The 114166-nt window shown below is 66.3% G+C and carries 98 protein-coding genes and 1 tRNA gene (2 of these 99 only partly in view); 72 read left to right on the forward strand and 27 right to left on the reverse strand.

Translation table 11 applies throughout. From position 1 onward, the window contains the following. The 5 genes from ggt to AC3A6F_RS04240 form a co-directional block, all read left to right on the forward strand. Window positions 1-314, forward strand: the 3' end of a protein-coding gene (gene ggt, locus AC3A6F_RS04220) for a gamma-glutamyltransferase (protein ID WP_487678711.1). It extends 1531 nt beyond the left edge of the window; only the last 314 of its 1845 coding nucleotides appear in the window; the start codon falls outside the window, past its left edge; the stop codon is at window positions 312-314. Window positions 315-489: 175 nt separating this feature from the next. Further along, window positions 490-4782, forward strand: a complete 4293-nt coding sequence (locus tag AC3A6F_RS04225) for a two-component regulator propeller domain-containing protein (RefSeq protein ID WP_487678712.1) — start codon at window positions 490-492, stop codon at window positions 4780-4782. Between the two features lie 75 nt (window positions 4783-4857). Further along, entirely contained in the window at window positions 4858-5550 is a 693-nt protein-coding gene (locus AC3A6F_RS04230) for a response regulator (RefSeq protein ID WP_487678713.1), read from the forward strand. A 132-nt stretch (window positions 5551-5682) separates the two neighbouring features. Beyond that, on the forward strand, window positions 5683-7311 hold the full coding sequence (locus tag AC3A6F_RS04235) for an AMP-binding protein (RefSeq protein WP_487678714.1): 1629 nt from the start codon (window positions 5683-5685) through the stop codon (window positions 7309-7311). A gap of 8 nt (window positions 7312-7319) precedes the next feature. After that, a complete protein-coding gene (locus AC3A6F_RS04240) occupies window positions 7320-7847 on the forward strand; it encodes a MarR family winged helix-turn-helix transcriptional regulator (RefSeq protein WP_487678715.1) in 528 nt (175 codons plus the stop codon). On the opposite strand, the gene AC3A6F_RS04245 is transcribed toward AC3A6F_RS04240, so the two are convergent. Further along, complete coding sequence (locus tag AC3A6F_RS04245; RefSeq protein WP_487678716.1) at window positions 7844-8680, reverse strand: helix-turn-helix transcriptional regulator; 837 nt, start codon at window positions 8678-8680, stop codon at window positions 7844-7846. The genes AC3A6F_RS04240 and AC3A6F_RS04245 overlap by 4 nt on opposite strands. Window positions 8681-8774: 94 nt before the next feature. Then, complete coding sequence (locus tag AC3A6F_RS04250) at window positions 8775-9407, reverse strand: glutathione S-transferase family protein (RefSeq protein ID WP_487678718.1); 633 nt, start codon at window positions 9405-9407, stop codon at window positions 8775-8777. A gap of 185 nt (window positions 9408-9592) precedes the next feature. Here AC3A6F_RS04250 and AC3A6F_RS04255 point away from each other — a divergent pair. The 18 genes from AC3A6F_RS04255 to AC3A6F_RS04340 all read left to right on the forward strand — a co-directional run bounded on the left by AC3A6F_RS04255 (window position 9593) and on the right by AC3A6F_RS04340 (window position 31072). Beyond that, window positions 9593-9667: transfer RNA gene (locus AC3A6F_RS04255), tRNA-Arg, on the forward strand. A 123-nt stretch (window positions 9668-9790) separates the two neighbouring features. Beyond that, the gene (locus AC3A6F_RS04260; protein ID WP_487678719.1) at window positions 9791-11707 is read left to right on the forward strand and encodes an ATP-binding cassette domain-containing protein; all 1917 of its coding nucleotides are present in this window, start codon (window positions 9791-9793) and stop codon (window positions 11705-11707) included. 30 nt (window positions 11708-11737) lie between these two features. Continuing rightward, the gene (locus tag AC3A6F_RS04265; protein WP_487678720.1) at window positions 11738-12463 is read left to right on the forward strand and encodes a CAAX prenyl protease-related protein; all 726 of its coding nucleotides are present in this window, start codon (window positions 11738-11740) and stop codon (window positions 12461-12463) included. 111 nt (window positions 12464-12574) lie between these two features. After that, entirely contained in the window at window positions 12575-13723 is a 1149-nt protein-coding gene (gene epsL / locus AC3A6F_RS04270) for an XrtB/PEP-CTERM-associated polysaccharide biosynthesis outer membrane protein EpsL (RefSeq protein ID WP_487678721.1), read from the forward strand. A gap of 18 nt (window positions 13724-13741) precedes the next feature. Next, entirely contained in the window at window positions 13742-15127 is a 1386-nt protein-coding gene (locus AC3A6F_RS04275; protein ID WP_487678722.1) for an undecaprenyl-phosphate glucose phosphotransferase, read from the forward strand. A 242-nt stretch (window positions 15128-15369) separates the two neighbouring features. Beyond that, on the forward strand, window positions 15370-16434 hold the full coding sequence (gene fcl, locus AC3A6F_RS04280; protein WP_487678723.1) for a GDP-L-fucose synthase: 1065 nt from the start codon (window positions 15370-15372) through the stop codon (window positions 16432-16434). Between the two features lie 6 nt (window positions 16435-16440). Next, window positions 16441-17562: an EpsD family peptidyl-prolyl cis-trans isomerase gene (locus AC3A6F_RS04285; RefSeq protein ID WP_487678724.1), complete on the forward strand. Its 1122-nt coding sequence runs from the start codon at window positions 16441-16443 to the stop codon at window positions 17560-17562. A gap of 43 nt (window positions 17563-17605) precedes the next feature. Further along, window positions 17606-18400 (forward strand): polysaccharide export protein EpsE, encoded by a 795-nt coding sequence (gene epsE, locus AC3A6F_RS04290; protein ID WP_487678725.1) that lies wholly within the window; start codon window positions 17606-17608, stop codon window positions 18398-18400. Window positions 18401-18439: 39 nt separating this feature from the next. Further along, on the forward strand, window positions 18440-19858 hold the full coding sequence (gene epsF, locus AC3A6F_RS04295) for a chain length determinant protein EpsF (protein ID WP_487678726.1): 1419 nt from the start codon (window positions 18440-18442) through the stop codon (window positions 19856-19858). Window positions 19859-19897: 39 nt separating this feature from the next. Beyond that, window positions 19898-20767, forward strand: coding sequence for a chain length determinant protein tyrosine kinase EpsG (gene epsG, locus AC3A6F_RS04300; RefSeq protein WP_487678728.1), 870 nt, complete (start codon window positions 19898-19900; stop codon window positions 20765-20767). Window position 20768: 1 nt separating this feature from the next. Then, entirely contained in the window at window positions 20769-21758 is a 990-nt protein-coding gene (gene xrtB / locus AC3A6F_RS04305) for an exosortase B (protein WP_487678729.1), read from the forward strand. Beyond that, window positions 21755-22516, forward strand: a complete 762-nt coding sequence (gene epsI, locus AC3A6F_RS04310; RefSeq protein WP_487678730.1) for an exosortase-associated protein EpsI, B-type — start codon at window positions 21755-21757, stop codon at window positions 22514-22516. Before xrtB ends, epsI begins: the two co-directional genes overlap by 4 nt. An 18-nt stretch (window positions 22517-22534) precedes the next feature. Beyond that, window positions 22535-24046: an O-antigen ligase family protein gene (locus AC3A6F_RS04315; protein ID WP_487678731.1), complete on the forward strand. Its 1512-nt coding sequence runs from the start codon at window positions 22535-22537 to the stop codon at window positions 24044-24046. Next, a complete protein-coding gene (locus AC3A6F_RS04320) occupies window positions 24046-25569 on the forward strand; it encodes an oligosaccharide flippase family protein (RefSeq protein WP_487678732.1) in 1524 nt (507 codons plus the stop codon). The genes AC3A6F_RS04315 and AC3A6F_RS04320 overlap by 1 nt, the downstream gene beginning before the upstream one ends. Before the next feature lie 22 nt (window positions 25570-25591). Beyond that, on the forward strand, window positions 25592-26887 hold the full coding sequence (locus tag AC3A6F_RS04325) for a glycosyltransferase family 4 protein (protein ID WP_487678733.1): 1296 nt from the start codon (window positions 25592-25594) through the stop codon (window positions 26885-26887). Beyond that, complete coding sequence (locus tag AC3A6F_RS04330) at window positions 26823-27623, forward strand: glycosyltransferase family 2 protein (protein ID WP_487678735.1); 801 nt, start codon at window positions 26823-26825, stop codon at window positions 27621-27623. Before AC3A6F_RS04325 ends, AC3A6F_RS04330 begins: the two co-directional genes overlap by 65 nt. Window positions 27624-27897: 274 nt before the next feature. Further along, complete coding sequence (locus AC3A6F_RS04335; protein ID WP_487678737.1) at window positions 27898-30132, forward strand: heparinase II/III domain-containing protein; 2235 nt, start codon at window positions 27898-27900, stop codon at window positions 30130-30132. A 55-nt stretch (window positions 30133-30187) separates the two neighbouring features. Next, window positions 30188-31072 carry a beta-1,6-N-acetylglucosaminyltransferase gene (locus AC3A6F_RS04340; protein ID WP_487678738.1) on the forward strand — a complete coding sequence of 295 codons (885 nt, stop codon included), beginning with the start codon at window positions 30188-30190 and terminating at the stop codon, window positions 31070-31072. A 7-nt stretch (window positions 31073-31079) separates the two neighbouring features. Here AC3A6F_RS04340 and AC3A6F_RS04345 read toward each other — a convergent pair whose 3' ends face one another. Beyond that, window positions 31080-31508 carry a VOC family protein gene (locus AC3A6F_RS04345; protein ID WP_487678739.1) on the reverse strand — a complete coding sequence of 143 codons (429 nt, stop codon included), beginning with the start codon at window positions 31506-31508 and terminating at the stop codon, window positions 31080-31082. 155 nt (window positions 31509-31663) lie between these two features. Here AC3A6F_RS04345 and AC3A6F_RS04350 point away from each other — a divergent pair, with 155 nt between their 5' ends. From AC3A6F_RS04350 to AC3A6F_RS04405, 12 genes are all read left to right on the forward strand, one after another. Then, window positions 31664-32176: an MgtC/SapB family protein gene (locus AC3A6F_RS04350; protein WP_487678740.1), complete on the forward strand. Its 513-nt coding sequence runs from the start codon at window positions 31664-31666 to the stop codon at window positions 32174-32176. 69 nt (window positions 32177-32245) lie between these two features. After that, on the forward strand, window positions 32246-33466 hold the full coding sequence (locus tag AC3A6F_RS04355) for a glycosyltransferase (RefSeq protein ID WP_487678741.1): 1221 nt from the start codon (window positions 32246-32248) through the stop codon (window positions 33464-33466). After that, the gene (locus AC3A6F_RS04360) at window positions 33466-34779 is read left to right on the forward strand and encodes a phenylacetate--CoA ligase family protein (protein ID WP_487678742.1); all 1314 of its coding nucleotides are present in this window, start codon (window positions 33466-33468) and stop codon (window positions 34777-34779) included. Before AC3A6F_RS04355 ends, AC3A6F_RS04360 begins: the two co-directional genes overlap by 1 nt. Window positions 34780-34896: 117 nt before the next feature. Then, complete coding sequence (locus AC3A6F_RS04365) at window positions 34897-35985, forward strand: glycosyltransferase (RefSeq protein WP_487678744.1); 1089 nt, start codon at window positions 34897-34899, stop codon at window positions 35983-35985. 22 nt (window positions 35986-36007) lie between these two features. After that, complete coding sequence (locus AC3A6F_RS04370; RefSeq protein ID WP_487678745.1) at window positions 36008-38002, forward strand: heparinase II/III family protein; 1995 nt, start codon at window positions 36008-36010, stop codon at window positions 38000-38002. Window positions 38003-38042: 40 nt separating this feature from the next. Next, on the forward strand, window positions 38043-38789 hold the full coding sequence (locus AC3A6F_RS04375; protein ID WP_487678746.1) for a WecB/TagA/CpsF family glycosyltransferase: 747 nt from the start codon (window positions 38043-38045) through the stop codon (window positions 38787-38789). A gap of 61 nt (window positions 38790-38850) precedes the next feature. Beyond that, on the forward strand, window positions 38851-39849 hold the full coding sequence (gene galE / locus AC3A6F_RS04380) for a UDP-glucose 4-epimerase GalE (protein WP_487678747.1): 999 nt from the start codon (window positions 38851-38853) through the stop codon (window positions 39847-39849). A gap of 16 nt (window positions 39850-39865) precedes the next feature. Continuing rightward, window positions 39866-41038, forward strand: coding sequence for a nucleotidyltransferase family protein (locus AC3A6F_RS04385; protein ID WP_487678748.1), 1173 nt, complete (start codon window positions 39866-39868; stop codon window positions 41036-41038). Further along, on the forward strand, window positions 41035-42453 hold the full coding sequence (locus AC3A6F_RS04390; RefSeq protein ID WP_487678749.1) for a mannose-1-phosphate guanylyltransferase/mannose-6-phosphate isomerase: 1419 nt from the start codon (window positions 41035-41037) through the stop codon (window positions 42451-42453). Before AC3A6F_RS04385 ends, AC3A6F_RS04390 begins: the two co-directional genes overlap by 4 nt. Before the next feature lie 66 nt (window positions 42454-42519). After that, window positions 42520-43233, forward strand: coding sequence for a PEP_CTERM-anchored TLD domain-containing protein (locus AC3A6F_RS04395; RefSeq protein WP_487678750.1), 714 nt, complete (start codon window positions 42520-42522; stop codon window positions 43231-43233). Between the two features lie 177 nt (window positions 43234-43410). Beyond that, window positions 43411-46365 carry an ExeM/NucH family extracellular endonuclease gene (locus tag AC3A6F_RS04400; RefSeq protein ID WP_487678751.1) on the forward strand — a complete coding sequence of 985 codons (2955 nt, stop codon included), beginning with the start codon at window positions 43411-43413 and terminating at the stop codon, window positions 46363-46365. Window positions 46366-46379: 14 nt separating this feature from the next. Further along, entirely contained in the window at window positions 46380-46976 is a 597-nt protein-coding gene (locus AC3A6F_RS04405; protein ID WP_487678752.1) for an NF038129 family PEP-CTERM protein, read from the forward strand. A 1-nt stretch (window position 46977) separates the two neighbouring features. Here the strand turns inward: AC3A6F_RS04405 and AC3A6F_RS04410 are convergent, their stop codons facing one another. Beyond that, window positions 46978-47322 (reverse strand): hypothetical protein, encoded by a 345-nt coding sequence (locus AC3A6F_RS04410; RefSeq protein WP_487678754.1) that lies wholly within the window; start codon window positions 47320-47322, stop codon window positions 46978-46980. A gap of 303 nt (window positions 47323-47625) precedes the next feature. Here AC3A6F_RS04410 and AC3A6F_RS04415 point away from each other — a divergent pair, with 303 nt between their 5' ends. Next, window positions 47626-48039 carry a hypothetical protein gene (locus AC3A6F_RS04415; RefSeq protein ID WP_487678755.1) on the forward strand — a complete coding sequence of 138 codons (414 nt, stop codon included), beginning with the start codon at window positions 47626-47628 and terminating at the stop codon, window positions 48037-48039. A gap of 82 nt (window positions 48040-48121) precedes the next feature. Here the strand turns inward: AC3A6F_RS04415 and AC3A6F_RS04420 are convergent, their stop codons facing one another. Beyond that, on the reverse strand, window positions 48122-51262 hold the full coding sequence (locus AC3A6F_RS04420) for a S8 family serine peptidase (RefSeq protein WP_487678757.1): 3141 nt from the start codon (window positions 51260-51262) through the stop codon (window positions 48122-48124). Between the two features lie 52 nt (window positions 51263-51314). After that, window positions 51315-52082: an NF038120 family PEP-CTERM protein gene (locus tag AC3A6F_RS04425; protein WP_487678758.1), complete on the reverse strand. Its 768-nt coding sequence runs from the start codon at window positions 52080-52082 to the stop codon at window positions 51315-51317. Between the two features lie 394 nt (window positions 52083-52476). On the opposite strand from AC3A6F_RS04425, the gene gspG reads away from it, so the two are divergent. From gspG to AC3A6F_RS04480, 11 genes are read left to right on the forward strand one after another with little or no spacing between them, the layout of a single operon-like run. Next, window positions 52477-52923, forward strand: coding sequence for a type II secretion system major pseudopilin GspG (gene gspG / locus AC3A6F_RS04430; protein ID WP_320474883.1), 447 nt, complete (start codon window positions 52477-52479; stop codon window positions 52921-52923). 41 nt (window positions 52924-52964) lie between these two features. Further along, entirely contained in the window at window positions 52965-54152 is a 1188-nt protein-coding gene (locus AC3A6F_RS04435; protein ID WP_487678759.1) for a type II secretion system F family protein, read from the forward strand. After that, window positions 54149-55834 carry a GspE/PulE family protein gene (locus AC3A6F_RS04440; RefSeq protein WP_487678760.1) on the forward strand — a complete coding sequence of 562 codons (1686 nt, stop codon included), beginning with the start codon at window positions 54149-54151 and terminating at the stop codon, window positions 55832-55834. Before AC3A6F_RS04435 ends, AC3A6F_RS04440 begins: the two co-directional genes overlap by 4 nt. Beyond that, window positions 55827-56642, forward strand: coding sequence for a hypothetical protein (locus AC3A6F_RS04445; RefSeq protein WP_487678761.1), 816 nt, complete (start codon window positions 55827-55829; stop codon window positions 56640-56642). The genes AC3A6F_RS04440 and AC3A6F_RS04445 overlap by 8 nt, the downstream gene beginning before the upstream one ends. Then, the gene (locus AC3A6F_RS04450) at window positions 56639-57184 is read left to right on the forward strand and encodes a PilN domain-containing protein (RefSeq protein WP_487678762.1); all 546 of its coding nucleotides are present in this window, start codon (window positions 56639-56641) and stop codon (window positions 57182-57184) included. The genes AC3A6F_RS04445 and AC3A6F_RS04450 overlap by 4 nt, the downstream gene beginning before the upstream one ends. Further along, entirely contained in the window at window positions 57181-57741 is a 561-nt protein-coding gene (locus tag AC3A6F_RS04455) for a hypothetical protein (RefSeq protein ID WP_487678763.1), read from the forward strand. Before AC3A6F_RS04450 ends, AC3A6F_RS04455 begins: the two co-directional genes overlap by 4 nt. Beyond that, window positions 57738-58283, forward strand: a complete 546-nt coding sequence (locus AC3A6F_RS04460) for a hypothetical protein (RefSeq protein ID WP_487678764.1) — start codon at window positions 57738-57740, stop codon at window positions 58281-58283. The genes AC3A6F_RS04455 and AC3A6F_RS04460 overlap by 4 nt, the downstream gene beginning before the upstream one ends. A 23-nt stretch (window positions 58284-58306) precedes the next feature. Further along, window positions 58307-60325 carry a secretin N-terminal domain-containing protein gene (locus tag AC3A6F_RS04465; RefSeq protein WP_487678765.1) on the forward strand — a complete coding sequence of 673 codons (2019 nt, stop codon included), beginning with the start codon at window positions 58307-58309 and terminating at the stop codon, window positions 60323-60325. Continuing rightward, on the forward strand, window positions 60322-60810 hold the full coding sequence (locus AC3A6F_RS04470; RefSeq protein ID WP_487678766.1) for a type II secretion system protein: 489 nt from the start codon (window positions 60322-60324) through the stop codon (window positions 60808-60810). The genes AC3A6F_RS04465 and AC3A6F_RS04470 overlap by 4 nt, the downstream gene beginning before the upstream one ends. Window positions 60811-60815: 5 nt before the next feature. Next, window positions 60816-61190: a type II secretion system protein gene (locus tag AC3A6F_RS04475; protein WP_487678767.1), complete on the forward strand. Its 375-nt coding sequence runs from the start codon at window positions 60816-60818 to the stop codon at window positions 61188-61190. After that, window positions 61190-61828 carry a type II secretion system protein gene (locus AC3A6F_RS04480; RefSeq protein WP_487678768.1) on the forward strand — a complete coding sequence of 213 codons (639 nt, stop codon included), beginning with the start codon at window positions 61190-61192 and terminating at the stop codon, window positions 61826-61828. The genes AC3A6F_RS04475 and AC3A6F_RS04480 overlap by 1 nt, the downstream gene beginning before the upstream one ends. 6 nt (window positions 61829-61834) lie before the next feature. Here the strand turns inward: AC3A6F_RS04480 and AC3A6F_RS04485 are convergent, their stop codons facing one another. From AC3A6F_RS04485 to AC3A6F_RS04495, 3 genes are read right to left on the reverse strand one after another with little or no spacing between them, the layout of a single operon-like run. Next, window positions 61835-62467, reverse strand: coding sequence for a response regulator (locus AC3A6F_RS04485; protein ID WP_487678769.1), 633 nt, complete (start codon window positions 62465-62467; stop codon window positions 61835-61837). After that, entirely contained in the window at window positions 62464-63747 is a 1284-nt protein-coding gene (locus tag AC3A6F_RS04490) for a sensor histidine kinase (protein WP_487678770.1), read from the reverse strand. The genes AC3A6F_RS04485 and AC3A6F_RS04490 overlap by 4 nt, the downstream gene beginning before the upstream one ends. Window positions 63748-63793: 46 nt before the next feature. Further along, window positions 63794-64369 carry an outer membrane beta-barrel protein gene (locus AC3A6F_RS04495; RefSeq protein WP_487678771.1) on the reverse strand — a complete coding sequence of 192 codons (576 nt, stop codon included), beginning with the start codon at window positions 64367-64369 and terminating at the stop codon, window positions 63794-63796. A 249-nt stretch (window positions 64370-64618) separates the two neighbouring features. Between AC3A6F_RS04495 and AC3A6F_RS04500 the strand changes: the two genes are divergently transcribed. Together AC3A6F_RS04500 and AC3A6F_RS04505 are read left to right on the forward strand one after the other, a co-directional pair. Then, window positions 64619-66679, forward strand: a complete 2061-nt coding sequence (locus AC3A6F_RS04500; RefSeq protein ID WP_487678772.1) for a protein-disulfide reductase DsbD family protein — start codon at window positions 64619-64621, stop codon at window positions 66677-66679. Window positions 66680-66702: 23 nt separating this feature from the next. After that, window positions 66703-67341: a redoxin domain-containing protein gene (locus AC3A6F_RS04505; protein WP_487678773.1), complete on the forward strand. Its 639-nt coding sequence runs from the start codon at window positions 66703-66705 to the stop codon at window positions 67339-67341. Between the two features lie 12 nt (window positions 67342-67353). On the opposite strand, the gene murJ is transcribed toward AC3A6F_RS04505, so the two are convergent. Beyond that, on the reverse strand, window positions 67354-68910 hold the full coding sequence (gene murJ / locus AC3A6F_RS04510) for a murein biosynthesis integral membrane protein MurJ (protein ID WP_487678774.1): 1557 nt from the start codon (window positions 68908-68910) through the stop codon (window positions 67354-67356). Window positions 68911-69169: 259 nt separating this feature from the next. On the opposite strand from murJ, the gene rpsT reads away from it, so the two are divergent. Both rpsT and AC3A6F_RS04520 read left to right on the forward strand, forming a co-directional pair. Beyond that, window positions 69170-69436 (forward strand): 30S ribosomal protein S20, encoded by a 267-nt coding sequence (gene rpsT / locus AC3A6F_RS04515; protein WP_005669248.1) that lies wholly within the window; start codon window positions 69170-69172, stop codon window positions 69434-69436. Window positions 69437-69884: 448 nt separating this feature from the next. Further along, complete coding sequence (locus AC3A6F_RS04520) at window positions 69885-72116, forward strand: NADP-dependent isocitrate dehydrogenase (protein ID WP_487678775.1); 2232 nt, start codon at window positions 69885-69887, stop codon at window positions 72114-72116. A gap of 50 nt (window positions 72117-72166) precedes the next feature. On the opposite strand, the gene AC3A6F_RS04525 is transcribed toward AC3A6F_RS04520, so the two are convergent. After that, the gene (locus AC3A6F_RS04525) at window positions 72167-72712 is read right to left on the reverse strand and encodes a pseudouridine synthase (protein ID WP_487678776.1); all 546 of its coding nucleotides are present in this window, start codon (window positions 72710-72712) and stop codon (window positions 72167-72169) included. Window positions 72713-72841: 129 nt separating this feature from the next. On the opposite strand from AC3A6F_RS04525, the gene icd reads away from it, so the two are divergent. Continuing rightward, on the forward strand, window positions 72842-74095 hold the full coding sequence (gene icd, locus AC3A6F_RS04530) for an NADP-dependent isocitrate dehydrogenase (protein WP_487678777.1): 1254 nt from the start codon (window positions 72842-72844) through the stop codon (window positions 74093-74095). A 116-nt stretch (window positions 74096-74211) separates the two neighbouring features. Beyond that, window positions 74212-74433 (forward strand): hypothetical protein, encoded by a 222-nt coding sequence (locus AC3A6F_RS04535; RefSeq protein ID WP_487678778.1) that lies wholly within the window; start codon window positions 74212-74214, stop codon window positions 74431-74433. 52 nt (window positions 74434-74485) lie between these two features. Here the strand turns inward: AC3A6F_RS04535 and cspE are convergent, their stop codons facing one another. Beyond that, on the reverse strand, window positions 74486-74689 hold the full coding sequence (cspE, locus tag AC3A6F_RS04540) for a transcription antiterminator/RNA stability regulator CspE (RefSeq protein WP_005669258.1): 204 nt from the start codon (window positions 74687-74689) through the stop codon (window positions 74486-74488). Window positions 74690-75008: 319 nt separating this feature from the next. Between cspE and clpS the strand changes: the two genes are divergently transcribed. The 3 genes from clpS to AC3A6F_RS04555 all read left to right on the forward strand — a co-directional run bounded on the left by clpS (window position 75009) and on the right by AC3A6F_RS04555 (window position 79445). Beyond that, entirely contained in the window at window positions 75009-75311 is a 303-nt protein-coding gene (gene clpS / locus AC3A6F_RS04545) for an ATP-dependent Clp protease adapter ClpS (RefSeq protein WP_020653505.1), read from the forward strand. Continuing rightward, window positions 75308-77608, forward strand: coding sequence for an ATP-dependent Clp protease ATP-binding subunit ClpA (gene clpA, locus AC3A6F_RS04550; RefSeq protein WP_137175748.1), 2301 nt, complete (start codon window positions 75308-75310; stop codon window positions 77606-77608). Before clpS ends, clpA begins: the two co-directional genes overlap by 4 nt. A 250-nt stretch (window positions 77609-77858) precedes the next feature. After that, window positions 77859-79445: a methyl-accepting chemotaxis protein gene (locus AC3A6F_RS04555; RefSeq protein WP_487678780.1), complete on the forward strand. Its 1587-nt coding sequence runs from the start codon at window positions 77859-77861 to the stop codon at window positions 79443-79445. Between the two features lie 126 nt (window positions 79446-79571). Here the strand turns inward: AC3A6F_RS04555 and AC3A6F_RS04560 are convergent, their stop codons facing one another. The 3 genes from AC3A6F_RS04560 to prpR all read right to left on the reverse strand — a co-directional run bounded on the left by AC3A6F_RS04560 (window position 79572) and on the right by prpR (window position 83882). Beyond that, on the reverse strand, window positions 79572-80753 hold the full coding sequence (locus AC3A6F_RS04560; protein WP_487678781.1) for a trans-sulfuration enzyme family protein: 1182 nt from the start codon (window positions 80751-80753) through the stop codon (window positions 79572-79574). After that, window positions 80750-82129, reverse strand: a complete 1380-nt coding sequence (locus AC3A6F_RS04565; RefSeq protein ID WP_487678782.1) for a pyridoxal-phosphate dependent enzyme — start codon at window positions 82127-82129, stop codon at window positions 80750-80752. Before AC3A6F_RS04565 ends, AC3A6F_RS04560 begins: the two co-directional genes overlap by 4 nt. A gap of 154 nt (window positions 82130-82283) precedes the next feature. Beyond that, a complete protein-coding gene (prpR, locus tag AC3A6F_RS04570) occupies window positions 82284-83882 on the reverse strand; it encodes a propionate catabolism operon regulatory protein PrpR (protein ID WP_487678783.1) in 1599 nt (532 codons plus the stop codon). 164 nt (window positions 83883-84046) lie between these two features. Between prpR and AC3A6F_RS04575 the strand changes: the two genes are divergently transcribed. Both AC3A6F_RS04575 and AC3A6F_RS04580 read left to right on the forward strand, forming a co-directional pair. Beyond that, window positions 84047-84358 carry a DUF485 domain-containing protein gene (locus AC3A6F_RS04575; RefSeq protein ID WP_487678784.1) on the forward strand — a complete coding sequence of 104 codons (312 nt, stop codon included), beginning with the start codon at window positions 84047-84049 and terminating at the stop codon, window positions 84356-84358. After that, window positions 84355-86013: a cation acetate symporter gene (locus AC3A6F_RS04580; protein ID WP_487678785.1), complete on the forward strand. Its 1659-nt coding sequence runs from the start codon at window positions 84355-84357 to the stop codon at window positions 86011-86013. Before AC3A6F_RS04575 ends, AC3A6F_RS04580 begins: the two co-directional genes overlap by 4 nt. 49 nt (window positions 86014-86062) lie before the next feature. Here the strand turns inward: AC3A6F_RS04580 and AC3A6F_RS04585 are convergent, their stop codons facing one another. From AC3A6F_RS04585 to AC3A6F_RS04595, 3 genes are all read right to left on the reverse strand, one after another. Next, entirely contained in the window at window positions 86063-86389 is a 327-nt protein-coding gene (locus AC3A6F_RS04585) for an antibiotic biosynthesis monooxygenase family protein (protein ID WP_487678786.1), read from the reverse strand. A 29-nt stretch (window positions 86390-86418) separates the two neighbouring features. Continuing rightward, window positions 86419-87408: a zinc-dependent alcohol dehydrogenase family protein gene (locus tag AC3A6F_RS04590; RefSeq protein WP_487678787.1), complete on the reverse strand. Its 990-nt coding sequence runs from the start codon at window positions 87406-87408 to the stop codon at window positions 86419-86421. 63 nt (window positions 87409-87471) lie between these two features. Then, the gene (locus tag AC3A6F_RS04595; RefSeq protein ID WP_071363555.1) at window positions 87472-87774 is read right to left on the reverse strand and encodes an ArsR/SmtB family transcription factor; all 303 of its coding nucleotides are present in this window, start codon (window positions 87772-87774) and stop codon (window positions 87472-87474) included. A 280-nt stretch (window positions 87775-88054) separates the two neighbouring features. Between AC3A6F_RS04595 and prpB the strand changes: the two genes are divergently transcribed. From prpB to AC3A6F_RS04620, 5 genes are all read left to right on the forward strand, one after another. After that, window positions 88055-88945 carry a methylisocitrate lyase gene (gene prpB, locus AC3A6F_RS04600; protein ID WP_487678788.1) on the forward strand — a complete coding sequence of 297 codons (891 nt, stop codon included), beginning with the start codon at window positions 88055-88057 and terminating at the stop codon, window positions 88943-88945. Window positions 88946-88957: 12 nt separating this feature from the next. Next, window positions 88958-90118, forward strand: coding sequence for a bifunctional 2-methylcitrate synthase/citrate synthase (gene prpC, locus AC3A6F_RS04605; protein WP_487678789.1), 1161 nt, complete (start codon window positions 88958-88960; stop codon window positions 90116-90118). Between the two features lie 169 nt (window positions 90119-90287). Next, the gene (gene acnD, locus AC3A6F_RS04610; protein WP_487678791.1) at window positions 90288-92891 is read left to right on the forward strand and encodes a Fe/S-dependent 2-methylisocitrate dehydratase AcnD; all 2604 of its coding nucleotides are present in this window, start codon (window positions 90288-90290) and stop codon (window positions 92889-92891) included. Window positions 92892-92905: 14 nt separating this feature from the next. After that, window positions 92906-94108 (forward strand): 2-methylaconitate cis-trans isomerase PrpF, encoded by a 1203-nt coding sequence (prpF, locus tag AC3A6F_RS04615; RefSeq protein WP_487678792.1) that lies wholly within the window; start codon window positions 92906-92908, stop codon window positions 94106-94108. A gap of 143 nt (window positions 94109-94251) precedes the next feature. Next, window positions 94252-96867: a sensor domain-containing protein gene (locus AC3A6F_RS04620; protein WP_487678793.1), complete on the forward strand. Its 2616-nt coding sequence runs from the start codon at window positions 94252-94254 to the stop codon at window positions 96865-96867. 117 nt (window positions 96868-96984) lie between these two features. Here the strand turns inward: AC3A6F_RS04620 and xth are convergent, their stop codons facing one another. Continuing rightward, window positions 96985-97752: an exodeoxyribonuclease III gene (gene xth, locus AC3A6F_RS04625; RefSeq protein ID WP_487678794.1), complete on the reverse strand. Its 768-nt coding sequence runs from the start codon at window positions 97750-97752 to the stop codon at window positions 96985-96987. A gap of 186 nt (window positions 97753-97938) precedes the next feature. Then, window positions 97939-98334: a hypothetical protein gene (locus AC3A6F_RS04630; RefSeq protein WP_487678795.1), complete on the reverse strand. Its 396-nt coding sequence runs from the start codon at window positions 98332-98334 to the stop codon at window positions 97939-97941. Between the two features lie 483 nt (window positions 98335-98817). Here AC3A6F_RS04630 and AC3A6F_RS04635 point away from each other — a divergent pair, with 483 nt between their 5' ends. The 3 genes from AC3A6F_RS04635 to AC3A6F_RS04645 all read left to right on the forward strand — a co-directional run bounded on the left by AC3A6F_RS04635 (window position 98818) and on the right by AC3A6F_RS04645 (window position 99906). Next, window positions 98818-99162: a phiTE_015 family protein gene (locus AC3A6F_RS04635; protein ID WP_320474850.1), complete on the forward strand. Its 345-nt coding sequence runs from the start codon at window positions 98818-98820 to the stop codon at window positions 99160-99162. Between the two features lie 10 nt (window positions 99163-99172). Continuing rightward, entirely contained in the window at window positions 99173-99385 is a 213-nt protein-coding gene (locus tag AC3A6F_RS04640) for a DUF1653 domain-containing protein (RefSeq protein WP_487678796.1), read from the forward strand. A 65-nt stretch (window positions 99386-99450) separates the two neighbouring features. Continuing rightward, entirely contained in the window at window positions 99451-99906 is a 456-nt protein-coding gene (locus tag AC3A6F_RS04645; protein ID WP_487678797.1) for a hypothetical protein, read from the forward strand. Window positions 99907-100108: 202 nt separating this feature from the next. Here the strand turns inward: AC3A6F_RS04645 and AC3A6F_RS04650 are convergent, their stop codons facing one another. Beyond that, window positions 100109-101602: a leucyl aminopeptidase gene (locus AC3A6F_RS04650; RefSeq protein ID WP_487678798.1), complete on the reverse strand. Its 1494-nt coding sequence runs from the start codon at window positions 101600-101602 to the stop codon at window positions 100109-100111. A gap of 64 nt (window positions 101603-101666) precedes the next feature. Here AC3A6F_RS04650 and lptF point away from each other — a divergent pair, with 64 nt between their 5' ends. From lptF to AC3A6F_RS04670, 4 genes are all read left to right on the forward strand, one after another. Next, on the forward strand, window positions 101667-102824 hold the full coding sequence (gene lptF / locus AC3A6F_RS04655) for an LPS export ABC transporter permease LptF (RefSeq protein WP_487678799.1): 1158 nt from the start codon (window positions 101667-101669) through the stop codon (window positions 102822-102824). Continuing rightward, the gene (gene lptG, locus AC3A6F_RS04660) at window positions 102821-104005 is read left to right on the forward strand and encodes an LPS export ABC transporter permease LptG (RefSeq protein WP_487678800.1); all 1185 of its coding nucleotides are present in this window, start codon (window positions 102821-102823) and stop codon (window positions 104003-104005) included. Before lptF ends, lptG begins: the two co-directional genes overlap by 4 nt. After that, window positions 104005-104388: a sirohydrochlorin chelatase gene (locus AC3A6F_RS04665; protein WP_487678801.1), complete on the forward strand. Its 384-nt coding sequence runs from the start codon at window positions 104005-104007 to the stop codon at window positions 104386-104388. Before lptG ends, AC3A6F_RS04665 begins: the two co-directional genes overlap by 1 nt. Before the next feature lie 135 nt (window positions 104389-104523). Then, a complete protein-coding gene (locus AC3A6F_RS04670; RefSeq protein ID WP_487678802.1) occupies window positions 104524-106371 on the forward strand; it encodes a DUF4214 domain-containing protein in 1848 nt (615 codons plus the stop codon). Window positions 106372-106374: 3 nt separating this feature from the next. On the opposite strand, the gene cobA is transcribed toward AC3A6F_RS04670, so the two are convergent. The 6 genes from cobA to AC3A6F_RS04700 are packed head-to-tail and all read right to left on the reverse strand — an operon-like array spanning window position 106375 to window position 112367. After that, window positions 106375-107091, reverse strand: a complete 717-nt coding sequence (cobA, locus tag AC3A6F_RS04675; protein ID WP_487678804.1) for a uroporphyrinogen-III C-methyltransferase — start codon at window positions 107089-107091, stop codon at window positions 106375-106377. 27 nt (window positions 107092-107118) lie between these two features. Continuing rightward, window positions 107119-108435, reverse strand: a complete 1317-nt coding sequence (cysN, locus tag AC3A6F_RS04680; protein ID WP_487678805.1) for a sulfate adenylyltransferase subunit CysN — start codon at window positions 108433-108435, stop codon at window positions 107119-107121. After that, on the reverse strand, window positions 108435-109370 hold the full coding sequence (gene cysD, locus AC3A6F_RS04685) for a sulfate adenylyltransferase subunit CysD (protein WP_487678806.1): 936 nt from the start codon (window positions 109368-109370) through the stop codon (window positions 108435-108437). The genes cysN and cysD overlap by 1 nt, the downstream gene beginning before the upstream one ends. A 31-nt stretch (window positions 109371-109401) precedes the next feature. Beyond that, on the reverse strand, window positions 109402-110118 hold the full coding sequence (locus tag AC3A6F_RS04690) for a phosphoadenylyl-sulfate reductase (protein ID WP_487678807.1): 717 nt from the start codon (window positions 110116-110118) through the stop codon (window positions 109402-109404). A gap of 10 nt (window positions 110119-110128) precedes the next feature. Continuing rightward, window positions 110129-110686 carry a DUF934 domain-containing protein gene (locus AC3A6F_RS04695; RefSeq protein ID WP_487678808.1) on the reverse strand — a complete coding sequence of 186 codons (558 nt, stop codon included), beginning with the start codon at window positions 110684-110686 and terminating at the stop codon, window positions 110129-110131. Further along, on the reverse strand, window positions 110679-112367 hold the full coding sequence (locus tag AC3A6F_RS04700) for a nitrite/sulfite reductase (RefSeq protein WP_487678809.1): 1689 nt from the start codon (window positions 112365-112367) through the stop codon (window positions 110679-110681). Before AC3A6F_RS04700 ends, AC3A6F_RS04695 begins: the two co-directional genes overlap by 8 nt. A 182-nt stretch (window positions 112368-112549) precedes the next feature. On the opposite strand from AC3A6F_RS04700, the gene AC3A6F_RS04705 reads away from it, so the two are divergent. Together AC3A6F_RS04705 and AC3A6F_RS04710 are read left to right on the forward strand one after the other, a co-directional pair. Further along, window positions 112550-113488 carry a CysB family HTH-type transcriptional regulator gene (locus tag AC3A6F_RS04705; protein WP_487678810.1) on the forward strand — a complete coding sequence of 313 codons (939 nt, stop codon included), beginning with the start codon at window positions 112550-112552 and terminating at the stop codon, window positions 113486-113488. Window positions 113489-113505: 17 nt separating this feature from the next. Then, on the forward strand, window positions 113506-114166 hold the 5' portion of the coding sequence (locus AC3A6F_RS04710; protein ID WP_487678811.1) for a class I SAM-dependent methyltransferase. Its footprint extends 20 nt past the window's final position; the window shows 661 of its 681 coding nt (coding positions 1-661); its start codon is at window positions 113506-113508; its stop codon lies beyond the right edge, outside the window.

Genomic DNA, 114166 nt, shown 5'->3' on the forward strand with positions numbered 1-114166 from the left:
CCGTCGGCTCGCCGGGCGGCCCGGCGATTATCAACTACGTGGCCAAGGTGCTGGTCGGGACCCTGGACTGGGGCCTGAACGTGCAGCAGGCGATCGCGCTGCCCAATTTCGGCAGCCGCAACGGCCCCACCGAGCTGGAACGCGGGCGCTTCCCGCAAGCCACGCAGGACCTGCTGCGGGCGCGCGGCCATGCGATCCGGGTAAGCGACCAGACCTCGGGCCTGCACGGCATCGAGCGGATCGGGGTGCACGGGGTGCCGATGTGGTTCGGCGGCGCCGACCCGCGCCGCGAAGGTATTGCCAAAGGAGACTGAAGTGGGACAGGGAAGCGACAAATCAAGACAATTTGTCGCGATTCCAGCCCCATATTTGCCTCAACACAAGCAGAGTTTGCTAACCTGTCGCCGTGGATAGCAAACAGAAAACCGGATCGATCCTGACGGGAGCAGGAAGGCGCGTTGCCGATGCGCGCGTCGGCTTTCGTGCCTCATGACCATGCTGCGCCGGTTCTTTTCTGACTTCCTGCCGATATTCTTCCTGTCGCTGCTGCTTGCGGCATCGGCGCCGCTGCGCGCGGCCGCGCCCGAGCCGACTTTGCGCTTCGAGCACCTGTCGGTGCAGCAGGGCCTGGCCCAGGAATCGGTCCTGTCGATCGTCCAGGACCGCGACGGCTTCATGTGGTTCGGCACCCAGTCCGGCCTGTCGCGCTACGACGGCAACCGCTTCGTGCACTACCGCAGCGAGGTCGGCAACCCGCGCAGCCTGTCCAGCAACTGGGTGCGGGTGCTGCACCTGGACCGCCACGGCCGCATGTGGCTGGGCACCGACGGCGGCCTGAATCGCTACGATCCGGCCACCCGCAGCTTCACCCTCTACGCGCCGCACGAGCCGACCCGGCGCGGCACCGGCAACCGCCAGATCAAGGCCATGATCGGCGACGGCCGCGACGGGCTGTGGATCGGCACCGCCGACGGCCTGCAGCACTTCGATCTCGACACCGGCAAGTTCACGGTCTGGCACCACGTGCCGAACGACGAACGCACCCTGCGCGACGACGGCATCCAGGCGCTGGCGCTCGACGCCGACGGGCGGCTGTGGATCGGCACCGCGGCGGGCCTGGACAGCCTGGCCCCCGACCGCCGGACGATCGAGCACCACCCATCGACGCTGGACTTGCGTTCGCGGCCGGTGCACGCGCTGCTGGTCGACGCCGGCCAGCGGCTCTGGATCGGCCGCTTCGGCGGGCTGGAGCGGCGCGACCTGCGCGGCCCAGGCGCCGGCAAGCTGCGCCGCTTCGGGCCCGCCGACGGCATCGGAGAATCGTGGATCACCACGCTGTACCAGGATCCCGATGCCACGGTCTGGGTCGGCACCCACGACGACGGCCTGCTGCGCTGGCGCGCCGGGGCCGAACGCTTCGACGCCTTCCGCAACGTCGTGACCGATCGCCACAGCCTGGTCGACAACTACGTCTCGGCCCTGTACCGCGACCGGGTCGGCACCTTCTGGGCCGGCACCTGGTATGGCGGCGTCTCGCGCGTGGACCTGGGCAGCGGCGGCTTCGCGCGCCTGAATGCGCGGCCCGGCGTGGCCGACTCGCTGGCCGACAACAAGGTGCGCGCGCTGCTGGAAGACGGGCAGCGGTTGTGGGTCGGTTCGGCCACCGCCTTGCATCACTTCGATCCGCGCACCGGCAAGGCCGAGGTGTTCCGGCACCGCAAGGACGACCCCAATAGCCTGATCGACGTGCCGGCGGCCGCCATCGTGCGCGACGGCGCCGGCCTGCTGTGGATCGGCAGCCGCTCCGGCGTCACCTCGTTCGATCCCCGCACGCGCCAGTTCCGGCGCCAGGTGCTGCCGGGCGACGCCGACGCCAACAATGTGCGCTCGATGCTGCTCGACCGCGCCGGCGCCATCTGGATCACGACCCGCGGCGGCATGCACCGGCTCGACCCGGTCACTCGCGCCGTCACCAGCTACCGCCACGATCCGTCGAAATTCACCAGCCTGTCGGACGACATCGCGCGCCCCATGCTCGAAGACCGGCATGGCCGCTTCTGGGTCGGCACCTTCGCCGGCCTGGACCTGCTGGACCGCGCCAGCGGCAGGTTCCGCCACTTCAGGCACGACCCCTACGACCCGAACAGCATCAGCCATGACGAGGTGCACCACCTGATGGAAGACAGCCGCGGCGACATCTGGATCGGCACCGCGGTGGGCCTGAACCGCATGGTGACCGGCCGCGACGGCGCGCTCAGCTTCACCCGCTTCACCACGCACGACGGCCTGGTCGACGATTCGGTGGCGGCGATCGTGGAAGACCAGGAGGGCCGCATCTGGGCCAGCACCTCGGGTGGCATCTCGACCTTCGACCCGGCCAGCGGGCGCTGGCGCAGCTACACGGCGGCCGACGGCATCACCGAGGGCGCCTTCTTCGACGCCTCGGTGCTGCGCACGAGCGATGGGACCCTGTATTTTGGCGGCTTCAATGGCATCACCGCCTTCGATCCGCGCGCGATCCGCGACAACCGCATCGCGCCGCGCCCCGTGATCACCGGCCTAGAGATCTATAACCGGCCCGTCGAGGAGGCCTTCCCGGGCCTCTTGCCGGGGCCGATCGAGAATGCCAGCGCCGTGACCCTGCCGGCCGACGCCGCCGTGCTCACCCTCGAATTCGCGGCGCTGCACTTCGCCGCGCCCGAGCGCAACAAGTTCGCCTACCGGCTCGACGGCTTCGATAAGGGCTGGGTGAGCGCCGGCGCCGACCAGCGCTTCGCCACCTATACCAACCTCGATCCCGGGACCTATGTGTTCCGGGTGCGCGCGGCCAACAAGGACGATGTCTGGAGCGAGGACGTGGCGGCGCTGGCGCTGACCATCGAGCCGCCTCCGTGGGGCACGCCGTGGGCCCGGATCGGCATGATCCTGGCGGTGTGCAGCGCCATCTACGTGGGCCTGCGCGTGCGCCTGTCCAGCCTGCGCCGCCACAAGGAGCGGCTGGAACATCAGGTGAGCGCGCGCACCGAGCAGGTGGAGCAGCAGAACCGCATGCTCGAGCAGCAGACGCAGGAACTGCGCGAGCAGGAGCGGCGCGGGCGCCACCAGAGCAACGAGCTGGCGCGGGCCTACCGCGCGCTGCAGGAGAACGAGGAAGTCCTGCGCCAGGCCAAGGAGCGCGCCGAGGACGCGACGCGCCAGAAGTCCGAGTTCCTGGCCAATATGAGCCACGAGATGCGCACCCCGCTGGCCGGCGTGATCGGCATGCTGGGCTTCGCGCTGCGCGACGCGGCGCTCAGGGACAATACGCGCGAGCAGATCCTGCGCGGCCAGGCCAATGCCGAGGCGCTGCTGGCGATCATCAACGATTTGCTGGACTTCTCGAAGATCGAGGCCGGCAAGCTGACGGTCGAACGCATCGACTTCGACCTGCACGAGAAGATGCGCAATGTGGCCAGCCTGTTCCAGGAGCAGGCCGCGGGCCACAGCCTGGACTTCTCGGTCCAGGTCGACGACAACGTGCCGCGCTTCTTGGTAGGCGACCCAACCCGCGTGCGCCAGGTGCTGGTGAACCTGATCGGGAACGCCTTCAAGTTCACCAGGTCGGGCAGCGTGGCGGTGCAGGTCGAATGCAGGCCAAGCGACCAGGACCGCCCGCCGGGCATGCACATGATCCGCTTCACGGTGCGCGACACCGGCATCGGCATCCCGTCCGACGCGCTGCCGCGCCTGTTCCAGAAGTTCGAGCAGGCCGACACCACCACCACGCGCCGCTACGGCGGCACCGGCCTGGGCCTGGCGATCTGCCGCCAGCTGGTGGAGCTGATGGGGGGCACCATCGGCGTCAACAGCCAGGAAGGCAAGGGCAGCGTGTTCAGCGTGCTGCTGCCGCTGCCGGACGGCGTCGAGCCGGCGCGCGTGGAGCTCGCGCCGCGCGCGCCGCACAGCCATCGCCTGCGGATCCTGTGCGCCGAGGACTTCCCGACCAACCAGATCATCGCGCGCCTGATGGCCGAGGAGATGGGCCACGAGATCGACATCGTCGACAATGGCCTGGAAGCGGTGACTGCCTGCGCTCGCCGGCGCTATGACCTGGTGCTGATGGATGGCCGCATGCCCGAGATGGACGGCGCCAGCGCCACCCGCCTGATCCGCGCCGGCGGCCCGCAGGATGCGCCGGTAGCCGATCCGCACGTGATGATCGTGGCGCTCACCGCCAACGCCACCGACGAGGACCGCACGCGCTACCTGGCCTGCGGGATGGACGCCTTTTTGACCAAGCCGATCGACGAGGCGGCGCTGCACATGCAGCTGGCGCGCGCGATCGAGCGCCAGCTGCAGCGCGGCGTGGGGCTCGACCCGATGCCGGCGCAAGGCACGCTCGATAGCCGTGCGCAGGCGATGGCGGCGCTGGACGCGATGTTCGAGGTGACCTTCGACGAACCGGCGGCCGCGCGCAAGGCCGAACCCGCGGCGGCGCCTGCTGAACCGGTGGCGGCCGCGCATGGGGTTGGGGAGGCGCTGGCGGTGCGCCTGCGCGCCGCCTTCTGCGCCGACCTGCCGCGCCGCCGCCGCGAGCTGGCGGCGGCCGTTGCGTCGGACGACCTGGACGCGGCCGGCCGCATCCTGCACGGCCTGCGCGGCAGCGCCGGCCACCTGGCGGAGCCGGCACTGGAGGCGCTGTGCGGCGAACTGGAAGCGGCGGCCGACACCGGCGAGCACCAGCGCCTGCGCGCCGGCCTGCCGCAGCTGCATGCGCTGCTCGATGCCTTCGCGTCGCGCTGATCGTGCAGACAATCTTGTAACTGAGCCACCGTGCCTGCCTATAATGCAGGTCTTGACCGATCAGGCGGAGAGCGAATGAAGGTGCTGGTAGTGGACGACGACATCGTGGCGCGCATGATGCTGATGCATCTGGTCGACAGCTGCGGCAACCATGCGATCCTGGAAGCGGAAGACGGCGCCGACGCCTGGCGCCAGCTGGAGGCCGGGCTGCGGCCCGACATCGTGTTCTGCGACCTGCGCATGCCGCACCTGTCCGGCCTCGAGCTGCTGCAGCGGCTGCGCGCGGATGGCGCGACGGACGCGCTGCCTTTCGTGCTGGTCTCGGCCGCGTCCGACGCCGCGACGCTCGACGAAGCGGCGGCCCTGGGCGCCAGCGGCTACATCGTCAAGCCGTTCCGCCAGGAAGACGTGCGCGCGCAGTTCGAACGCCTGTTCCCGCCAGGGACCGAAGAGGTACCCCCTGACGAAGCGCCGCACGAGGTCGCGCACCGGCTCGGCATCGACGCTGCGCGGCTGCGCCTGTATCTCGACGGACTGGCGCGCCAGCTGCAGGTGGCCATGCAAGAACCGCCGCCCGGCGACGAAGGCATGCGGGCGCGCCTGAACCGCTTGCGCGAGGGCTGCAAGACCCTGGGCCTGTACGGCGCCGCCGCGGCGCTGGCCAAAGCGGCCGCAGACCCCCAGTCGACGCAGCAAGACGTGGCGGCGGCGCTCGCCGGCGCCAGCGTCGCGGTGGCGCGCCAGGCCGAGCGCGCGGCGCGTGCTTGAGCGGGTTTCGAGCAGGCACAAGAAAGGAGTGCGAATCCGCTTGTCGATGGGTTGCTTTAGATTTAAAGTATCTCTGGATTGTTGCTTGAGCGCTTATTCTCGTCGCCTCGTTTCACGCAGCCGGGACTCTTCATGAACGACGCCACCTTCGCAACCTTGTCCCCGTCCGGCCACACGGATGGCTTCGCCCGCGCCAACCTGCCGCCGCCGCACGCCTGGCCCGAGTTGCGCTTCGATCTGCCCGAACTGCAATACCCGCCGCGCCTGAACTGCGTCGCCGCACTGCAGGGCAGTGCCGTCAAGCGCGGCTGGGGCAAGCGCACGGCGCTGATCGGCGCGCGCGAGCGGCTGACGTATGCCGAACTCCTGGCGCGGGTCGACCGCATCGCCCACGTGCTGCGACACGACCTGGGCCTGGCCACCGGCAACCGGGTGCTGGTGCGCGGCGCCAACTGCCCGACGATGGCGGCCTGCATCCTGGGCGTGATCAAGGCCGGCTGCATCGCGGTGCCGACCATGCCGCTGCTGCGCGCGCGCGAACTGGGCGCCATCGCCAACAAGGCGCGCGTGAACGCGGTGCTGTGCGCGGGCGGCCTGGTGGACGAGGTCGAGGCGCTGGGCCTGGCCGTGCCGGTGCTGGTGTTCGACGCCCCGGTCCCCGATTCCCTCGAACAACGCATGGGGCGCCACGATGCGCCGTTTGTGGCGGCCGACACGGCGGCCGACGACGTCTGCCTGATCAGCTTTACCTCCGGCACCACCGGCGTGCCGAAAGGGACCATGCACTTCCACCGCGACGTGCTGGCGATCTGCGACTGCTTCCCGCGCCACGTGCTGCGCGCCCAGGCCGACGACGTCTTCATCGGCACGCCGCCGCTGGCCTTTACTTTCGGGCTGGGCGGGCTGCTGCTGTTCCCGCTGCGGGTGGGGGCGGCCGGGGTGCTGATCGAGAAGCTCACGCCCGAAACCCTGCTGGGCGCGATCGCGGAACACCGCGCCACGGTGTGCTTCACGGCGCCGACCTTTTACCGGCAGATGGCGGCGCAGGCAGGAAGATTCGGGCTCCAGAGCCTGCGCGCCAGCGTGTCGGCCGGCGAGGCGCTGCCGGTGGCCACGCGCGAGGCCTGGCAGGCGGCGACCGGGCTGGCCATGATCGACGGCATCGGCGCGACCGAACTGCTGCACATCTTCATCTCGAGCGCGGGCGGCGACGTCCGGCCCGGCGCCACCGGCAAGCCGGTGCCCGGCTACCAGGCCTGCATCCTCGACGCCCAGGGCCGGCGCGTGGGTCCCGGCGTGATCGGCCGGCTGGCGGTGAAGGGGCCGACCGGCTGCCGCTACCTGGCCGACGAGCGCCAGCACGACTACGTCAAGGATGGCTGGAACCTGACCGGCGATGCCTACGAGATGGATGACGACGGCTATTTTTACTACCGCTCGCGCCTTGATGACATGATCATCTCGGCCGGCTACAACATCGCCGGCGCTGAGGTGGAAGAGGCGCTGCTGCACCATCCGGCGGTGGCCGAATGCGCCGTGGTGGGGCGCAGCGATCCCGAACGCGGGCAGGTGGTCGAGGCGCATGTCGTGTTGCGCAGCAGCCACGTCGGAACCGAGGAACTGGTCCACGAGCTGCAGGAATTCGTGAAGGGCCAGATTGCGCCGTATAAATACCCGCGCGCAATTCTGTTCAAGGAACAACTGCCGCGCACCGAAACCGGTAAACTGCAGCGGTTTAAATTACGCACTGAAGCGGTTTGAGGAGTTGCATGGATGACGACAGGCGCAAAGAGGTTGCCGACGCCGAGAGGGGAGAAGCGGCCGAGCTGGACCTGGAAAGCCGCCTGACGGACGAACATCACCAGTCGCTGCGGCTGTGGCTGCGCATGCTGTCGTGCACGACGCGGATCGAGAACGAGATCCGCAGCCGCCTGCGCACCACCTTCGGGATCACCTTGCCGCGTTTCGACCTGATGGCGCAGCTCGAGCGCCATCCGGATGGGCTGCGCATGGGGGAACTGTCCCGGCGCATGATGGTCACCGGGGGCAATATCACCGGGATTACCGACCAGCTCGAGCGCGAGGAGCTGGTGATGCGGGTGCAGGATGCGAAGGATCGGCGCGCGTCGGCGGTCAAGCTGACCGAGGCGGGAAGAAAGGCGTTCGCCGAGATGGCGGCGGTGCACGAGCGCTGGATCGAGGAGATGCTGGCGGATGTGCCGGGAGAGGACAAGGCGAGCATGATCGCCTCGCTGTCGACCATGAAGCGCAAGCTGCGGGTGGAGGACGAGGCCTAGTCGCCCGCGCGTGGCGTGCGCCGGGCGCGCGCCGGCGCTGTCGTCCGGGCGCGAATCGCGGAAGGCGCGCAGTCGAATCGCGCGCGAAAGCGGATGGCGAAACGCGAGGCCGACTCGTAGCCGACTTCCAGTGCGATCCGGTTGACCGGCAGGCCGGTCGATTGCAGCAGGAGCAGGGCAGACGTCATGCGCACATCGGCAAGCAGCGTACCCACGGTGGCGTCTTGCGCGGCCAGTCGGCGGCGCAGCATCGCCTCGCTCATGGCGAGCTCGCGCGCCGCAAGGGCGGCGGTCCAGCGCCGTGTAGGGGCGGTCTCGAACAGCTTGCGTACACGGGCGGCAAGGCATGGCGCCTGCACCGGCGGAAAACGTAGGCCGCGCAGGAACAGCCAGGCCAGTACTTCGGCCAGCCGGTGCTCCGCGATGAGATCGGGGAACGGCGCCGTGATTGCGTCGAATGCGCGGCCCAGGGCGGCGCGAAAATCTTGCTCCAGGGCGCTGACGGTCCTGGCGCCGTCGATGTCGCCGATCTCGTCAATTTCGTTGCTGTCGGGCATCCGGCGTCTGGCGCGTTCCACCAAATCGGTATCCAGGATCAGCCAGCGCGCTTCGTAGCGCCCGTCGCCGGCCGGCCGATTAGTCACGTCGAAGGTGGTCCCGGCTGCGATGGCGATTGCCTCGCCGGCGCTGACCTGCCACTGGCGGCCGTCCGCATGCAGCGTCTTGCTGCCGTAATGCACGACGATCACGGTCGGCTGGTCGATGGCGAGTCGGCTGAAGCGCAGCTCGCTGCGCTGCACGACGCCGGCGGTTGCGCCGATAGCTGGGCGCACCCTGAGAGCGTTGGCGCCGAGGTCGGTATGTGCGGTCATCGGGTCGTTGTGGAGTGAAAGCTTACGGCAAGCATGAATGGTGAGGTAACGGCAGTCAAGCTGGCGCCCGCGCATCGGGTTCGGCCCTGCGCATGGCGCGCAGGTAGGCCGGACGCGTCGTCATGCGTTCGACGTAGGCGCGGATGCGCGGGTAGGGGGACAGGTCGTGGTCCGAGAAGAAGCGCATCGTCGTCAGTACGAACAAGCTCATGATGTCGGCAGCGGTGAACGTCTCGCCCGCCAGGAACGGGACACCGGCCAGGCGCTGCTCCAGCAGGGCGTGGGCGCGCTGGTGACGGGCGCGCAATGCCGTGACCAGCGGGTTGTCGCCGCCGAGCCGCCTGGCGACCGAATCGATCATCGCCGCAGGCATGAGCGAGCCGTTGGAAAAATGGAACCAGAACACGAAGTCCGCGTAGTCCGGTGCATCGGGGCGCACCAGCAGCCGGCCTTGCCCGTGGATTCGGGCGATGTACTCGACGATGGCCGCCGATTCGCCGAGTGTCAGCGCCCCGTCGGTGATGACTGGCGCCGTGCCGAATGGCGTGAGGGCGCGATACCCGGCCGGCGCAAGGCGCGTTTGCGGGTCGCGTTCATAGCGCTTCAGCGCATAAGGAAGAGCGAGTTCCTCGCAGAGCCAGACGATGCGTTCGGACTGGGATTTTTCGAGGTGATGGATGGTCAGCATGGAATACACCTTTCATGTGAGGGCACGGCGGGCGGAAGCGCCTTGCAGAACGCATGATAGGGAAACGCTGGCAGGCCGTTGGCGCAGGGGCGATCGTTTTCGGTGCCGATCCGCGCAATGTGCCGCGGGTCTTACGCTGTAGAAATGACAGAGTGCGCTGGCGGCTGGTACAATTCGCGTCGCGTGTCGCCATCGTACAATGGATAGTACAAGCCCCTCCTAAGGGTTAGATGCAGGTTCGATTCCTGCTGGCGATACCACCCCCCTCCCGCAGTTTCCCCAGAATATGTGAGAATTGACGTCGGGCGCGCGTCCAGTCGGTACAATGTGCGCCTTATTCAATCAACTCATGCTTTTGCCCGGCAGCGGGCCGAACACCGATCATGGCAGTCATCTCCCTATCTTCCGCACAACTGGCCTTCGGCCATGTCCCGCTGCTCGACCACGCAGACTTTTCGCTGGAAACCGGCGAACGCGTCGGTCTCATCGGCCGTAACGGCACCGGTAAATCCTCGCTCCTGAAGATCATCTCGGGCCGCTCGAAACTCGACGACGGCCTCCTGGTCATGCAGCAGGGCGTGAGCATCGCCTATGTGGAACAGGAACCGGTATTCGACCCGCAGATGACCGTGTTCGATGTGGTCGCGCTCGGCATGGGCGACCAGCAGGCGATGCTGACCGAATATGAAGAACTCACCGGCAAGTTCGGCCAGGGCGACGACGATGCGCTGATGGAGCGCATGCACGTGCTGCAGACCAAACTGGACGCCACCGACGGCTGGAACCTGGCGAACAAGGTCGAGACCACGCTGGGTCGCCTGAACCTGTCCGGCGACGCAAAGATGGGCACCCTGTCCGGCGGTATGCAAAAGCGCGTGGCGCTGGCCGTGGCCCTGGTGTCGGCGCCGGACGTGCTGCTGCTCGATGAACCGACCAACCACCTGGACTTTACGTCGATCAAGTGGCTGGAGAGCTTGCTGCGCGAATTCCGCGGCTCGATCCTGTTCATCACCCACGACCGCAGCTTCCTGGACAATGTCGCCACCCGCATCATCGAACTCGACCGCGGCAAGCTGCTCTCGTTCCCGGGCAATTTCACGACGTACCAGGAACGCAAGCGCGAACTGCTGGCCAACGAGGAAGTCGAGAACGCCAAGTTCGATAAATTCCTGGCGCAAGAAGAAGTGTGGATCCGCAAGGGCGTGCAGGCACGCCGCACCCGCGACGAAGGCCGCGTGCGCCGCCTCGAAGCGCTGCGCCTGCAGCGCTCCGCGCGCCGCGACCAGCAGGGCCAGATCAAGCTCGACGTGGCCACCGGCGAGCGCTCGGGCAAGATCGTCGCCGACCTGGAAGGCGTGTCGAAGCGCTACGGCGACAAGGTCATCGTCGACAGGTTTACCGGCACCCTCATGCGCGGCGACAAGGTCGGCCTGATCGGGCCGAACGGCGCCGGCAAGACGACCCTGCTCAAGATCATCCTGGGTGAGGAATCGGCCGACAGCGGCAGCGTGCGCCTGGGCACCAAGCTGAACGTGGCGTATTTCGACCAGATGCGCACCCAGCTCAACGAAGAGGCGAGCCTGGCCGACACCATCGCGCCCGGCAGCGACTGGGTCGAGATCAATGGCCAGCGCAAGCACGTGATGACCTACCTGAACGACTTCCTGTTCTCGCCGGAGCGGGCGCGTTCGCCGGTCAAGTCGCTCTCGGGCGGCGAGCGCAACCGCCTGCTGCTGGCGCGGCTGTTCGCCAAGCCGGCCAACTGCCTGGTGCTCGACGAACCGACCAACGACCTCGACATCGACACCCTCGAACTGCTGGAAGAATTGCTGGAGGAATACACCGGCACCGTCTTCCTCGTCAGCCACGACCGTACCTTCCTGGACAATGTCGTGACCCAGGTCATCGTGGCCGAGGGCGGCGGCAAGTGGCGCGAATTCGTCGGCGGCTATACTGACTGGGAGCGCGTCAAGGCAGCGGCCCCGGCGGTGCAGGCGCCAGCGTCGACCCCTGCCAAGGCCAGCGCCACCAAGGTGGAAGAAGTGGCGGCCCCGGGCGCGGCCAATAAGGTCAAGCTCAGCTACAAGGAACAGCGCGAGCTCGAAGAATTGCCGCAGCTGATCGCCTCGCTCGAAGACGAGCAGTCCGCGATCACCCAGCAATTGAACGCGCCCGATTTCTACAAGACGAATCCGGCAGACGCCAAGCGCATCAATGCGCGCTTTGCCGAGATCGAAGACCTGCTGCTCGACGCGCTCGACCGCTGGGAACGCATCGAGGCGCGCGCACGCGGCGAGTAAGCGCAGCTCAAGAACGAAGGGACGGCATCGATGAGCGAACACGATGATTCACAAGCCGTCCCTCCAGCGGCCGCGCTCGCGGCCGACGAACCTTTCCTCAACCGCGCCGCCTGGGTGCGGATCCTGCCATTCGGCACCTATATTTTCTTCATCGTCCTTGGCGACGTGCTCGAGCGGCTCGGTGTGGGCCGCGCCGAGCTGCGCTGGCTGTATCCGGTCCAGGTCGGCGCCGTGCTGGCGCTCCTGGCCGCGTTGTGGCGCGCTTATGACGAGCTGCACCAATTTGCCCTGTCGTTGAGGCAGGTGCTGGCCGCCAGCGCGGCCGGCATCATCGTGCTGGTCTTGTGGGTCAATCTCGACGCCCCCTGGATGACGATCGGCAGCGCGCCCGGCTACGACCCGCGCACGGATGGCGAGATCGACTGGCTCTTGGCGTCGATCCGCATCGCCGGCGCCGCCCTGATCGTCCCCGTGATGGAAGAATTGTTCTGGCGCTCTTTCTTGATGCGCTGGGTCGAGCAGTCCGATTTCATGTCGCTTGATCCGGCGCGTATCGGCTTCAGGGCTTTCGTGATTCCATGCATGTTGTTCGGATTCGAACACCATCTTTGGCTGGCGGGCATCATGGCCGGCGTCGCCTATGGGATGTTGTATATGCGGCACCGCAAGCTGTGGTCGCCGATACTGGCTCACGCTATCACCAATGGATTGCTGGGAGTCTGGGTGGTGCATACCGGAGGCTGGCAGTTCTGGTAATTCCTTCGGCGCAGCATCTACCGGGAAGCTTAGGACATGCCTTTCAACCCTGCATCGCATCGGCTTCGAACCGTGGCGGCCCTGGCGACGGTGTTATGTTCTTTCCCAGCAGTGTCCGCGCCGAACGATGCGCGGCAGGAAGACGGCTTGCGGCTGCTTGGCGGCATCGGCTGGGCCTATGACGACAATATTCTGCGTGTCGCCGACGACGAGCCACCGTTCGACGGCCAACGCAGCGATTCCTACCGCACGCTCGATGCCGGCGTCGTGCTCGACAAGACCATCAGCCGCCAGCGCATCGCCGCCACTGCCAAGGTGTCGAAGGTCAAGTTCGACCACTTCGACCAGCTCGACTACGATGGCCGCGACCTGCAGGCGAGCTGGTTCTGGCAAGCCGGCAAGGCGTACGAGGGCCGTGTCGAAGCGCTGTATATCAAGACGCTGGCGCCGTACACCGACTTCGACAGCGACGAGCGCAATCTGCGCGATCAGCGGCGCCAGTTGCTCGATGCCGGCTGGAAGCTGCATCCAAGCTGGAAGCTGCGCGTCGGCGCCGCGCGCGACAAGTACACCTACGCGCTGGAGGCCCAGCGCTACAACGACCGCACCGAAAAAACCTACGAGGCCGAGCTTCAGTACCGGCCGAAAAGCGGCAGCACCGTCGGCCTCGTCGCGCGCCGCGTGAAAGGCACCTATCCCTACCGGCGGCCTTACAACAGCAGCGTGCTCACCGACGATTTCACCCAGGACGAGCTCAAGGCACGAATCGACTGGCTCGCCAGCGGCTCGACGACGCTGCAGGCGCTGGTCGGCTATGCGCGGCGCGACCAGCCTTCGTACGGCGAAGGGCGCACCAGCGGCGTCAATGGCCGTGTCACCTGGCTGTACAAGCCGCAGGGCAAGATCAGCTACAGCGCCTCGCTGTGGCGCGAGTTCGCGCCGATCGAAAGCGTGCGCGTCAGCACGACCCTGAACAAGGGGGCGAGCCTGCAAGCCACCTGGCTGGCGACCGACCGCATCAGGGTGGACGCCCGCGCGTCCTACGAGAAGCGCGACTACACGGCGCGCGACGAGTTTGCCGGTCTGGATGACCTGAACGACGCGATCCGCAGCGCCAGCTTGCGGGCGCTATGGCAGGTCCGGCCCAAGGTGCAAGTGATTGCCGGCTACGCCTACGAGTCGCGCTCGGGGTCGCAGGCACTCGGCACCGGCAAGTTCGACGCCATTATGGTGCAGCTGAGTGCCAATGTGCTGTTCTGACCATGGATGTGGCGGCGCATGACGGTCAACGATATTCCCATTATCTCGTTCTTCCAGCGCGTGCTCGATCCGCTGATCGTGATGGGCAGCCTGTACCTGGCGACATTGGCCTTTGGCGAACCGTTCTCCGGCTATTGCCTGGTGCTGATGATCCTGGCCTTCTTCATCTCGTCGGCCGTCTACCAGCAAATCGATCCCTACCGCACCTGGCGCAGCGGCCGCATGCTGGCGTATGCGCGCGATACGGTGTTCGGCTGGTGCCTGACGCTCGCCGTGCTGTACTTCCTCGGTTCGGCCAGCGGCATGAAATATTATTTCGACGAGCGGGTGTTGCTGGCCTGGGCGGTGGCGACGCCGCTGACGATCCTGGCCAGCCACATCGCGGTGCGCTTCGCCACCGGGGGCCGCAAGCACCACGCGCGTGAACTGCGCTCGATCGTGGTGGTCGGCGCCAACGAGGCCGGCATCAGGTTCGCAGGTGTGTGCGAGCGCCATCCGAACCTGTTCATGCAGGTGCAGGGCTTTTTCGACGACCGTACCGACGGGCGCCAGCCACCCGGCCTGCGCTATCCGACGCTGGGCAAGATGGCCGAGGTCGCCGCTTATGTGCGGCGCAAGAACATTAAGATGATCTTCATCAGCCAGCCGGTCTCGGCCCAGCCGCGCATCCGCCAGCTGGTCGACGAATTGAAGGACACCACTGCCTCGGTCTATTTCTTGCCCGACGTGTATGTGTTCGACCTGATGCAGGCGCGTTTCGATACCGTGGGCGGCATGCCGGTGATCGCGATCAGCGAGACGCCCTTCATGGGCTTTAACAGCGTGCTCAAGCGCGGCACCGACGTCGTGGTCAGCGCGTTGGCCCTGGTGCTGCTGGCGCCGCTGATGCTGTTGATTGCCCTTGCCGTGAAGCTCGGTTCGCCCGGCCCGGTGCTGTTCAAGCAGCGCCGCTACGGGCTGTATGGCGAAGAAATCTATATCTATAAATTCCGCTCGATGACGGTGCTGGACGACGGGCCGACCATCGTCCAGGCCAGGGCCGGCGATCGCCGCATCACGCGTATTGGCCACTTTTTGCGCCGCACGTCGCTCGACGAATTGCCGCAGTTTATCAATGCGCTGCAAGGACGCATGAGCGTGGTCGGGCCGCGTCCGCACGCGGTCGCGCACAACGAGGAATACCGCAAGCTCATCAAGGGTTATATGCTGCGCCACAAGGTCAAGCCGGGCATTACCGGCTGGGCCCAGGTCAACGGCATGCGCGGCGAGACGGCCACCCTCGACAAGATGGAAGCGCGCATCCGCTACGACCTCGATTACCTGCGCAACTGGTCGCTGTGGCTCGATCTGTGGATCATCCTCAAGACCGTCAAGGTCGTCTTCACGCGCGAGAACGCGCACTAAAGGCTGCACGAAAAATGAACCGTTGGGCTTCGCGCGCATCGAATGGCAGGGTGGCAGCGATTCCAGCGGGCTTTCGAGCCAATCATTTTTATCCTGGGAACGGATGAGCGCCAATCGACGCGCTCTTTGATCTGGACGATTGCCGACAAGCTTGCGCGGCCATCCGGTCTGGGTAGAATCGTTAACGGGAATGCAAGAGCAATGACCGATTCTTTGCTGCAAAAGGGGTATCGCCATTGATCATGGGAGGCAATGTGCACAACAAGCCACGCATCTACGTTGCCGGCCACCGCGGCCTCGTCGGCTCGGCCATCGTGCGCGCGCTGCGCGCCGCAGACAAGGCCGAGATCGTCACCCGCAGCCACGACGAACTCGAGCTGACCGATCAGGAACGGGTACGCGAATTCTTCCGCGGCGAAGGCATCGACCAGGTCTACCTGGCCGCAGCCAGGGTAGGCGGCATCCACGCCAACAACAGCTATCCGGCCGAGTTCATCTACGACAACCTGATGGTGCAGGCCAATGTCGTGCACGAGGCCTGGCGCGCGGGCGTGCGCAAGCTGCTGTTCCTGGGCTCGTCGTGCATCTATCCGCGCCTGGCGGCGCAGCCGATCCGCGAAGAATACCTGATGAACGGCATGCTCGAGCCGACCAATGAACCCTATGCCATGGCCAAGATTGCCGGCATCAAGCTGTGCGAAAGCTATAACCGCCAGTACGGCACCGACTATCGCAGCGTGATGCCCACCAATCTGTACGGTCCCGGCGACAACTACCACCCCGAGAACAGCCACGTCATTCCCGCCCTGCTGCGCCGCTTCCACGAGGCAAAGACGCGCGCCGCTCCCGAGGTCGTGATCTGGGGCAGTGGCAAGCCGATGCGCGAATTCCTCTACGTCGACGACATGGCGGCCGCCAGCGTCCACGTGATGGAACTGGCGCCCGAGGCGTATGCAGCCGCTACCGACCCCATGCATTCGCACATCAATGTCGGCACCGGCCAGGACGTCACCATCGCCGAGCTGGCGCGCCTGGTGGGGCAGATCGTGGATTACCGGGGCGATATCGTCTTCGACGCCAGCAAGCCCGACGGCACGCCGCGCAAGCTGCTCGACGTGTCCAAGCTGGCGGCGCTGGGCTGGCGCGCCAGTACGCCGCTGGCCGAGGGTTTGCAGCGCGCCTATCTCGGCTATCTCGCTCATCTCTCTTGCGAAGCCGGGCTGGACGCCCGATGTGAGATGCACAACAGAACAGATGGCGCAAGCGGTCCAGAATGGCGGATTTCAACCCGGACCGCGCATGCCTGAAAGGCAATGCCGTCCACGCTGGAGAACACCATGCAGAGCTCGTACCAGAACGCCACAGACTTGCCGCCTTCATTCGCTCCGAGGTTCACCCCGATGCGGGCCGTGTGCGCGACCGTGCTCCTGGCCAGCGTCGCGCTGGCGGGCTGCAACCGGGACAAGCCGGTGCCCGAGACGAAGCCCGGCCAGGCCCTGGCCAGCGTGAATGGCGAGGAGATCACGGTATTGCAGCTCAATGAAGAATTGCAGCGTGCCGGCGTGCCGGCGGCCCAGCAGCAAACCGCCAGCAAGCAGTTGCTGCAAGCGCTGATCGACCGCGAACTGCTCGAGAACGAAGCGGCCAAGGACAAACTCGACCGCGATCCCAAGGTGATGCAGGCGATCGAGCGCGCGCGCTCCCTGATCATCGCCCAGGCCTATATGCAGAAGCGGGTGGGCGACGTCGGCCGTCCGACCGAGGCCGAGATCGAGGACTACTTCAACAAGCATCCCCAGTTCTTCGCCAAGCGCCGCCAGTTCGCGATGAACCAGCTCGTGTTTCCGGCGGCCGGCGTAACGCCCGAGCTGCGCTCCGTCGCCGACAAGGCCCGCTCGCTCGAGGAAGTGGCGGCCTATCTCGACACCAGGCAGGTCGCCTACGGCCGCGCCCAGGTCACGCGCAGCACTGCCGACCTCAAGCCCGAGCTGGCCGCGAAGCTGTTGTCGATGCCGAAGGGCCAGCTGTTCCTGGTGCAGGAAGGGCAGCGCGCGCTCCTGACCTCGATCGACGCGGTGCGCGACGCGCCGGTGTCGCTGGCGATCGCCGCACCGCAGATCGCGCAATACCTGGCCACCCGCAAGAACAAGGAATTGGCCCAGGCCGAGATCCAGCGCCTGCGCGCCACCGCCAGGATCGACTACTTGAACAAGGACCTGGCGCCCGACGCCGCCACGCCCGGCGCACTTCCGGCCGCGGCGCCTGCCTCGCTGACCGGCATGCCCGGCGCGCCGGCAGGGTCCGGACTGGGACCGGCGTCGACCGCCAACGACGGCAACGGCGACAACGATATCGGCCCGGTGGCCGACACCGTGGACGCGGACGCGCGCGCCGACAAGGCGGCGCTCGATCGCGGGGTGGCCGGCCTCAAGTAGCGCATCTTCAAGGATTTCCCAACGACATGCCTGGAGACTGACGATGAAACGCTGGATCAAGTGGATGACGGGAGCCGCCTTCATGCTGGGCATCGGCATGGGCGTGGCCAGTGCGGCCGAGGTGCAGCTGGGCGCCGGCGACGTGGTCAAGCTGTCCGTGTATGGCAGCCCCGACCTGTCGATCGAGACCCGCGTCAGCGAGAGCGGGCACATCACGTTCCCGCTGCTGGGCCAGGTGGCTGTCGGCGGCCTGTCGGTGGCCGCCGCCGAAAAGAAGATCGCCGGCCAGCTCGAGAAGGGCGGCTACATCAAGCGGGCCCAGGTGAACATGCTGGTGACCACGCTGGCCAGCCAGCAGGTATCGGTGCTGGGCCAGGTGAACCGGCCGGGCCGCTATCCGGTCGAAGGCAGGCGCAAGGTGCTCGACATGCTGGCGCTGGCCGGCGGCATCCATGGCGACGGCGGCGACATGATCAGCCTGGTGCGCACGCGCGACGGCAAGACGACGCGCGAGACCATCGATGTGGTCGACATGGTGCGCAAGGGCGAGCTCGACAGGGATTACGAGGTTGCCGGCGGCGACATCATCTTCGTGGAGCGGGCGCCGCGCGCCTACGTCACCGGTGAGGTAGGTCGTCCGGGGGCGTTTCGCCTGGAGCGCGGCATGACGGTCCAGCAGGCGATTTCGGCCGGCGGCGGCCTGAGCCCGCGCGGCAGCGACAACGGCATCAAGGTCACGCGCCGCGACCCCAGCGGCAAGCCGGTCACGCTGGATGTCCAGGCCGGCGATCCGGTCCAGGTCGACGACGTCATCGTGGTGCGCGAAAGCTGGTTTTAACGGCGCTGGAGCTCCGGCACCGGCACGTAGAGGTGAGTCATGAGCATGCATCAATTTTTGCTGATCTTGCTGGCCCGGAAGAAAATTGTCCTGGGAGCGCTCCTGGTCACGGTGCTGCTCGCCCTCGGCTGGAGCGTGGTGCAGCAAAAGACCTACGAAGCGACGGCGTCGGTGCTGCTCAACTACAAGGGCGTCGATCCGCTCACCGGCCTGACGATGCCGGGTCAGTTGATGCCGGGGTATATGGCGACGCAGATGGACATCATCGGCAGCAAGAACGTGGCGCTGCGTGTCGTCGACACGCTGCGGCTGGCGTCCAGCCCGGCTGTCGTCCAGCAATTCCAGCAAGCGAACGAGGGCAGGGGGACGGTGCGCGACTGGCTGGCCGACCTGCTGCTCCAGAAGCTCGAGATCATGCCGTCGCGCGAGTCGAGCGTGGTCGAGATCAGCTTCAGCGGCGCCGACCCCGTGTTCGCAGCCGCGGTCGCGAACGCCTTCGCCGAGGAGTACCGGCGGGCCGGCGTGCAGCTCAAGACCGAGCCGGCCAAGAACGCCTCGCTGTACTTCAACGAGCAGACCAGGCAGTTGCGCGACAACCTCGAGGCGGCCCAGGCCCGCCTGTCGAAGTATCAGCAAGAAAAAGGCATCGTCAGCCTCGACAACAACCGGGTCGATGTCGAGCTGTCGCGCCTGAACGACCTGGCCGCCCAGCTGGTCGTGGCCCAGGCCGCGGCCATGGAAGCGGGCTCGCGTGAAAAGGCCGCCGGGACGGCCGGCGCGGCCGTCGATTCGCCCGACGTCGCCAACAATACGCTGATCCAGAACCTGCGCATGAACCTGGCCAGCGCCGAGGCCAAGCTGGCCGAGGCCGGCGCGCGCTTCGGGCGCAACCACCCGCAATACCAGGCGGCGGCTGCCGAAGCAGGCAAGCTGCGCGCCGAGCTCGCCAGTGCGCTGGGCACCGTCAGCCGCAGCGTCGGCGCCAACGCCGACGTCTACCGCCAGCGCGAAGCCCAGCTGCGCAGCGAGTTGGCGGCGCAGAAGGAGCGCGTGCTGGAGCTGAACCGCACCCGCGACGAGCTCGGTCCCTTGCTGAAAGACCTCGAGGGCGCCCAGCGCGCCTTCGATGCGGCGAGCCAGCGCTACTCGCAGACGCGGATCGAGGCCCTGTCCGAGCAATCCGACGTCTCGGTGCTCAATCCGGCAGTGGCCCCCACGACGCCGAGCGGCCCACGCATCCTGCTCAATACGCTGGTCGCGATCGTGCTCGGCACCGTGCTCGGCGTCGGCCTGGCGCTGCTGCTGGAACTGCTCGCGCGGCCGGTGCGCTCGGCCAGCGACCTGCGCGACATGCTGGGCATTCCGGTACTGGGCACCGTCGCCTGGCAGGCGCCGCCCGCGCGCGAGGGCCGTATTCGCAGGCTGATGGCGCCCGGCGGGCGGCCGCGCCTGAATTGAAACGAGTTGAACTGAACTGAGCTGAGCCGAGGACTCGTCATGAACTCTTCCGTGCTATCCGCCCTGCACAGTGGCCCCGGCCGCGATACCAGCCTGGGGACGCTGCTGGTCGATGCGGGCAAGCTCAGCGTCGATGACGCCGAGCGCGTGCTGCGCACCCACGAAGACCTGGGCATCCGCTTCGGTGAAGCGGCGCTGCGCCTTGGCCTGGTGAGCGAGGACGATATCCAGCAGGCGCTGGCCCGGCAATTCGCCTATCCCTATGTGCAGAAAGGGCAGGCCAGGCTCTCGCCCCGGCTGGTCGCCGCCTACGAACCGTTTTCGCCCCAGGTCGAAGCCTTGCGCGCGATCCGCAGCCAGCTGATGCTGCGCTGGTTCGCGCGCGGACGGCGCGCGCTGGCGATCGCCGGCGTCGACCCGGACGATGGCGCCAGCCTGTTCGCGGCCAATCTGGCGCTGGTGTTTTCCCAACTCGGCGAGCAGACCCTGCTGGTGGACGCCAACCTGCGCGCGCCGCGCCAGCATGAGCTGTTCGGGCTCAGGCCGCGCCAGGGCCTGTCCGACCTGCTGGCGGGGCGGGCCGACCTGGATGCCATATTGCGCGTGCCGTCCTTTGCCGACCTGTCGGTGCTGCCGGCCGGGACCTTGCCGCCGAATCCGCAAGAACTGCTGGCGCGGCCCGCTTTCCGCACGTTGTCGGCGCAGCTGGAAAGCCGCCACGACGTCGTGCTGGTCGACTTGCCGCCCTTTACCGCCGGCGCCGATGCCCTGGCGGTGGCGGGCCGTGCCGGCGGCGTGCTGCTGGTGGCCTGCAAGCACCGCACCCGCATCGCCGACGTGGCGCGCATGGCCGGGCAGATGGCCGATGCCGGCGCCGAAGTGGTCGGTTCGGTGGTGATGGAGTTCTAGCATGGCTACCGCGCGCGAGATGCACCCGCAGCACGGCCTGCGCCAGGCCTTGCCCGAATGGTGGCCGGTCATGCTGGGCCTGGCCCTGCTGTTCGGACCGACCTTCCACGACCTGTGTACCGGCGCCTGGATCGGCGAAGAGCAGGGTCATGGACCGATCATCTTCTTCCTGTCCCTGTGGCTGATCTGGCGCAAGTGGCCCGAGGTAAGGGCAACCAGCACGCCGGTGCGGCCGCACCCGACTGGCTGGGCGGTGCTGGCCTTCGGCCTGGGCATCCACCTGCTGGGCCGTTCGCAAAACATATTGATGTTCGAGGTCGCCTCGATCCTGGCGGTGCTGGCGGCAACCGTCCTGCTCAAGCTGGGCGCGGGCGCGCTGCGCCAGCTGTGGTTTCCGTTTTTCTTCATGCTGTTCATGGTGCCGCTGCCCAGCGAACTGGTGGCGGCGGTGACGATGCCGATGAAGATGGCCGTCTCCTGGGCCACTGAACACCTGCTGTTCGCGGCCGGGTATCCGATCTCGCGCTCGGGCGTGGTGCTGCAGATCGGCCAGTACCAGCTGCTGGTGGCCGATGCCTGCGCCGGCCTGCAGACCCTCCTGACGCTCGAGGCGCTGGGCCTGTTCTACCTGAACCTGATGCGCCATCCTTCGGCCTTTCGCAATATGGCGCTGGCGATCCTGATCGTGCCGGTCTCGTTCACGGCGAACGTGATCCGCGTGATCGCGCTGACCCTTGTCACCTATTATTTCGGCGACGCGGCCGGGCAGGGCTTCCTGCACGGCTTTGCCGGCATGGTGCTGTTCGTGACGGCGCTCCTGATGATCCTGGCGCTCGACTCGGCCCTGCAATGGTTCCTCAAGCGCCGCGAAGACGCGCGCGGCGGCGCGCCGCGCCATCCCGGCGGCGGCCGGCCGGGTGCGCCGGGTGCGCCGGGTGCGCCGCCGAATTCTCCGGGCACGCCGGGTCCCATGCGCGGGGCCGTCCGATGACACCGGCACGCCGCCACCTGGCCGTCAGCATCGTGCTGGGCCTGGCCATGGCCGCCACTTCGGCCCTGACCGGGGCCCTGACGCCGACGCCGCGCGCGCCGCTGCCGCACGAGCGCTTCAGCCTGGAGCAGATGATTCCGCCACGCTTCGGCGCCTGGACGGTCGACCCGGGTGTCGTGCCCCTGCAGCCCGATCCGGAGCAGCAGGGCGTGCTGGCGAAGATCTACGACCAGACCCTGTCGCGCACCTATATCGACGCCCACGGCCAGCGGGTGATGCTGTCGATCGCCTATGGCGGCGACCAGAGCAGGGCATTGCAGCTGCACCTGCCCGAGGTCTGCTACGTGGCCCAGGGCTTCGAGCTGGTCGAGGACCGCGAAGACCTGCTGCCCACCCGCCATGGCCGCTTGCCGGTCAAGCGCCTCGTGGCGCGCCTGAGCGAGCGCAACGAGCCGATCACCTACTGGATCACCATCGGCGACAAGGCGACCAAGGCCGGCATCGAGCAAAAATTGCGCCGCCTCGCCTACGGCCTGACGGGCGAAATCCCGGACGGCATGCTGGTGCGGGTATCGACCATCGGGTCCGACCGGCACGCCGCCTGGCGGGTGCAAGACCGCTTCGTGGCCGACCTGCTCGCGGCGCTGGCGCCGCGAGACCGCGCCCACTTGATCGGCGCCGACACCGCGCCCGCCACGGCGGACACGGCTGCCAGGGCGGCCACGGCGGCCCGCGCCGCCGGCCGCGCGCAGCACTGACCCGGCGACAGCGCGGCGATGAACGACATCCTGCCCTATATCTATTATTCGCTGCCGTGGCTGTTCGTCATCGGCCTGTCGGTCGCGGCCGTGCTGGGGATCGGCGTCGGCATGGTATGGCCGCGCTTCCTGGTCTATCCCTATTTGCTGCTCTTCTTCTGGGTCAATTCCACCAGCTATGGCAACCTGGCCGTGTTCGCGTCGCGCAGCATCTACAGCCGGGGCTCGGGCATGCTGTTCTTCGGCGTGGTGCTGTGGTACGTCCTCGGCGCTTGGCTGTGCGCCCGCATGGCCGCCAGTTTCAACAACAACGTCGCGACCGGCCCGCAGCCCCAGGGCGCGCCGGCCTGCAATCTGCGTCCCTGGTTCCTGGCCTGGACCGTCCTGCTGGCCGCCCACGTCGGCGCCGGGCTGGCCACCGGGGTGCCGCTGGCCGCGTCGCTGGCGCCGTCGGGCTTTTCGAATATCGTCTGGATGGCGCCGCTCGTCTCGCTGATGCTGCTGGCCTTCAGAACCCGCGAGCAGGCGCTCGACCTGGCGCGCTTCATCATGCTGGCTGGCCTGGCGCGCGCGCTGTTCGGCCTCGGCCGCTGGGCGGCGGCGGGCGGCGACCCGAACAATGTGTATGCCAATATGAATGCGATCCAGATCCGCCTGACCTTCTTCGACATCAACGACAGCCTGCTGTGCACCTTGGCGTTCACGATCGCCGCCGTCGCGCTGTTCCAGGCGCCATCCGGCGCGCCGCTGCCGGCGCAAGGCAGGCTATGGCGCACGCTGGCATGGACTACCCTGGTCGCGACCACGCTGTGCGTCGTGCTGTCCTATCGCCGCACCGCCTGGATCGGCTTCCTGCTGGCCTTCGCGGTCGTGCTGCTGCGCTTTCCGCCCGCGCGCCGCCTGCAACTGGGCCTGGCCGCCATGCCGCTAGCCGGCGCCGCCATGGCCTTCGTGGCGGTGCGGCGCCTGGCGCAGACGCGGGCCGAAGGAGGAGGCAGTGCGGTGGGCGGCCTGTTGCACGATATGCAGTCGCGCCGCTTCGGCCCCGAAAGCGAACGGGTGCTGGAACTCAAGCTCGCCTTCGCCGACTTCCTGGCGCACCCGCTGGCCGGCATCGGCGCCTGGGGCCGCTACCATGGCTACCAGGCCATCTCGTGGCAAGGCAATCCGGACGGCGGCCTGTTCCTGCACAGCGGGGTGCTGCACATCGCGCTCAAGAGCGGCCTGATCGGCACGGTGCTGTTGGCAGGCACCATCGTCGCCTTCGTCGTGGGTGCGCGGCGGGCGCTGCGCAGCCTGCCGCCCGAACTGCTGGGCCTGGGCGCGGCCGGGGCGGCGGGGCTGGCGTTCATGATCCCGGACCTGCTGATCGGCACGCCGTTCCCGCAGGTGCGCACGACGCAAATGCTGGCTCTATGCCTGAGCCTGCCTTACCTCGCGCTGGCGGCTGCACAGGGGGCGACGCAGCGGCCGACCTGGCAGCGGCCGGTCTGGCAGCGCGCGCCGCAGCGCCAACCGGTGCCGGCCTGATGAAGCTGCGCCTGGCCCGCAACGCGTGGTCCAACCTGCTCGGGGCGGCGGTCCCGGCGCTGGTGATGCTGGGCACGGTGCCGCTGGTGGTGCGTGGCCTGGGCGAGGCCGGCTATGGCGTGTACTCGCTGGTGACGGCCATCGTCGGCTATTTCGCGGTGATGGACATCAACCTCACCGCCGGTTCCGTCAAGTACATCGCCCAGCACCGGGCCAACGGCGACGCGGGGCAGGTCGCCGAGACCGTGTCCTTCGGCCTGGCCACCTATGCCGCCATTGGGCTGTTCGGCGCGCTGGGCATCTACCTGAGCGCGGCCTGGCTGATCGAGGCCGTGTTCGTCGTGCCGGCGGCCTTGCGCAGCGAGGCCGTAGCGACCCTGCAACTGGCTGCGCTGGCTTTCTTGTTCAGCCAGCTGCAGATCTACCTGAACAGCGTGCCGCAGTCGCTGATGCGCTACGATATTTCAGGCCGGCTCGAGATGGCGTTCGGCGCGCTGCTGCCGCTGGCCACGGTGGGCGTGCTGGCCCTGGGCTTCGGCCTGTTCGAGGTGATCCTGCTGCGCGTGCTCGCCAGCGGCATGCACGCCCTGGTGTTGTGGCGCGCGATCCGGCGCCTGCTGCCTGGCTGGCGCTGGCGCTGGCCGGCCGCCGGGGTGCGCGCCGCCCTGCTGCGCTTCTCGGGCTGGACTTTCCTGTCGCGCTTTGCCGCGCTGTCGTATGCCCACGCCGACAAACTGGTGATCGGGGCCCTGGTCGGCGTCGCCGGCCTGGCGTATTTCGCGGTCGCCGCCACCATGGCCAATCGTGTGCTGGGGCTGAGCTTTCGCCTGTCCGCCGTATTCTTCCCGGCCGCCAGCGCGCTCGCGGCCAGGGGCGAGCTGGCGCGCCTGGACGCGGCTTACCTCAAGGCGACGCGCTACGTGGTGTATTTGAACGCGGCGATCCTGGTGTTGCTGGCGGTGTTTGCCCATCAAATCCTGGGCTACTGGATGGACGCCGCCTTCGCGCGCCACGGCGCCGCCATCCTGGCGCTGATGGCCTTGTCGCAATTCGTCGATTCCCTGACCAGCCTGCCGTCGCTGGTCAACGACGGCATGGGCCATCCGCGCGTCTCGGGCCTGTTCGCCGTGGTGCGCGCGCTGGCAGGACTGGGGCTCGTCTACGCCGGCGTGGCCGGCTGGGGCATCGTGGGGGCTGCCTGGGGCCATCTGGCCACCTCGCTGCTGTTCGCCACGGCCTTCATGGTCTACGTCCATGGCCGCACGGTCCCGACCCCGCTGCGGCGCCTGCTGGTCCATGGCTATGTGCCGGGGCTGGCCGGGATCGCGCTGGTCGCCATCGCCGCCAGCGCCGCCGAGGCCCTGCTCGACGACAGCCTGGGCGCCTTCGTCGCGATCCTGGCCGCGACCGCGCTGCTGCTGGCCCTGCATGGTGCGCTGTTCGTGCTCGAGCGCGAAGACCGCGAGCTGGCCTGGACCCGCCTCAAGACGCGCTGCCAGCCGGCGCGCGCCCGGGCGAGTTGAGGAAGACAAAGGACAACAGGACATGCGCATCCTGATGGTATCCGAGGATTTGCCAGGCGACCAGGTGGGTGGCCTGGGCAAGCACGTGGTGACCCTGGCCAACCGCCTGCTGCAGGAAGGCCATGCCGTCGAGATCCTGGGCCGCGGCGACCGGCCTTCGGCCGACCCTGCGCGCCAGATTGGCTTCGCCGGCCGCGTCCGGCCCGGCTTCGCCATCGCAAGGCCGGGCTGGAAAGAGGCCCAGCTGGGCGTGTTCAATCCGCTCAAGCGGCCGTATTTCGCACGCCGCATCGCGCGCGCCATCGATGCCCACGCCGCCGGTTTCGACGTGGTCCACTACCACGGCCACCTGCCGATGACGGGCCTGTACGTCCGCGATGGCATCAACTTCGTGCAGACCCGCCACGACCAGGGCAGCGAATGCCTGACCCACCTGCGCTTCGTCGACGGCGCCGTGTGCGGGCGGCTGGCGCCGGGCGCGTGCACGGCGTGCAGCGCGCGCCACGCCGGCCCGGGTCCAGGACCGGCCCCCGGACCGGTGCGCACGGCGCTGACGGCGCTCGCCGTCAGCGGCTACCGCAGCCAGGCCGCGCGCGCCTTTGCCCGCCACAAGACGGTGTTCGTGTCCGACTTCCTGCGCCGCCGCTTCCTGCGCGCGGTGCCCGATGCCGACCTGTCGCGCAGCCGTGTGATCCCCAACCTGGTCGACTATGCCTCCCTGCGCGCGCTGGCCCTGGCCGCGCCCTTGCCGCAGGCGGGAGAGGTGGTGCTGGCCGGGAGGCTCGACACCGGCAAGGGCTTCGCGGAATTCCTCGACGCCGCCGCCGGCCGCCTGCCGGCACATACCCGCCTGACGGTCGTCGGCGACGGTCCGCAGCGTTCGGCGCTGGAACGGCGCCACGGCGGCCCGCAGGTGCGCTTCCTCGGCTGGCAAGACCATGCGGCCACCCTGGCCCTGGCCGCGCGCGCCCACCTGTGCGTGGTGCCCTCGGTGTGCGAGGAAGCCTGCAGCACCGCGGTGCTCGAAGCGCTGGCGCTGGGCCGCGGCTGCCTGGCGCTGGCGCGCGGCGGCACGCCCGAGCTGGTGCAATACGTCCAGTATCCCGGCCAGCTGGCGCTGGCCCCCGCCATGCCGCAGCTGGTGGCGCGCCTCGCGCGCCTGCTCGCGGCAGCGCCACCGCCGACACCCATTGCGCCGCCAGCCGGCTTCGGGGCCGACGCCGCCCGCCTGCTGCCCACCTTGCTGGAGCTGTATGCCCAACCCGCCGACCTTCTCGATCGTCACCTGCACCTGGAACAGCGCCGCCACGCTGGCTGACACGCTGGCCTCGGTAGAGGCCCAGACCTGCCGCGACCTGGAGCACATCTTCGTCGATGGCGGCTCGAGCGACGCCACCCTGGACATGCTCGCCGCCTATCCCGGCAACAAGCGCGTGCTGCGCGACGTGCGGGGCGGCATCGGCCACGCCATGAACCGGGGCATCGCCGCGGCGGGCGGGCGCTACGTCGCCCATCTGCACTCGGACGACTACTATGCCGGCCCGGCGGTGCTGGCAACGGTGAGGCGGCGCATCGAACAGCTTGGCGGGATACATGGGGACGGCGACGGCGACGCTGCGCCGGCCTGGGTGGTCGGCAATATCCAGGTGCTCAGGGAAGGGCGCCTGCTGCCGCCGAACGCCATGCCGCCGTTCTCCTACCGTTCGTTTGCCGCCGGCCGCGCCTGGGTGCCGCACCCGGCCGTGTTCGTGCGGCGCGACGTGTTCGCCCTGGTCGGCGGCTTCGACGAGCGCCTGCGCTATGCGATGGACGTCGACCTGTGGCTGCGCCTGGGGATGTTCAGCGCGCCGGCGCCGGTGGACGCGGTGCTGGCCGTGTTTCGCGACCATGCCGGCAGCGTCTCGTCGCGCAACCGGATCGCGGCGCGGCGCGAGGAGTTCGCCGTGCGCCGCCGCCATGCGCGCAATGCGCCGCTGGCGTTCGCCATCTATTGCCTGCGCTACCTGAAGCGCATGCATGCATTACGTGCCCAGGATGGCCTGACGCAAGCCTAGTTATCGCACAGTCTTTCCACATCGAGCACGACAGTTACAGGACAGAACATCCTGTTCACCAAATGTTAAATCCTTCGTGTTGGATTCATGCGAATGAAGGGCGCAAAGACAAATAAACCTTAAATTTCCATAGGGAAGTTGATTTTGTTCAAAAAATCCTGCGGTAACATTGTTCCCATCAAGCAAGCGTCGCCCGACGCCTGCAGCAGGTGTCGATCCAGCGCCCGATCGCGGCGCGGTCCCTGAACAATTCTCGTTCTCTCGGAGCTTCAGCATGAATTTTCACCGGAAAGGTCTGGTCCGCGCGCTAGCGCTGTCGTCGCTCTTGTTCTGCATGAGCGCGCGCGCGGATTGGGCCCAGTCCCTTGACCCCCTGGTCGTCCAACCCGGCCCGGCTTTGGGCCAGGTCCAGGCGCAGAACCCGCCCGGGTTCACCTGGGCCCGCCACGCCAATGGTCCCGCCGCCTATGAGCTCGAGATCACCCCGAGCGGTGGCGCGCCGGGCAAGGTCGTCACCGAGCGTAACTGGTACCTGCCGCCCAAGGCCCTGGCCCTGGGCAAGTACAGCTGGCGCGTGCGTCCGGTCGGCAGCGACGACTGGTCGGCCCCGCGCGCGTTCTCGATCACCAGCAAGTCGAACCTGTTCGAGGTGCCGGACAACGCCACGCTGCGCGCGCGCATTACGGCCAAGGCCCGGCCGCGCGGGTTGCCGCCCTCGTTCACGCCGTATGCCAGCTGGACCAGTGTCAAGCGCGCCGAACTCGATCCCTACGTCAGCCGCATGAGCAATGAGATCAAGCTGCAGATCAACGCCGTGCCGACCTTGAGCGATGGACGCTGGCCGATCGTCATCAGTTCGCCGCTGACGGCCGCCATGGCCAGCCAGCAGACCGACATCCGCCAGCGCGTCAACGAAGCCAGCCGCCAGCTCGAGGCCGCCGCCGTGATGTGGCGCATGAAGGGCGAGCGCCTGTTCCTCGACGAGGCATTGCGCCGCGGCGACCAGATGGCGGCCCTGGATCCGCGCGGGCCCACCAGCTACGCCAACCAGGACCAGGCCACGCGCCAGATCTCGGTCTCGCTGATCAAGGCGATCGACATCCTGGCCGGCGACCTGGACGCGCCGCGCCGCGCGCGCTGGCTGAACACGGTCAAGATCCGCACCGAGGAGATCTATGGCAACCTGGCCGGCGACAACGGCCGCCTCGACCAGTATCCCTTCGATTCGCACGGCAACACGAGCCTGATCTTTCTGTCGCTGATCTCGACCCTGGCGCTGGGCGACATCCCGGAGGCGCAGAAGTGGTTCGATTTCTCGTTCCGCGCCTATGCCAATTCGCCGTCGCCCTGGAGCGGCGAGGAGGGCGGCTACGCCAACGGCACCGCGTATGCCGAGTACGCGGCCGGCTACCTGGTCGCGCTGTGGGATCCGATGTCGCAGGCGTCCGGCGTGAATTTCTACGCCAAGCCCTGGGCCCAGGGCCTGCTCGACTTCGCGACCCAGTTCACGCCGCCGGGCTCGCGCGTGCACGCCTTCGGCGACGGCTCAGAGACGAAGCCCGATACCCGCGTCTGGCACGCCTTCGGCTCGCGCATGGTGTCGCCGCGCGCGGCCTGGTACGTCGCCAGCCTTGGCGGCACCGAAGACACGCTGAGCCTGCTGCAAGCGCCTTACCCGCTGCCGATCAAGGACACCAAAACGAAAGCGCCGCCGAGCAACTCGGCCTATTATCCGAGCATCGGCTGGGCCTCGATGCATACCGACATCGGCTCGGCCGAGCGCACCTCGCTGTACTTCAAGTCCAGCCCCTACGGCTCCTTCAACCACAGCCATGGCGACCAGAACGGCCTGCTGCTGTCGAGCGCGGGCCAGCCGCTGCTGGTCAAGGCCGGCTGGTATGACTGGTACGGTTCGCCGTACTGGACCGACTGGTATCACCAGACCCGCTCGCAGAATGCGGTTACTTTCGACGGCGGCAAGGGCCAGCTGGTGACGGGCTACCGCGAACAGCTGCAGCGCAACGGCAAGATCACCGGCTTCGCCGCCCAGCCCGCCTACGATTTCGCCGAGGGCGACGCCACCGCCGCCTATGGCGGCCAGCTGACCATGGCCAAGCGCCAGGTCTGGCACCTGCGTAATGCCGGCAACGCGATCCTGGTGCGCGACCGCCTGGCCAGCACGGTCGCCCGCACCTACGAGTGGAATATTCACACCCCGGTCATCATGACGGTCGAGAACGGGCAGAACGTCAAGCTGTCGGCCGGCGGCCAGTCGCTGTGCCTGCGCTCGCTGAACCCGGACGCCAGTTTCGCCAAGTGGATCGGGCCGGGCGCCAAGGTCAATGTGATCGAGGACCACGGCGCCTTCTACCTCAAGAACGACGGCAAGTCGACCGCCGAGTTCCTGGTGCTGCTCGACGTCGGCTGCAGGAAGCCGAAGGTAGACATCGCCACCTCGGGCGCGGTGCGCACCGTGACCGTCGCGGGCCAGAGCGTGACCTTGAATTAATAGCCAGGTGTCTCGATGGCGCGCCAACCGCGCGCGCCATGCTAGCGTGTCGCGCATGAGCGGGGTGCTCGCCGGGCCATCGATGAGACAGGTATTCCTGATCTGCGCGCACAAGGACCTGGACCAGCTCAACAGGCTGGTGGAGCAATTGTGCGATCCCGATTTCCTGGTCTATGTGCACCTGGACCGCAAGAGCGGCCTCGACCCTGCGCGCCTGCATCCGCACGCGCGCAGCGTGTGTGAGCGGGTCGATGTGCGCTGGGGCCATGTATCCCAGGTCGAGGCCACCCTGGCCTCGGCGCGCCAGATCCTGAGCGAGGCATCGGGCTTCGACAAAGTCGTCCTGCTGTCGGCCCAGGATTTCCCGCTATTGCCGAACCCGCTGCTCAAGGCAGCCCTGGCGCGGCTGCGCGGTCGCGAGCTGATCGAAACCGCGCCGGTCGCGGCCGATGGCTGGCGCGTGATGCACCGCCATGCCTGGTTTCATCGCCCCGGCGGCAATACGGCCGAGCGCCTTGCCTGCGCCGCAGCCAACCGTGTCCTGCGCCTGCTGCGGCGCACGCGCCGCCTGCCCTATGGATTGGCGCCTTTTGGTGGCTCGTGCTGGTGGGCACTGTCGCGCGACTGCCTGCGCGAGGTCCTGGCTCTGGCCGATGCGCATCCGCGCCTGCTGCGCTTTTGCCGCAGCGTGCAGTCGCCGGACGAGCTGTTCTTCCAGACGCTGGTGATGCATTCGCGCTTCGCCGGTCGTGTGCTACCGGAAAATTTCCGCTACATCCAATGGCCGGACGGCGGCGCCTGCCACCCAAGGGTGCTGGACGAAAACGACTTCGAGGGCATCCGGGTCTCCGGCGCCCATTTCTGCCGCAAGCTCGACAGCCACGCCAGCGCCGCCTTGCTGCCACGCCTGCTGGCATGGAAGGAAGGCCGGCTGGCGTGAGGGCTGTTCAAAAAGTGATCTTGATCTCGCGCGCGCTGAAGGTCGCTTCGCCGTGGTACACGGCCTCGATATTGTTACCGTCGGGATCGATCACGAAGGCGCCGTAATAGCCGGGATGATAAGGCCGTTCGCCTGGCGCCCCATTGTCCTTGCCGCCGGCGGCCAGCGCCGCGTGATAAAAGGCGTCGACCATGGCGCGGTCGCGCGCCTGGAATGCCAGGTGATGGCGGCCGGTCAGCTGGCCCTGGGCCGCTTCGCTGTCCGCCGTCGAGACGAACAGCTCGTCGGCCCAGAAATAATCAATGCCCGAGCCGGCCAGCGGGATGCCCAGCACCTCGAACACGGCTGTATAGAACTTGTGTGAAGCGGGCAGGTCGCGCAACACCAGCTGGATGTGGTCGATCAGGCGTCCGCGGTAGATTTCCATCGTTTCCATCAGGATCTCCTCAAAGGATAGGCTGGGCATCCGATTATACGAAAGGCGGACCGGCATGCGCGCGTCAATACCTTGTGGAATGGCTGAGCGTGGCGACACGTATCTTGCGTGAATGGCATGATTTGCTCGAAAGCGAACTGGACAAGGATAGAGGAATGCAAGTGTGGTGGAGCCAGAGCTGGTTGACGATCCAGCGTGAATTTTCCGACCTGAACAATGCCGAAGACGTGACCATCGTCGTCGTGCGCCTGCTGGTGGCCACCGTGCTGGGCGGCCTGCTGGGTTACGAACGCGAATCGGTCGGGGCCTCGGCCGGCCTGCGCACCCATATGCTCGTCTCGGTCGGCTCGGCGCTGTTCGTGCTGATACCGCTGCAGGGCGGGATGAAGATCGAGGACCTGTCGCGCGTGCTGCAAGGGGTGACGGCCGGCATCGGCTTCCTCGGCGCCGGCGCCATCCTCAAGCAGAAGGAGAGCAATGACATCAAGGGCCTGACGACGGCGGCCAGCGTCTGGATGACGGCGGCCATCGGCGTGGCGGCCGGGATGGGACTCGAGGCCACCGCGATCCTCAGCGCCCTGTTCGGCCTGGTGATCCTGTCCATCCTGCGCACCCCGGCCAAGAAGGCGGGCGAGTACGGCCGGGCCGACCGCGACAGCGACCGCTAACGATAGTTGAAACGTTTGCGTCGTGCGCCGGTCTAGTATCGTAGGTCCCACCCATCGATACGAGGCGCCATGCGCAAACCGTTTTCCATCGCCTTCATCGTGCGCGACCCCTTGCCGCCGGTGCGCGCCGACCTGCTGACCCTGTTCGGCGCCGAGATGCCGCGCCATGGCGTCGGCAGCGAACTGGTCGGCCAGTCCGGCGGCGCCGGCCCGGTGGCGTGGGGCGGCGGCGGCATGCACGCCGTCGGCAGCCTGGGCAGCCGCTACGCCAGCGTGTTGTCGCCCGCCTGGGACTTGCTGGGCCTGGCGCGCGCCTGGCGCCGCCGCAAGCCGGACGGCATCCAGGTGCGCGACAAGATCGCGTCCGGCCTGCTGGGCCGCCTCGCCGCCGCCGCGCTCGGCGTGCCCTTCCTGTACTGGATGTCGTTCCCGATCGTCGAAGGCTTCGAGGTGCGGCGCGACGAGATCGCGCGCCGCGGCCGGGGCCCGCGCTGGCTGGCGCACGCGGCGCGCGCCGCCGCCTCGCGCTGGCTGCTGTATCGCCTGGTGCTGCCGGGCGCGCGCCATGTGTTCGTGCAGAGCGAGGCGATGGCCGACTGGCTGGCAGGCAAGGGATTCGCGCGCGAGCGCATGACGGCGGTGCCGATGGGCGTCGATGCCGCGCTGTGCGAGCGCGAGCGCATCCCTCCCAGCCTTGACCCGCGCCTGGACGGACGGCGCGTGCTGCTCTACCTGGGCCGGGTCGCGCAGGCGCGCGGCTCCGGCTTCCTGCTCGACGTCGTCGAGCAGCTTGCCCTCGATGTGCCCGATATCCTGCTGGTGATCGCCGGCGACGCCCCCTCGGGCGACGAGATGGCGTGGATGCGCGCCGAGATCGCCCGCCGCCAACTAGCAAAGCGGGTGCTCCTGACCGGTTGGCTGGCGCGGCACGAGGCGCTCGGCTATGCGGTGCGGGCCGAGGTCGGCCTGTCGCCGATCCCGCGCGGCGTCCTGTACGACGTCTCCTCGCCGACCAAGCTGGTCGAGTACCTGGCGCTGGGCATCCCCGGCGTGGCCAACGACATCCCGGACCAGGTCCGGGTGCTGGCCGAGAGCGGGGCCGGGTTGTGCGTGCCGATGGAGGCGCCGGCCTTCGCCGCCGCCGTACGCCGGCTGCTGCACGAACCGGGCCTGGCCGCCGACTGTCGCGCGCGCGGGCCGGCCTGGGTAAAAGCCCATCGCAGCTATGCGATCCTGGGGCAAGTGGTGGCGCAGGCTTACGCCGGCATCCCGGCCGGGCGGGGCGCCTGATGGCTGCGCGCACGTTCGCCCTGGCGTGGAGGTCGCTCGGCCGCCTGCTGGCGCGCGGCCTGCCGGCGCGGCTGCTGGTGCTGCCGGTCCTGATGCGCAACGAGAGGTCGGCCCTTGCCTTGAATACCTACGTGGCGCGGCGCGCGCGCCGCCTCGGCGTGGACGTGCCGCCGGATGCGACCCGGCTACACGCGGTGCCGCCCGACGCCTTCCTTCTCGCCAAGTCGGCGCTGCGCCAGGACCCTGCGCGCCACCTGCGGCCGCGCCGCTTCGGCTCGCTGCTGCGCAACACGATCCGCACCAGCGGCACCTCGGGTTCGCCCCTGGCGCTGGTGCAGTCGCTCGGCGCCGTGATCCGCGAGGAAGCCTTCATCCAGCGCCAGCTGCGCTGGATCGGCTGGCGCCCGGGGCAGCGCCGCGCCTGGATCCGCGGCGACCTGGTCTGCGACGAGCGGCCCCACGATGGACGCTACTGGCGCCGCGATCCGGTCGGCAAGCTGCTCGTGATGTCGTCCTATCACTTGTCCAACGCGACTATCGGGGCCTATGTGGCGGCGCTGGAAGCCTTCGATCCGGTGGTGATCCACGCCTATCCGTCCTCGATCGGCGCCATCGCCCACTGGCTCGAAGCGGCCGGACGCCGCTATGGGGGCCGGGCCTTGCGCGGGGTGATGACCTCGTCCGAGACCCTGGAGCCGGATGTGCGCGCGGCCCTGATGCGCGCCTTCGGCGTCCTCGTGTTCGACTGGTATGGGCAGGCCGAGCGGGTCGCGGCCATCGGCACCTGCGAGCATGGCCGCTACCACCTGCTGAGCGACTATGGCGGCGTGGAGTTGCTGGCGCTGCCCGACGGCAGCAGCGAACTCGTCGGCACCAGCCTGAACAATGCCGCGATGCCGCTCGCCCGCTACCGCACCGGCGATACCGTGCTGGTGGGCATGGGCATGGGCGTGGACGAAGGCGGGGGCAAACCCGCGCCTTGCCCCTGCGGCCGCGTGTTTCCGACCGTCGAAGCCGTGATCGGACGCCAGGAGCGCAGCGTGACCTTGCCCGATGGCCGCATGGTGGCGCGCCTCGACCGCGTATTCCAGGGCAGCGGCCTGCGCCTGCTCGAGGGCCAGGTGCGCTACCACGGCCAGGCCCGCTTCACCCTGCGGGTGGTGGCGGCCGACGGTTTCGGTAGCCGCGACGAGGCCGCCTTGCGCGAACAATTCCTGCAGCGGGTGCCCGGCGTGCAGGTCGCCGTGGAGCGGGTCGAGGCGATTCCGCGCGGCGCCAACGGCAAGTTCGAGTTCATCGCCGTCGATGGCTGAATCGTGCGCAAGATCGGACAACACGCCATGTATGATCGTAAATATTGCCCCTTTACTAAGCATCGATAAGGCCATGAGCATGAGCGGGTTTGCGACGTATTTCCCAGGGGCGCCTGCATGAACCCGGCGCCCCCACGCGTGTTGATGGTTGGAACGGCGCTGGGGGGCAGGGGAGGCATCGCCAGCATGGTCGAGGTGCTGCGCGCCAACGGCCTGTTCGAGCGCGAGGGCGTCGCCTATGTCGCGACCCACGCCGACGGGCGCCGCCGGGATAAGCTCGGCAGCGCGCTGCGCGGCCTGTGGCGCACCGGGCAGGCCTGCCTCGGCCCTGGCGCGCGGCCGGCCATCGTCCACGTGCACGCCGGCTCGCATGCCAGTTTCCTGCGCAAGTCGCTGGTGCTGCTGATGGCGCGCATGGGTGGCGCGCGCACGGTGTTCCACCTGCATGGCGGCGGCTTCCGGCGCTACGCGGCGATGGAGGCCGGGCCGCTGCTGCGGCGCTGGATCCGCCACACCCTGGAGGCGAGCTCGCGCGTGATCGCACTGTCGCCCGGCTGGGCCGCCTGGGTGCGCGAATGCGCGCCGCGCGCGCGGGTCGAGGTGGTTGCCAATCCGGTACGCCTGATGTCGCACGCGGCGCGTGAACATGCCGAAGCGGGCCGCATCCTGTTCCTGGGCCGCCTCGATCCGGCCAAGGGCGTGGACGAACTGCTGCACGCCTGCGCCATGCTGGCCGCGCGCCACCCCCGGCTGCGCCTGGTGCTGGGCGGCAGCGGCGACCTGGACTGGGTGCGCCGCCGCGCCGCCGAACTCGGCATCGCCGGCCTGGTCGAAACGCCGGGCTGGCTGGATGCGGCCGCGCGCGACGCGCAGCTGGCGCGCGCCTGGCTGTTCTGCCTGCCGTCCCATGCCGAAGGCTTGCCGATGTCGGTGCTCGAGGCGATGGCGGCCGGGGTGCCGGTGGTCGCCACGGAGGTCGGCGGCATCCCGGAAGCGCTGGCCGGCGGCGAGCGCGGCCTGCTGGTGCCGGCGCGCGACGCGGCGGCGCTGGCCGGCGCCATCGGGCGCCTGCTGGACGACAGCCAGCTACATGCCCGGCTGGCGTGCGCGGCGCGCGCCGCCGTTGAACGACACTACGCGGCCGGGGTGGTGTGCGCCAGATTGGCCGCGCTGTACGCGCAATTGCTGGACGAGAGGGCGCAATGACGAAAATGGTGAAGGAAATTTGATGAACGCAACAGTACGCATGGCATGGCTGGTCAACCGGCTGCGCTGCATGTCGGTGCCGGAAATGGCTTACCGGGTGAGCCAGGCGGCGACGATCCGCCTGGCGCGCCGCTCCATCGGCCGCGCCGCGCCGCCACCGCTGCCGCGCAGCCTGAGCCTGGGCGTGCGCGGCGCGCCGTCGCTGGAGCGGGCCGAAGTCGATGCGCTGCTGCTCGACGCCGAACGCATCGAGGCCGGCCACGTGGTGCTGTTCGGCGAACGCCGCTTCGACGTCGGCGTGCCGACCGCCTGGAACCGCGATCCCGAGACCGGCGTCGTCGCGCCGTCGCTGTACCGCGGCGACATCGCCATCAGCGACCGCGAACTGGTGGGCGACATCAAGCATCTGTGGGAACTGAACCGCCACCTGCACCTGGTTACCCTGGCCCAGGCCTGGGCCTTGACGGGCGAGCCGCGCTGGCTGCAGGCCCTGGCGCACAATCTGCGCAGCTGGTTCGAAGCCTGCCCGCCGCTTACCGGACCCAACTGGACCAGCTCGATGGAGATGGGCATCCGCCTGGTCAACTGGAGCCTCATCTGGCAACTGGTGGGCGGCGAGCATAGCGCCTTGTTCGAGGGCGATAGCGGACAGCGCCTGCGCGCCGACTGGAAGGGTAGCATCCATGCCCACTGCCGCACTATCGCGCGCCACCTGTCGCGCCATTCATCGGCCAACAACCACCTGATCGGCGAACTGGCCGGCCTGTATGCGGGCGCCGTCACCTGGCCGTGCTGGAAGGAATCGAAGGACTGGGAAGCCCAGGCGCGGCGCGAACTGGAGCAGGAGGCCCAGGCCCAGTTCTCGCGCGACGGCGTCAACCGCGAGCAGGCGTTTGCCTACCATATGTTTTCCTGTGAATGCCTGTTCGTGGCCGGGCTGCTGGGCCAGGCCGGCGGCCAGCCCCGCAGTCAGCCATTCTCGCGCAGCTACTGGGCCGTGCTGCAGCGCGCGCTGCGCTTCCTGCGCTCGGTGCGCGACGTCGACGGCGGCTTGCCGATGGTCGGCGATGCCGACGACGGCTGCGCCTTCCGCCTGCACGCCGGCAGCGGGCGGCCGGGCCCGGACCGCGCCGCGCAATTGCTGGCGCTGGGCGATACCGTGTTCGGCGGCCAACCCGATCACCACCCCGGCGTGCGCTGGCTGCTGCATGCGCTGCCGGGCGGGCGGCCCGACTGCGATCCGCATGAAGTCGAGTCCGGATGGTCCTTCCCCGACGGCGGCTACCTGCTGTTCGGCAACCACTTCGGCGAGGCGGACGAGATCAAGGGCGTGCTCGACTGCGGTCCGCTAGGCTATCTGGGCATCGCCGCCCATGGCCACGCCGATGCGCTGGCATTGACCCTGTCGGTGGCGGGCGAGCCTTGCCTGGTCGACCCGGGCACCTATTCCTACTGGCAAGACCAGAAATGGCGCGATTATTTCCGCGGCACCTCGAGCCACAATACCGTGCGCATCGACGGCCTCGACCAGTCGGTGCCGGGCGGGCGCTTCATGTGGCTGCGCAAGGCGCGGGCCAGTATCGAGCGCATGCCTGCCTCGCCTCAAGAGTTCGACTTCCGCGGTTCGCATGATGGCTATGCGCGCCTGCCGGACCCGGTGCTGCACCTGCGCAGCGTACGTTTCGACAGCGCCAGCAACACCCTGACCGTGCGCGACGAGGTGGCGGCCAAGAAGCCGCACAAGGTCGAGGCGTTCTGGCACTTCGCACCCGGCCTGGACGTGCGCCTGACCAGCCAGGGCCTGTCGGTGCGCGGCAAGCGCTTCGTATTGCAGATGCAGGCCAGCGGCGAAGACCTGCACCTGGAACTGGTGCGCGGCGCCGAGAATCCGCCGCTGGGCTGGTATTCGGCCGCCTATGAGTCGAAGACGCCGTGCGAAGTGCTGCGCATCACGACCGTATCGTCCGCCGTTCCCATCGAATGCAGGTTTACAATCACCTTTATCGATGATAAATAATTAATGACAAGAAACGTCAGGCGCCGGACCGGAGGCACGCATGAACGAGCGCGTCACGCTGTTTGGTTGTAATATAGATAACGTTTCAATGGAAGAGACCCTGGAACTGGTCGAAGGCTTCGTGCGCGCCGGGCGGCCGCACCAGCATGTGGTGGTCAATGTCGATAAATTGGTCAAGGCCAGCCGCGACGAGGACCTGCGCCGCATCATCAATGCCTGCGACCTGGTCAATGTGGACGGCATGCCGGTGGTGTGGGCCTCGCGCCTCTTGGGCAAGCCGCTCAAGGAACGAGTCGCCGGCATCGACCTGTTCGAGGCCCTGATGCGGCGCGCGGCGCAGAAAGGCTGGCGGGTGTTCCTGCTCGGTGCGCGCCACGATGTGGTGCGCGAAGTGGCCATGACCTATGCCCGCCGCTATCCAGGCCTGGCGCTGGCCGGCGTGCATGACGGCTACTGGCAGGGCGGGGACGCGGAAGCAGGGGTGGTGCGCCAGGTGCGAGACAGCCGCGCCGACCTGCTGTTCGTGGCGATTTCCTCGCCCAGGAAAGAACAGTTTCTCGGTCTGCACCAGGCCGAGATGAGGATACCGTTCGCGATGGGGGTGGGCGGGAGCTTCGACGTGACGATCGGCCGGGTCAAGCGGGCGCCGGCCTGGATGCAGAAGTCCGGGCTCGAGTGGTTCTACCGCTTCCTGCAGGAGCCGCGCCGGATGTTCCGGCGTTACTTTATCGACGACATGGCGTTTATCTGGCTCGTGATCAAGGAGGCGGCCAGGACGAATGAATGAAGCGTGAAACGCGATGACAAGAAATAGATCATCAACAAACTATCAACAGAGAGCGAAAGACATGAAGATTCTGGTTACTGGCGGTGTGGGCTATATCGGGTCGCATACCGTCGTCGAACTGCAGGACGCAGGGCACGACGTGGTCGTGGTCGACAACCTGTCGAATGCCCAGCAGTCGGTCTGCGCGCGCGTCGAGCGCATCAGCGGCAAGTCATTCGCTTTCGTCCAGGCCGACATCCGCGACCGCGCCGCCATGGAAGCCGTGTTCGCCGAGCACAAGCCCGAGGCGGTAATCCATTTCGCCGGCCTGAAGGCGGTGGGTGAATCGGTGGCGCAGCCGCTGCGCTACTACGACAACAACGTCAACGGCAGCGTGGTGCTGTTCGAGACCATGGCCAAGTTCGGCTGTAAATCGCTGGTGTTCTCGTCCTCGGCCACCGTGTACGGCGATCCGGCCTCGGTGCCGATCCGCGAGGATTTCCCGCTGTCGGCCACCAATCCCTATGGCCGCAGCAAGCTGATGATCGAAGACATCCTGCGCGACCTGGCCAAGGCCGAGCCCGACTGGCGCATCGCGCTGCTGCGCTACTTCAATCCGGTCGGCGCCCATGAAAGCGGCCTGATCGGCGAAGAGCCGAGTGGCATCCCGAACAACCTCGTCCCCTACATCGCCCAGGTCGCCAACGGCCAGCGCGACAAGCTGTCGGTGTTCGGCGGCGACTACGACACCCCGGACGGCACCGGCCTGCGCGACTACATCCACGTGGTGGACCTGGCCATCGGCCACGTCAAAACACTCGATCGCCTGAACAAGGGCCCGGGCATCGTCACCTACAACCTCGGCACTGGTCGGGGCAACAGCGTATTGGAAATGGTGCGCGCCTTCGAAGCGGCCAGCGGGCGCCCGGTCGCCTACCAGATCGTCGACCGCCGTCCCGGCGACGTGGCCAAGTGCTACGCCGACCCGGCCCTGGCCCGCGAAGAACTGGGCTGGACTGCCGAACGTGATGTCGCTCAAATGTGCGCTGACGTATGGCGCTACCAAACCACAGCCAAATAATGCAAAGGATAGTCTAATGAAAGCCATGATTCTCGCCGCAGGCAAGGGCACGCGCGTCCGTCCGCTCACCTATGACCTGCCAAAACCCATGATCCCGATTCTGGGCAAACCCGTGATGGCTTACCTGATCGAACACCTCAAGAAAAATGGCGTGTCCGAAATCATGGTCAACGTCAGCTGGTTGCACGAAAAAATCGAAGAGTATTTCGGCGAAGGCGAGCAGTTCGGCGTCCAGATCGGCTACTCCTTCGAAGGCTATACCAAGGACGACGGCGAAGTCGTCCCCGAACCGATCGGCTCGGCCGGCGGCATGAAGAAAATCCAGGAATTCGGCGGCTTCTTCGACGACACCACCGTGGTGCTGTGCGGCGACGCCCTGATCGACCTCGACCTCAAGGCGGCGCTGCTGGAACACCGCCGCAAGGGCGCGATGGCGACCGTCATCACCAAGGAGGTTCCATGGGACAAGGTTTCGTCCTATGGCGTGGTGGTCTCGGACGAGCAGGGCCGCATCGTGGAATTCCAGGAAAAGCCGAGCCAGCAAGAAGCGAAGTCCAACTTCATTTCCACCGGCATCTATATTTTTGAGCCAGAAGTCATCGACCTGATTCCGTCGGGCGTGGCGTTCGACATCGGTTCCGAGCTGTTCCCGCTGCTGGCCGAGCGCGGCCTGCCGTTCTATGCCCAGGGCCGCCCGTTCAACTGGCTCGATATCGGCACCATGGGCGACTACTGGGAAGTGCTGCAGTCGGTCATCACCGGCGAAGTCAATAATATGGACGTGCCGGGCATCCAGATCAAGCCGGGCGTCTGGGTCGGCCTGAACACCAGCATCGACTGGGAAGGTACGACCATCGAGGGACCCGTCTACATCGGCTCCGGGGTTAAAGTAGAGGCCGGCACCCGCATCGTGGGCCCGACCTGGATCGGCCATGGCAGCCATATCTGCGAAGGCGCGGAGATCGTGCGCAGCATACTGTTCGAATACACGCGCGTGTTGCATGATGTAACATTGAATGAAATGATTGTCTTTAAGGAATATAGTGTCGACCGAAAAGGCGAAATGAAGCACGCCTCCGAGTATTCATCGGAGGAATGGCTCAATGCACGCGACCGTCGCCGCTCCCGGCGCAAGGACGTCGTGGATCACGACACCAACGAGTTAGAGAAAGAGAAAGTCAGCGCATGAAGATCTATCCAGTCATCCTCTCCGGCGGCGCCGGCACCCGCCTGTGGCCCCTGTCGCGCAAGGTCCTGCCGAAGCAGTTGCTGCCGCTGGTGGCCGACAAGACCATGCTGCAGGAAACCGCCTTGCGCGTGGCCGGCTGGCCGGAGATGATGGCGCCGCTCGTGGTGTGCGGCAATGACCACCGTTTCATGGTGGCTGAGCAGTTGCGTGAAGTGGGTATCTCGCCGCTGGGCATCCTGCTCGAGCCGGTCGGCCGCAACACGGCGCCGGCCGTGGCCGCCGCCGCTCACCACCTGCAGGCGATCGACCCCGAGGCCGTCATGCTGGTGCTGCCGGCCGACCACGTGATCGAGAACGGCGAAGCCTTCCGTGAAGCGGTCGACCGCGCCACCCGCCTGGTGGCCAAGGGCGCCCTGGCCACCTTCGGCATCGTGCCCAAGACCCCGGAAACCGGCTACGGCTACATCCGCCGCGGCGAACCGGTGGACGAGTGCGGCGAATGCTACAAGGTGGCGCGCTTCGTCGAGAAGCCCGATGCCGCCACGGCCGAAGGCTTCCTGGCCGAGGGCAGCTACTACTGGAACAGCGGCATGTTCATGTTCGCCGCCGCGCGCTATCTGACCGAGCTGGAGCAGCACGCCCCGGCCATCGCCGGCGCCGCCAGCCAGGCCATGCATGCGGCCTACCGCGACCTCGATTTCTGCCGCCTCGACGAGAGCGCGTTCTCGGCCTGCCCGTCCGATTCGATCGACTACGCCGTGATGGAACACACCCGCGACGCCGCCGTCGTGCCGGCAGATATCGGCTGGAACGACGTCGGTTCGTGGTCGGCCCTGTGGGAAACCCAGGCCAAGGATGCCAACGGCAACGCCCAGCGCGGCGACGTCTACCTGGACGGCGTCAAGAATTCGCTGGTGCGCGCCGAGAGCCGCATCGTGGCGGTGGTGGGCCTGGAAGACGTGGTCGTGGTCGAGACCCAGGATGCGGTGCTGGTCACCTGCAAGAGCAAAGTACAGCGCGTCAAGCAGGTGGTCGAACACCTGGCTTCCAAGGAACGCACCGAGCACCTGCACCACACCCGCGTCTACCGTCCCTGGGGCCACTACGAGGGCATCGATGCGGGCGACCGTTTCCAGGTCAAGCGCATCACGGTCAAGCCGGGCGAGAAGCTGTCGCTACAGATGCACCACCACCGCGCCGAGCACTGGGTCGTGGTGTCGGGCACTGCGCGCGTGACCTGCGGCGACACGGTCAGCCTGCTGTCCGAGAACGAATCGACCTATATCCCGATCGGCATGAACCATCGCCTGGAAAACCCGGGCAAGCTGCCGCTGCACATCATTGAAGTGCAGTCGGGCAGTTACCTGGGCGAGGACGACATCGTCCGCTTCGAGGATATCTACAAGCGGGCGTAAGAGCTTCCCGGCGAGCTCCCGGCCGCGCGCCTGGAACTTGTCCTGCAACGGCCAGTCTGACGTTGCATGAACAAGATCCTGGCACGGGGCGGGGTGGCCGCCATCCTTGTTGCAGCGCTTGGCCTGGCGCCAGCGCCGGCAGTGGCGCAAAACGACACGCCGCTGCTCGATCCCAGCCTGCACGGCCAGCTCGAACGGTGGCTCGGCGCCGGCCCCCTCTATCTCGAGAACGTCTATACGCGGCAGCCGGGCGACGACGCGCTCGACTTCCATGCCGCTGCAGATGGGCGCGGCAGCAATTTCACCCTGATGCGCATCGCCAACGACAGCGGCGACAGCTGGGTGGTGGGCGGCTACAATCCGCGCAGCTGGTCTTCCACGGCCGGCTGGCACGTCTCCGAGCTTGACTGGCAACGCACCGGTTTCCTGTTCAACTACACCGATCCGGCAGTCTACCGCCAGCTCTTGCTCGACAACGTCCTGCCCAGCCAGGGCTCGCGCCAGACCTATAATTCGCCCGATCACGGCCCCACCTTCGGCGCCGGCCCCGACCTCTTCGTCGACGACCGGCTGACCACCTCCATCTCCTGGCAACTAAGCTATGGCGACCCCGCCTTCGAAGGCCGCAGCATCATCGACGGCACCTATGGCGGGCAGTTCAGGCGCATCGAGGCCCTCGAGACCTATGCCATTTCACTCGTGCCCGAGCCATCCGCCCTGGCGCTGCTGGCCGGCGGCCTTGGCGTGATCGGCTGGGCCGCGCGGCGTCGCCGGCGCTGACCTCAGCATTCCTTGATTTCCTGCGGCAATCCGACTCGCGTCTGTTGAATTGCCGCTAAGCTAGAAATTACCCATTCCGGCTAATTTCTAGTCATCATGTTGTCAATATCCGCATTTACTATCATTCTGCTAATAGAAACGGCGGGCACATCTTGTGCGATAACTAATGGGGAATCAATGACCACCTTTGCAACTTTCACTCCGCGGCGTACGCTGCTGGCAACCCTGATCGCCGGCCTGGCTGCTAGCGCACCGACGCTTGCCGCCGACGTCGTCATCAACCAGCTGTATGCCCACTCGCACAGCACCTCGAGCAACTTTGGTCACGATTTCGTCGAGCTGTATAACCGCAGTAGCGCGCCGGTGAGCCTGGCCGGCATGCGGGTGCAATACCAGTCGGCCGGCGGCAGCAGCTGGAGCAGCGTTACCGCGCTGCCGCCGGTCACGCTGGCTCCGGGCCAGTATTTCCTGCTGCGCGGCGCGCGCGACCAGGGCAAGACCCCGATCGAGCAATTCGATGTCCAGGCGCCGAGCTTCAATATGGCGGGCGGGACCGGCAAGGTCGCCATCAGCGACGGCACCCGCATCCTCGACCTGGTCGGCTACGGCAGCGCCAACCTGTCCGAAGGCGCGCCGGCGCCGTCGCCGACGCTCGAGAATTCGCTCCAGCGCGCCGCGGCCGGCTGCCAGGACAGCGACGACAACCGCGCCGACTTCGTGCTGGCGCCGGTGATCGGCCCGCGCACCACGACATCGCCGCTGCAAGCCTGTGGCGACACCGGCCCGACACCCAAGCCGATCGTGCTGGCGTGCCCGGCAACGGTGCAGGTCGAGCAGGGCCGCGGCGGATCGGCGCTGCTGTCGGCGATCGATGGCGACGCCATCGTCAACCGTGCCGCCATCGTATCGAACGGCGTCGCCGGCATCACCCTCGGCGGCTTTATCCCGGCCACCGCGGCCGGCGGCAAGGCCGAGGCGCGCCTCGACATCGCCGACACCCTGGGGGGCGGGCGCTATCCGGTGCAGGTCGAGTTCGGCAACGATGCCGACGAGACCGAGCGCTGCACCATCGATGTCGCCGTTGCCGGCCTCCTGACCATTCCGCAGATCCAGGGCTCCGGCGACAGTAGCCCGTACGCCAACACCGTGCAGACCGCACGCGGCGTGATCACCGCCAAGGTCGACGGTGGCTTCTTCATCCAGGATCCACAGGGCGATGGCGATCCGTCGACCTCGGACGGCATCTATGTCTACGGCCTTGATACCGCGCATGCGGTCGGCACCCTGGTCAGCGTGACTGGTCAGGTGGTCGAATTCCGCCCGAACGGCGCCGATCGCACCTATACCGAGTTCAAGGACGTCACCAATATCACCGCGCTGGGCGCCGGCCCGGCCATCGTGCCGGCCAATATCACGCTGCCGGGCACCGACCTGGCCAGCGTGGAAGGTATGCTGGTGCGCTTCACCAATACGCTCACCATCAACGGCAACGGCGACCTGGCCAACCGCGGCGAGCTGACCCTGTCCAACGGCCGCCGCGAGCAGCCGACCAGCCGCTACCCGCAAGGTTCGCCAGAGGCCACGGCACTCTATCGCGAGCACATGAGCAATCGCATCGTGCTGGACGACGGCCTGTTCCGCGCGCCGGCCGCCATGCCTTACCTGGCCGAGGACGGCACCGTGCGCGCCGGCGACACGATCGATAACCTGACCGGTGTGATCGACTTCGGTTCCACCGGCGCCAGCAGCGGCGCCAGCACCGGCTTCAAGCTCCAGCCGACCGAAGCCCCGGTCATCAATCGCGCCAACGAGCGCCAGGCGGCGCCGGTATTGCCGGAAGGCGTCAAGGTCGCGGCCGCCAACGTATTGAACTTCTTCACCACCTTCACGAATGGCGGCGATGCCTGGGGCAAGTCGGGTCAGGGTTGCCAACTGGGCAGCAATACATCCGCCGGCAATTGCCGTGGCGCCGACAATGCGGCCGAGTTCGTCCGCCAGCGCGACAAGATCGTCGCCTCGCTGGCCGCGCTGAACGCCGACGTGGTGGGCCTGATGGAAATCCAGAACAACGGCGATATCGCGGCCAAATACCTGGTCGACGAGATCAACCGCGTCACCGCACCGGGCACCTATGCCGTGGTGCCGGCGCCGGTCGGACTGGGCACCGATGCGATCCGCGTGGCCATGATCTACAAGCCGTCGAAGCTGACCCTGGTGGGCGGCGCGCTGTCCGACCCGCACGAGATCAACAACCGTCCGCCGATGGCGCAGACCTTCATGGCCGCCAACGGCGGCAAGTTCTCGGTCATCGCCAACCACCTGAAATCGAAGGGTTGCGGTGGCGCCAGCGGCGGCGATGCCGACCAGGGCTATGGTCAGGGTTGCTATGACGCCACCCGCGTCCTCCAGGCCCAGCGCCTGACCGGCTTCTTCATCCCGCAGGTGATCGCGGCGGCGAAGGATCCGGATGTGCTGGTGCTGGGCGACCTGAACGCCTATGCCTTCGAGAGCCCGATCAACCACCTGACGGGCGCGGCCGGCATGGTCAATGTGATCGAGCAGTTCGTGCGCCCGCATGGCATGCCGTATTCCTACGTGTTCAACGGCCTGGCCGGCTCGCTCGACCACGTCCTGGCAAGCAGCTCGCTGGCGCCGCAGGTGGTGGGCGCGGCAGAATGGCACAACAATGCCGATGAACCGAAGGACATCGACTACAACATCGAGAGCACCGGCCTTGACGTCTATCGCAAGAACGCCTACCGTGCCTCGGACCACGATCCGCTGGTGGTCAGCCTGAACCTGGCCGGCGCGTTTACCGACGTCACCGCGTCGAGCAAGATCGTGATCGGCGGCTTCAGCATCAACCGCGCGACGGGCAAGACCACGGGCAATGTCAGCATCACCAACACGAGCGCCAAGGCGCTGACCGGTCCGCTGCACCTGGTGCTGCAGGGCCTGCCGGACGGGATCACGCTCGACAATCCGGCCGGCATGCACGCAGGCGCGCCGTACCTGACCTTGTCCCAGGCGACCATCGCCCCGGGCGCCACGGTCACCGTCCCGACGGCATTCACCAATGGCGCCAAGCGCAACTTCACCTATACGCCGCAGCTGGTCTCCGGCGCGTTCTAAAGGAAAACATCATCATGTCCAATTTGTCATCCCTGTTGTTCCGCGTTCTGCTGGTGCTGTCGATCGTCGCCGGCGCCCCGGCGGCCCTGGCCGGTCCGATCTACCGCGTCTCGCTCGACACCTCGGCCCTGGCCGGCACGGTCGGCTACCTCGACCTGGGCCTGAACGGTCCGGTGGACGCGGCGCCGGTCGTGGCCAGCCTCGGCAATTTCAGCGGCGCCTTCCTGGAGGGCGGCGTCTTGCCGCCATCGGGCAATGCCAGTGGCGATGTCGTGAACGGCGTCGTCCTGCGCAACGGTCCGGACTTCAACTTCTTCGAGCAGCTCGTCACGTTTGGCGGCCTGTTCAGCTTTGACGTCGCGTTCGAGGTGGGCGAGGGCATCAACGGCAGCCTGTTCAGCGTCGCCTTCATCGACGAGGCCTTCAATTACCTGGGCGCCGCCGGCAATGTGGTCGAGATGAACCTGGTCGCGGGCCAGAGCGTCGAACTGCAACTGGTGGACGGGGAATTCGCCAGCGTGGCCGAGGTGCCGGAACCGGGCGCCTGGCTGCTGCTCGCGAGCGGCCTGTTCCTGCTGGCCACGACGCGCCGCCTGCGCCAGCGTCCTTGAGTCAAGTCTGAGGCAGGCTGGCCTCGCGCGTGGCGCGGCGCTGGGCATCGATGCGCCAGGCTTCCGCATTGCCGTCGATGATGCGCAGGCTGGCGCAGCCCTCGGCGGCGCAGTCGGGCGCCGGCATGGTGGCCGAGGCGACGGTGGCGAAGACTGGCGCGCCTGGCGCCAGCGCTGGTGCCGGGGCGGCGCTCGCCCCGGTCTCCGGCGTGCGCATGGGGGCAGGGGCACTGGCCGTCGTAGCGGTCGACGCGGTCTGGACGGTCGTGTCGATGTCGTACTGGCCGCCGCAGGCAGCCAGGATGCAGGTCAGGGAGAGGGCGAGGATGGTGCGCAGGAAGGTCATGTATGAACTCGAACAAGCTCGTCTGTAATGAAGCTATTGTAGTGAGTAAATTTTCCTGCGCACAATTTTTTACATTTGCGAACGTCCAAGTTTGCATTTGAAGAGAATGGGATGCGCGACGTTCACGTCATTTGCCTGCAAATGAGAGATATATCCGTACGGAAATTTAAGATGTTCCGATGCAAGCTTGTGGGGACTCAGGGTGTTCCGTAAGGTGTGCGCAACATGCGGTCGACACATTTGGTAACAGTCAGTTAATGTTATTTGCTTGACCAGTCATATCGTGCGCGCGAAGATGGCGGCATGAAAAAACTCCTCCTCATCCTCCTGTTCGGCGCCAACGCCGCCTGCACCACCCAGGCCAACGATCCGGCCCAGCCGCCGGTCAAGGACGGCGCGCCGCCGGTGGTCGCGCTCCAGCCCGGCGCCACCGTCTCCGAGATCAAGCGCCTGATCGGCACGCCCGGCTGCAGCGACAATGCGCAATGCCGCTCGCTCCCGGTCGGCGCGCTGGCCTGCGGCGGCCCGCAGGAATACCTGCCGTACTCGACCGCCCAGACCGACGGGAAAGCCTTGCTGGCCCTGGCCGAACGTTCGAAGACCGAGCGCCAGGCCGAGATCCAGCGCACCGGCGAAATGTCGATCTGCATCCACCGTCCCGATCCGGGCGCCGTGTGCGTCGCCGGTGCTTGCCAGCTGGGTTCGCCGGCAGCCTGATCCTTTCTTCCTTCCCAAAAGACAAAGCGCGCCGAGGCGCGCTTTGTCGTTCACATCGGGGCCAGCGGCCCCGTCCTGTCAATTACACACCGACGTCCTTCGCCTTGACGCGCTGCGGACGCTCGGCTTTCGGCACCGGCTGGTTGGTCTCGACCTGCAGCACGGTGGTCGAGCCGACCGCGCCGCTGGCGTCCAGCAGGCGCACGCCGCCCAGGAAACGCTTGCCGGCCGGCAGGCCCGACCAGCTCACCGCCACGGTTGCCTTGCCGCCGGCATACACCGTGGCCGGCACCATGGCGCGCAGGTTGCCGCCCTTGTCGCTGCTGTTCACGACCACTGCATGCAGGCCATACGAGGTGCTGCCGCCGGATGCGGTGCTATAACCCAGCGTGCAGACCTTGTAATTGCCTGCCGGCGGGGCCGCCAGGGCGATCGTCTCGTCCGAGCCGTAGGTGGCCGAGTAGGCGACCAGCTGGCCGGCGGCGTTCACCATCACCAGGTCGAGGTCGTCGCCACCATTGCCGCTGGTATCGCGGTCGAACAGCTCGAACTGCGCCGCCATGGTATCGGCGGTGAAGGTCACCGGCAGCACGCGGGTGCCGTACAGGCCGCGGTGGCAGGCGTCGGCCATCAGGTCCAGGGTGTCGAGACTGCCATCCGGCGCCGGGGCAATCGTATTCGCGGTGCGCACGATTTCCTTCAGGCCGCCGACGCTCGAGCCCATCTTGCCGGCAAAGCCCGTGGTGACGGACAGGGCCTTGCTGCCGCTGGCGCGGTCGCTCGAGAAGAACGCCGGCGCGATGATGAGCTTGCCGGAACGGGCCACGACCGGGCTGCGCACGGTATGGCCGCCACCGGTCCAGGTCAGCGTGCCGAACTGCCAGGCGTTCTCGGGCGCGTTGGTGCGGGTCAGGGTCACCGTGAACGACTTGGACTGGCCTGGCTCGATCGCCAGCGTGGCCGGGGTCACCACGGCGTCATAGCCCGGCACCGAGATCTGCGCGTTGAAGCTCGAGGCGGTGGTGCTGACGTTGGTCACCGTACGGTTGACGACCACCGAGCCGAGCACGTTGCCGACGGAGATCGACGGCAGGTTCAGGTCGTAGCCGGGGATCTGGCCGCCCGCGCACTGGCCCGCCACACCGGCGCCGCACAGGTATTTGCGGTAGTCGGCTTCGCCGATGTCGTACACCAGGCCCGGGTCGAGCGCGGCGGTCGGATTGACGTGGCCCGCGCCCTGCGCGAACGGCAGCCGGCCGCGGATGTCGCCGGTCAGCGTGTCCGGGAAGGTGTCGGTCGCGGTGGTCATCAGGGCCGACTTGATCATCGCCGGGGTCCAGGTCGGGTGTTTCTGGCGCACGAGGGCGCTGACGCCGGCCACGTGCGGCGCCGACATCGAGGTGCCCTGCATCGACACGAACTCGACCGGCGGCACCAGGGTGCCGTTGACGATGTCGGCATGCTGCGCCTCGGTCAGGCCCGGTGTGCCGCCGGCGATGATGTCCACGCCAGGCGCGGTCACGTCCGGCTTGAGCACGTTGGCGTCGGCGCGGTTCGGGCCGCGCGACGAGAAGTTGGCCATGATCGGGGCGTTCAGCTTCGAGGCGCCGACCACGAACTTGCTGATCGCGGCAGTGGCGTTGGCTGCGGCCGCATAGCTGCGGATCGCCTGTCCATCGGCCTGGGTGACGTGGACCGACGGCACCGAGTGCATGTCGGCCACCAGGCCGGTGCCATTGTCGACCTGGATCATGCCGACGCCGCCGGCTTCGCGCACCGCGCGGCTCTTGTCGACGCGGTCGTTCTCGCCGCGGTTGCAGATCACGACCTTGCCGGCCACCTTGGCCGGATCGAGCACCGCCTGGCCGCCGTTGAACGAGGCGCTGTAGCAGAAGGCGAGGCGGGCGGCGTTGGCCCCCGCCAGGCCGACGGTCGAGGCATCGACCACCGGCTCGGGCGGCAGCGGCGTGGTATTCATCGAGGCGCCGGTGTATTTCTGGTTATTGCCCAGGGTGACGGTCGCCTGGAATTCGCGGTTGTGGGTCGAAGCGCCGACCGTGGTGTGCCAAGGGCTGATGTGGGCCACCTGGTTGCCCGGGCCGTCGTTGCCGGCCGAGGCCACGGCCACGACGCCGGCATTGGCGGCGCCAAAGAACGCTTGCTCGACCGGATCGGTGAGGGTGGTGCCGCCGCTGATCGAGAAGTTGATCACGTGCACGCCGTCGGCCACGGCTTTCTCGATTGCCGCGACACTGTCGCCGACGTAGCAGCTGTTGCGGCGGCCGATGGCCACGCTCGGGTCGATAAAGGTCCAGCACACCTTGTAGGACGCGATGCGCGCGCGCGGGGCGACGCCCGACATCTCGCCGACATTGACGCCGGCCATGGTCACGTCGACCCCGTAGTTGCCGCCGGCGGTGGTCGAGGTGTGGGTGCCGTGGCTGCCTTCGCCGACGTCGCCGCCGAGCGAGTCGCGCGGCGAGGAACGGAACTCGCTCCAGTGGGTGGTGCGGCCGGAGGTCTTGTAGATGTCGTCGAAGTATTGCGCGCCGATCAGCTTGTTGTTGCAGTGGGCCGTGGTGAAGCCTTCGCCGGTTTGGCAGTCGCCCTGCCAGCGCGCAGGCGGCGCCGAATAGACCAGGCTGCCGCTGCTGTCGTGGGTCGGCTTGCCGTTGGCGTCCACGCGGTCGGCGTAGGACGTGTGCTCCGGCCAGATGCCGCCATCGACGATGCCGATGATGACGTCTTCGCCGGCCTCGGCCAGGCCGCCGAGCTTGGACCAGGCGCCGTTCGGGCCGGTCAGCTTGAGGAAATCGCGGGTCGAGACGGTGGTCAGTTCGCGCGGCACGTCGGGCGTGACCGCCAGCACGTCGGTGCGGCCGACCAGGGCGCGCACTTCGGCATCGGTCAGCATGGCCGAGAAGCCGTTGAGCACCACCTTGTAATCGTGCACCAGTGGGGCGCCGCCGATGGCGGCGCGCACGGCGGCCTTCTTCTGGGCCAGGTAGCCGCTGTAGAGCTGGACGCTGGCGCTGTTCAGGTCGAGGCGCTGGCCGGGGCGGGGCTGGGTGGCGGTGAGACCGTTGACGCCGCCGTCATAGGAGGCGATCGGCTTGTCGGTCAGTTGCACGACGTAGGGGCGGCGGACGTCGTCGGCCTGGACTGCCAGCGACATGCCGGTCAGTGCGAACAAGATGGCTGCGGAAATTGGGCGGAGTTTCATGGATGCATGTCCTTGGGTTCTGCGGGATTCGGCTGTAGGTCAGGCTGCGAGTTCAAGCTGCGTGCTCAGGCATTGCGGCGGCATTGCGGCGACGGGCGCGGGCGGCGAGGCCGAGCAGGCCGAGGCCGAACAGGGCGAGGCTGGCCGGCTCAGGCACTTCGGCCAGCGCGTCTTCCAGCACCAGGTTGTCGACCGCGAACTGGCCGCGATTGGTTTCGAATGCCGAGCAGTCGCCCGAGCTGTCGCAGGTAAAGCCGAACATGGCCATGCTCACGAAGGCAGTGTTGGCGAAGGTCTCGAAAGGCGAGTAGCGGCCGAACAGGAAGCCTTGCGAGCTGGGGCCGTCGAGCAGCAGGTCTTGCAGCAGATAGGTGCCGTCGGCCAGGAAGCCCTGCATCCGCAGCAGGCCGGAATAGATCGGATAACCGCCCAGGGCGGCGTCGAGGCCGATGAAGCTGGCGTCGATCGACTTCACCATGAAGGAAGCGCCGGCGGTCTCGGACTCGACCCAGACGATGCTGTCGTTGAACGCGCCGTAATAGCCGCCTTCGCCGTTGATCGGACACGCCATGCTGATGCAGTAACCCGGATCGCTGGTGTCGACGATGGCGCCGACCAGGCTGCCCACGTCCGCCGGATTGTAGGCTTCGAAGCTCAGCTTGTACCCTTGCTCCTGCCAGCTGTCGCCGCTGCCGAACAGCATGCCCGCGCCGGCGTCGAAATTGATCGTCGCGCCTTGGGCCGGAGCGGCGATGGCCGCGGCGCCAAGAGCCGCGGCCGCGAACTTGGCCAGCGAACTGGTCAGGGAGGGTAATGCCATGTGCGATTTCCGAGTCATGATTTGCCTTTGTGGTTGGGATTTCTCTCGCCTTGGTACGGCGGGGCACTGCGCTTGGCACCTGAGTTTCAGGTTGCCAAGAAATATATCAACGGAATTAATTAAAGTGTAAAAAAGTTTAACAAGAAATATTTTGAGTTTTCACAACTTGCATTGATTAAATTTGGTTTTAGCTATGAACAATCATTATTTCTCGCCATTTGTCACCTGTTTGAAATATGCATCATTGCAATTTAGAAAAGTTTGTTACATGTAATCAAAGTCCATGAGCCTTGCATGAGACGGTGTTTTTTTGAAAAGAAGTGTTGTCGCCGCGCTTGGCAGCGTGTTACCTTTCACCGGCAGGATTTCAAAGAAGCAATCTAGGAGTCGCTTGATGGTTTTTGCTATGAAACAGGGCGCCGTCGTCCCTGCCGGGCGCAGCGCGGGCTTCACGCTGCTGGAGCTGCTGGTGGTGATCGTCATCATCGGTCTGCTCGCCGCCTATGTCGGACCCAAGTATTTCTCGCAGCTCGGCAAATCCGAAGTCACCGCCGCCCGCGCCCAGATCGACGCCTTCGACAAGACCCTCGACACCTACCGGCTCGACGTCGGCCGCTATCCGACCACCGAGGAGGGCCTGGCCGCCCTCATGACGGCGCCGCCGAGCGCCGGCGCCAAGTGGAACGGCCCCTATCTCAAGAAAGCGATTCCGCCCGACCCGTGGGGCAATCCCTACCAGTACCGGGCGCCGGGCGCCCGTGGCGACTACGAGGTGCTGTCCCTGGGCAAGGATGGACAGCCGGGCGGAACCGGCGACAACGCCGACATTAGTTCCAACTGAACGTTTCCTTTTCGTTTCACCGCAACCTGGCCGGGCATCCCATGCAGTTCGCCGTTCGCACCCTTGCGCCCGATATGTCGATCTCGAACGTCGTCGTCGACGCGCTCGACGCCCAGGACGCGCGCCGCCAGGTCGAGGCGCGCGGCCTGTTCGTCAGCGCCGTCGAACCGGCGCGCGGGGCGGCGCTGGCGCGTCCCAAGGGCGGCAAGCTCTCGCTCGTGCTGTTCAGCCAGGAACTGCTGGCGCTGCTCAACGCCGGCCTGGGCATCGTCGAAAGCCTCGAAGCCCTGCTCGAAAAGGAAGGCGCGCCGTCTACCCGCGGCGTGCTGGAACGGCTGCTGGGCGGCCTGCGCGAAGGCAGGCGCTTTTCCAGCGTGCTGGCGGCTCAACCGGCGCTGTTCCCGCCGCTGTACGTCGGCATCGTGCGCGCCGCCGAAGGCACCAGCGACCTGCCGCGCGCGCTGGCGCGCTATATCGACTACCAGCAGCGCATCGACACCGTGCGTTCCAAGATCGTCAGCGCCTCGATCTATCCGGTGATCCTGTTGATGGTCGGCGGCGGCGTCAGCGCCTTCCTGATCGGCTACGTGGTGCCGAAGTTCGCCGAGGTCTACCACGGCGCCGGGCGCGACCTGCCGTGGATGTCGCAGCTGTTGCTGGACTGGGGCCAGTTCGCGGCCGGCCATGGCAGCGCGATCCTGGTCGCGGCGGCGCTGCTGGTCGCCGGTGCGATTGCCGGCGTGCGTCATCTGCTGCGCAGCGGCGGCATCGCGCGCCTGCTGGCGAAACTCCCCGGCATCGGCGAGCGGGCCCGCGTCTATGAGCTGTCGCGCCTGTACCTGACCCTGGGCATGCTGACCGAGGGCGGCATCACCATCGTCGGCGCGATCGAGACCGTGCAGCCGATGGTGTCGGGCCACCTGGCGCGCAACCTGGCCGCCGCGCGCGCCGCGATCGAGGCCGGCCAGCCGTTGTCGAACGCCTTCGAGGCGCATGGCCTGACCACGCCGATCTCGCTGCGCATGCTGCGCGTGGGCGAGCGCACCGGAGAAATGGGGCCGATGCTGACGCAGTCGGCCGCCTTCTACGATGGCGAGATCGGACGCTGGATCGACCGCTTCACGCGCACCTTCGAGCCGCTGCTGATGGCGGGCATCGGCCTGGTGGTGGGCGCCATCGTGGTGCTGCTGTACATGCCGATCTTCGACCTGGCGGGAGACATGTCGTGAGTGCGGAACCCTTCGACACGGCGCTGCTGGCGCGCGCTCGCGCGGCCGCCGCCGTCTCGCGGCGCGGCCTGGTGCTCGAGCTTGAGGCCCTGACCGGGCGCGATCCGCGCGAACTGGTGCGCGAGCTGGCCGCGCCGTTCGGCCTGCCGGTGATGGAGACCGGCGCCATGCTGGCGCTGGCGCCGGCCTTCGAACTCTTGCCGCTGGCCCAGGCGCTGCCGCGCCACTGTGCGCTGCTGCGTCATCCGGATGGGCGCCTGACCGGGGTGTTGTCCGATCCCTTCGACCTCGACCTGCAGACCTGGCTCGGGGCCCAGGCGCGCGCCAGCGCCAGGAATCCATTGGAGTTGTGCCTGGCGCTGCAGTCCGACATCCAGGCCTATCTGTCGAAGCAGGAAGAGTCGGCGCGCGCCGTCGACTCGCTGGTGGGCGGCGCCCAGGACGCGCGGCGCGATGGCAAGTCGGGCACCGTGCTGTCCTTCGCCTCGGTGTCGGAGGCGGGCAGCCCGGCCGTCAAGCTGGTCAACTCGACCCTGTACGATGCGTTGAAAGCCGGCGCCTCGGACATCCACCTGGAGAGCACCGCCGGCGGCCTGGCCGTCAAATACCGGGTCGACGGCGTGCTCGATCACGCCGCCACCGTGGGCGGCATCGAGCTGGCCGAGCACATCATCTCGCGCCTGAAGGTGCTGGCCGAACTCGACATCGCCGAGCGCCGCGTGCCGCAGGACGGCAGCTTCCGGGTCGAGGCGGGCGGGCGCGACATCGACCTGCGGGTCTCGATCATGCCCAGCATCCACGGCGAGGACGCGGTGATCCGTATCCTCGACAAGCGCGCCATGATCGAGGCCTATGGCGCGCTCACGCTGGAGGCGCTGGGCTTCGATGCGCCGTCATTGGTCACCTTGCGGCACCTGGCCCAGGAGGCGTATGGAATGCTGCTGGTGACCGGCCCCACCGGCTCGGGCAAGACCACGACCCTGTACGCGGCGCTGACCGAGATCCATAACGGCCGCGAGAAGATCATCACCATCGAGGACCCGGTCGAGTACCAGCTGCCGGGCATCCTGCAGATCCCGGTGAACGAAAAGAAGGGCCTGACCTTCGCCAAGGGCCTGCGTTCGATCCTGCGCCACGACCCGGATAAAATCATGGTGGGCGAGATCCGCGACCGCGAGACCGCCGAGATCGCGGTGCAGTCGGCCCTGACCGGCCACCTGGTGCTCACGACCGTCCACGCCAACAATGTGTTCGACGTGTTCGGCCGCTTCACCCACATGGGGATCGATCCGTATGCCTTCGTCTCGGCCCTGAACGGCATCTGGGCCCAGCGCCTGATCCGCATGTGCTGCCCGCGCTGCGCCGAGCGCTACGAACCGGGCGAGCAGGAGCTGGCCTCGGTGCACCTGGCGCGCCAGGAAGTGGCGGACTACGTCTTCATGCGCGGCAAGGGTTGCGGCGACTGCCGCGGCACCGGTTACAAGGGCCGCCGCTCGATCGCCGAGATCCTGACCCTGAACGACGAGATCCGCGAACTGATCGTCGACAAGCAGCCGATCCGCCAGATCAAGGCCGCGGCCCACGCCAACGGCACCCGCAGCCTGCGCCTGGCGGCGCTCGACCTGGTGCGGCGCGGCGCTACCACGATCGACGAGATCAAGCGGGTGACCCTGCATGCGTAGACTGCATTTCCCTCCCATCGGACAAGCCCTGCGCCTGGGCGTGGCCGCCAACGGCCTGGCCCTGGTCAAGCATGGCCGCCTGTTCGGCGGCGCGCCGCTGGCCTTGTCCGAGCAGCCGCTCGACCTGTTCGCTCCCGACGCGCTGGCGCCCGGGTTGCGCATGCTGCTGTCCGACCTGCCGGTCAAGGGCTGGCCGGTGAGCGTGGTGCTGGCCGACGAGCTGGTGCGCCTGTGGCAAGTGCCGCCGCCGCCCGGCGCCACGCGGATGGGCGACCTGGAGGCGGCCGCCGCGCTGCGCTTCCAGCACCTGTTCGGGGCTGCCGGCGCGGAGTGGAAGATCAGCGCCGACTGGGATGCGGTCGATCCCTTCCTGGCTGCGGCCGCACCAAGAGCCCTGCTCGACGCGCTGGCGGAGGCCGCCCGGGAACACGGCTTCCACCTGGTCGAGATCAGCCCGCAATTCGTCGCCGCCATGAACGCCTGGCGCCGCGAGCGCAGGAGCGGGGCCTGGTTCGGCCTGGTCCATGGCGGCGTGCTGTCGCTGGCGGCCTACGAAGGCCGCAAGCTGGCGGCGGTGCGGAGCGCCCCGATCCCTGCCGGGGCCGACCGCGACTGGCTCGATTCCCATATTGCGCGCGAAGCGCTGCGGGTCGGGATCGCGCGGCCCGAGCGCCTGCAGTTGAGCGGCGCCGCGCCCGCCGCCTGGGCCAGCAGCCCGGGGCGGCTGAAATTCGCCTGCAGCCTGCTCGAGCAGGCCGACGAGTGGTCGGAACTGGCGCGCCTGGCGCGCACCGGAGTGCCTGCATGAAGCGCACCCGGATCGATTTCGCGCCACCTGGCCTTCGCCGCACGCTGTTTCGCGCGCCGCCCACCCTGATCTATGCCGTGCCGGGCGTGCTGGCGCTGTGCATCCCGGCGCTGTTCATGACGCGGCACTACGTCGAGCAGCAGGAAGAAGTGCGCGACCTGCAGGCGGCGCTGGCCGCGCGCAGCGCGCCGGCGCCCGTGGCCGCGCCGCCGGCCCCGAAAGTAGCCGTGTCGCCGACCCAGGCCGGCGCCGTCAACGCCGCCATCCTGCAACTGAACCTGCCGTGGCGCGACCTGGCGGCGGCCCTGGGCGAAGCCACGCCCAACACGATCGCACTGCTGGCGCTCGAGCCGGACGCGAAACGGCGCACGGTGCGCATCAGCGCCGAGGCGCGCTCGAGCGACGAGATGCTGGCCTATATCACGCGCCTGCAGGCCGAGGAATGGTTCAGCAGCGTGGTCCTGCTGCGCCACGAGGTGATGGAGCAGGACCCGAACCGTCCGCTGCGGTTCCAGGTCAGCGTGCAGTGGGAGGCGTCATGAAGGCGGGCGCACTGTTGCTGCGCGCGCGCCTGCTGCTGGCGCGCATCGATCCGCTGGTGGCGCTGGTGCTGGCGCTGCTGCTGGCCGGCGCCGCGGCTCAGGTGGCGCTGGTGCCGGCGCGGGCGCAACTGAACGAGGAATACGAGGCGGCGCGCCAGGCGGCGCGCACGCCGCTGCCACCGCAGAGCGCTCCTGCGGCGGCGCCGCCCAGCAGCGACCAGAACCTGCAGCACTTCTATGCGACCCTGGGCGAGCGCCGTGGGGTCGAGCGCCAATTGAAGGAAGTGTTCGCGCTGGCCGAGCGCCACGGCCTGGCGCTGCGCCAGGGCGAGTACCGGGCCACCAACGACCGCAACGCGCAGCTGGTTGCCTACCAGGTCAACCTGCCGGTGAAGGGCAGTTATGGCGCGATCTGGGAATTCGCGATGGACGTGCTGCGCGCGATCCCACATGCTTCGCTGGACGACGTGGCCTTTCGCCGCGACAGCGTGGGCGAGGCCGGGGTCGAGGCGCGCCTGCGCCTGACCTTCTATCTGGCTGAAGGAAGCAAGCCGTGAAGCCGCGCCACATCGTCATGGGCGTGGCGCTGGCGCTGGCCGCCGGCCTGGTCGTGTTTGGCGACAGGACGCCAGAGGCGGAGCTGGCCGAGCCGGTCGAACGCGCGGCCGCCACGACGGCCGCCGGGCCGGTGCGCAGCGCCGCGCCATCCACCAGGAAAACCGGCGACGACGTCGCCATCGCACGCCTGATCCCGCGCGAGACCTTGATCGGCGCCAGCGGCGAGCGCTTCGGGGAAGGCGACAATAGCCTGTTCGCGCGCCATGACTGGACGCCGCCGCCACCGCCGCCGTCGAACGAGCCGCCGCCACCGCCACCGCCGCCGAGCGCGCCGCCGCTGCCGTTCACCTACATCGGCAAGTCGCTGCAGGACGGCGTGTGGCAAATCTACCTGGCGCGCGGCGACCGCACCTATCTCGTGCTCGATGGCGACACCATCGACGGCACCTACCGCGTGGACGCGATCCGTCCGCCGGTGCTGACCCTGACTTACCTGCCGCTGGAACAACGACAGCAGCTCAATATTGGAGTATTCGACTGATGGTGCGAACCCGGATTCAAGGTATGGCCCTGCTGCTCTTGCCACTGCTGCTGGCAGGGTGCGCGGCCCAGCGCGCCTACCAGGAGGGCAATGCGCTGGTGGCCCGGGACCAGGTGGGCGCCGGCTTGGCCAAGTACCAGGAAGCGCTGGCGTCCGAGCCGGACAATCCGGTCTACCGGGCGGCCTTCCTGCGCGCGCGCGACAACGCCACCGCGCGCCTGGTGGACCAGGCCGAGCGCGCGCTGGCGTCCGGCCAGGTCATTCTTGCGACCCAGGACTTTCGCCGCGTGCTGGCGATCGACCCCGTCAACGACCGCGCCCGCGCCGGCCTGCGCCAGGTCGAGGCCGAGCGCCGCCACGCGCTGGCCATCGGCGAGGCGCGCGCCGCCCTCGACAAGGACGAAGTGGAAGCGGCGCGCCAGAAGCTGGCGGCGGTGCTCACCGAACGCCCCGCGCACGAGGCGGCGCGCCAACTGATGCTGGAAGTCGACGAGAAGGCGGCGGCCGCGCCGAAAGGCCAGGCGGCGCTGGCGGCCAGCTACCGTAAACCCATCAGCCTGGAGTTCCGCGATGCTCCGCTCAAGCAGGTGTTCGAGGTCATCGCGCGCCACTCGGGCCTGAACTTCATCTTCGACAAGGACGTCAAGGCCGATACCCGCACCTCGATCTTCCTCAAGAACAGCACGGTCGAGGCGGCGGTGTATTACCTATTGATGACCAACCAGCTCGAACGCCAGGTCATGGACGGCAACACGGTCCTGATCTACCCGAACGTGGCGGCCAAGGTGCGCGAATACCAGGAGATGACGGTCAAGACCTTCTTCCTGTCCAATGCCGAAGCCAAGAGCATCGCCAACACGTTTAAAACCATCCTCAAGGCGCGCGACGTGGTGGTGGACGAGAAGCTGAACCTGGTGATTTTGCGCGACAATCCGGAAGCGATCCGCATCGCCACCCAGCTGGTGGCCCTGCAGGACGTGCCCGAGCCCGAGGTCATGCTCGACGTCGAGGTGCTCGAGATCCGGCGCAGCAGCGTGATGGACCTGGGCATCGCCTGGCCCACCAATCTGTCGTTCACGCCGTTGCAGACGCTGGACGGCTTGCCTTTGAAGATCGACGACCTGCGCAACTTCAACAGCAGCAATATCGAGGTGACCGGCGTTGCCGCGACGCTCAATGCCAACAAGACCGACGGCGACACCAATACCCTGGCCAATCCGCGCATCCGCGTGCGCAACAAGGAGAAGGCGAAGGTCGTCATCGGCGACAAGATCCCGAACATCTCGGCCACGGTATCCTCGGGCATTGGCGGTTTCGCTTCCGAGAACATCAACTACATCGACGTCGGCCTGACCCTGAACGTGGAGCCGACCATCTACCTGAATAACGAGGTGGCGATCAAGATCGGGCTCGAGGTCAGCAGCCTGGGCGAATCGGTGCGCACCACCAGCGGCACTGTGGCCTACCGTATCGGCACCCGCTCGGCCAGCACCGTGCTGCAACTGAAGGATGGCGAGAACCAGGTGCTGGCGGGCCTGATCAACCACGAAGACCGCAGCAGCGGCAGCAAGGTGCCGGGCATCGGCGACCTGCCGATCGTCGGCCGCCTGTTCGGCAGCCAGCGCGACCAGCGCGACCGCACCGAGATCGTGCTGTCGATCACGCCGCGCATCGTGCGCGCCGTGCAGCGCCCACCGGCGTCGGCGTCGGAATTCGGCGCCGGCACCGAGGCCAGCTTCCGCCGCCGTCCCGACAACGGGGTGCGGGTGCAGGTCACGGGATCGCCGATCCGCGCGCCAGCCCCGGCGCCGGCGGTCGAGACGACCCCGGTCGCGCCGCCGCCGGTCGCGCCGTCGCCCGACCCGACGCCGAGCTTCTCGATGCCGCCGTCGGCGCTGCCGGCCACGCCGCAACTGGGTTCGCCGCCATCGGCGCCGCCGGGCGCACCGGCGCCGCAGCCAGAACCGGCGCCGGCGCCCGAACCCGAAGTCGTGCCGGCCGCCTATCCGCCGGGCGTCAATCCGCCGATTCCACAGCGATGAGCGTCTCAGCGCGGCGCGCGCGTTTTGGATTTACGCTGATCGAGCTGCTGGTCACGCTGGCCATCCTCGCGCTGCTGGGAACCCTGGTGCTGCCGGTGGCCGAGGTCACGGTGCAGCGCCGCGACGAGCAAGAGCTGCGGCGCGCGCTGCGCGAGATCCGCGCCGGCCTGGATGCCTTCAAGAAGGCGGGCGACGAGGGCCGCGTCAGCAAAGCGGCGGACGCCAACGGCTACCCGGAACGCCTGGAGCTGCTGGTCGAAGGCATGCCCGATCTGCGCAGCCCGAAGCAAGCCAAAATCTACTTTTTGCGGCGCCTGCCGCGCGACCCCTTCAATCCCGATTCCGAATTGTCGGACGCCGCCACCTGGGGCAAGCGCAGCTATGCGAGCGAAGCCGACGAGCCGAAGGAGGGCGACGACGTCTACGATGTGTACTCGACCTCGCAGCGGATCGGCCTGAACGGCATCCCCTACAACAAATGGTGAACCCGATGAAAACCGCGCGCGGCTTCACGCTGATCGAACTGCTGGTGGTGCTGGGCATCGTGGCCCTGCTGCTGACGCTCGCCGTGCCGCGCTTCTTCCCCAGCATCGACGGCGCGAAGGAAACCATCCTGGCCGACAACCTGCGCAATACGCGCGCCGTGGTCGACCAGTACCGCTCCGACACCGGACGCTATCCCGAATCGCTCGAACAACTGGTCGAGCAAAAATACCTGCGCGAGATCCCGCTCGACCCGGTGACCGAAAGCCGCGAGACCTGGGTATTGGAGGCGCCGCAGGACGGCGAGCAGGGGGGCTTTTCCAACCTGCGCAGCGGCGCGCCCGGCAACGACCGGCGCGGGCGTCCCTACCTGGAATGGTGATGCGTGCGCGGCGCCAGGCCGGCTTCACCTATCTCGGCCTGATCATCTTTGTGGCCATCATCGGCCTGGTGGGCGCGGCCACGCTCAAGATCGGATCGCTCCTGCAGCGCGCCGCGGCCGAAGAAGAATTGCTGGAAATCGGCGCCGCCTTCAGCGCCGCGCTGGACAGCTACGCCGCGGCCACGCCGCGCGGCGGCTCGCCGTATCCGCCGTCGCTGGCCGAACTGCTGAAGGACCCGCGTTCGCCCGCCGTGCGGCGCCACCTGCGCAAGGTCTACGTCGATCCGCTGACCGGCAAGGCCGAGTGGGGCATCGTCTACCTGGGCGACGGCGAGACGGGCGTGGTCGCCTTCCACAGCCTGTCCAACGCCAGGCCGCTCAAGATTGCGAATTTCGACAGCCGCTTCAAGGGGCTGGACAACAAGGAGAAGATTTCGGAGTGGCGCTTCAGCGCGGGCGAGCGCAGCCTGGCGCCTGCCGTCGCAACGACGCAGTCCGGTGGGCCGGGCGCGCAGCCGGCGCCGGTCGTCCCGCAGCCGGCGCCGGTCGTGACGCCGCCGCCCGATCCCGATCCCGAGCCCGATCCAGAACCCGAGCCTGAACCCGAACCGGCGGAAGAGGCTGCGTCGCCCGCCTAGGCAACGTCAGATGAGTTCGAGCTCGATGCCGCGCAGGACCGCGCGCACGCGGTCGCGTACGCCCAGCTTGGACAGGATGCTCGACACGTGGTTCTTGACCGTGCCCTCGCTCACGCCGAGGGCTGCGCCGATCTCGGCGTTACTGAGCCCGCCGGCGATCAGGGCGAGGATCTCGATCTCGCGGCGCGTCAGGACGGCGGCATCGGCGGACGCCGGCGCCGCCTGCGCGCTCTGGTAAGAGGCGCGCACCCGTTCGGTCAGGCCGGGCCGGAACAGGGTGGCGCCGGCGGCCACGGATCGCACGCCTTCCGCCAGCCGTTCCAGCGAAATGTCCTTCAGCAGGAAGCCGCGCGCGCCCGCGCGCATTGCCTCCAGCAGCGCTTCGTCGTCGTCGAACGTCGTCAGCATGATCGTGGGCGGAAGCTGGGCGGGCGGACGGCGCAGCAATTCGAGCCCGTCGCAGCCGGGCATGCGCACGTCGAGCAGCAGCAGGTCGAGGCTGTGCATGGCCAGCATCGCGCGCGCCGCTTCGCCGTCCGCCGCTTCCGCGACCACGCGGATGTCGTCGGTCAGATCCAGCAAGCCACGGATGCCGCTGCGCACCAGGGTCTGGTCGTCGACCAGGCCGACGCGGATCATGTCTTGCTCCAGGCCTGCGGCACGCGCATCTCCAGCGCGAACCCGTCTGCGCCATGCCTGCAACTGACCGTGCCGCCCAGTTCTGCCAGGCGCTCGCGCATGCCGCGCAGGCCGTTGCCTTCCGCAGCGCCGGGCTTGCCGCAGCCGTCGTCGGACACGCTGGCCACGGTCATGCCGTCGCGCAGCTCGAGAACGATCTCCAGCCGCGTCGCTTGCGCGTGGCGCAGCGTGTTCGTGATGGCTTCCTGGATGCAGCAGAACAGCGCGTGCGCGGCCGGCGTCGGCTGGCACGCGGCTCCGGCGCCGATGCGCAGGTCGACTGTCAGGGCTGGAAGCCCCGCACACAGCATCCGCAAGGCGTGCGCGAGGTCGATCGGACGGTCGTCGCGCGTGCTGGTCACGACGCTGCGCACCTGGGCCAGCAGGTCCTGGCTGACGGTGCGCGCCGTCGGCAGGGCGGGTGGCACGGCGCTGCCGGCCTGGCGCAGCGCCAGGTCGAGATGCAGGTTCAGCGCCGTCAGGTGGTGGCCGATCGTGTCGTGCAGGTCGCGTGCGATGCGCAGCCGCTCGCTCCCACGCACGGTGTCGGCCAGCAGCGACTGGGTGGCCAGCACCTGGGCATGGGCGGCGGCCAGCGCCTGGCGCGTGCGGCGCTCGTACAGGACCAGGCGGCCCACGGCGGCGAAACCGGCGACAAGGACGGCGCGTTCGGCGCACAGGTAAGCCAGCAGCGACCATTGCGGCGGCTGCGCCTGGCGCTGCGCGAGGTCGAGCAGCAGCAGGAGATCGATGCCGGCCCCCAGCAGATACTGGATGGCCAGCCAGGCCAGCGCCGTGCGCAGCGGCAGCAGCATGCCGACCTGTACGGCCACGAGCAGGTGGAAGGGCGTGGAATCGAGCGCCAGCGCGCACGCCATCTGCAGCGCCAGCAGCGCCGCGCGCCGCCGTGGCAAGCGGGCCGCACAGGTTGCGGCGGCGGCCGCCACGGCAATGAGCGCAACCGCCGTCTTCGCGATCGCATAGCACTGGAAGACCGCCTGCCGCTGCCCACCGCCGGTCCACGCCTGCCAATCCTGGATCCCGACGACAGCCGCCAGCGCGGCCAGGCCGATCGGGTTATGCAGCGGCGCCCGGTCCACGCCGGCGCTCAGGACGGCGCCGATGTCGAGGCCCGAGAACAGCAGTGCAGCGGCGAACGCGAACGTCCAGGGAGGGATATGCGGCATGCGGTTGGCGGTGGGCGCGGGCGTCATGGTCGGCAAGGGACGGGGGAGCAGCATTGTCGCAGATGCATTGTGGAAAGTCTGCTCGTTCTTGCCGGCCGCGTCAGAAGCCGAACTGGACGCCGACTTGTGCGCGGTTCTGGACGAAGCGGCGGTTCCCTTCGCGCACGCGACCGTAGTGTTCCAGCTCGGCCGTCAGCGTCACACGGCCGGACACGCGCCAGCCGACGCCCGCCCCCAGCATCGGCTTGACGCCGGTCACGCGGAAGTCCTGTGCGCCGACGCCGGACAGTTCGAAGCGGTTGCGCGCCACGCCGAGCTTGGCGAACAGGTCGACCGATGCCCCGACGGCGACCGTGCCGCGCAGCGCCGCATAAAAGGCGCTCATGTCGGCGCGCGGATCGGTGGCGGCGCCGAAGCGCGCGCCGTCGAACCGGAGCTTGCCCGTCGTGCCGGCATAACCACCCTCGATGGCGAAGCGCCGGTTCAGTGCGTAGCCGGCATAGCCCTTGAACGCGACGACGTCGTTGTCCTGTTTGATCCGCTGGCCGTCGCCGTTCTTGATGCTGCCCTTCGAGGGCCCGAGGGCGAGGCCGATGTAGCCGCGCTCCTGGGCTTGCGCGGCGCCTGCGCCAGCGAGGATGACGATAATGGCGGCGGCATGGACGATCTTTTGCATGGTTGTTTTTCCGGTTCTGGTTGAATTGCGGCGCCCCCGAGGCGCTGCGAGTGGGGCGATTATCGGAAACCGGGCCAGGGTGCGCATGTGCCGAAAGTCAGGATGCCGCCCACTGTCTTTACAGTGTGCATGGCGATTGCCCGGGGACGCAGGAACGTGTTAGTTTTGTCACCGACCGTCGGACCTACTCATCTACCACTCATGCCCGGATCTTTTCCAACCGCCGCCTGGTCTTCCTGGCGCACCTTGATGGCAGCACTGTTGCTCGTATTGACGCCGGCGATGTCCATGGCGACCGAGAGCAATGTGCAGCAAAGCCCGCGCGCCACGGTGTCGCTGGTGAGCGAGTACGCCGCCGTGAGCCCGGGCCAGCAATTGCGCATCGGCCTGCGCCAGCGCCTGGCGCCGCACTGGCATACCTACTGGAAGAATCCGGGCGATGCCGGCTCGCCGCCGAGCATCGCGTTCAAGGCGCCGGACGGCGCCACGGTGGGCGAGATCGCCTGGCCGGGTCCAGACCGCTTCATCATCGGTCCGGTCGCCAGCTATGGCTACGAAAACGAGATCGTGTTCCCGATGGCACTGACGGTGCCGCGGGATGCGCGGCCCGGCAGCCAGCTGGTGCTCGAGGCCGATGCCGATTGGGTGGTGTGCGAGAAGGAGTGCATTCCCGAGGAAGGCAAGTTCCGCCTGTCCTTGCCGGTGGAAGCGGGCGCCCGTCCAGCCGGCGACGAGGTCCTGGCCGCGTTCAGGAGCGCCGACGCGCGCCAGCCGCAGCCATCGCCGTGGCGCGCCTCGGTGAGCGCCGGCGAAGCGACCCTGCAACTGGCGGTCGAGGGCGAAGGCATCTCGCCGGCCTCCGTTCAATCGGCCCTGTATTTCCCGGACAGCTGGGGCGTCGTCGACCATGTGGCGGACCAGGTCCTGACAGTGGAAGAGGGCAGGCTGTCGCTGGCGACGACCAGGGGCCAGGGCTACACGCCCGGGCCATCCGCCGGCCTGCTGGCGATCACCGACGGCGGCGGACAGAAGCGCTGGTTCGCGCTCGAGCTCACGCCGGCGGCCGCCAATCCCGCACCTGCCACCGGGGCGCCGGCCACGCTGCCCTTGTGGCAGATGGCCTTGTTCGCCTTCCTGGGCGGCCTGATCCTGAACCTGATGCCCTGCGTATTCCCGGTGCTGGCGATCAAGGCCACGGCGGTGGCCGGTATGTCGGGCGGCGACCGGCGCGAGGTGCGGCTGTCCGGCCTGTTCTACACCCTCGGCGTGCTGGCCGCCTTCATGGCGCTGGCAATGGCCCTGCTGGCCGTGCGTCTAGGGGGCAGCGCGGTCGGCTGGGGCTTCCAGTTCCAGTCGCCGCTGTTCGTGGCGGCGATGTCCTGGCTGATGCTGGCGATTGGCCTGAACCTGTCGGGCGTGTACGAGATCGGCGGCGCGCTGGCTGGCGCGGGCCAGGGCCTCGCGCAGAAGAAGGGCCACGCAGGCAGCTTCTTCACCGGCCTGCTGGCGGTGGTGGTGGCCACGCCGTGCACCGCGCCGTTCATGGGCGCCGCGATCGGCTCGGCGCTGGTCGCGCCCGCCTATGTCAGCCTGGTCGTGTTCGCGACGATGGGCCTCGGCCTGGCCCTGCCGTTCCTGTTACTTGGCATCTTCCCTGCCGTCGCCCGGCGCCTGCCGCGGCCCGGCGCGTGGATGGTGACCCTGCGCCAGGCGATGGCCTTCCCGATGTATGCGACCGCCGCCTGGCTGCTGTGGGTGCTGGCCCAGCAGGCGGGGGAGGCCGGCCTGCGCATGGCGCTGGCGGGGCTGGTGCTGGTAGGCCTGGTGGCCTGGCTGGTGGGTTTGGGCCAGCATGGGACCAGGAAGCGCTGGTGGCCGCGCGGCGCGGCAGTGGCCGGCGTGGCCGGGATTGCCGGCTTGATGGTCATGCTGCATGGCGCCGAGCCGCAGGCCGCCGCAGCCCCTGCGCAATCCACGCAGGCCGAACCCTATAGCGCCGAGCGCCTGGCCGTCTTGCGCGCCGAAGGCAAGCCGGTGTTCGTCAACATGACCGCCGCCTGGTGCATCACCTGCCTGGTCAACGAGCGCACGACCTTGTCGACGGCCGCCGTGCGAGAGGCGATGCGCGAACACGATGTGGTCTACATGAAGGGCGACTGGACCAACCGCGATCCCGCCATCACCGCATTTTTACAATCGTTCCAGCGCGACGGCCTGCCATTCTATGCCTTCTATCCGGCCGGGAAGGAGCCGGTGGTCCTGCCGCCGGTGCTGACCCAGGCCATCGTCACCGAGTCGTTCGAGCACTAACCATTCTTTTACAAGGAGATGTCATGAAAGCTTCCCCACGTCGCGCCATGCTGCGCACCACGGTATCGATGGCTGCCCTGTTGCTGGGCGCGGCCGTAACCGCGCCTGCGGCGCTGGCCGCGCCAGTCGTCGGCCAGCCGGCGCCCGCCTTCACGGCGATCGACAGCAAGGGCAAGCAGCACAAGCTGGCCGACTACAAGGGCAAGGTCGTGGTGCTGGAATGGACCAACCACGATTGCCCTTACGTGAAGAAGCACTACCAGGCAAACATCCCCGCCCTGCAGAAGCAGGCGCAGGATGCGGGCGTGGTCTGGTTGAGCGTGATCTCGTCGGCGCCGGGCGAGCAGGGCTTCGTCGAAGGCAAGAAGGCCGACGAGCTGACGGCCAGCCGCAATGCCGCGCCAAGCGCCGTGCTGCTCGACCCGCAAGGCACGGTCGGCAAGGCCTACGATGCGCGCACCACGCCGCATATGTACGTGATCGACGCCAAGGGCGTGCTGCGCTACGCGGGCGGCATCGACAGTATCGCCTCGGCCAAGCTGGAAGACATCGAGAAGGCCAGCCCGCTGTTCAAGACCGCAATGGAAGCGGTCGTAAAGGGCCAGAACGTGGCCCAGGCCACCACCCGTCCTTACGGCTGCAACGTCAAGTACAAGTCCTGAGCGCGGACCATCTCAGGCTGCGCGGCGCCGGAAGTCGCGCGGCCTGAAGCCCAGCACCGCCAGCACGGCGAAATAGGCGAGGGCGCAGGCGCCGATGATGCCGAGCAGGGCGCCGATGCGCAAGCCAGGGGTTGCCTTCATCGCCGCCCAGTCGAATTGCGCCTGGCCGAACCAGGCTAGAAGCCCCATCACGCCGACCGCGACGGCCAGCTTGATGAAGAATGCCAGCCAGCCCGGCTGCGGCGTGTAGATGCCGCGCCGGCGCAGGCCCACGTACAGGCAGGTGGCGTTGATGCAGGCGCCCAGGCCGATCGACAGGGCCAGGCCCGCCACGCCCAGGTCGAGCCAGAACACGAACAGCACGTTCATCAGCTGGGTGGCGAACAACACCATGATCGCGATGCGCACCGGGGTCTTGACGTCCTGGCGCGCATAGAAGGCGGGCGCCAGGATTTTGACGAGGATGATGCCGAGCAGGCCGGCGCTGTAGGCCATCAGTGGCATGGCCGAATTGGCCAGCGCCGCATCGTCGAATTTACCGTAGTGGAAGAGGGTGGCGATCATCGGCTCGGCCAGGGTCGCCATGCCCACCGCTGCCGGCAGCGCCAGCAGGAAGGTCAGGCGCAGGCCCCAGTTGAGCAGCGCCGCGTATTCCTCGGTATTGCCTTCGCTATTGGCTTTCGACAGCGATGGCAGCAGGATGGTGCCCAGCGCCACGCCCAGCATCGCGGTCGGGAATTCCATCAGGCGGTCGGCATACTGCAGGGCCGAGACGGCGCCGGCCGCGAGGCTGGCGGCGATGCCGGTATTGATCAAGAGGCTGATCTGGGCGGCCGACACCGCGAACACGGCCGGGCCCATCTTTCTCAGCATGCGCCGCACGCCGGCGTCGCGCAGGCCGTGCATCGGGTTGAGCGAAATGCGCGGCAGCATGCCGATCTTGACCAGGGACGGGATCTGGATCGCCACCTGCAGCAGGCCGCCGACGCAGACCGCGATCGCCATTGCATAGATCGGCTGCTCCAGGTAGTTGACCAGCACCAGCGAGGCGAAGATGAAGGACAGGTTGAGCAAGACAGGGGTAAAAGCAGGCACCTTGAACTGGCGCCAGGTATTGAGGATGCCGCCGGCCAGCGCCACGAAGGACATGCAGGCGATATACGGGAACATCATCTGCGTCATGATCACCGAGGCGTTGTAGGCGCCGGGTGTCTCGCGCAGGTCTCCGGCGAGCAGGGTGATCAGGAGCGGGGCGCCGACGATGCCGACGATGCTGGTCAGCACCGTGGCCCAGATCAGGGCGGTGGCGACGTGGTCGACCAGGGTCTTGGTGGCCCCTTCGCCGTGCTGGGTTTTGTATTCCGACAAGATCGGCACGAAGGCCTGCGAGAACGCGCCCTCGGCGAACAGCCGGCGCAGCAGGTTCGGCAGGCGGAAGGCGATGATGAAGGCGTCGGTATAGGCCGAGGCGCCGAAGGCGCGCGCGAACAGGCTTTCGCGCAGCAGTCCGGTGACGCGCGACAGCATGGTCATGCTGGAAATGGCGGCGAGGGTTCTGAGCAGGTTCATGGCGCAAGATTATACTTGGGCAACTGGTCGGAATCGGCGACGTTTCGACGTACTGCGCAATACTCCCGGGAGGGCGGTAAACCGACAATCTTTGAATTATGAATTGCTCGGAATTGAAACCTTCGCTATAATCGTGGGCTGTACTGAATTCTGTTAGCAGACACTAATCGTTGGGCAGGCACCGCATCGCTAACCCCGGCGCCAGTTTGACCGTCGCTAATGTTTGCAAACGCAACTTGACCCCGATTTAGGAAATTCCATGGCAAATACCGCACAAGCGCGCAAACGCGCTCGTCAAGCAGTTAAGCAAAACGCACACAACTCGTCGCAGCGTTCGACCCTGCGCACCGCAATCAAGGCCGTCCGCAAAGCCATCCAGGCTGGCGACAAGGCAGCTGCGACCACCATCTTCCAGCAATCCGTGTCGAAGATCGACAGCATCGCTGACAAGAAGATCATCCACAAGAACAAGGCAGCGCGTCACAAGAGCCGCCTGGCTGCAGCCCTGAAAGCACTGTCGGCTTAATACGCCGTTTGCGACGCGGCCTTCGGGCCGCGACGGCAAAGTTCTGTGCAGTTGGAAAGACCCGCCCGACTTCGGTCCTGGCGGGTTTTTTTGCTTGGCGCTTTATTTTCCTCGCTGCGGCCCTTCGAACTTGTCGAACGCTTAAAAACTGGTATCCCACGCAAAGCTCGGGCATAATATGGCGCGTCTTATGTCTTATAGAAGACTTCGGCGCCAGGCCGCGACGCGGGAGGGGTGGCCCTGATCACTCCTTTGCGATCTGCCCATCCCGGGTTGGGAGGGGTAGAATGTCCGGCATCAGCGCGGTGCGCCAAGGCGGAGCGCCAAGGCGGAGCGCCAAGGCGGAGCGCCAAGGCGGAGCGCCAAGGCGGAGCGCCATAGTCTTGCCTGTGGCCAATTGTCAGTTTTATACTCGCGACAGCGTTCGCGACTACCGAGGAAAATGTGCATGAGCAGTGATCAGACCATCATCTACACCCTGACCGACGAGGCGCCGCTGCTGGCGACCCACGCCTTCCTGCCTGTGGTCAGCACCTTCACCAAGCCGGCCGGCATCACGGTCGAGGCCAGCGACATCTCGGTCGCGGCCCGTATCCTGGCCGCCTTCCCGGAGAACCTGACTCCGGAACAGCGCGTGCCCGACGCGCTGGCCGAACTGGGCAAGAAGACGCTCACGCCGGAAGCCAACATCATCAAGCTGCCGAACATCAGCGCCTCGGTCACCCAGCTGACCACCGCGATCAAGGAACTGCAGGACAAGGGCTACAACATCCCCGACTACCCGGCCGATCCGAAGACGGACGAAGAAAAAACCATCAAGGCCAAGTACGGCAAGTGCATCGGCTCGGCGGTGAACCCGGTCCTGCGCGAAGGTAACTCGGACCGCCGCGCACCGCGCGCCGTCAAGGAATACGCACGCAAGAACCCGCACTCGATGCAGCCATGGTCGCAGGCCTCGCGCACCCACGTCTCGCACATGACCCACGGCGACTTCTACCACGGCGAAAAGTCGATGACCCTCGACGCGGCGCGCGAAGTCAAGATGGAACTGGTCACCAACAGCGGCCAGACCATTGTTTTGAAGCCGAAGGTCGCCCTGCAGGCCGGCGAGATCATCGATTCGATGTTCATGAGCCGCAAGGCCCTGCTGGACTTCTACGAAGCCCAGATCGAAGACGCGCACCAGACCGGCATGCTGTTCTCGCTGCACGTCAAGGCGACCATGATGAAGGTCTCGCACCCGATCGTGTTCGGCCACTGTGTGCGCATGTTCTACAAGGATGCTTTCGCCAAGCACGGCGCCCTGTTCGACAGCCTCGGCATCAATGTCAACAACGGCATGGCCGACCTGTACAACAAGATCGCCGACCTGCCGTCGTCGCAGCGCGAAGAAATCATCCGCGACCTGCACGCCTGCCAGGAACACCGTCCTGAACTGGCCATGGTCGACTCGGCCAAGGGCATCACCAACTTCCACTCGCCGAACGACGTGATCGTCGACGCGTCGATGCCGGCGATGATCCGCGCCGGCGGCAAGATGTATGGCGCCGATGGCCGCCTGAAAGAAGTGAAAGCCGTCATCCCGGAAAGCACCTTCGCCCGCATCTACCAGGAGATCATCAACTTCTGCAAATGGCATGGCGCTTTCGATCCGAAGACCATGGGCACCGTGCCGAACGTCGGCCTGATGGCCCAGCAAGCCGAAGAATACGGCTCGCACGACAAGACCTTCGAGATCCCTGAGGATGGCGTGGCCAACATCACCGACCTCGCCACCGGCGAAGTCTTGATGAGCCAGAACGTCGAGCAGGGCGATATCTGGCGCATGTGCCAGGTCAAGGACGCGCCGATCCGCGACTGGGTCAAGCTGGCCGTGACCCGCGCCCGCAACTCGGGCATGCCGACCGTGTTCTGGCTCGACCCGTACCGTCCGCACGAGAATGAGCTGATCAAGAAGGTCAAGGTCTACCTGAAGGATCACGACACCAGCGGCCTGGACATCCAGATCATGTCGCAAGTGCGCGCGATGCGCTACACCCTGGAGCGCGTCAAGCGCGGCCTGGACACCATCTCGGTGACCGGCAACATCCTGCGCGACTACCTGACCGACCTGTTCCCGATCATGGAACTGGGCACGTCCGCCAAGATGCTGTCGATCGTGCCGCTGATGGCCGGTGGCGGCATGTACGAGACCGGCGCCGGCGGTTCGGCACCGAAGCACGTGCAGCAGCTGGTCGAGGAAAACCACCTGCGCTGGGATTCGCTGGGCGAGTTCCTGGCCCTGGCCGTCTCGCTGGAAGACCTCGGCATCAAGACCGGCAACAACAAGGCCAAGGTGCTGGCCAAGACCCTGGACTCGGCCACCGGCAAGCTGCTGGACAACCGCAAGTCGCCATCGCCGAAGACCGGCGAACTCGACAACCGCGGCAGCCAGTTCTACCTGTCGATGTACTGGGCGCAAGAGCTTGCCGCGCAGACCGAGGATGCCGAACTGGCCGCCAAGTTCGCGCCGCTGGCCAAAGAGCTGGGCGAGAGCGAAGCCAAGATCGTCGCCGAACTGCTGGAAGTGCAGGGCAAGCCGGCCGACATCGGCGGCTACTACAAGCTGGACGAAGCCAAGGTGGGCGCCGTGATGCGTCCGAGCGCGACCTTCAACGCTGCGCTGCAATCGCTGGCGTAATCCGGAGCGCCAATAAAAAACCCGCCGTACCGTGAGGTCGGCGGGTTTTTTTACATCCTTACCTCGGTATATTCCCCGGGCATCAATGGGTGCGTCGCCAGCGAAAACGGCCCGATACTGCTGCGCACCAGGCGCAGGGTAGGCAAGCCCACCGCCGCCGTCATCCGCCGCACCTGCCGGTTCTTGCCTTCTTCAAGCGTGACCGCGATCCATGCGGTGGGCTTGTCCTGGCGCGCGCGGATCGGCGGATTGCGCGGCCACAGCCATTCGGGTTCGGCGATGCGCACCGCGCGACAAGGCTTGGTGACGAAGTCGCCCAGGTCGAGCGGGGCCTGCAGCCGCGCCAGCGCGGCGGCATCGGGCACGCCATCGACCTGCACCAGATAGGTCTTGGCTTCCTTGAGGTCGGGGTGGGCGATCTTGTGCTGCAGCTTGCCGTCGTCGGTCAGCAGCATCAGGCCCTCGCTGTCGGCGTCCAGCCGGCCGGCGGGATAGATGCCTGGGATGTCGAGATAATCGGCCAGCGATTCGCGGCCCTCCTGCGGCGAGAATTGGCACAGGACCTGGAATGGCTTGTTAAAGAGAATCAGGGGCATGGGAAGGCGTGTGAGCGGATGAGGATAGCTGAGGCATAATGCAGGGCACGCCGATGTCTCGTGGCGGCATGCCGGGCGTCATTGTAAGCGAGTTCGCCCCGCCGGCCGCCGCCCTAAATGGAGGAATGGATGGTCCAGCATATCACCGTCCCGGCCGCTGGCCGGAAGATCGCCGTCAACGCCGACTTCACCCTGAACGTCCCGGACAATCCGGTCATTCCCTATATCGAGGGCGACGGCACCGGCGTGGACATCACGCCGGTCATGATCAGGGTGGTCGATGCGGCGGTGGACAAGGCCTACGGTGGCGCACGCAAGATCAGCTGGATGGAAATCTTTGCCGGCGAGAAGGCGACGAAGCGCTACGGCGCCGACACCTGGCTGCCGGACGAGACGCTCGCCGTGCTGAGGGACTACGTGGTCTCGATCAAGGGTCCGTTGACGACCCCGGTGGGCGGCGGCATCCGCTCGCTCAACGTCGCGCTGCGCCAGGAACTCGACCTCTACGTCTGCCTGCGTCCGGTGCGTTACTTTGCCGGCGTGCCGTCGCCGCTCAAGCAGCCGGAAAAGACCGATATGGTCATCTTCCGCGAGAATTCCGAAGACATCTACGCCGGCATCGAATGGGAAGCCGGCTCCGAAGGCGCGAAGAAGCTGATCGCCTTCCTCTCCGAGGAAATGGGCGTGAGCAAGATCCGCTTCCCGGACACCTCGGGGCTGGGCATCAAGCCGGTCTCGCGCGAAGGGACCGAGCGCCTGGTGCGCAAGGCCATCCAATACGCCATGGACAATGACAAGCCTTCGGTGACCCTGGTCCACAAGGGCAATATCATGAAGTACACCGAGGGCGCGTTCCGCGACTGGGGTTACGCGCTGGCGCAACAGGAATTCGGCGCCGAGCTGTTCGATGGCGGGCCGTGGTGCAGGATCAAAAATCCGAAGACAGGGCGCGACATCATGATCAAGGATTCGATCGCCGACGCCTTCCTGCAGCAGATCCTGCTGCGTCCGGCGGAATACAGCGTGATCGCCACGCTGAACCTGAATGGCGACTATATCTCGGACGCGCTGGCGGCCCAGGTTGGCGGCATCGGCATCGCGCCGGGAGCGAATATGTCCGATTCCGTGGCGATGTTCGAAGCCACCCACGGCACGGCGCCCAAATACGCGGGCAAGGATTATGTGAATCCGGGTTCGCTGATCCTGTCGGCCGAGATGATGTTGCGCCATATGGGCTGGAGCGAGGCGGCCGAACTGATTATCTCGGCGATGGGCCGGGCGATCGTCTCGAAGACCGTGACCTATGATTTTGCGCGCCTGATGGAAGGGGCGACCCAGGTGTCGTGTTCGGGATTCGGCGAGGCCATGATCGACAACATGTAGGCGTCATTTGAATCGCATAAGGAGGGACTGGGAGCGAAGAATCAATCACGCAAGCCAGATACGAGAAAATCGGACGTTTTATTGATGCTTTCCAGCGGCATGCCGATCCGGAGCGCTTGCGCGCGGCGGCCGCAACCGCTGAATTGGCGCCCGACCTCGCCGAACGTGCGGCGTCGCTGGTGCGCCGTTATGACGAAGCGCTGGAGGCGCTGCAGCGCAACAGCCCGCAAACCATGCCCGATTCGGTTGACGACGATCAGCTCAATGCAATTCTCGCCGACGCGGAGGCTTTCGTACGGGAGAGTGGCTGGACGCAGGAAGATAAACCAGGCCAATAGTCGAAAAAAAACCCCGCATGCGCGGGGTTCCTTGCTTCCGGGAGGGGAGAGATTACAGACCCTGGATGTTGGAAGCTTGCTTGCCTTTAGGGCCTTGCGTGACTTCGAATTGAACTTTTTGACCTTCTTTGAGGGTCTTAAAACCGTTCATGTTGATCGCGGAGAAGTGAGCAAACAGATCCTCGCCGCCGTCATCAGGAGTGATGAAGCCAAAACCTTTGGAATCATTGAACCACTTAACAGTACCAGTTGCCATAAAAGAACTTTCAAATTTAACAAATCACACGAGCCATAAAAGCAAGAAGCTTCTTGCCCCCTCCTCAGCCTTGCTCACTTCTTATCAACAAGTACATAAGTACAATGTCAATAACTGCATTGTTGGTGGAATAATCACTGAAGTCAAGCGCTTTTACGTGCCTATTGCCAAATATTTCAGGCCTAAGCCGTCCACGCTCTTGATTTACTCAATCGGAACGCCATCTGCGCAAATATCCGAAAACGCGTAAGATGGAAACACCAGAAAACGAGCTGATGTTTACGCTTGGCACCAACCTCGGAAGTATTAGAATAACCCCATGGCAACGAAGCACGATACTGAACAGCTGCTTGAGCGGCAGACCGTCAAACCGCCTCCGCTGTACCAGGTGGCGCTACTGAACGATGACTACACGCCGATGGAGTTCGTGGTCGCCGTGATCCAGGAATACTTCAACAAGGATCGCGAAACCGCAACCCAGATCATGCTCTCTGTTCACCGTCATGGTAAGGGTGTGTGTGGGGTGTTTTCCAAAGATATAGCGTGTACCAAAGTGGAGTTTGTCTTAACGCATGCGCGCAAGGCCGGGCACCCCCTGCAGTGCGTGATGGAGGAAGTATGATTGCGCAGGAACTTGAAGTATCCCTACACATGGCCTTTGTCGAGGCTCGCCAGGCACGTCACGAGTTCATCACCGTGGAACACCTGCTGCTCGCGCTCCTCGATAATCCATCGGCCGCCGAAGTCCTGCGTGCGTGCGCGGTCAATATCGAAGACCTGCGCAAGACCTTGACTAATTTTATCGGTGATAACACCCCGACCGTGCCTGGCACGGGCGAGGTCGACACCCAGCCGACGCTCGGTTTCCAGCGCGTGATCCAGCGCGCGATCATGCACGTGCAGTCGGCCTCGAACGGCAAGAAAGAAGTGACCGGCGCGAATGTGCTGGTCGCGATCTTCGGCGAGAAGGATTCGCACGCCGTCTACTACCTGCACCAGCAGGGCGTGACCCGTCTCGACGTCGTCAACTTCATCTCGCATGGCGTGCGCAAGGACCAGCAGATGGACACCCAGAAGGCGTCCGAAGGCGTGGAAGAAGCGCAGGTCGAAGGCCAGGCCAAAGAGTCGCCGCTGGACCAGTTCACCCAGAACCTGAACAAGGCGGCCGCCGACGGCAAGATCGATCCGCTGATCGGGCGCGAGGAAGAAGTCGACCGCGTGATCCAGATCCTGTGCCGTCGCCGCAAGAACAACCCGCTGCTGGTGGGCGAAGCTGGCGTGGGCAAGACCGCGATCGCCGAAGGCCTGGCCTGGCGCATCGTGCAGGAAGACGTGCCCGAGATCCTGCAGAACGCCGTCGTGTTCTCGCTCGACATGGGCGCGCTGCTGGCCGGCACCAAGTACCGCGGCGATTTCGAGCAGCGCCTGAAGGCCGTGCTCAAGCAGATCAAGGATACGCCGAACGGCATCCTGTTCATCGACGAGATCCACACGATCATCGGCGCCGGCTCGGCCTCGGGCGGCACGCTCGACGCCTCGAACCTGCTCAAGCCGGCACTGGCCAATGGCCAACTGAAGTGCATCGGCGCGACCACGTTCACCGAATTCCGCGGCGTGTTCGAGAAAGACCATGCACTGTCGCGCCGGTTCCAGAAAGTCGACGTCAACGAACCGACGGTCGAGCAGACCGTGGCGATCCTGCGCGGCCTGAAGTCGCGCTTCGAAGAGCACCATGGCGTGAAATACTCGGCGTCGGCGCTGTCGACCGCGGCCGAGCTGGCGGCGCGCTTCATCAACGACCGTCATCTGCCAGATAAAGCGATCGACGTGATCGACGAAGCCGGCGCGGCCCAGCGCATCCTGCCGAAGTCGAAGCAGAAGAAAACCATCGGCAAGACCGAGATCGAGGACATCATCGCGAAGATCGCGCGGATTCCGCCGCAAACGGTCAACCAGGACGACCGCAGCAAGCTGCAGACGATCGACCGCGACCTGCGCAACGTCGTGTTTGGGCAAGACCCCGCGATCGAGGCGCTGTCGGCCGCGATCAAGATGGCGCGCGCTGGCCTGGGCAAGACCGACAAGCCGATCGGCTCCTTCCTGTTCTCCGGTCCGACCGGCGTCGGCAAGACCGAGGTGGCCAAGCAGCTGGCCTTCATCCTGGGCATCGAGCTGGTGCGCTTCGACATGTCCGAGTACATGGAGCGTCACGCCGTGTCGCGCCTGATCGGCGCGCCGCCGGGCTATGTCGGCTTCGACCAGGGCGGCCTGCTGACCGAGGCCATCACCAAGAAGCCGCACACCGTGCTGCTGCTGGACGAGATCGAGAAGGCCCATCCGGACATCTTCAACATCCTGTTGCAGGTGATGGACCATGGCACCCTGACCGACAACAACGGCCGCAAGGCGGATTTCCGCAACGTGATCATCGTGATGACCACCAATGCGGGCGCCGAAAGCCTGACCAAGCGTTCGCTGGGCTTCCTCGATTCGAAGGCGGCTGGCGACGAGATGGCCGACATCAAGCGCATGTTCACGCCGGAGTTCCGCAACCGCCTGGACGCGATCATCAGCTTCCGCGCGCTGGACGAGGACATCATCCTGCGCGTGGTCGACAAGTTCCTGATGCAGCTCGAAGAGCAGTTGCATGAGAAGAAGGTGGAAGCGATCTTCACCGAGAAACTGCGCAAGTTCCTCGGCACCAAGGGCTTCGACCCGGCGATGGGCGCGCGTCCGATGTCGCGCCTGATCCAGGACATGATCCGCAAGGCGCTTGCCGACGAGCTGCTGTTCGGCCGCCTGACCAACGGCGGCCGCGTGACGGTCGACCTGAACGAGAAGGACGACGTGGTCCTCGAGTTCCCGGAAGGCGACGCACTGCCGCCACCGGCGCCGGCGGAGACGGTCGAGATCGAGTAAGGACGGCGCCGCAAGGCGCTCTCGACAAGAAGCCCGCGCACCCAGTGCCGCGGGCTTTTTTTTCGCGCATCGATGCGCGATGGCGCACTTCGCTCGCTCTGAGTGGCATGCCTTTTATTTAACTTAGTTATTTTTACCTCAAAACTCTTTGCAAAGAACCATGGTAATTCTTGAAATGTGAGTTCATGACTGTGTCATATAACATTTCTAGAATGCACGCATCGTTGTCCCACCTCATCACGGACTACCCATGCGACTCCCACAGCTCAACACCTCCGCCAAGCTCATCGGCGCCTTCGGCATCCTCTCCCTCGTCATCGTGATCATTGCCGCCGTCGCGGTATGGCGCATGCACGCGGCAGATGTCATCACCTCCAACCTGGTCGACGACAAGCTGGCCAAGCAGCAGCTGGTGTCCGACCTGCTCGGCATCGAGCGCCTGAACGGTTCGCGCACCGTCTCGATCGCGCGCAGCGACAGCCTGGAACTGGCCGACTACTTCCAGGCCCAGCTGGCGGAAGGGCGCAAGAACATCGCCGCCATCGAGGAGAAACTGGCCAAGCTTCCGGTGTCGGAGCGCGAGCGCGCGATGCTGCAGGATGCGGCCCGCCATAAGGCCGCGCTGGGGACCGTCCAGGAAGCGCTGTTCAAGGCCAAGGACCTGGGACAGACCGGCCTGGTCGAGGAAATCCTGACCAGGCAATGGGAACCGGGCTACAAGGCCAAGGTCGGCGCGTTCGAATCCTTGCTCGCCTACGAGAGCAGCGAGGCGCACCGCCTGGCCGACGAAACGACCGCCGCGTCGAGCTTCAGCAAGATCCTGCTGCTGGCCCTTGGTGGCGCGGCGCTGCTGGTGGGCGCGGGCCTGGCCTGGCTTCTCAGCCGCAACCTGGTGGTGCCGCTGCAGCAGGCCGCGATGCTGGCCGAGCAAGTGGCCCACGGCGACCTGCGGCCGACCATCAGCCACCAGCGCAGCGACGAGATCGGCCGCCTGTTCGACGCCCTCAACGGCATGACCCACGGCGTCTCGAATACCGTGTCGCAGGTGCTGGTCGGCGCCCAGGCGATCGACTCGGCCTCGAACGAGATCGCCGAAGGCAACCAGGATCTGTCGAACCGTACCGAGCGCCAGGCCGACGCGCTGCGCCAGACCGTGAGCGCAATGGATGAATTGAGCGAGGCGATCGCCAGCAACAACGCCAATGCGAAGAACGCCAATGCCCTGGCCCAGACCGCGTCCGGCGTGGCCACCGAAGGCGCGCGGGCGGTCGAGCAGCTGGTGGCGCGCATGGGAGCGATCAAGGCCTCCGCCGCGCGCATCGTGGACATCACCGGCATGATCGACAGCATCGCCTTCCAGACCAATATCCTGGCGCTGAACGCGGCGGTGGAAGCGGCGCGCGCCGGCAGCGAAGGCCGCGGCTTTGCCGTCGTGGCCAGCGAGGTGCGCAACCTGGCCCAGCACTCGGCCGGGGCGGCCAAGGAAATCAAGAAGCTGATCGGCGAGTCGTCGAGCGAGATCGAGGCCGGCACCGGCATGGCCGAATCGGCCGGCTCGACCATGCGCGCCATGCTGCAGCACGTGCACGAGGTGGCCGGCATCCTCGGTCAGATCCACACCGCCAGCGCGGGCCAGGCCGATGGCGTCACCCAGGTCAGCAAGTCGATCGCCGAGATCGACATGTCGACCCAGCAGAACGCGGCGATGGTGGAAGAAGCCGCGGCGGCAGCGGCCTCGATGCGCCAGCAGGCGGCGGAGCTGTCGGCGCTGGTGGCGACGTTCAAGTTGCGCAGCGTGCTGGCCGCGCCTGCGGCTCAGCCTCTGCTGGCAGCGTAGGGTTGGCGGCTTCGCCGCCGACGCGGTGATGGTTGACTGCGCGATCATCCGGCTCGATATCGGAGCCGGTAACGATCACCGCGTCGGCGGCAGAGCCGGCTGCGCGCCCCGGCCAACCCTACGTGCTCAGATCGCCGCCAACGCGCGGCGCAGATCCTCACGCTGGTCGTCGATATGCTCGATGCCCACCGACAGGCGAATGAGTCCATCGCCGATGCCGAGTTCTGCACGCTGCTCCGGCGGAATGGTGGCGTGGGTCATCAGGGCCGGATGCTCGATCAGGCTTTCCACGCCGCCCAGGCTCTCGGCCAGGGTGAACACCTCGCAGGCCTCCAGGAAGCGGCGCGCGCCGGCGATGTCGGTGTCGAGGTCGATCGACACGATGCCGCCGTAGCCATGCATCTGGTGGCGCGCCAGCGCGTGCTGGGGATGCGATTCCAGGCCCGGGTAGTACACCTTTGCTACGCGCGGCTGCTGCTCGAGCCAGCTGGCCAGCAGCAGGGCGTTGGCGTTGCTGCGCTCGACGCGCAGGGCCAGCGTCTTGATCCCGCGTAGTACGAGGAAGCTGTCGAACGGGCCCTGGATGGCGCCCACCGCGTTCTGGATGAAGCCGAGCTTTTCGGCCAGGCCGGTCTGGGCGTCGCCGGCGCCGACCACGGCCACGCCGCCGATCACGTCCGAGTGGCCGTTCATGTATTTGGTGGTGGAGTGCACCACGATGTCGAAGCCGTGTTCCAGCGGGCGCTGGTTGATCGGGCTGGCGAAGGTGTTGTCGCACACGCTGATGATGCCGCGCGCGTGGCAGATGCCCGCGATGGCCGTCAGGTCGGCCAGCTTGAGCATCGGATTGGTCGGGGTCTCGACCCATACCATGCGCGTCTCGGGCTTGATGGCGGCGGCCAGCGCGTCGGGGTCGGACAGGTCGACGTAGCTGAACGACAGGCCGGCGCTGTCGCGGCGCACGCGCTCGAACAGGCGGTAGGTGCCGCCATACATATCGTCGCCGGCCACGATGTGCGAGCCGGCGGGCAGCAGTTCGAGCACCGCCGCAATGGCAGCCAGCCCGGAAGCGAAGGCGAAGGCGGCGCGGCCGCCCTCGATATCGGCCACGCAGCGCTCGAGCGCCCAGCGCGTCGGATTGTGCGAGCGGCCGTAGTCGAGGCCCTTGTGCACGCCCGGGCTTTCTTGCCGGAAGGTCGAGGTGGCGAAGATGGGCGGCATCACGGCGCCGGTGGCCGGTTCGGGCGACTGGCCGCCGTGGATGACGCGGGTAGCCAGGTGCCGTTTGAATTCGATTGGATGAGTCAAGACAGGGTCCTTCGCAGATGGTTGAGCAGGTCGTAGCGCGTGATCAGGCCGTAGAAGGTCGGCCCGTCGGCGATGACGGCGGTGAGGCCATGGTCGAGGATCTCGCGCAGCTGGCCCATGCTCGCCGCCGGATGCAGGGTTTGCAGTTCGGACGTCATGGTGCCGGACACCGGCGCATTGAAGCGCGCGGTATCTTGCGTCACCTGGTGCAGCAGGTCGGATTCGTCGATGAGGCCGAGCAGCCGGCCGCCGGCGTCGACCACCGGCAGCTGCTGCAGGTCGCTCGAGCGCATGCGGTTGAAGGCGGTAAGCAGGGTATCGTCGGGCGACAGGGTGATGACTTCACCCAGATCGTGGCGGCGGCCGATCAGGTCGCGCAGGTCGCCTGTCTTGGGCCGTGTGATCAGGCCCTGGTCGACCATCCAGCCGTCGCTGTACACCTTGGACAGGTAGCGGGTGCCGGTGTCGCACACGAAGGTGACCACGCGCCTGGGGCGGGTCTGGGCGCGGCAATAGCGCAGCGCGGCCGCCAGCAGGGTGCCGGTGGACGAACCGGCCAGGATGCCTTCTTGCTGCAGCAGCAGGCGCGCGGTCGAGAAACTCTCTTCGTCGCTGATGGTGTAGGCGGTCTTTACGCGCGACAGGTCGGCGATGCCGGGAATGAAGTCCTCGCCGATGCCCTCGACCGCCCACGAGCCCGCGTGTTGCGAGACGTGGCCGGTCTCGACGTACTCGGCCAGGATCGAGCCTTTCGGGTCGGCCAGGACGAATTCGAGCAGGGGCTGGGTCTTTTTAAAGTAGCGCGACAGGCCGGTGAGGGTGCCGCTCGATCCGACGCCGACCACGATGGCGTCGAGCTTGTGGTTGGTCTGGTCCCAGAGTTCGGGGCCGGTCGTCGTTTCGTGGGCGCGCGGATTGGCGGGATTGTTGAATTGGTCGGCGAACCAGGCGCCGGGGATCTCTTTCGCCAGGCGCGCCGCGTAGTCCTGGTAATACTCGGGATGGCCCTTGCCGACGTCGGAGCGGGTCAGGTGGATTTCGGCGCCGAGCGCCTTCAGGTGCAGGACTTTTTCGGCCGCCATCTTGTCGGGCACGACGAGCACCACGCGGTAGCCCTTGATGCGCGCCACCAGCGCCAGGCCCAGGCCGGTATTGCCGGCCGTGGCCTCGATCACGGTGCCGCCGGGCTGCAGCAGGCCGTCGTGCTCGGCCTGCTCGATCATGGTCTTGCCGATGCGGTCCTTGATGGAGCCGCCGGGGTTCTGCGATTCGAGCTTGAGGAACAGCTGGCAGGGGCCGGTATCGATCCGGGTGACTTCCACCAGCGGGGTATCGCCGATCAGCGAAAACAGTGCAGCTTGCGACGCATGTTGCATATTGCCTCCGTTAGGCCGGCCAGCCGGCGCGGGTAGCGCAAGGGAACCGCGGCGGGCAGGCATGCTACGACGACTGGCGCGGATCGGCGCCAGCTCTGAAGGATCATGATACGAGTTTTTGTCGAGCGCTGCTTTGGAGAAGCTTAAGGTTTTGCTAAGGCCCAGTCTTGAGGCGGCGCCACAAGGTAGTGCGGCTGATCCCGAGGTGCTGCGCGGCAAGATCGCGTTGTCCGCCGAAGCGGGCCAGCACGGCAGCCGCCGTTTCGCGCCCAGGCGCAGGGGAGGGCGCCGTGTCAGGTGATGCTACTTGCCGCCCCAGTTCCGGCGCCACCGACAGCATGAAAGCCGGCGTCAACGCCTGCAGCGGCTCGGCCGCCAGGAACAAGGCGACCCGTTCCATCAGGTTGCGCAGCTCGCGCACATTGCCCGGCCAGGCATAGGAAGCGAGCAGGGGCGCGCAAGCGTTGACCTCGGCCGCCAGGTTCGGATGCGGGCGCGCATCGAGCGCGGCCAGTGCATGCTTGAGCGACCATTCGGCCAGCGGCGCGATGTCCTGCGCGCGGGCGCGCAGCGGCGGCAAGGCCAGGCGCAGCACCGCCAGCCGATAGAACAGGTCGGCCCGAAAACGTCCCTCGCGCACCCGTGCTTCGAGGTCGCAATGGGTGGCGCTGATCACGCGCACGTCGATCGGCACCGGGCGCGTGCCGCCGACCCGCATCACCTCGCGCTCTTCCAGCACGCGCAGCAGGCGGGTCTGCAGGGCCAGCGGCATTTCTCCGATCTCGTCCAGGAACAGGGTGCCGCCGTTGGCGGCCTCGAACAGGCCGGCATGGCCGCCGCGGCGCGCGCCGGTGAACGCGCCTTCCTCGTGGCCGAACAGCTCAGATTCCAATAACGACTCGGCGATCGCGCCGCAGTTCACCGCCACGAAGGGACGGTTGGCGCCGCGGCGCGGGCTCTCGCGGTGGATCGCCTGGGCCACCAGTTCCTTGCCGCTGCCGGTCTCGCCCTCGATCAGGACGGTGCTGGGCGAACGCGCATACAGCACCACGGTCTGGCGCAGGCGCTCCATCGCGGGCGAGTCGCCGCGCAAGTCGTTCATGCCGCGGCGCGCGCGTTGCTCATTGGGCTTGCGCCGCCCGCGCCCGGCCTCGAGCCGGGTCAGGCGCGCCAGCTCCAGTGCGTCGTCGAAGGCCTGGCGGATCGAGGCCGCCGAATACAGGAATACACCGGTCAGCCCGGCTTCCTCTGCCAGGTCGGTGATCAATCCCGCGCCGACGATCACGGCGATGCCCTCGGCCTTGAGCTCGTGCACTGCGGCGCGCGCATCCTCGCGCGTGACGTAGGTGCGCTGGGCCAGGTCGAGGCCGAAGGTAGCGGCGAAGTCGCCCAGTTCCGGCAGCGGCGCCTGGTAGCTGATCACGCCGATCCGGCTCGAGACCCGGCGCGCCCGCGCCAGCGCCTTGAGCACGTCGAAGCCGCTGGCCTTGGCCGCCACCACCGGCACCGACACCCGTCCCTTGAGCCAGGCGGCATTCGAGCCGGCCGCGATGACTACGTCACAGTGCTCAGTAGCCAGGCGCTCGCGGATATGTTTCGCAGCCTCGTCAAAACCAAGATGCAGCGGTTCGATCAAAGCTAGATGGTCGTATTCGACGGTAATGTCGCGGAACAGGTCGGACAGGCGCGAGACGGAGACGGTCCAGATGACGGGCTTGTCGCCGGCGTCGAGCGGGGAGCGGGGTGCATTCATGTTTCAAGTTTAGTGCATTTTTCAGTGCGGAGTTTCAATTTGAAACGCCACGGCGTAATCGAACGAACGGTCAATTACTTTTATGCCGTAAGAATCCGGTAAGGGGCTGCCCGTAGGATGGGTCTCAGCCGCAAAGGCAACACCAGAAAAATCAGGAGACAAAAGTGGATCAAGACGTCGTACAAAGGGTCAAGAGCGACCCGAATTACCAAAAGCTCAAAGAGACCCGTTCCAAGTTCGGCTGGACGCTGACCTGGGCCATGATGATCGTGTACTACGGCTTCACGCTGCTGGTCGCCTTCAACAAGGAATTCATGGGTTCCCGCATCGGCGACGGTGTCATGACCTGGGGCATTCCCCTGGGCCTGTTCGTCATCATCTTCACCGTCGTCATCACTGGCATCTACGTGCGCCGCGCCAACCGCGATTACGATGAGCTGAGCGACGCCATCAAAGCGAAAGTGGGTGCCGCATGAGCCGCGTCCATACCTCGGTCGCGCTGGCCCTGCTGGCAGCTGCCGGCATCGCCCACGCCGCCCCCGACCTCGGCCAGGGCGTCAAGCAGGCCACCAACTGGACCGCGATCATCATGTTCGCGGTGTTCGTGGTCGGCACCCTGTTCATCACCAAATGGGCTGCCGCCAAGACCCGCTCGGCGTCCGACTTCTATACCGCCGGCGGCGGCATCACCGGTTTCCAGAACGGCCTGGCGATCGCGGGCGACTTCATGTCGGCCGCCTCCTTCCTGGGTATTTCCGCCGCCGTGTTCCTGGACGGCTTCGACGGCCTGATCTATGCGATCGGCTTCCTGGTCGGCTGGCCCGTCATCACCTTCCTGATGGCCGAGCGCCTGCGCAACCTGGGCCGCTTCACCTTCGCCGACGTGGCGTCGTACCGCTTCGCCCAGAAGCCGATCCGCGTGTTCGCGGCATCCGGCACCCTGGTCGTGGTGGCCTTCTACCTGATCGCGCAGATGGTCGGCGCCGGCCAGCTGATCAAGCTGCTGTTCGGCCTGGACTACTGGATCGCGGTGGTGCTGGTCGGCGCCCTGATGATGGTCTACGTGCTGTTCGGCGGCATGACCGCCACCACCTGGGTGCAGATCATCAAGGCCGTGCTGCTGCTGTCGGGCGCCTCGTTCATGGCGTTCTCGGTGCTGGCCCAGTACAACTTCAGCCCGTCGCAACTGTTCCAGACCGCGACCGAACTGCACGCCAAGGGCGACGCCATCATGGGCCCGGGCAGCTTCATCAAGGATCCGATTTCCGCGATATCGTTCGGCATGGCGCTGATGTTCGGCACCGCCGGCCTGCCGCACATCCTGATGCGCTTCTTCACCGTCCCGAGCGCCAAGGAAGCACGTAAATCGGTGCTGTGGGCCACCACCTGGATCGGCTACTTCTACATCCTGACCTTCATCATCGGCTTCGGCGCGATCGTGCTGGTCGGCACCAACCCGGCCTTCAAGGACGCTGCCGGTGCACTGCTGGGCGGTAACAATATGGCGGCAGTCCACCTGGCGCAAGCCGTGGGCGGCGATGTGTTCCTGGGCTTCATCTCGGCCGTGGCCTTCGCGACCATCCTGGCGGTGGTGGCCGGCCTGACCCTGTCGGGCGCCTCGGCGGTGTCGCATGACCTGTACGCCACCGTGTTCAAGAAGGGCCAGGCAACCAGCGCCAACGAGCTGAAAGTGTCGAAGATCACCACCATCTGCCTCGGCATCATCGCCGTGCTGCTGGGTATCGCCTTCGAAAAGCAGAACGTCGCCTTCATGGTGTCGCTGGCCTTTGCGATCGCCGCGTCGGCCAACTTCCCGGTGCTGTTCATGTCGGTGCTGTGGAAAGACTGCACCACCCGCGGCGCCACCGTGGGCGGCTTCCTGGGCCTGGCGACCGCTGTCATCCTGACCGTGCTGTCGAAATCGGTGTGGGTCGATGTGCTGGGCAACGGCGCCGCGATCTTCCCGTACGCTTCGCCGGCGATCTTCTCGATGGCAATCGGCTTCTTCGGTATCTGGATCTTCTCGATCACCGACAAGGGCCCACGTGCCCGCATCGACCGCGCCGGCTTCGAGGCGCAGGAAGTGCGCGCCGAGACCGGTATCGGTGCGGCGGGTGCGTCGGCGCACTAAACCGACCTTAAGCAGGTAGAAGGGGCGGCCTTTGAAAGCCGCCCTTTTTTTATTTCGCTGCCGTCGCATCCCACGGCCCGATGGAAAAGGCCGCACCTTCGATGTGGCGGACGGCGGGCTCGCCCGCGAGAAAGTCCTGCAAGCCCGCCATGAACATCTGGTGGTCGTCGCTCGTTTCGAAGTTCGGGGTGTGATCTTCCAGCGTCTGCCAGCGCACGATGAGCGTGAACTGTTGCGGCAGCTCGACCCCGGGCGCCAGCAAATGGCCCCGATAGCCCTTTGCGCGGGTGAGCAGATGAGCGACATCGGCAAATGCATGTCTGAACGCGTCGGTGCGATCGGGCCGGACGAGCAGGGTGGCGATTTCGTAAACCATGATATTCCTTTCGAAGTGAATCAATCGACTCAGGCTTGTGCGCTGGTGTGATCGGCCAACGGCCCCACCGCGATCGCGATCTTCCCCTTCAGGCCGTTGTCACGGCTTTCCAGCCGCGCGTGCGCAAGCGGGATGTCGGCTAGCGAATAGACGGCGCCGACGTGGGGTTTCAGCTGGCCGCGCTCGATCAGGGCGCTCAGTTCGTCCAGCTTGCCGCGGTTCTGGCGGGTGAAGACGAAGTGGTAGCTCGCATTCTTGCCCCAGGCCTGGATCAGGTTCTGCGGCTGTGCGATGTCCACGATCGAGACGACGCGGCCGAGTTGCGCCAGCACGTCCGGGCTGCGCGCCAGGGTGTCGCCGCCGATGGTGTCGAACACCACGTCGACGCCGTGACCGCCGGTCTCGCGCAGGATGGCGTCAACGTAATCTTCTTGCGTGTAATCGATGACGACGTCGGCGCCCAGGGAGCGTGCGAACTCGAAATTGTCCTCCTTGACCGTGGTGAACACGCGGGCGCCCATGGCTTTGGCGACCTGGATCACGACGTGGCCGACACCACCCGCGCCGCCATGGATCAGGATGCTTTCCCCGGCTTTCAGCTGGGCGCGCACAGCCAAGGCTTCCCACGCGGTTCCGCCGACGAGGGTCAGGCTGGCGGCCTCGAGATGGGTCAGCGAAGCCGGCTTCTTGCCGATGATGCTCTCGGCGGCCACATGGTATTCGGCATAGCTACCGGGGCCGTCGAAGATTTGCGGGGTGTACCAGACTTCGTCGCCTGGCGCGAACGCGGTCACGCCCGGTCCGACTTCCTCGACCACGCCCGACACGTCATGGCCGGTGATGCCCGGCAGCGGCACCAGGTCGGCATAGTCGCCGCGGCGGACCTGGTAGTCCAGGGGATTGATGGAGGTGGCCTGCACCCGGACCAGCACCTGGCCGGCCTGCGGCACGGGTTTCGGTACGTCGCGCAGTTCAAACGATTGCGGGCCGCCAAAAGAAGTGAGCACTTGAGCTTTCATGATAATTCCTCGTTTCGTTAAAAAGGGATATCGGTAATTCTCGATATATAGTGATAAAAAAATTTACAGCTCTTTCCCGATGATCTCGGCGAGGGCGCTGATGGTTGCCTCGTTCCTTTTGTAGTACGTCCACTGGCCGATACGCCGCACTTCAACCAGGCCAGCTCGCTGCAATGTTGCAAGGTAATCGGACACGGTCGACTGCGACAGGCCAACGCCTTCCTGGATACTGCTCACGCAAACACCAACCGTGTGCACGTCGCCCTCGTCTTGCGGAGGGAAATGTTTCTCCGGGTCCTTCAAGCCTTTCAGGATATCGAGGCGTGTGCGGTTAGAGAGGGCTTTGAAGATGTCTAGCAGTTCCATGACTCCTAGTATATCGGGATATCCCGATATGTCAAGACGTTCGTTTCGATCACGGCGGCACTTTAAGCAAGTCTTAATTGTTTCAAGCGTTGCATCGTATTGTTTCAGCATGAAACGACGCGGAGGGCGGCGCCAGGTGGATATGCTGGGATCATATGCGGCACTCCACGCTAAGTGACTGAATACAATAGGAATAACTGGATAAATGAAGATTGTTGGCGCGCTGGCACGAGGTTTGCAATATCAGGCTGGACATCCACCGCATCTGAAAGGACACCGCATGACCAAGCTCTCCGCCGGCGCCGCATTTCGCAAGGCAATGCAGGAAGAATCCCCATTGCAAGTGGTCGGCGCGATCAACGCCAATCACGCCCTGCTGGCCCAGCGCGCCGGCTTCAAGGCGATCTACCTGTCGGGCGGCGGCGTGGCTGCGGGTTCGCTGGGCTTGCCGGATCTTGGCATCTCGAACCTGGACGACGTCCTGATCGACGTACGCCGCATCACCGACGTGTGCGACCTGCCGCTGCTGGTCGACGTCGACACCGGTTTCGGCGCATCGGCCTTCAATGTGGCGCGCACCGTGCGCACCCTGGCCAAGGCCGGCGCCGCCGCCTGCCACATCGAAGACCAGGTCGGCGCCAAGCGCTGCGGCCACCGCCCGGGCAAGGAAATCGTCAGCAAGGACGAGATGGTCGACCGCATCAAGGCGGCCGCCGATGCCCGTCCGTACGACGAGTTCGTGATCATGGCGCGCACCGATGCGCTGGCCGTGGAAGGCCTGGACGCCGCCATCGAACGCGCCGTGGCGTGCGTGCAAGCCGGGGCCGACATGATCTTCCCCGAGGCGATGACGAGCCTGGAGATGTATAAACAGTTCGCCGACGCGGTCAAGGTGCCGGTGCTGGCCAATATCACCGAATTCGGCTCCACCCCGCTGTTTACCGTCGACGAACTGAAAAGCGCTGGTGTCGGCCTGGTGCTGTATCCGCTGTCGGCGTTCCGCGCGATGAACAAGGCGGCCGAGAACGTGTACAACGCGATCCGCCGCGACGGCACCCAGCAGAACGTGCTCGACACCATGCAGACGCGCGCGGAACTGTACGACCGCATCGACTACCATAGCTATGAACACAAGCTCGACGCGCTGTTCGCCCAGAACAAAGCGAAATAAGGAGAACCGAGGATGACGACCCAGAACAACGAGACCCCAACCTTCAAGCCGAAGAAGTCCGTGGCCCTGTCCGGCGTGGCCGCGGGCAATACCGCGCTGTGCTCGGTCGGCAAATCGGGCAACGACCTGCACTACCGCGGCTACGACATCCTGGACGTGGCCGACGCCTGCGAATTCGAGGAAATCGCCTATCTGCTGGTGCACGGCAAGCTGCCGAACGAGGCCGAGCTGCGCGGCTACAAGGCCAAGCTCAAGTCCTTGCGCGGCCTGCCGCAGGCCGTCAAGAGCGCGCTCGAGGCGCTGCCGGCCGGCGCGCATCCGATGGACGTGATGCGCACCGGCGTGTCGGTGCTGGGCTGCACCTTGCCCGAGAAGGACGACCATAACATCGCCGGCGCGCGCGACATCGCCGACCGCCTGATGGCGTCGTTCGGCTCGATGCTGCTGTACTGGCACCACTACAGCCACAATGGCAAGCGCATCGAAGTGGAAACCGACGACGATTCGATCGGCGGCCACTTCCTGCACTTGCTGCACGGCTTCAAGCCGCGCGAGTCCTGGGTGCAGGCGATGCACACCTCGCTGATCCTGTACGCCGAGCACGAATTCAACGCGTCGACCTTTACCGCGCGCGTGATCGGCGGCACCGGCTCCGACATGCACTCGGCCATCACCGGCGCCATCGGCGCGCTGCGCGGTCCGAAACACGGCGGCGCCAACGAGGTGGCGCTCGACATCCAGAAGCGTTATGAAAGCGCCGACGAAGCCGAAGCCGACATCCGCAACCGCATGGCCAACAAGGAAGTCGTGATCGGCTTCGGCCACCCGGTGTACACGATCTCGGACCCGCGCAACAAAGTGATCAAGGAAGTGGCGCGCTCGCTGTCTTCCGAGGCAGGTTCGATGAAGATGTTCGACATCGCCGAGCGCCTGGAATCGGTGATGTGGGAGGTGAAAAAGATGTTCCCGAACCTGGATTGGTTCTCGGCCGTGTCGTACCACATGATGGGCGTGCCGACCGCCATGTTCACGCCGCTGTTCGTCATCTCGCGCACCTCGGGCTGGGCCGCCCACGTCATCGAGCAGCGCATCGACAACAAGATCATCCGCCCGAGCGCGAATTACGTCGGTCCGGAAGACCTGCAGTTCGTGCCGCTGGCAGAACGCAAGTAACTCATCGTCATCCATTAGCACCACGATCATTCGCACGTCATTCCCGCGAAGGCGGGAATCCAAGTAAGCTTGCAGGCCACATAAGCGTTTGGGGTCACGCACGCAAAATTGGGTCCCCGCCTTCGCGGGGACGACGGTTTTCAGGTTAGCTAATCAATCGAGCATCGCCATGAATACCAACCACCTGAAACCCCTCCCAGGCACCGATCTGGACTACTTCGACACGCGCGCCGCGGTCGACGCCATCCAGCCCGGCGCCTACGACACCTTGCCCTACACCTCGCGCGTGCTGGCCGAGAACCTCGTGCGCCGCTGCGATCCCGCCTGCATGACCGACTCGCTCAAGCAGATCATCGAACGCAAGCGCGAGCTCGATTTCCCCTGGTTCCCGGCGCGCGTGGTCTGCCACGACATCCTGGGACAGACCGCCCTGGTCGACCTGGCCGGCCTGCGCGACGCCATTGCGCTGCAAGGGGGCGATCCGGCCCTGGTCAATCCGGTGGTGCCGACCCAGCTGGTGGTCGACCACTCGCTGGCCGTCGAATGCGGCGGCTTCGATCCCGACGCGTTCACCAAGAACCGCGCGATCGAGGATCGCCGCAACGAAGACCGCTTCCACTTCATCGACTGGACCAAGAAGGCCTTCCAGAACGTCGACGTGATCCCGCCCGGTAACGGCATCCTGCACCAGATCAACCTGGAGCGCATGTCGCCCGTGATCCAGGTGGAGAAGGGCGTGGCCTATCCGGACACGCTGGTCGGCACCGACTCGCACACGCCGATGGTCGATGCGCTGGGCGTGATCGCGATCGGCGTCGGCGGGCTGGAAGCCGAAAGCGTGATGCTGGGCCGCGCCTCGTACATGCGCCTGCCCGACATCGTCGGCGTCGAGTTGACGGGCCGGCCCGGCCCCGGTATCACCGCCACCGACACCGTGCTGGCGCTGACCGAGTTCCTGCGCAAGTCGAAAGTCGTCTCCGCCTACCTCGAGTTTTTTGGCGAGGGCGCCGCCGCACTCACCCTGGGCGACCGCGCGACCATCTCGAATATGGCGCCGGAATTCGGCGCCACCGCCGCGATGTTCTACATCGACGAGCAGACCATCAAGTACCTGCGCCTGACCGGCCGCGAGGACGAGACCGTGCACCTGGTCGAGACCTATGCGAAACAGGCCGGCCTGTGGGCCGACAGCCTGCAGAATGCCCAGTACGAACGCACCTTGTCGTTCGACCTCTCCAGCGTGGTGCGCAATATCGCCGGCCCGTCGAACCCGCACAAGCGCGTGCCGACCTCGGAACTGGCGGCGCGCGGCATCGCCGGTAAAGTGGAGAATGAGCCGGGCCTGATGCCCGACGGCGCCGTCATCATCGCCGCCATCACCAGCTGCACCAACACCAACAACCCGCGCAATATGGTCGCCGCCGGCCTGCTGGCGCGCAACGCCAACCGCGCGGGCCTGCTGCGCAAGCCCTGGGTCAAGAGCTCGCTCGCGCCGGGTTCGAAAGCCGTTGCCCTTTATCTGGACGAAGCCGGCCTCACGCCCGAGTTGGACCGGCTTGGCTTCGGCGTCGTGGCGTTTGCCTGCACCACCTGCAACGGCATGAGCGGGGCGCTCGACCCGGCCATCCAGCAAGAGATCATCGAGCGCGACCTGTATGCGACCGCCGTCCTTTCGGGCAACCGCAACTTCGACGGCCGCATCCACCCGTATGCCAAGCAGGCCTTCCTGGCGTCGCCGGCGCTGGTGGTGGCGTATGCGATCGCCGGCACCATCCGCTTCGACATCGAGAAGGACGTGCTGGGCTTGGACGCCGCCGGCAAGGAGATCCGGCTGGCCGACCTGTGGCCATCGGACGACGAGATCGACGCCGTGGTCGCCGCCAGCGTCAAGCCCGAGCAGTTCCGCAAGGTGTATACGCCGATGTTCGCGCGCGTCGTCGACGATGGCGCCGCGGTCAGCCCGCTGTACGACTGGCGTCCACAGAGCACCTATATCCGCCGCCCGCCGTACTGGGAAGGCGCGCTGGCAGGTGAACGCAGCTTGCGCGGCATGCGCCCGCTGGCGGTCCTGGGCGACAACATCACCACCGACCACCTGTCGCCGTCGAACGCGATCATGCTCGATTCGGCCGCCGGCGAATACCTGGCGAAGATGGGCTTGCCCGAAGAAGACTTCAATTCCTACGCCACCCATCGCGGCGACCACCTCACGGCGCAGCGCGCGACCTTCGCCAATCCGACGTTGAGGAACGAGATGGTCAAGGATGGCGTGGGCAATGTGATCGCCGGTTCGTTGGCGCGCATCGAGCCGTCGGGCGAGGTGACCCGCATGTGGGAAGCGATCGAGCATTACATGGAACGCAAGCAGCCGCTGATCGTGGTGGCCGGCGCCGACTATGGCCAGGGCTCGTCGCGCGATTGGGCGGCCAAGGGCGTGCGCCTGGCGGGCGTGGAAGCGATCGTGGCCGAAGGTTTCGAGCGCATCCACCGCACCAACCTGGTGGGCATGGGCGTGCTGCCGCTTGAGTTCAAGCCCGGTATGAATCGCATCACGCTCGGCATCGACGGCACCGAGACCTTCGACGTGGTGGGCGAGCGCGCGCCGCGCGCCGACCTGACGCTGGTGATCCATCGCAGGAACGGAGAACAGCTCGAGGTCGTGGTGACCTGCCGCCTCGATACGGCCGAGGAACTGGCCATCTATGAAGCGGGCGGGGTGCTGCAGCGCTTCGCGCAGGACTTCCTTGAATCGTCGGCGCCCAAGGCGGCCTGATGGAGAACCGCACCATGTCCCACGTCCCCCAAATCAGGATCCCCGCCACCTATATGCGCGGCGGCACCAGCAAAGGCGTGTTCTTCAAGCGCGAAGACCTGCCTGCAGCCGCGCGCGACGCCGGCGCCGCGCGCGACGCGCTGCTGCTGCGCGTGATCGGCAGCCCCGACCCCTACGGCAAGCAGATCGACGGCATGGGCGGCGCCACCTCCAGCACCAGCAAGGCCGTGATCGTCGAGCGCAGCACCCGGCCCGACCACGACGTCGACTACCTGTTCGGCCAGGTGGCGATCGACAAGCCCTTCGTCGACTGGAGCGGCAACTGCGGCAACCTGTCGGCTGCGGTCGGGCCGTTCGCCATCGCCAACGGCCTGGTCGACCCGGCACGGGTGCCGCAGGACGGCATCGCGGTCGTGCGCATCTGGCAGGCCAATATTGGCAAGACCATCGTCGCCCACGTGCCGATGACGGATGGCCAGGTCCGGGAGACGGGCGACTTCGAGCTCGATGGCGTGACCTTCCCGGCGGCCGAGGTGCAGCTCGAATTCATCGATCCGGCGGCCGAGGAGGAGGGCGCCGACGATGAAGCAAGTTCGGCGATGTTCCCGACCGGGAACCTGGTCGACGAACTGGACGTGCCCGGTGTCGGCACGCTGCGCGCGACCATGATCAACGCCGGCATCCCGACCATCTTCGTCGAGGCGGGTGCGGTCGGCTACGACGGCACCGAGCTGCAGGACGCGATCAATGGCGATGCGCGCGCGCTGGCCATGTTCGAGACCATCCGCGCCCACGGCGCGCTGCGCATGGGCCTGATCGCGAGCATCGAGGACGCCGGCAAGCGCCAGCACACCCCGAAGGTCGCTTACGTCGCGAAAGCGGCGGGCTATATCTCGTCCAGCGGCAAGCAGGTGGCGCAGGGCGACGTCGATCTGCTGGTGCGCGCGCTTTCGATGGGCAAGCTGCACCACGCGATGATGGGGACGGCGGCGGTGGCGATCGGCACCGCGGCGGCGATTCCCGGCACCCTGGTCAACCTCGCGGCCGGCGGCGGGGAACGCAGCGCGGTGCGTTTCGGCCATCCGTCCGGCACCCTGCGCGTGGGCGCCGAAGCGGTGCAGCGGGACGGCGCCTGGAGCGTCAGCAAAGCCATCATGAGCCGCAGCGCGCGGGTCTTGATGGAGGGGCGGGTATGCGTGCCGGGTGATGCTTTCTGATGCGCCAGGGCGGCATTCGCACGGTGTCGCTTTCTTGTCGCAAGCAGTTCAATTGCAGGCCTGTTTCGCGGTATGATTGTCTCCCTTATTGCCACTCGGCAACTCAAGGCAACCATGAGTATTGGCCGCGACTGTAACAACCGATGGATGGATTTTCGAACCTGCAATTAGCTGACGTTGCGGAGGCCGGTGTATACGATGCGGACCTGGCGCAGCTGGCGGATCTGGCCGCCTTGCGGCGCATGGTGCGCGAGCAGCGCGCCGTGTTCGAGAACGCGCCGGTCGGCATCGCCGTCACCCAGCCCGACCGGATCCGCTCGTTCAATCCGCGCGCGGGCGAGATGTTCGGCTTCGCGCCGGACGAGGTCGGAGGCATCGCGCCGGCCGAGGTCTGCGTCTCGCCCGAGGATTACGAGACCTTGATCCGGGAAGCGTTCGCGGTGCTGGCCGCGGGCGGGCTGTTCGAAAAGAGCGAGCAGCAGTTCCGCCGCCGCGACGGCAGCACCTTCTGGGCGCGCCTGCGCGGCTGCGCGGTCGAACCGGGCAACCGCGACGCCGGGACGATCTGGATCGTCGAGGACGTGACCGAGGCGCGCCAGGCCATGAGCGAGGTGCAGGCGATCATGACCAATGCCTCGATCGGCATCATGTTCACCCGCAATCGCGTGATCCGGCGCGCCAATCCCGCCTTCTGCCAGATGTTCGGCTATGCCGAGGGCGAGCCGATCGGGGTGTCCACGCGCGTGATCTACCCCGACGAAGGCGCCTATCGCCAGCTCGGCGCCGAGGCCTATCCGCAGCTGGCCGACGGCCGCCCGTTCACCACCTCGCGCACCCTGGTGCGCAAGGACGGCACGCCGGCCTGGGTCCAGATGATCGGCTACCAGGTCAATGCGAACGACCCCGACAAGGGCACGATCTGGATGCTCGAAGACCGCACCCGCGAGCGCAGCGACGAGCAATCGCTGCGCGAGGCGCTGATGGAAAACCGCGCCATCCTCGACAACGCGGTACTGGGCATTGCCGTGGTCGAGGGCGGCCGCACCCTGCACTGCAACCGCAAGATGGAAGAGCTGTTCGGCGCGCCGCCGGGCGGCATGGACGGCATCGCGGTGCGCTCGCTGTATCCCGACCACGTCAGCTGGAAGGAGGCGCGCGAGCTCTCCGGACGCCAGTTCGCGCTGGACCAGGCCCACATGGCCGAGCACGAGATGGTGCGGCGCGACGGCAGCCGCTTCTGGGCGCGCCTGTCGGGCCGCCTGTTCGACCTGGCCCAGGCGGGTGGCAGGAGCGTGTGGCTGGTGGACGACGTCACCGCCCAGCGCGAGGCGGCCGACGCCATCCTGCGCGCGCGCGACGAACTCGAGGTGCGGGTGGCCGAGCGCACCGCCGAACTGGCCGGCGCCAACGCCCTGCTGCAGGAAGAGATCAACGAGCGGCGCCAGGCCGAGGCGCGCGTGCACCACATGGCCTACCACGACAGCCTGACCGGCCTGCCCAACCGCGCCATGCTGTCCGAGCGGCTCGATGCGGCGATGCGCGCCGTGGCATCGGGCGACGCGCCGCATCAGGGGCAGCAACTGGCCCTGATGTTCATCGACCTCGACCGCTTCAAGAACATCAACGATACCCTGGGCCACATGGTCGGCGACCAGCTGCTGCGCAACGTCGCCCTGCGCCTGGTGACGGCGGTGCGGCCCAGCGACCTGGTGGCGCGCCTGGGCGGCGACGAGTTCGTGGTGCTGATGCCGGGGATCGCCGGCAAGGGCGACGCCGCCGCGGTGGCCGACCGCATCATCGCCGCGCTGTCGATGTCGTGCCAGATCGACGGCCATAGCCTGCACATCTCGCCTTCGATCGGGATCTGCCTGTATCCGGACGATGGGGTCGACGTCGAGACCCTGATGCGCCACGCCGACGCCGCGATGTACCAGGCCAAGGCGGCCGGCCGCAACAATTACCAGTTCTTCACCGAGCGCATGAACCTGGCGGCGGCGCGCCATTTCGAGCTCGAATCGAGCCTGCGCGGCGCCCTGGCGCGGGACGAGTTCGCACTCTACTTTCAGCCGATCATGTGCACCGAAACGCGCCGCCCGCGCGCACTCGAAGTGCTGCTGCGCTGGCGCCGTGACGGGGCGCTGGTGGGGCCGGACGAATTCATCCCGATCCTGGAAGAGAGCGGCATGATCATGGAAGTGGGCGATTGGGTGATCCGCAGCGCCTGCGTCCAGGTCATGCAGTGGCAGCGCGAGGGGCTGGATGTGGTGCCGCTGGCGATCAACCTGTCGGCGCGCCAGTTCACGCACCAGGGCCTGGTCGACTCGATCCGCGCCATCGTCGACGAGACGGGGATCGCACCGGGCCTGGTGGAGTTCGAGATCACCGAGACCGCGCTGATGCAGCACGGTGGCCAGACACTCGAGATCCTGCGTCAGATAAACGCGATGGGGATGTGCCTGTCGATCGACGATTTCGGCACCGGGTATTCGAGCCTGGCCTACCTGAAGCGCTTCCCGGTACGCAAGATCAAGATCGACCGCGCCTTCGTGCGCGAGCTCGAAGCCAGCACCGAGGACCGCGCCATCGTGGCGGCGGTGATGGCGCTGGCCAACAGCCTGCAATTGTCGGTGGTGGCCGAAGGGGTGGAGACGGAAGGGCAGTATGCCCTGCTGCGCTCCTTCGGGTGCCAGTATGCGCAGGGCTATCTGTTCGCGCGGCCGTTGCCGGCGGAGCAGGTGGCCAGCTTGCTGGCGGGGTGATTCAAGTGTACGCTGAACGCGTCGGCAGGGGATCTGCCGAACCTACGTAGGGTTGGCAGCTATGCTGCCGACGCGTCCAACCAGCCGATTTGTAGATGCGCTGCTGAAACGAAGGTGTCAATCCGCCAAGGTCGCCACCACCGGCGCATGATCCGAAGGCTGCTCCCACTTGCGCGTCTCGCGATCGATGTGGCACGCGGTGCAGCGATCGGCCAGTGTCTTCGACAGCAGGATATGGTCGATGCGCAGGCCGCGGTTGCGGCGGAACGCCATCTGGCGGTAGTCCCACCAGCTGTATTGCTTCTCGGGCTGCTCGAACAGGCGGAAAGCGTCCAACAGGCCGAGCGCCATCAGCTCCTGCAGCGCGGCGCGCTCGGGCAGCGAGAAGTGGATGCGGCCTTCCCATTCGGCCGGGTCGTGCACGTCGCGCGCTTCGGGCGCGATATTGTAGTCGCCCAGGATCGCGAACTGCGCGTGCGCGGCCATTTCCGCCGCCACCCAGGTGCGCAGTGCGTCCAGCCAGGCCAGCTTGTACGTATATTTGTCGGAACCCACTTCCTGACCGTTCGGCACGTAGGCGCAGATGAAGCGCACGCCTCCGATCGTGGCCGCCAGCAGGCGCTGCTGGGCGTCTTCATAATGCGGGTTGTTCCTGACCACGTCCTCGATCGGCAGCTTCGACACGATGGCCACGCCGTTATAGGTCTTCTGGCCCGAAAACGCGACCTGGTAGCCGGCGGCGTTCAGCTCGGCCAGGGGAAATTTGTCATCCGTGAGCTTGGTCTCCTGGATGCAGACCACGTCGACCGGATTGGCCTCCAGCCATTGCAGCAGGTGAGCAAGGCGTACCTTCAGGGAGTTGACGTTCCAGGTAACGATCTTCATGTGTTTTCTACTTGACTGAAAGGATGGCGCCGGCTGGCTCTGGAGAGAACGAGGGTTCGCCGGCTGATGGAAACCCGGCAGTATAGGTGTTTGCCGCGAACCTTGTACAGCAGCGGGCCAGGATCGCCGCTGCAAAAACAGACATGCCGCCAGGACGGCGGCATGATCGACCATCCGACGGGGGTCTTAGTTATTGAAAAGACCGGTTTTCTGGGTCACATCCGCTTCGCTCATGGCATAGCGGCGCACGATGTTCTGTTCGTCATACATCACCACGAGTTCCTTTTTCTTGCCGCTGGCGCTGGCGCCGAACAGGTTCACGATCGGCACATAGCTGATGGCGTCGGCGGACACATTGGAGAAATCGTAGTTCCAGACTTCAAGTCCACCATCGGTGAAGGTGGTCTTGGTCGGGGAACCGAACATGGCCCGAACTTCGGTCTTGGTGGTTTTACCTTGGACGATTTTCTGTGAGACGGACGACTCGGTTTCCTTGCGGAGCGATTCGTTGCCAACACTCTGGCAGCCGGACAGCGTCAATACGGCGAGCATGGCGCCGCTGAGCAGGAAGTTCTTTTTCATTTCAACCCTCTATTATCGTTTTCGTTGATGGCGCCAAAGCATGGCCTTTGCACCGTCACCACAATAATTGAACGCCTATAACATTTCAATATGGAAATAATAGATGTGCCTTACTAACAACGCGAATATGCATCTGGAATGTTTATCACCTGCGTATTTACGAATGTGTGCTGACGAAATTGTTACCAATGTAACCTAATGTAGAGATATCGATTAGTAGACTGTTAAAATTCCTCAAGAAGGTATGTCACGAGCACTCCAAGCGGCATGGCGACATCACTTGGTCATCTCGCGATCGTTGCCCGTGGGCAACAATAAAATTGCGCTTGTGCAACTTCCGATATACTATGGATGGCAAGATGCAGGGAGGGAAGAATTCGTTACACAGTTGGCGCCGGCTACTGAAGTGCGGTAGTGGTACTATTGTGAAATATTCGGTTTCACAAGTTAATGATCCGAACGCAGATTTGAAAAAGGACAGAAATGCGCAGTGCATTTGAAGCGTGGGCCCAGCGTGAGGGCCACATTGTTCGCCGCCGCGAAGACAAGCCCGAGGAATACCTCGTTTTTGAAACCCAGCGCCGTTGGGTGATCTGGCAGGCAGCCCTGGCGCATGGCGCCAAGGCCGCCGCCGACACGCCATCGAAGTTCGCCAAGGATGGCGCAGCGCCGGCGATCGCCCAGGACGAAGCAGCCGTGCGCAATCGCGTGCTGAACGAAGTGCTGGACGCCTTCAGCGAACTGGACGAGACCGCCGGCATGGAAGGCGTGCTCAAGGTTATCCAGGGCCTGAAGAAAAAGCAGAAGGCCGAGACCGAAAAGGTCTGATCCCGTCCGCATGCCGACGCGTTACCGCCATTACAAGGGCGGCATCTACGAGCTGGTGTGCGAAGCAGTGCTGGAAGCCGACCACACACCCCTGGTCGTCTATCGCGGCCAGGATGGTGTCGTGTGGGTAAGGCCCCGTGACGCCTTCTTCGAAACGGTGACGGTCGACGGCAAGGTCCTGCCGCGATTCACCCTGCTCGACGCCACACCCGCGTGCGCGTAGCGGGCAGGGCTTCAGTTGCGGCGCGCTGCTGCCGTTAACGAGGTATCTGCCTCTTGAAGCTCGCCATGTCGTTTCCATTCCGCTCGTTTGCCGTTGCCGCTTTTGCCTCCCTTGCCCTGGGCGGCTGCGCGACCATGTCCGAATCCCCCGTGCAGCAACTCGAGGTGCGCGCCGTGCTCGATTACCGCGAGATCGGCGGGGTCGGTTGCATCCTCAGCAATGACGTCGGTCGCTGGTATATGATCGCCCCGGGGCGGGTGACCGTCACCCGCAGCGGCGAGCCGCTGTCGATCAGCTGCAAGAAGGGTTCGGCCGCCACCGCCGCCGAAGTCGTCCAGGCCAGGCTCGATACCAGCAACCTGATGGGCAACCTGGTCATCAGCGCGGGGCTTGGCTACTTCGTCGACCGCCATTCGGGGGCGGGTTATGGCTATCCGGCCATCCTGACCGTCGTCATGCAGCCGTCCGCGCCGCCGCCCGAGGCGGCGGGGGCGAATCCGCTCGATACGCGGGTGTTCTGATTCCGAGTTACCCGGCCCAGTCTCGATTTTCGTTAGCCCAAACACGTCGTCCCCGCGAAGGCGGGGACCCAAGTTGCATGCGTAGCCACTTAAGTTAATTCCAGTGGCCGTACATGCAAACTTGGGTCCCCGCCTGCGCGGGGACGACGGTTTTAGCGCTGTTGGCAAGGTCGGGCAGCCTAGCGGCGCCCGACCAAATCCATTACACGCGATTCATCAGGAACGTGGTCAAGAGCGGCACCGGACGGCCGGTCGCGCCCTTGTTCGCGCCCGATTTCCAGGCGGTGCCGGCGATGTCCAGGTGGGCCCAGGTGTACTTGCGGGTAAAGTTCTCCAGGAAGCAGGCTGCGGTGATCGAGGCTGCGCCCGGGGTGCCGATATTGGCCAGGTCGGCGAAGTTCGACTTGAGCTGGTCGTTGTAGATATCGCCCAGCGGGAAGCGCCATGCCACGTCGCCCGCCTGCTTGCCGGCGTCGAGCAGTTCGTTCGCGAGGCCGTCGTGGGCGGCGTCGTCGCGCGTGAACAGGCCGCTGGTGTGGTGGCCCAGGGCCACGATGCAGGCGCCGGTCAGGGTCGCGATGTCGACCACGGCGGCCGGCTTGAAGCGCTCGGCGTAGGTGAGGGCGTCGCACAGGATCAGGCGGCCTTCAGCGTCGGTGTTGAGCACTTCGATGGTAGTGCCGTTCATCGCTGTGACGATGTCGCCCGGCTTGGTGGCGCGGCCCGACGGCATGTTCTCGCAGGCGGCGACGATGCCGACCACATTCAGTTTCAGGCCCATCTCGCCGATGGCGCGGAAGGTGCCGAGCACCGAGCCGGCGCCGCACATATCGTATTTCATTTCGTCCATGCCTGGACCAGGCTTGAGCGAAATGCCGCCGGTGTCGAAGGTGATGCCCTTGCCGACCAGGACCACCGGCGCGTCTTTCGACTTGCCGCCGTTGTGCTTGAGGACGATGAACTTCGGCGCTTCTTCGCTACCGCGCGTCACCGACAGGAAGCTGCCCATCTTGAGCGCTTCGAGCTGCTTGCGTTCCAGGACTTCGATGTCGAAGCCGTAGTCGTCGGCCAGCTTGCGCGCGGTATTGGCCAGGAAGGTCGGGGTGCAGACGTTCGGCGACAGGTTGCCCAGTTCCTTCGTCAGGTTCATGCCGTTGGCGATCGCCGCGGCCTGGGTCAGCGTGGCCTTGTCCAGGCCGGCGGCTGGCGCCGCAACGACGATCTTGCGCACGCCGGCGAGGGCTGGATCCTTCTTGCTCTTCTGGCCGTCGGTGCGGAATTCGGCTTCGCTGGCGCCGATCACGAGGGCACGCAGCGCCCAGTTTGCGTCGCGCTCTTTCACGCTGTCGAGCGGGAATGCGATAATGGCGTCCGCCGCGCCGAGGGTGGAGAACACTTTCAGTGCGGCGGTGACGCCGGTGGTAAAGCTTTTTTCGCTGGCGACGTCGTCGCTACCGAGGCCGACCAGCAGCACGCGCGCGGCGGCCACACCGGCCACGCCGCGCAGCAGCAGGGTCGAACCCGGCTTGCCGCTGATGTCGCCCGATTTGAGCGCCGCACTGATGTCGCCGTTCACATCGAGTGCTTTTGCCGCAGCCGACAGTTTCTTGTTCTCGTACACCGCAACCGCGATGCAGCCTGATTTCGCAGCGGCCAGGGTGTTTTTTGTGTCGAATGCTTTTATGCTAAAGTCCATTTGGTTCTCCGTTTCGATGTTTGGCGGCGGACTGCCTAATCTGCAATTATAACTACTCTATTGAATGATTTTCCGACGTTCCCTGCAACGTGAACTGGCGAGCGCCGCGGGCGCCACTTTCACGGTGCTGTTTTCCATCCTCGTCACCTGGACCCTGATCGCCATCCTGGGCCGGGCGGCGGGCGGCAAGGTGGCATCCGGCGATGTGCTGGCGCTGATCGTATTCCGCAGCGCCGAGCTGTTGCCGATCATCCTTATCCTGACGTCCTTCATCGCGGTGGTCGCGACCATCACGCGCAGCTATCGCGATTCCGAGATGGTGGTCTGGTTCGCCTCCGGTCAATCCCTCCTTGGATGGATCCGGCCGGTGCTGGTCCTCGGCCTGCCGATGGTGGCCCTGGTCGGCGCGCTGTCCTTCGTCGTCACGCCCTGGGCCAAGATGAAGAGCGCCGAATTCGTCGAGCGCTTCCAGAAACGCGAAGACCTGCAGCGCGTGGCGCCGGGCCAGTTCCGCGAGTCCAGCTCGAGCGACCGCGTGTTCTTCGTCGAACGCAGCGCCGAGGGCTCGACCGTGGTGCAGAACGTGTTCGTCGGCGGCGTCGACGGCGACAGCCACTCGGTGGTGGTGGCCAAGCAGGGCGTGATCGAATCGGACGGCAAGGGCGGCCAGTTCCTGGTGCTTTCCAATGGCCGCCGCTACGAGGGCGTGCCGGGCCAGGCCGATTTCCAGACCATGGAATTCGAGCGCTACAGCATGCGCGTGGCGACCCAGGCGCCGATGATCGGCGCCGACGTGCCGGTGTCGGCGCTGTCCACGCCGGCGCTCCTGATCGCGCCCAACCGCTTTACCCAGGCCGAACTGCTGGCCCGTATCGCGGCGCCAATCACCTGCCTGGTCCTGATGCTCTTGGCCATCCCGCTTGGATTCGTCAATCCACGCGCCGGTTCGTCGGCCAACCTGATCATCGCCTTGCTGATCTTCTTCACCTATAACAATCTGGTGCGCCTGTCCGAAGCCAGCGTCAAGCAGGGCAAGCTGGCCTTCGCCATGGGCTGGTGGCCATTGCACCTGGCCGCGCTGCTGGTGGTGGTGGGGCTGTTCGCGTGGCGCCTGAACGTGAACCACCGCTATCATCCGCTGGTCCTGATCAGCGCCTTCAAGCGCCGCCGTGTGTTGAAGACATCGCCGGCCGCCAAGCGCGAAGAGGCGCGCGCAGAATGAAAATCCTCCAACGCTATTTCGCCGTCAATATCTTCCAGGCGGTGGCCTTCGTGCTGGCCGCCTTCCTGGCCCTGGTCGCCTTCATGGACCTGACCAGCATCCTGCCGTCGGTCGGCAAGAACGACTTCGGCATGCAGCACGCCTTGCTGTACGTGTTGCTGCTGGTGCCGGGCAATGTCTATCAGGTGATGCCGGTGGCAGCCCTGATCGGCACCATCTATACGATGGCCCAGTTCGCCTCGAGCTCCGAATTTACCATCATGCGCGCCTCGTCGATGTCGACCCGCCAGGCTGCCATGATGCTGTTCAAGATCGGCGCGGTGTTCGTCCTGGTCGCCTTCGTGTTCGGCGAACTGATCACGCCGCGCACGGCGCCGATCGCCGAGCGCATGCGCCTGACCGCCAAGGGTGGCTCGGTGTCGGCGGAGTTCCGGTCGGGCATGTGGACCAAGGACAGCGTGCACGCAGAAGGTGTGCGCGGCAACATCACCGGTTCGCGCTTCTTCAATGTGCGCCGCATCGCGCCCGATGGCCAGCTCGAAGACGTGCGCCTCTACGAGTTCGACAACAATATGCGCATGCGCTCGATCGTCACGGCGGTGCGCGGCACCTATGGCGGCAACAATACCTGGCGCCTGTCCGACGTCACCGAGACCATGTTCACCAATAGCCGCGAGCTGCCGGTGCCCGGATCAAAGGTGCCGGCTGGACAGACCATCCAGAGCACCTATGGCCAGGAAACGGCCTCAGTCTCGACCCGCAAGCTCGACAGCTACGTGCTCGCTTCCGAGATCACGCCCAAGATCCTGTCGGTCTCGCGCTCCGACCCGGAACGCATGTCGGCCGCCGAACTGGCCGTGTACACGCGCCACCTGGCCGAAAACCGGCAAGAGACCGAACGCTTCAAGGTCGCGTTCTGGAAGAAGGTCGTCGACCCGTTCTCGATCTTCGTGCTGATGGCGCTGGCGCTGCCGTTCGCCTACCTGCACACGCGCAGCGGCGGCGTCAGCCTCAAGATCTTCATCGGCATCATGATCGGGGTGAGCTTCCTGCTCATCAATTCACTGTTCTCGCACCTGGGCGTGCTGACCATCCTGCCGGCCTTCCTGACGGCGGTGGCGCCGAGCCTGCTGTTCCTGCTGATGGCGCTCGGGGCGCTGTGGTGGGTGGAAAGGCATTGATGACGCAGCCAACCCAACGAGGACTGATCCTGTTCGCCCACGGTGCGCGTGCCGCCAGCTGGGCCGTGCCGTTCGAGCGGCTGCGCGACGCCACGCAGGCGCAGCTGCCCGCCTGCGAGGTGACGTTGGCCTTCCTGGAATTGATGACGCCCAACCTGCCGGACACGATGGCGGCGATGGTTGCGCGCGGGATCGACCGGGTCACCGTGGTGCCGGTATTTTTGGGGCAGGGCGGCCACCTGCTGCGCGACCTGCCGGCACTGTGCGACACCATCCGCGCCGCGCATCCCGGCCTGGACCTGAACGTGGTCGGCGCGATCGGCGAAGACCCGGGCGTGCAACGCGCCATGACCGATTACTGTGTGGCTGCGCTCGACAATTGATATTTGCCATTATCTGTTGATGTTCAAATATTGTGTTGGATATTGATCGTATTGCCGAACATAATTCATTTATCCTCTATCTGGAACAGCTAGCCTGGCGCATGATCCCCTGAAGCCACTCTTCAGGATACTTTCATGAGCACCGAACTCGACTACGCCCCGGTCGGCATCGTTGACGACCGCGACACGCTGTTCACCACCTTGCACGACGGCGACCTTGCCGCCACCTTGCGCGCCATCGACACCGGCTCGCTGACCGGCGGGCGCTGGGTCATCGACAACCAGGCGCAGCCCGGGCTGTTCCGGATCGCCTACGATCCGGCGCTCGACACCTCGGCGCGGCTGATCGTGGCGAATGCGGCCCTGCTCGAGGAAGGCCGGCCGGCCTCGGTCACCGTGCACTACTACGACCATCACCAGCTGGACGCGCGCGGCAATCCCTTGCCCGGCCACGGTATCGCCGAGACGCTGGTGTATGCGGTGGAGGCGGGTCGCACGCAGGACCTGGACGGCTTCGGCGCCGAGTTCGCGCTCGATACGGGCGGCGGCGCGGCCGATCCGGCCATGGCTACCCTGGCCGATGGCCGCCATGTGACGGTGTGGCAGTCGGACGGCACATCGCTATGGTGCCGGATCGGAGAGAACGCCTTCGAGATCGCCGGCGCGGCCGCGAACGAACCGGCCGTGACGGCGCTCGCCAACGGCGCTTGCGTGGTCGCCTATGGCATGGGTGGCGGCATCGCCTACCGCATCGTGGGCGCCGACGGCGGCATCGGAGGAGAACACCGGGCCGACACCGGCTCGCAGGTGGACGCCGCCATGCCCGACCTGGCGCTATTGCAGGACGGTTCCTTTGCCCTGGCCTGGCGCGAAGGCGGGCAGGTTGCGGTGCGCCAGTTCGACGCCGACGGATCGCCGCGCGGCGCCGTCGAGACCTTCGGCGCGCTCGGCACGGCCTACAGTCCCCAGGTCGTGGCGCACGGCGGCAGCTATGCCGTGTCCTGGGGCGAGATCGGCGATGGCAACGTCTACCTGGCGCGCAGTGGAGACACCCCGGTGGCCGTCAATGGCGACGGCATGGCGGCCATCGACAGCACCGGCGCGCCGCTGCCCGGCATGACCGCGCTGGCGGACGGCGGCTTCGTGGTCGCCTGGGACAGCTACGTCAACAACCCCTTCGGCTTTGCCAGCAGCGACGTGTTCTTCCAGCGCTACGACGCCGCCGGCCAGGCGGCGGGCGGCATCACCCAGGTCAACACCGACCACGCGATTACGGGCCGGTTCGACGCCCAGGTGACGGCGCTCGCCGGCGGCGGCTTCGTCGTGGCCTGGCAGGCGGGCGACTTCGATGGCAACGGGATCTACGGACGTCGTTTCGACGCCCGGGGCGAGGCGGTCGATGCGCGCGAATTCGCGATCAACGAACTGCGCCAGGGCGACCAGGCCGGCCCGGCGCTCACCGCGCTGGCGGATGGCGGCTTCGCCGCGGCCTGGGTCGACACCCAGGCCGATGGTACGGCGCGGATCGAGACGCGTGTGCTGGCCGGCGCGGTACCGCAGCCGCAGCCGGAAGCGCAGGCGCAGGCGCTGAGGCACGACATCGACGGCGTCGCCGGACAAGCCTACCGGCTGTATGCGGCGGCCTTCGACCGTACGCCGGACCCAAAGGGGCTGGGCTACTGGATCGACATGATGGACAAGGGCGTGAGCCTGCGCGCAGCCGCCGCCGGATTCACGGGCAGCCAGGAATTCATCGACCTGTATGGCGCCCATACGAGCGATGCGCAATTCGTCGAGCTGCTGTACCAGAACACCTTGCACCGCGCCGCGGATGCGCAAGGGAGCCAGTTCTGGGTCGATGCGATGCAGGTGCAGGGCGCGGTGCGGGAGGAATTGCTGGCGCAGTTCAGCGAGAGCCCGGAAAACCAGGCGCAGGTGATCGGGGCGATCCAGGCCGGAATCGCATTCACGCCGTGGTTGTAACGCTCAGGCCTGGTGCTCGCGTTTGGCGAGCGCCTCGCCCATCATCACCAGCACGGGCCCGTGGCCGGGTTCGAGGCCGCGCGCAAGGTCGGTGAGGGTCAGGCGAAGGATGCGCTCGTCGGCGCGGCTGCAGTTTTCGACCACCACCACCGGCAGGTCTGCACGCCGCCCTTCGGCCAGCAGGCGTTCGGCGGTGGCGGCGGCTTCGCGGCCACCCATGTACTGGACCAAGGTGTCGGTTTCAGGTAGCGCCGGATGATCGGGTTCGTCCGGCGCCGTGCTGGACGTGAAGAAGGCGACGCTGCGCGCCAGGCCACGTTTGGTGAGCGGCTGCTTGGTCGCGGCGGCGGCGGCGACGGCGGTCGTGATGCCGGGGACGACCTCGACCTCGATCCCCTCGGCCTCCAGCGCGCGCAACTCTTCATCGGCGCGGCCGAACAGCATCGGATCGCCGCCTTTCAGACGAACGACCACCGCATATTTTCGCGCGCACTCGACCAGCTGCTCGTTGATCAGGGTCTGCGCCATCGAGCGCTGGCCCGAGCGCTTGCCGACCGAGATCTTGTCTGCCCGCACGCACAGTTCCAGCATCTCGGGCGTGACGAGGGCGTCATACAGCACCACATCGGCCTGCGCCAGCAGGCGCGCACCGCGCACCGTGATGAGATCAGCCGCGCCGGGACCGGCTCCTACCAGATACACTTTGCCCAGCGCCGCCATGAAATCAACCCCGTCCTCTAGAAACGATTACTCTTCGATGCGGATCATACCCGCTGCGACGGTCTGGTGGGTGACTTCGTCGATCAGGATGAAGGCGCCGGTGGCGCGGATGTCGGCGTAGGCGTCGGCCGCCAGCGGCTGCTGCACGGTCAGCTGCACGCGCGCGATGTCGTTCAGCTTCAGGCCTTCGGCGGGATGGCGTTCTTGCGTATTCACGTCCAGGATGGTGTCCAGGCGCGTCACCTTGGCCGCGGTCTGGCGCGTGCCGTGCTTGATCCAGTACTTGCGGCGCAGGTCGAGCGGCTCGTCGGCCATCCAGCATACGTCGGCCGTCACCTGCTTGAGGAGTAGCGCCGGCTGCTCGGCACCGGCCAGCATATCGCCGCGCGAGACGTCCACGTATTCATTCAGCACCAGGGTCACCGACTGGCCGGCCACGGCCGATTCCAGCGAACCGTCGAAGGTGACGATCTCTTTCACCGTCGCGCTCTGGTTCGAGGGCTGCACGGTCAGCTTGTCGCCGACCTTGACCACGCCCGATTCGATGCGGCCCATATAGCCGCGGAAGTCGTTCGCCTCGTGGCCGTTGTGGCGCGCCACCAGCTGCACCGGGAAGCGGAACGGCGCGGCGTGCGACTGGTCATAGACCGACAGCGATTCGAGCAGCTCGATCAGGGTCGGACCTTCGTACCAGGCCAGTTTGTCCGAACGGTCCACCACGTTGTCGCCGGCCAGCGCCGACAGCGGGATCGCGGTGATGTCCTTCAGCCCCAGCGAAGCGGCAAATTTTTGATATTCGGCCACGATGCGCTCGTAGACGCTGCGGTCGTAGTCGACCAGGTCCATCTTGTTCACGGCCACCACCACGTGCTCGATCTGCAGCAGCTTGGCAATGGTCGAATGGCGCTTGGTCTGCGTCAGCAGCCCGACGCTGCCGTCGTCGCCCAACTTCACCTTCGATACGTCGATCAGGATGATCACGGCGTCGGCGGTCGAGGCGCCGGTGACCATATTGCGGGTGTACTGCTCGTGGCCCGGGGTGTCGGCGATGATGAACTTGCGCTTCGGCGTGGCGAAATAACGGTAGGCCACGTCGATCGTGATGCCCTGTTCGCGCTCGGCTTCGAGTCCGTCGGTCAGCAGCGACAGGTCGATGGTGTCGCCCACGGTGCGCTTGTGCTTGGCGCGCGAGACGGCCGCCAGCTGGTCGGCGAAGATGCCCTTGCTGTCGAACAGCAGGCGGCCGATCAGGGTGCTCTTGCCATCGTCCACCGAGCCGGCGGTGATGAAGCGCAGCAGGGTCGAGCCTGCCTGTTGGTTCAGTTTGTCTGTCATGGCGTTCATCAGAAATATCCCGCTTTTTTACGTTTTTCCATCGAGGCTTCGGAAGTCTGGTCGTCCATCCGGGTCGCGCCGCGCTCGGTCACATCGGTGACGGCCGTCTCGGCGATGATGCTGGCCACGGTGTCGGCCTCGGACGCCACCGGGCAGGTGCACGAGATGTCGCCCACGGTCCGGAAGCGCACGGTGCGCGTTTCGACGGTCTCGCCTTCGCGCGCCGGGGTCAATGGGGTCAGCGGCACCAGCAGGCCGTTACGCGGAATCACTTCGCGCTGGTGGGCAAAATAGATCGGCGGCAGCGCCAGTTTTTCGCGCGCGATGTACTGCCACACGTCCAGCTCGGTCCAGTTCGAGATCGGGAATACGCGCATGTTCTCGCCCGGGTGCACGCGGGTGTTATACAGGTCCCACAGCTCGGGGCGCTGGGCTTTCGGATCCCACTGGCCGAACTCGTCGCGGAAGGAGAAGATGCGTTCCTTGGCGCGCGCTTTTTCTTCGTCGCGGCGGGCGCCGCCGATGCAGGCGTCGAAGCCGTGTTCGGCGATGGTTTCCAGCAGGGTCACGGCCTGGGCCGCATTGCGCGAATCCGTCTGCGGATTGCGCAGGCGCACGGTGCCGCGCTTGATCGAGTCTTCGACGCTGCCGACGATCAGGCGCTCGCCCAGCTCGGCGGCGCGCGCATCGCGGAAGGCGATCACTTCGTCGAAGTTGTGGCCGGTGTCGATATGCACCAGCGGGAAGGGGAATTTGCCCGGGCGGAAAGCCTTCTCGGCCAGGCGCAGCAGGACCACCGAGTCCTTGCCGCCCGAGAACAGCAGGGCGGGATTGCTGCATTCGGCCGCCACTTCGCGCAGGATGTGGATCGCTTCCGATTCCAGCGCGTCCAGGTGGGCGGCGTTCACGTCGCTCAGTACTACATTGTCGCTAACAGTTGTCATCGCTATGCCTGTTCTTTTCTCGGTTCGTGGCTCAAGCGGCCACGGATTTGATGCGAATAAGTTTGCCGTCCACCACGTGCAAGCCGCATTCCTTGGACTCCGGGTTTTCCCACCACCAGCGTCCGGCGCGCACGTCCTCGCCCGGCTGGATGGCCCGGGTGCAGGGTTCGCAGCCGATCGACGGGTAGCCGCGGTCATGCAGGGCATTGTAGGGCACGTTGTTGCTGCGCAGGTAGTCCCAGACGTTCTGCTCGCTCCAGTCGGTCAGCGGATTGAACTTCTGCATGCCGTGTGCATGGTCGTCTTCCTGCGCCGCCAGTTCGGCGCGCGTGCTGGACTGGGCGCGGCGCTGGCCGGTAATCCAGGCGCGCTTGCCGGCCAGGGCGCGGCCCAGCGGCTCGACCTTGCGGATACGGCAGCATTCCTTGCGCATCTCGACGCTGTCATAGAAGGCGTTCAGGCCATGGTCCGCCACGTAGCGCTCGACCGCCGCGGGCTGCGGGCGGTACAGGGCGATGTCGTAGTCGTACGTTTCTTTGACGCGCTCGATCATCGACAGCGTCTCGGCATGCAGGCGGCCGGTCTCGAGCGAGAAGATCGCGATCGGCAGTCTGGCCTTCAGGATCAGGTCGGTCAGCACCATGTCTTCGGCCGCCAGGCTCGATGCGAACACGGCGGGCGTGAAATCGCGGGCAATACGGGTCAGTATCGCGTGGGTTTCATCCACGCGATGATGCAGGTCGCTCATGCTGAAGCTCCTAGATGCCGGCGCCGATGTCGCGGTGCTCCGCCGGCGTATCTCGCGGGACCCTGCGGAATAGCGGGATCGGATTGTCGACCGTCGCCTGGTAGGTTTCCGAGAACACCGACAGGCCCTTGAGCGCATCGTGGATGCTGCGATCTTGCCGAGTGGCGTAGGCGTCGAAGCCGCAGCGCGCCATCTGGAACAGCTGGTCGCGCAGCACGTCGCCGATCGCGCGCAATTCTCCGGTCCAGCCCAGGCGCTTGCGCAGGTTGTAGGCGATCGAATAGCCGCGGCCATCGGTGAATTTCGGGAAGTCGATGGCGATCACGGCAAAGCGCTGCAGGTCGTCCTTGATGGCGGCGGCGCTTTCGTCCGGCGCCAGCCAGACACCCAGCTCGGCGCGCCCGAGCAGCGCATCGCGCTGGGCCTGCCACACGGTCAGCGGCACGATGATCTTGCCGGCCGGGACTTCGACGGTGTCAGCCGCCTGTCCTTCGTCCAGCTTCAGTACGCTCCAGTCGTCATTGACCACTTCGCGACCCTTGATGATCTGTGGGTGTTGATTAAGCATAGTGGTCCTCTCCAACCAGTTCTTCCGCCGCGATCGGCGTGGCATACACGTGTTCCTTGAATGGGGCGATGCCCAGGCGCTGCGCGGTGTCGACGAAGCGCTCACCGTCGATGCGACAGCGGACATAGACTTCGAGCAGGCGTCCGATGACTTCAGGCATCTGCACCGCCGAGAACGACGGGCCGATGATCTTGCCGATGGCGGACTCGTTGCCCTGGGCGCCGCCGATCGACACCTGGTACCACTCGCTGCCGTCCTTGTCCACGCCCAGCACGCCGATATTGCCGACGTGGTGGTGGCCGCAGGCGTTGATGCAGCCCGAGATATTCAGTTCGATATCGCCGATATCGTGCTGGAAGTCGAGGTCGTCGAAACGCTCGGCGATGGCGGCGGCGATCGGGAGCGATTTCGCGTTCGCCAGCGAGCAATAGTCGCCGCCGGGGCAGGCGATGATGTCGGTCAAGAGGCCGATATTCGGCGTCGCCATGCCTTTCGACTTGGCCAGCTGCCAGACCTCGAACAGTTTACCTTGCTCGACGTCGGCCAGCACCAGGTTCTGCTCGTGGGTCACGCGCACCTGGCCGAAGCTGAAGCGGTCGGCCAGTTCGGCCACGAAGTCCATCTGCTCGGCGGTAGCGTCGCCCGGAGGTACGCCGGTCTTCTTGAGCGACAGCACGACGGCGGCATAGCCCGGCACCTTGTGCGGCTTGACGTTGCGGTTGAGCCAGTTGGCGAAGGCGCGGTTGTCTGGCTGTGAAGCGGCGACGTCGGTATCGGGCAGCTCGCGGTAGGCATGCGGCTGGAACCACTTGGCGACGCGGTCGAATTCTTCCTGGGTGAGCGTTTCGGGACCATCCTTCAGGTCGGCCCATTCCTGTTCCACCTGGCGGGTAAACTCTTCGACGCCGAGGGCCTTGAGCAGGATCTTGATGCGGGCCTTGTACTTGTTGTCGCGGCGGCCGTGGGTGTTATATACGCGCATCACGGCTTCGGTATAGGTCAGCAGGTGCTGCCATGGCAGGAAGTCGCGGATCACGCTGCCCAGGATCGGGGTGCGGCCCATGCCGCCGCCGGCCATGAACTTGAAGCCTACCTCTCCCGCCTCGTTATGGACCACGGTCAGGCCGATATCGTGCACGGCGATCGCGGCGCGGTCTTCCAGGGCGCCGTTGATGGCCACCTTGAACTTGCGCGGCAGGGCCAGGAATTCGGGGTGGAAGGTACTCCACTGGCGCAGGATTTCGGCGAAGGGACGCGGATCGATGATCTCGTCGGCCGCCACACCGGCGAACTCGTCAGTGGTAATGTTGCGGATGCAATTGCCCGAGGTTTGGATGGCATGCATTTCGACCGAGGCCAGGTCGGTCAGGATGTCCGGCGTCTGCTCCAGCTCGATCCAGTTGTACTGGATGTTCTGGCGCGTGGTGAAGTGGCCATAGCCGCGGTCATACTTGCGGGCGATATGGGCGAACATGCGCACCTGGTTCGACGACAGCAGGCCATACGGCACGGCGACGCGCAGCATATAGGCGTGGCGCTGCATGTACAGGCCATTCTGCAGGCGCAGGGGCAGGAATTCTTCTTCCAGCAGCTCGCCGGAAAGGCGGCGGGCGACCTGGTCGCGATACTGGGCGATGCGCTCGCGCACGATGAGGTGGTCGTAGTGGTCGTAGCGGTACATGTGCAGGGTCCGTAGGCAGAGGCGGATGGTGTTCGCCCATTAAATAATGTCCCGATGATACGGAGCTAAGCTTATATTCCAAACTACGGATAATTTATTTGCTTATATACGTAACCCGAATAAGCATCTTAGAATGTCGTTCGTACCCGGCTTGCTGTCTATTTAACAACAATAATTACCAAATGAATCTCCATCAACTACGCTTCGTGCGCGAGGCCGTTCGCCAGAACTACAATCTGACCGATGCCGCCAAGGCATTGTTCACTTCCCAGCCCGGGGTCTCGAAGGCCATCATCGAGCTGGAAGAAGAGCTTGGCGTCGACATCTTCACCCGCCATGGCAAGCGCATCCGCGGCCTGACCGAGCCGGGACGGCTGGTGCTGCAATCGGTCGAGCTGATCATGCAGGAGATCGACAGCCTGAAACGCATCGGCAAGGAGTACGCCGCCCACGACAGCGGCAGCTTCACCATCGCCACCACCCACACCCAGGCACGCTATATGCTGCCGAAGGTGGTGCAGGGCTTCATGCAGAAGTATCCGAAGGTGCGCCTGTCGCTGCTGCAGGGTAACCCGAAGCAGATCGCCGACATGGTCAAGAACGACCAGGCCGACCTGGCCATCGCCACCGAATCGATCGCGGCCGTCGACGGCCTGATCACCTTGCCCGCCTACCAGTGGGAGCACGTCGTGGTGGCGCCGCCGGACCACCCGCTGTTCAAGTCGCGCGCCATCTCACTGGAAGAGATCGCTACTTACCCCGTGATCACGTATGATGCGGCCTTCGCCGGCCGCAGCAAGATCGACCACGCCTTCTCCTTACGCAACCTGAAGCCGGACGTGCTGCTCGAAGCAATCGACGCCGACGTGATCAAGACCTATGTCGAGCTGGGCATGGGCGTCGGCATCATCGCCGGCATGGCCTTCGACCCCGAGCGCGACCGCAACCTGCGCGCGCTGCCGGTCGGCCACCTGTTCGGCATGAACACCTCGCGCGTGGCGATCAAGCAGGGCGCCTACCTGCGCAGCTATATCTATACCTTCATCGAGCTGCTGACGCCGACGCTCAACCGCAAGATGGTCGAGTCGGCGATGCGCGGTGGGGAAAACTACGAACTTTGATGGTCAGGGAATTAAAGATGGACAATAATCGTGCCGACAACGCGGTCGTCGCCTACTACGACAGCATCGCCGCCCACTACGACAACGCGTCCGCCGAGTATTCGGAAGAGCAGCAGGAAGACCTGGACGAGGCGCGCGAACAGATCGCCACCTTGCTCAGTGGCCACCGCATCCTGGAGCTGGGTTGCGGCAGCGGCGCCTGGACCGACGTGCTGGCTGAAACCGCCGAATCGGTGCTGGCCACCGACGCCAGCCCATTCATGCTCGACCTGGCGCGCATGCATGGCGAAGACCTGGACAATATCGAATATCGCCTGGTGGACGCGCTGGCGCTGCCGGATGATCTCGGCAGCGGCGACGAAAAATTCACCGCCGTGTTCATGGGCGGCCTGTGGGCCCACCTGACGCGCGAGCAGGGCGACACGCTGTTGTTGTCTCTGAAGAAGAAGTTGGGCAAGGACGTGCTGCTGGTGATCTTCGACGACGCCTATGTGGAAGGCGAGAGCGCCACGATCGTGCGCACCGACCTGCTGGGCAATACCCATGAGTTCCAGCTCGACGCCGACGGCACGCGCCACGAACTGGTCAAGAACTACCCGACCGACAGCACGCTGCGCAAGCGCCTGGACAAGGTCGGCCGCGAAATCAAGATCGCACGCTGGGAGTTCTATTGGGTGA

It is taken from the genome of Massilia sp. Soil_C_3, from assembly GCF_057657035.1.

Excerpts from the sequence above, each read along its gene's own strand:
- AC3A6F_RS04225 (WP_487678712.1), top strand. The coding sequence starts at position 490 with ATGACCATGCTGCGCCGGTTCTTTTCTGACTTCCTGCCGATATTCTTC.
- AC3A6F_RS04230 (WP_487678713.1), top strand. The coding sequence starts at position 4,858 with ATGAAGGTGCTGGTAGTGGACGACGACATCGTGGCGCGCATGATGCTG.
- AC3A6F_RS04235 (WP_487678714.1), top strand. The coding sequence starts at position 5,683 with ATGAACGACGCCACCTTCGCAACCTTGTCCCCGTCCGGCCACACGGAT.
- AC3A6F_RS04240 (WP_487678715.1), top strand. The coding sequence starts at position 7,320 with ATGGATGACGACAGGCGCAAAGAGGTTGCCGACGCCGAGAGGGGAGAA.
- AC3A6F_RS04250 (WP_487678718.1), bottom strand. The coding sequence starts at position 9,407 with ATGCTGACCATCCATCACCTCGAAAAATCCCAGTCCGAACGCATCGTC.
- AC3A6F_RS04260 (WP_487678719.1), top strand. The coding sequence starts at position 9,791 with ATGGCAGTCATCTCCCTATCTTCCGCACAACTGGCCTTCGGCCATGTC.
- AC3A6F_RS04265 (WP_487678720.1), top strand. The coding sequence starts at position 11,738 with ATGAGCGAACACGATGATTCACAAGCCGTCCCTCCAGCGGCCGCGCTC.
- AC3A6F_RS04275 (WP_487678722.1), top strand. The coding sequence starts at position 13,742 with ATGACGGTCAACGATATTCCCATTATCTCGTTCTTCCAGCGCGTGCTC.
- fcl (WP_487678723.1), top strand. The coding sequence starts at position 15,370 with ATGGGAGGCAATGTGCACAACAAGCCACGCATCTACGTTGCCGGCCAC.
- AC3A6F_RS04285 (WP_487678724.1), top strand. The coding sequence starts at position 16,441 with ATGCCGTCCACGCTGGAGAACACCATGCAGAGCTCGTACCAGAACGCC.
- epsE (WP_487678725.1), top strand. The coding sequence starts at position 17,606 with ATGAAACGCTGGATCAAGTGGATGACGGGAGCCGCCTTCATGCTGGGC.
- epsF (WP_487678726.1), top strand. The coding sequence starts at position 18,440 with ATGAGCATGCATCAATTTTTGCTGATCTTGCTGGCCCGGAAGAAAATT.
- epsG (WP_487678728.1), top strand. The coding sequence starts at position 19,898 with ATGAACTCTTCCGTGCTATCCGCCCTGCACAGTGGCCCCGGCCGCGAT.
- xrtB (WP_487678729.1), top strand. The coding sequence starts at position 20,769 with ATGGCTACCGCGCGCGAGATGCACCCGCAGCACGGCCTGCGCCAGGCC.
- epsI (WP_487678730.1), top strand. The coding sequence starts at position 21,755 with ATGACACCGGCACGCCGCCACCTGGCCGTCAGCATCGTGCTGGGCCTG.
- AC3A6F_RS04315 (WP_487678731.1), top strand. The coding sequence starts at position 22,535 with ATGAACGACATCCTGCCCTATATCTATTATTCGCTGCCGTGGCTGTTC.
- AC3A6F_RS04320 (WP_487678732.1), top strand. The coding sequence starts at position 24,046 with ATGAAGCTGCGCCTGGCCCGCAACGCGTGGTCCAACCTGCTCGGGGCG.
- AC3A6F_RS04325 (WP_487678733.1), top strand. The coding sequence starts at position 25,592 with ATGCGCATCCTGATGGTATCCGAGGATTTGCCAGGCGACCAGGTGGGT.
- AC3A6F_RS04330 (WP_487678735.1), top strand. The coding sequence starts at position 26,823 with ATGCCCAACCCGCCGACCTTCTCGATCGTCACCTGCACCTGGAACAGC.
- AC3A6F_RS04335 (WP_487678737.1), top strand. The coding sequence starts at position 27,898 with ATGAATTTTCACCGGAAAGGTCTGGTCCGCGCGCTAGCGCTGTCGTCG.
- AC3A6F_RS04340 (WP_487678738.1), top strand. The coding sequence starts at position 30,188 with ATGAGCGGGGTGCTCGCCGGGCCATCGATGAGACAGGTATTCCTGATC.
- AC3A6F_RS04345 (WP_487678739.1), bottom strand. The coding sequence starts at position 31,508 with ATGGAAACGATGGAAATCTACCGCGGACGCCTGATCGACCACATCCAG.
- AC3A6F_RS04350 (WP_487678740.1), top strand. The coding sequence starts at position 31,664 with ATGCAAGTGTGGTGGAGCCAGAGCTGGTTGACGATCCAGCGTGAATTT.
- AC3A6F_RS04355 (WP_487678741.1), top strand. The coding sequence starts at position 32,246 with ATGCGCAAACCGTTTTCCATCGCCTTCATCGTGCGCGACCCCTTGCCG.
- AC3A6F_RS04360 (WP_487678742.1), top strand. The coding sequence starts at position 33,466 with ATGGCTGCGCGCACGTTCGCCCTGGCGTGGAGGTCGCTCGGCCGCCTG.
- AC3A6F_RS04365 (WP_487678744.1), top strand. The coding sequence starts at position 34,897 with ATGAACCCGGCGCCCCCACGCGTGTTGATGGTTGGAACGGCGCTGGGG.
- AC3A6F_RS04370 (WP_487678745.1), top strand. The coding sequence starts at position 36,008 with ATGAACGCAACAGTACGCATGGCATGGCTGGTCAACCGGCTGCGCTGC.
- AC3A6F_RS04375 (WP_487678746.1), top strand. The coding sequence starts at position 38,043 with ATGAACGAGCGCGTCACGCTGTTTGGTTGTAATATAGATAACGTTTCA.
- galE (WP_487678747.1), top strand. The coding sequence starts at position 38,851 with ATGAAGATTCTGGTTACTGGCGGTGTGGGCTATATCGGGTCGCATACC.
- AC3A6F_RS04385 (WP_487678748.1), top strand. The coding sequence starts at position 39,866 with ATGAAAGCCATGATTCTCGCCGCAGGCAAGGGCACGCGCGTCCGTCCG.
- AC3A6F_RS04390 (WP_487678749.1), top strand. The coding sequence starts at position 41,035 with ATGAAGATCTATCCAGTCATCCTCTCCGGCGGCGCCGGCACCCGCCTG.
- AC3A6F_RS04395 (WP_487678750.1), top strand. The coding sequence starts at position 42,520 with ATGAACAAGATCCTGGCACGGGGCGGGGTGGCCGCCATCCTTGTTGCA.
- AC3A6F_RS04400 (WP_487678751.1), top strand. The coding sequence starts at position 43,411 with ATGACCACCTTTGCAACTTTCACTCCGCGGCGTACGCTGCTGGCAACC.
- AC3A6F_RS04405 (WP_487678752.1), top strand. The coding sequence starts at position 46,380 with ATGTCCAATTTGTCATCCCTGTTGTTCCGCGTTCTGCTGGTGCTGTCG.
- AC3A6F_RS04410 (WP_487678754.1), bottom strand. The coding sequence starts at position 47,322 with ATGACCTTCCTGCGCACCATCCTCGCCCTCTCCCTGACCTGCATCCTG.
- AC3A6F_RS04415 (WP_487678755.1), top strand. The coding sequence starts at position 47,626 with ATGAAAAAACTCCTCCTCATCCTCCTGTTCGGCGCCAACGCCGCCTGC.
- AC3A6F_RS04420 (WP_487678757.1), bottom strand. The coding sequence starts at position 51,262 with ATGAAACTCCGCCCAATTTCCGCAGCCATCTTGTTCGCACTGACCGGC.
- AC3A6F_RS04425 (WP_487678758.1), bottom strand. The coding sequence starts at position 52,082 with ATGGCATTACCCTCCCTGACCAGTTCGCTGGCCAAGTTCGCGGCCGCG.
- gspG (WP_320474883.1), top strand. The coding sequence starts at position 52,477 with ATGGTTTTTGCTATGAAACAGGGCGCCGTCGTCCCTGCCGGGCGCAGC.
- AC3A6F_RS04435 (WP_487678759.1), top strand. The coding sequence starts at position 52,965 with ATGCAGTTCGCCGTTCGCACCCTTGCGCCCGATATGTCGATCTCGAAC.
- AC3A6F_RS04445 (WP_487678761.1), top strand. The coding sequence starts at position 55,827 with ATGCGTAGACTGCATTTCCCTCCCATCGGACAAGCCCTGCGCCTGGGC.
- AC3A6F_RS04450 (WP_487678762.1), top strand. The coding sequence starts at position 56,639 with ATGAAGCGCACCCGGATCGATTTCGCGCCACCTGGCCTTCGCCGCACG.
- AC3A6F_RS04455 (WP_487678763.1), top strand. The coding sequence starts at position 57,181 with ATGAAGGCGGGCGCACTGTTGCTGCGCGCGCGCCTGCTGCTGGCGCGC.
- AC3A6F_RS04465 (WP_487678765.1), top strand. The coding sequence starts at position 58,307 with ATGGCCCTGCTGCTCTTGCCACTGCTGCTGGCAGGGTGCGCGGCCCAG.
- AC3A6F_RS04470 (WP_487678766.1), top strand. The coding sequence starts at position 60,322 with ATGAGCGTCTCAGCGCGGCGCGCGCGTTTTGGATTTACGCTGATCGAG.
- AC3A6F_RS04475 (WP_487678767.1), top strand. The coding sequence starts at position 60,816 with ATGAAAACCGCGCGCGGCTTCACGCTGATCGAACTGCTGGTGGTGCTG.
- AC3A6F_RS04480 (WP_487678768.1), top strand. The coding sequence starts at position 61,190 with ATGCGTGCGCGGCGCCAGGCCGGCTTCACCTATCTCGGCCTGATCATC.
- AC3A6F_RS04485 (WP_487678769.1), bottom strand. The coding sequence starts at position 62,467 with ATGATCCGCGTCGGCCTGGTCGACGACCAGACCCTGGTGCGCAGCGGC.
- AC3A6F_RS04490 (WP_487678770.1), bottom strand. The coding sequence starts at position 63,747 with ATGCTGCTCCCCCGTCCCTTGCCGACCATGACGCCCGCGCCCACCGCC.
- AC3A6F_RS04495 (WP_487678771.1), bottom strand. The coding sequence starts at position 64,369 with ATGCAAAAGATCGTCCATGCCGCCGCCATTATCGTCATCCTCGCTGGC.
- AC3A6F_RS04500 (WP_487678772.1), top strand. The coding sequence starts at position 64,619 with ATGGCAGCACTGTTGCTCGTATTGACGCCGGCGATGTCCATGGCGACC.
- AC3A6F_RS04505 (WP_487678773.1), top strand. The coding sequence starts at position 66,703 with ATGAAAGCTTCCCCACGTCGCGCCATGCTGCGCACCACGGTATCGATG.
- murJ (WP_487678774.1), bottom strand. The coding sequence starts at position 68,910 with ATGAACCTGCTCAGAACCCTCGCCGCCATTTCCAGCATGACCATGCTG.
- rpsT (WP_005669248.1), top strand. The coding sequence starts at position 69,170 with ATGGCAAATACCGCACAAGCGCGCAAACGCGCTCGTCAAGCAGTTAAG.
- AC3A6F_RS04520 (WP_487678775.1), top strand. The coding sequence starts at position 69,885 with ATGAGCAGTGATCAGACCATCATCTACACCCTGACCGACGAGGCGCCG.
- AC3A6F_RS04525 (WP_487678776.1), bottom strand. The coding sequence starts at position 72,712 with ATGCCCCTGATTCTCTTTAACAAGCCATTCCAGGTCCTGTGCCAATTC.
- icd (WP_487678777.1), top strand. The coding sequence starts at position 72,842 with ATGGTCCAGCATATCACCGTCCCGGCCGCTGGCCGGAAGATCGCCGTC.
- cspE (WP_005669258.1), bottom strand. The coding sequence starts at position 74,689 with ATGGCAACTGGTACTGTTAAGTGGTTCAATGATTCCAAAGGTTTTGGC.
- clpS (WP_020653505.1), top strand. The coding sequence starts at position 75,009 with ATGGCAACGAAGCACGATACTGAACAGCTGCTTGAGCGGCAGACCGTC.
- clpA (WP_137175748.1), top strand. The coding sequence starts at position 75,308 with ATGATTGCGCAGGAACTTGAAGTATCCCTACACATGGCCTTTGTCGAG.
- AC3A6F_RS04555 (WP_487678780.1), top strand. The coding sequence starts at position 77,859 with ATGCGACTCCCACAGCTCAACACCTCCGCCAAGCTCATCGGCGCCTTC.
- AC3A6F_RS04565 (WP_487678782.1), bottom strand. The coding sequence starts at position 82,129 with ATGCAACATGCGTCGCAAGCTGCACTGTTTTCGCTGATCGGCGATACC.
- prpR (WP_487678783.1), bottom strand. The coding sequence starts at position 83,882 with ATGAATGCACCCCGCTCCCCGCTCGACGCCGGCGACAAGCCCGTCATC.
- AC3A6F_RS04580 (WP_487678785.1), top strand. The coding sequence starts at position 84,355 with ATGAGCCGCGTCCATACCTCGGTCGCGCTGGCCCTGCTGGCAGCTGCC.
- AC3A6F_RS04585 (WP_487678786.1), bottom strand. The coding sequence starts at position 86,389 with ATGGTTTACGAAATCGCCACCCTGCTCGTCCGGCCCGATCGCACCGAC.
- AC3A6F_RS04590 (WP_487678787.1), bottom strand. The coding sequence starts at position 87,408 with ATGAAAGCTCAAGTGCTCACTTCTTTTGGCGGCCCGCAATCGTTTGAA.
- AC3A6F_RS04595 (WP_071363555.1), bottom strand. The coding sequence starts at position 87,774 with ATGGAACTGCTAGACATCTTCAAAGCCCTCTCTAACCGCACACGCCTC.
- prpB (WP_487678788.1), top strand. The coding sequence starts at position 88,055 with ATGACCAAGCTCTCCGCCGGCGCCGCATTTCGCAAGGCAATGCAGGAA.
- prpC (WP_487678789.1), top strand. The coding sequence starts at position 88,958 with ATGACGACCCAGAACAACGAGACCCCAACCTTCAAGCCGAAGAAGTCC.
- acnD (WP_487678791.1), top strand. The coding sequence starts at position 90,288 with ATGAATACCAACCACCTGAAACCCCTCCCAGGCACCGATCTGGACTAC.
- prpF (WP_487678792.1), top strand. The coding sequence starts at position 92,906 with ATGTCCCACGTCCCCCAAATCAGGATCCCCGCCACCTATATGCGCGGC.
- AC3A6F_RS04620 (WP_487678793.1), top strand. The coding sequence starts at position 94,252 with ATGGATGGATTTTCGAACCTGCAATTAGCTGACGTTGCGGAGGCCGGT.
- xth (WP_487678794.1), bottom strand. The coding sequence starts at position 97,752 with ATGAAGATCGTTACCTGGAACGTCAACTCCCTGAAGGTACGCCTTGCT.
- AC3A6F_RS04630 (WP_487678795.1), bottom strand. The coding sequence starts at position 98,334 with ATGAAAAAGAACTTCCTGCTCAGCGGCGCCATGCTCGCCGTATTGACG.
- AC3A6F_RS04635 (WP_320474850.1), top strand. The coding sequence starts at position 98,818 with ATGCGCAGTGCATTTGAAGCGTGGGCCCAGCGTGAGGGCCACATTGTT.
- AC3A6F_RS04640 (WP_487678796.1), top strand. The coding sequence starts at position 99,173 with ATGCCGACGCGTTACCGCCATTACAAGGGCGGCATCTACGAGCTGGTG.
- AC3A6F_RS04645 (WP_487678797.1), top strand. The coding sequence starts at position 99,451 with ATGTCGTTTCCATTCCGCTCGTTTGCCGTTGCCGCTTTTGCCTCCCTT.
- AC3A6F_RS04650 (WP_487678798.1), bottom strand. The coding sequence starts at position 101,602 with ATGGACTTTAGCATAAAAGCATTCGACACAAAAAACACCCTGGCCGCT.
- lptF (WP_487678799.1), top strand. The coding sequence starts at position 101,667 with ATGATTTTCCGACGTTCCCTGCAACGTGAACTGGCGAGCGCCGCGGGC.
- lptG (WP_487678800.1), top strand. The coding sequence starts at position 102,821 with ATGAAAATCCTCCAACGCTATTTCGCCGTCAATATCTTCCAGGCGGTG.
- AC3A6F_RS04665 (WP_487678801.1), top strand. The coding sequence starts at position 104,005 with ATGACGCAGCCAACCCAACGAGGACTGATCCTGTTCGCCCACGGTGCG.
- AC3A6F_RS04670 (WP_487678802.1), top strand. The coding sequence starts at position 104,524 with ATGAGCACCGAACTCGACTACGCCCCGGTCGGCATCGTTGACGACCGC.
- cobA (WP_487678804.1), bottom strand. The coding sequence starts at position 107,091 with ATGGCGGCGCTGGGCAAAGTGTATCTGGTAGGAGCCGGTCCCGGCGCG.
- cysN (WP_487678805.1), bottom strand. The coding sequence starts at position 108,435 with ATGAACGCCATGACAGACAAACTGAACCAACAGGCAGGCTCGACCCTG.
- cysD (WP_487678806.1), bottom strand. The coding sequence starts at position 109,370 with ATGACAACTGTTAGCGACAATGTAGTACTGAGCGACGTGAACGCCGCC.
- AC3A6F_RS04690 (WP_487678807.1), bottom strand. The coding sequence starts at position 110,118 with ATGAGCGACCTGCATCATCGCGTGGATGAAACCCACGCGATACTGACC.
- AC3A6F_RS04695 (WP_487678808.1), bottom strand. The coding sequence starts at position 110,686 with ATGCTTAATCAACACCCACAGATCATCAAGGGTCGCGAAGTGGTCAAT.
- AC3A6F_RS04700 (WP_487678809.1), bottom strand. The coding sequence starts at position 112,367 with ATGTACCGCTACGACCACTACGACCACCTCATCGTGCGCGAGCGCATC.
- AC3A6F_RS04705 (WP_487678810.1), top strand. The coding sequence starts at position 112,550 with ATGAATCTCCATCAACTACGCTTCGTGCGCGAGGCCGTTCGCCAGAAC.